Here is a 110,198-nt window from a genome sequence, read left to right as displayed (position 1 = left end):
CAAGGGCGTCCACGTCCTCCTCGCCCCCACCGTCAACCTGCACCGCACCCCGCTCGGCGGCCGCCACTTCGAGGCCTACAGCGAGGACCCGTACCTCACCGGAGCCATCGGCACCGGCTACGTCCAGGGCGTCCAGGACGGCGGCGTCGGCACCACGGTCAAGCACTACGTCGGCAACGACGCCGAGACCGACCGCTTCACCGTCGACAGCGTCATCGCCCCCCGCCCGCTCCGCGAGCTCTACCTCGCGCCCTTCGAGGCCATCGTCAGGAACGCCCACCCCTGGGGCATCATGACCGCCTACAACCAGGTCAACGGCGTGACCATGACCGAGCACAGGTACCTGGTCAACGAGGTGCTGCGCGGCGAGTGGGGCTTCGACGGCTACAACGTCTCCGACTGGATGGCCGCCCGCTCCACCAAGGGCGACATCGAGGGCGGCCTCGACGTCGCCATGCCCGGCCCCCAGACCGTCTACGGCGAGGCGCTCGCCGCCGCCGTCCGGGCCGGCGAGGTCGAGGAGTCGGCCGTCGACGCGGCCGTACGGAACGTGCTGCGGCTCGCCGCCCGCGTCGGCGCCCTCGAAGGCGCCCCGCCGGTCGTCACCGAGCCCCCGGCCGCCCTCGACGGCGACGCGCTCGCCCGCGAGATCGCCCGCCGGGGCGTCGTCCTCGTCCGGAACGAGAACGGCGCGCTGCCCCTCGCGAGCGGGGGCACCGTCGCCCTCTCCGGCGCCGCCGCCCGCGACGCCCGGATCCTCGGCGGCGGCTCGGCCCAGGTCTTCCCCGACCACACCGTCTCCCCGCTCGACGGCCTCACCGCCGCACTGCCCGAAGGCGCCCTCACCTTCACCCTCGGCGCCGACCCGAGCGACGAACTCACCCCGGCCGGCTCGGTCTCGTCGGGGTTCAGCCTCCGTGCCGTCTGCCGGGACGCCGACGGCACCGTCCTCGGCGAGGGCTCGCTGCCCAACGGCCAGGTCCAGTGGATCGGCGACGACCTGCCCGCCGGCGTCACCCACGAGGCCCTCGCCTCCATCGAGGTCACCGGCACCTTCACCCCGCGCGAGTCCGGCGAGCACTCCTTCGGCACCCGCGGCCTCGGCGCCTTCACCCTCCGCGTCGCCGGGGAGACCGTCTTCGACGGCCTCCAGGCCATGGGCCCCGAGAGCGACCCCTTCGAGGCGTTCTTCGGCTCGCCCGTCGAGCGCGCCAAGGTCGCCCTCACCGCGGGCGAGACCGTCGAGGTCTCCCTGCTCCACCCGCTGGACAAGGAGTTCGCGGCCCCGCTGCCGGCCGTCATGTTCTCCTTCGTCCACCTCGGGCCGCGCCGCGACCCCGACGAACTGATCGCCGAAGCCGTCGAGGCCGCCCGCGCCGCCGACACCGCCGTCGTGGTCGTCGCCACCACCGAGCGCGTCGAGTCCGAGGGCTTCGACCGCAAGGACCTCGCCCTGCCGGGCCGCCAGGACGAGCTGGTCCGGGCCGTCGCCGCCGCCAACCCGAACACCGTGGTGGTCGTCAACGCCGGCTCCCCGGTCGAGATGCCCTGGCGCGAGGACGTCGCCGCGATCCTGCTCAGCTGGTTCCCCGGCCAGGAGGGCGGCGCCGCGCTCGCCGACGTCCTCACCGGCGCCGAGGAGCCCGGCGGTCGGCTCCCCACCACCTGGCCGGTCGCCCTCGCCGACGTCCCGGTCACCGAGGTCACCCCCACCGACGGCGAACTGGCCTACACCGAGGGCGTCTTCATCGGCTACCGCGCCTGGGACAAGGCCGGCGCCACCCCCGCGTACGCCTTCGGCCACGGCCTCGGCTACACCAGCTGGGCCTACGACTCCCTCGAAGTCACCCCGACCGCCGCGAAGGTCAGGATCACCAACACCGGCACCCGCACCGGCCGCGAGGTCGTCCAGATCTACCTGGCGCCGAACGGCGACACCGTGGAGCGCCCGGCCCGCTGGCTCGCCGCCTTCGCGAGCGTCGAGGCGGGACCCGGCGAGAGCGTCGAGACCGAGATCCCGCTGCCCGCCCGCGCCTTCGAGATCTGGGACGAGGAGGCCGAGGGCTGGGCGCGCGTCACCGGCACGTACGAGGTCGGGGCCGCGCACTCGCTCACCGACACCCGCCTCACGGCCACGCTGGACATCTGACCCCGCGTCCCCTCAAGACCGGCCCCGGGGCGGAACCTGACAACCGCCCCGGGGCTGACGGGCTGTCTTCTAGCGTGTACCGAAGCGGAAGACGGTCTCCGAGGCGTACACCTCGCCCGGCCGCAGCACCGCGGAGGGGAACTCCGGCCGGTTCGGCGCGTCCGGGAAGGCCTGCGTCTCCAGGGCGACCCCGCCGAGGTCCGGGTTCGCGTACACCTGCAGACCTGGCTCGGTGGTCTCCACCGTCACCGAACGCCCGGTGGAGGGCGCGTACAGCTCGGCAGCCGGAGAACCGTCCCCGTCCAGGACGAAGTTGTGGTCCAGCGGCACCGCCGGCGGCCGGGGCGCGCGGAAGTCCAGCTCCGTGCCCGTGACCTCGGCGAACTCCCCGGTCGGGATGCCCGTCGGGTCCGTCGGCGTGTACCGCCCGGCGGCCACCCGCAGCTCGTGCGCCCCGCCGCCGAGCCTCCAGTACGTGTGGTTGGTCAGCGCCACGACCGTGGGCGCGTCGGTCTCGGCCCGGTAGCCGATCCGCAGCGCACCGTCGGCGTCGAGGGTGTACGTCACCGCGACCGCGAGCCGGCCGGGGAAGCCCTCCTCGCCGTCGGGGCTCACCCGGGAGAGCCGTACCCCGCCCTCGACCTCCTCCGCGTCCCACACCCGCTTGTCGAAGCCGCGCTCCCCGCCGTGCAGACAGTGCGGCCCGCCGTTGCGGGGGAGCCGGTGGGCCCGGCCGTCCAGGGTGAAGGCCCCGCCCGCGATCCGATTGGCGTACCGCCCCACCAGGGCGCCGAAGTACGGCTCCGGATGCTTCAGATAGCCCGTCAGCTCAGGGAACCCGAGCACCACCTCGTCCGGCACGCCCTCCCGGTCCGGGGCCACGACCGACTGCACGATGCCGCCGTACGTCAGCAGCCGCACCCGCACGGCGTCCCGCTGCAGGGTCCAGCGCGTGACGTCCGTACCGTCGACCGCACCGAAGGGCTCACCCGTGATCCTCATGATCCGGAACCCTACGCGGGCGGCTCCGGCGCCGTCACCTGGCGATGCGCCAGCTCGGCGAGCCGGGCCTGCCCGTTCCTGCTGGGGTGGAACCAGTCCCACCTGCTCAGCTGCTCGCCGTCGAAGGGGAAGCCGAACACCGCTCCGCCGTCGTACCGGCAGCGCAGGTCCTTCGCGCAGACCTCCTGGAGCGTCCGGTTGTACGCGACGACCCGGTCCCGCACGGTCGTGCGGCGCTTCTCGGCCGAAGGGCTCAGGTCCTCCGGGTCGGCCAGCATCGAGCCGCAGATGCCCAGATTCCAGATCTCCCGGCGCAGGGCGCTGTCCTTGCCGGACGCCCAGAGCCGCTTCAGGTCCGGCACGCTCGACACGTACACCTGCGCCTTCGGCGCGGTCTTCCGCAGCATCGCGAGCGAGGCCTCGAAGTCCGCGCGGAACTCCGCGACCGGCGTCATCTGTTCGGCCCGGTCCCGGCAGGCGTCGTTGGCGCCCATCATCACCGTCACCAACTCGGGCTTCCGGGCGCCCGCGCGGGCCATCTGCTCGGGCAGTTCCGCCATCCGCGCGCCCGTCTTCGCCAGGTTCCAGCTGCGCTCGGAGACCCGCTCCGGGCCGAGCAGCCGCAGGGCCAGGCTGTTGACCCGGGTGTCCGTGCCGGTCGCCCAGGACGCCTCCGGGCAGTCCGACAGGATCGTGCAGGCGTCGAAGGCGCGGGTGATGGAGTCGCCGACGGCGGCGACGGAGGCGGGGGTGCGGTCCCAGACGGGGGTGGGTCTTGGCGTCGGCTTCGGGGCGGTGCGCTCGGGCCCGGCGGTCTCACACCCCGTCAGGGCGCCCGCGCACAGCAGCGCGACGGCCCCCGCCGCGGCGAGGCCGGTCCGGAATCGTCGTGTACCGCGCATCCCCTGCCCCCGTTTCCCGCCCGGTCGCGTCCTGGCGAGTGAAAGCTTCGTGTCCACAGGCCCCCGGACCGACCGTACGTCACCCCAAGGGCGGTGCGGCACGGTAGCTTTTCCCCCGTCGAACCAGAGGCACCTTTGCCAGTCGGCTCCGGTAAATTACATCACGTCACATGCTGTCCCTTTTTCGGGGGTTTACGGAGTTTGACTCCCGATGCTGTTTACTGAGGCCGCTGGGAAAAGGCGAACCTCGTCCCACACTGGAGGTCCCGGTGACGACACGTGGAGTCCTGTACGTACACTCCGCACCGCGCGCGCTGTGCCCGCACGTCGAATGGGCGGTCGCGGGTGTCCTCGGTGCGAGGGTCCAGCTCGACTGGATCCGCCAGCCGGCGTCTCCCGGCACGTGGAGAGCCGAGTTCTCCTGGCAGGGCGAGACCGGTACGGCCTCCAAACTCGCCTCCGCGCTGCGCGGCTGGCAGATGCTCCGCTTCGAGGTCACCGCGGAACCCTGTCCGACCGCCGAGGGCGAGCGCTACAGCGCCACCCCGGAACTGGGCATCTTCCACGCCGTCACCGGCATGCACGGCGACATCCTGATCCCGGAGGACCGCCTGCGGGCCGCCCTCGCCCGCTCCGTGCGCGGCGAGACGGAGCTGGAGGCGGAGATCGCCAAGCTCCTCGGCAAGCCCTGGGACGACGAACTGGAACCCTTCCGCTACGCAGGCGAGGGCGCCCCGGTCCGCTGGCTCCACCAGGTCGTCTGACCCCACTCCCGACACGCCGAAGGCCCACCCCGTCCGGGGTGGGCCTTCGGCGTGTCGGAACGTCGGGTCACACGGTGCGGAACGCCAGCACCACGTTGTGGCCGCCGAAGCCGAAGGAGTTGGCCCCTCCCGCGTGCGCCCCTCGCACCGCTTCGCGGGCTTCGGAGCGCTGTGCTGGACTCCGTCCGGCGGACGTGGCGGAGGCCCACCCCGTGCACGGAGTGGGCCTCGCACGTTGCTTCGGGTCAGACGGTGCGGAACGCCAGCACCACGTTGTGGCCGCCGAAGCCGAAGGAGTTGTTGATCGCCGCGATCGTGCCCTGGGGCAGCTCGCGGGGCTCGTCGCGGACGATGTCCGCCTCGACGGCCGGGTCCAGGTCGTCGACGTTGATGGTCGGCGGGGCCAGCCGGTTGTGGAGCGCCAGGACCGTCGCGACGGTCTCGATGCCGCCCGCGCCGCCGAGCAGGTGACCCGTCATCGACTTCGTCGCGGAGATCGCGACGTGGTCCAGGTCGTCGCCGAGCACCTTGCGCAGCGCCTTGATCTCGGCGACGTCACCCTGCGGCGTCGACGTCGCGTGCGCGTTGAGGTGGACGACCTCGGAGGGCTTCAGGTCGGTCGAGTCCAGCAGGTTCTGCATCGCGGCCGCGATGCCCCGGCCGGTCGGCTCGGGCTGCGCGATGTGGTGGGAGTCGGCCGACAGACCCTGGCCGAGCACCTCGCAGTAGATCCGCGCGCCACGGGCCTTCGCGTGCTCCTCGGACTCGAGGATCACCACGCCCGCGCCCTCGCCGAGCACGAAGCCGTCACGGCCCGTGTCGTACGGACGCGAGGCCTTCGTCGGCTCGTCGTTGTTCTTGGACATCGCCATCATGTTGGCGAAGGCCGCGATCGGCAGCGGGTGGATCGCCGCCTCGGTGCCGCCGGCCACGACCACGTCGGCCCGGCCGGTACGGATCATCTCGACGGCGTAGCCGATCGCCTCGGCACCCGACGCGCACGCCGAGACCGGGGTGTGGACGCCCGCCCGGGCGTTCACCTCCAGGCCGACGTTGGCGGAGGGGCTGTTCGGCATCAGCATCGGCACGGTGTGCGGGGACACGCGGCGGACGCCCTTGTCCTTCAGCACGTCGTACTGGTCGAGCAGAGTCGTGACACCGCCGATGCCGGAGGCGATGACGGAGCCGAGCCGCTCGGGCGCGATGCTCTCGTCCTCGCCGGCCGGGGCGGTGTAGCCCGCGTCGGCCCACGCCTCACGGGCCGCGATCAGCGCGAACTGCGCCGAGCGGTCCAGCTTGCGGGCGAGCGGGCGGGGCAGAACGTCGCCCGGGTCCACGGCCGCGAGGGCCGCGATCTGGACCGGCAGTTCGGCGAATCGTTCGCCCTCAAGAGGCTTGACGCCGGAGCGTCCCGCGATCAGACCTTCCCAGGTCGATGCGGAGTCGCCACCCAGCGGTGTGGTTGCGCCGATACCGGTGACGACCACGGTGCGATTGGTCGAGCTCACAGGAATTCTTTCTCCACGTGTGTGATGGTCGAAATACGGCGCCACCGCCGGGTGGCTGACCGAGTCAGCAGGGGCCGAATCAGCCCTGGTGCTTCAGGATGTAGTCGGTCGCGTCGCCGACCGTCTTGAGGTTCTTGACGTCCTCGTCCGGGATCTTGACCTCGAAGCGCTCTTCGGCGGCCACAACGACCTCGACCATGGACAGCGAGTCGACGTCCAGGTCGTCGGTGAAGGACTTGTCCAGCTGGACGTCCTCGGTCGGGATGCCGGCGATCTCGTTCACGATCTCGGCGAGACCTTCGACGATCTGCTCCTGGGTGAAGGCCATGTTGGCGCTCCTTCTGTGATTGCTTCGGTAAAAGGGCTTCCGGAAGATCCGGAGTTGCCTAGGGGAGAGTAACGACCGACGCGGCGAAGACGAGACCCGCCCCGAAGCCGATGATGAGAGCCGTGTCGCCGCTCTTCGCCTTGCCGGTCGCCAGCAGCCGCTCCATCGCGAGCGGAATCGAGGCGGCCGAGGTGTTGCCGGTGGTCTCGACGTCACGCGCGACCGTGACGTGCTCCGGCAGCTTGAGGGTCTTCACCATCGAGTCGATGATCCGCATGTTCGCCTGGTGCGGAATGAAGACGTCCAGGTCGTCCGCCGAGATTCCGGCGGCGTCCAGCGCCTGCTGGGCGACCTTCGCCATCTCGAAGACGGCCCAGCGGAAGACCGCCTGACCCTCCTGCGTGATGGCGGGGAACTTGATCTCGCCCTGCTGGTTGAGGGGGAGCTTGGAGACGTCGCCACGGGGGGTCCCCCCTGCTCGAGCGGAGTCGAGAGCTTGGGGGAGGAACTCGTTCCAGGGGACGGTCTGCTTGATCGTCTCGGACTTGTCGCCCTCCGAACCCCACACCGTGGGGCCGATGTGCGGCTCGTCCGAGGGGCCGACCACGACCGCGCCGGCGCCGTCGCCGAACAGGAAGGCCGTCGCGCGGTCCTCCAGGTCGGTCAGGTCGCTCAGCCGCTCGACGCCGATGACGAGTACGTACTCGGCCGAGCCCTCGACGATCATGCCCTTGGCGAGGGTCAGGCCGTAGCCGAAGCCCGCGCAGCCGGCGGAGATGTCGAACGCGGCCGGCTTGCCCGCGCCGATCTTGTCGGCGATCTCGGTGGCGACGGCCGGGGTCTGCTTGAAGTGCGAGACCGTGGAGACGACGACGGCGCCGATCTGCTCCGGGGTGATCCCGGCGTCGGCGATGGCCTTGCCGGAGGCCTCGACGGACATCGCGGTCACGGTCTCCTCGGGGGAGGCCCAGTGACGCGTGGCGATGCCGGAGCGCGAGCGGATCCACTCGTCGGACGAGTCGATCGTCTCGAGGATCACCTCGTTCGGCACGACCCGGGTGGGGCGGTAGCCGCCGACACCCATGATCCGCGCGTACGGGGCGCCCTTGCTGGGCTTGATCTTCGACATGCTCTACGGCTCCTTACTCAGGCTGCAGTGTGCTCGGCGACGAGCGTGCGGGCCGCGTCGAGGTCGTCGGGGGTCTTCAGGGCGACGGTCGCCACGCCCGGAAGCGCGCGCTTGGCCAGACCGGTCAGGGTGCCGCCGGGGCACACCTCGATCAGCGCCGTCACGCCCAGCTCCTTGAAGGTCTCCATGCACAGGTCCCAGCGGACCGGGTTGGCGACCTGCCCGACGAGGCGGGCGATGACGTCCGCGCCCTCGGTGACGACCTGGCCGTCCTTGTTGGAGACGTAGCGCACCCGAGGAGCGGAGACCGTCAGCTCCTTCGCCGCCGCCTCCAGCGTCGCCACCGCCGGAGCCATGTGGTGCGTGTGGAACGCGCCGGCGACCTTCAGCGCCACGACACGGCGGACGCCCTCGGGCTTGTCCGCCTCCAGGGCGGCCAGCTGCTCCAGGGTGCCGGCGGCCACGATCTGGCCGGCGCCGTTGACGTTGGCCGGGGTCAGACCGAGCTTCTCGAGGTGCGGAACCGTCACTTCGGGGTCGCCGCCGAGCAGCGCCGACATGCCGGTCTCGGTGATGGCGGCCGCCTCGGCCATCGCCAGGCCACGCGTCCGTACGAGACGCAGGGCGGCGGTGTCGTCGAGGACGCCCGCGAACGCGGCGGCGGTGATCTCGCCGACGCTGTGGCCCGCGACGGCGCCGGGGGCGACGTCACCGAGCGCGGCGGCGGAGAGCAGGCCCGCGGCGACGAGCAGCGGCTGCGCCACCGAGGTGTCACGGATCTGGTCCGCGTCGGCGTTCGTGCCGTAGTGGACGAGGTCGAGCCCGATGGCATCGGACCAGGCCGCCACACGGTCGGCGGCACCGGGGAGTTCGAGCCAGGGAGTCAGGAAGCCGGGCGTCTGAGCGCCTTGGCCGGGAGCGACGAGTACGAGCACCCTCACACTCTCTCTTGGGGACGGCTCCAAGCGCCCGTGGGGACTAGGACGAAGAACCGTCGGGGGAATTGTTGGTGTTCGACAAAAGTCTAGGACTGCGGATCTCCGTCGGCCAAGCGCCCCAGAATGAGGGCGATCCGCAGCGTGAAAGCGGACCGGACATCGGAGGGTGACCACCCGGTGACGTCTGTCACACGTCGAAGCCGGTAGCGCACGGTGTTCGGGTGCACGAAGAGCATCCTCGCCGCGCCTTCCAGGCTGCTGGCCTGCTCCAGATAGACACTCAGAGTTTCCAGCAGCGCCGATCCCGCTTCCTCCAGCGGTCTGTAGATCTCCTCCACCAACTGCTCGCGGGCAGAAGGGTCGGAGGCGATGGCGCGCTCCGGCAGGAGATCGTCCGCGAGGACCGGCCGCGGGGCGTCCTGCCAGGCCGAGCAGGCCTTCAGTCCCGCGGCGGCGGCCTGCGCGGACCGGGTCGCGGCCAGCAGGTCGGGGACGACGGGCCCCGCGACGACCGGACCGGCGGCGTACGGCCCGATCAGGGCCTTCGCGACGGCGAGCGGGTTGTCGTTGCCGCCGGCGATGACGACGAGCCGGTCACCGAGGACGCCGGTGAGGACCTGGAGCTTGGCGTGCCGGGCGGCGCGGCGGATCGCCTCGACGGTCAGCTCGCTGTCACCGTCGGGGGCGGTGCCGAGGACGACGCAGACGTGGTCGGGCGAGTTCCAGCCGAGCGCGGCGGCCCGGGAGACGGCGCCCTCGTCGGCCTCGCCGGAGAGGACCGCGTTGACCACGAGGGACTCCAGGCGGGCGTCCCAGGCGCCGCGGGCCTCGGCGGCCTGGGCGTAGACCTGCGCGGTCGCGAAGGCGATCTCGCGGGCGTAGACGAGGAGGGCCTCGCGGAGGATGGACTCGTCGCCGGGGGCGGCGACCTCCTCGATCGCCGCCTCCATGACCTCGATGGTGGTCCGGACCATCTCGACGGTCTGGCGCAGCGTGATCGCACGGGTCAGCTCGCGCGGCGCGGTGCCGAAGACGTCGGTGGAGATGGCCTGCGGGGTCTCCGGGTGCCGGAACCACTCGGTGAACGCGGCGATGCCCGCCTGGGCGACCAGGCCGATCCACGACCGGTTCTCGGGCGGCATCGCCCGGTACCACGGCAGCGTCTCGTCCATGCGGGCAATGGCGTTGGCGGCGAGCCGCCCGGAGGACTGTTCGAGGCGCTTCAGGGTCGCGGAGTGCGGATGAGCGGCGTTCGTGGGTTCAGGCACGGGGACAAGACTGCCTTATCGGGACGCCCGGGTGCGGGGTCGGGGCCGTTTCCCCCGCGCGGTGGGGTGCCGGTGCGGCGGGGTACCCGTGCTCCGGCCGGTGCGGGTCCGGGGCCCGGGGGGGGACGCTCGCCACGGGTGCGGGGTGTGTGGGGGCCTCCATGGAGTCCGGGTGCCGTACGCCCGCCGCCCGGGGAGCCGGCGGCGGTTACCGTGGGCCCGTGATTCGTATCCAGCGTGCCGGTGACCGCTACCCCGGGGGCGAGGCGGGGGCCGGGATCGAGACGCGGCACGCGTTCTCCTTCGGGCCGCACTACGACCCCGACAACCTCCGCTTCGGCGCCGTGCTCGCCTGCAACGAGGAGCGGCTCGCGCCCGGGGCCGGTTTCGCCGAGCACCGGCACCGGCACACCGAGATCGTCACCTGGGTCGTCGAGGGCGAGCTGACCCACCACGACACGGCAGCCGGCCGGACGACGGTCGTCCGCCCCGGGGACCTGCAGCGGCTCAGCTCCGCCGACGGCGTACGGCACGAGGAGCGCAACGACGGCGACGTGCCGCTGGTCTTCGTCCAGATGTGGCTCGCCCCGCTGGAGCCGGGCGGCGACCCCGCGTACGAGATCGTCCGGGGCATCGCCGACTCCACTCCGTACGCCCTCCCGGAGGCGGCCGCGATGCTCCACGTCCGGCGCCTGGAGCAGGGCGAGCGGACGGCCGTCCCGGACGCGGAGCTGATCTACGCGCACGTGGTGCGCGGCACGGCCCGCCTCGACGGCGAGGAGCTCGCCCCCGGCGACGCGGCCCGCGTCACCGAAGCGCGCGACCTCGCGTTCCTGGCCACCTCGGACGCGGAACTCCTCCTCTGGGAGATGCGCTCCGCCTGAGGCCCCCCGCTCGCGTCAGCCGGCCGCCGCGCTCTTCGCCTTCCACTGCTCCCAGCCCAGGTTCCACGCGCCGAAGCCGTTGCCCTCGGCTACCGTGCCCTTGGTGTCGGCGCCCTTGATCTCGAAGGGGTCGCCCGCGCGGACCTGGCCGTAGAACCACGCCGCGTCCGCGTCGCTCATGCCGATGCAGCCGGAGCTCTTGTTGGCGCGGCCGAAGTACGCCGCGTTCCAGGGCGCCGCGTGCGCGTACATGCCCGACCAGGTCAGCCGCATCGAGTAGTCGACCATCTTGTCGTAGGCGTCGCCGAGGCCGACCGTCTCCGAGTTCATGTTGATCGTGCCCTCCTTCGCCATCAGCACCGCCGTACCCCGCCACGACCGCTTGTCGCCCCCGGGTGTCCCACCCGATACGGGGATCGTGCGCACGGTCTTCCCGTCCCGCTCCAGGACCAGCCGCTTCGCGTCCAGGTCCACTTTCACCACCTGCGCCGCCGAGCCGACCGTGAACCCGGTCCGGTAGTCCCGGACGAACCAGCCGCCGCCCGAGTCCGTCCCGTCGAGCGTCGCGTCCAGATCCACCCGGGTGCCCGGCTTCCAGTACTCCTTCGGCCGCCAGTCCACCCGGTCCTTGCCCGACCAGTCCTTCAGCCAGCCCCAGGAGCCGACTGTCCCGTTCGAGGTCGTCACCTTGAGCTGCTTCTCCACCTCGGCCCGGTTCGTCACCGGCCGGTCGAACACGATCGACAGCGGCTGCGCGACGCCGACCGTCGTGTTCTTCCCGGGCGCCAGCGTCAGCTTGTTGACCCGCGCGGCGGGCGCCGTCCTGAACGTCGAGCTGGTCGTCGTCTCCTGCCCGCCGGCCGTACGGGTCGTCGCCTCCACCCGGTACGAGGTGCCCGGCACCGCCTTGCGGTCCGAGACCCACGACGCACCGCCGGTCCCGGTACGCCCGGCCAGTTCGGCGCCCTCCGCGTCCACGACCCGCACCGTCCGCAGCGTGCCGCCGGTGGCCGTGACCGTCACCGTCCGCCCCGCCGCCGGGCTCACCACGGTCACCTTCGCCGGGGCGTCCGCCTTCGCCCCGGCCGCGGGGCTCTCCGTCGTACGGGGCGCGCCCACCGCCCCCGCCGTACAGGCGGTGAGCGAGCCGCAGAGGGCGACCGCCGCGAGCGACCGGCGTATTCGGGTGCGAGCGGGCGCCACAGAAGGCGCAGAAGGCACGGAAACCACGGAGTCCTCCGGATGAAAAGTGTGGGATGCCCGGACTGTATGCCGTGAGATCGGCCTCCGATCCTCTGTGACAAGGGGTGGTGAGGAACGGTCATCGTCCGGTCACACACGCCGCGCGGAGCGGTCAAGACCGGCTGTGAGCATCCTGTGCGCCCCCCGACCGAGGGGCGGAACAAGGAGGCTCACGTTGTGTCAGCTCTGCTCGTGACGGCCGCGCCGCCGCGCACCACGCGCCTCGCCCCCGTCACCGTCGAGACGTACCGTGCCTTCCTCGCCCACGGCGAGGCGCGCCCCAGCTTCCTCCAGTGCCCCTCCTGGGCCGACGTCAAGGACGGCTGGCGCCACCAACTCATCGGCTGGGGACCGGAGTCCGGTGACGGACCGACGGGCGTCGCCCTGGTGTTGCTGCGGCCCTTCCCCGGCACCCGGAAGTTCTTCGCCTACCTGCCCGAGGGGCCCGTAGCCGACTGGTCCGACCCGGACATCGACGGCTGGCTCTCCCCGCTCCTCGGCCACCTGCGCGCCGCCGGGGCCTTCGCCGTACGCATCGGCCCCTCGCCCGCCTTCCGCCGCTGGAACGCCGGCACGCTCAAGGCGCACACCGGTCCGGGGCGGCGGCTCTCCGACGTCCTCGCCGACGAGGTCGATCCGCTCGGCACCGCCGTCGCCGAACGGCTCCGCTCCCGCGGCTGGCGCCGCTGCGGCGGCGACTCCACGAGCGGGTCCGACGGCGCCGACGCCCAGCCCCGCCACGTCTACCAGGTCCCGCTCGCCGGGCGAAGCTCCGAGGACCTGTGGAACGGCCTCAACCAGGAGTGGCGGCGCAACGTCCGCAAGGCCCGCAAGTCCGGCGTCGAGGTCGTCGTCGGCTCGGCGGCCGACCTGCCGGAGTTCTTCCGGCTCCTGCGGATCACCGAGGAGCGTGACGGTTTCCGCCTCGGCCGCGCCCTCTCCTACTACGAACGCCAGTACGCGGTTCTCAACGCCGAGCAACCCGGACGGATGAAGCTCTACCTCGCCCGCCACGAGGGCGAGATCCTCGCCGCCCACACGATGATCACCGTGGGGAAGCGGGTCTGGTACCAGACCGGAGCCTCCGCCGACCACCGCCGCGAGGTCCGCCCGTCCAACGCCCTGCAGTGGCGGATGATGCTCGACGCCCACGCGCTCGGCGCCGACGTCTACGACATGCGCGGGATACCCTCCACCCTTGATCCGGACGACCGCGCCCACGGTCTGCTGCGCTGGAAGCTCGGCACGGGAGGGCAGGCCGTCGAGACGCTGGGGGAGTGGGAGACACCGTTGGCCGGCACGACCAACCACGCGCTGTACCGGGCGTTCCAGGCGTACCTGGCCCGCCGATGACGACGGCCGTCGCGAAGCCGGAGCCGAAGCCGGAACCGGGAGCGGGGCCCAGGCACCGCGCCGCGCCGTCCGTGCTGCGCAGCGGCGCGCTCATGGCCGCCGGCTCGCTGGTCTCGCGCGCCACCGGCTTCGTCCGCTCGGCGATCGTCGCGGCGGCGCTCGGCGTCGGCGGGATCGCCGACGGCTACGCGGTCGCCAACTCCATCCCCACGATCGTCTACATACTGCTCCTCGGCGGCGCCCTCAACGCGGTCTTCGTGCCCGAGCTGGTCAGGGCCGCCAAGGAGCACGAGGACGGCGGCGTCGCCTACACCGACCGGCTCCTCACCCTCTGCGTCTGCGCCCTGCTCGTGATGACGGCGGGCGCCGTCCTCGCGGCGCCCGCGATCATCGACGCGTACACCGACTACAGCGGCGCGCGCGAGTCGATGACGGTCGCCTTCGCCCGGTACTGCCTGCCGCAGATCTTCTTCCTCGGCCTCTTCACCCTGCTCGGACAGGTCCTGAACGCCCGCGGCCGGTTCGGCGCGATGATGTGGACGCCGGTCCTCAACAACGTCGTCGTCATCGCCGTCTTCGGCCTCTACCTGGCGACGGCGGTGACGGGCTCCGGCGGACTGACGGCCGGGGAGACCGCGCTCCTCGGCTGGGGCACCACCGCCGGCATCGCGCTCCAGGCCCTCGCCCTCGTGCCGTCGCTGCGCTCGGCCGGCTTCCGCTGGCGGCCGCGGTTCGACTGGCGCGGCAGCGGGCTGACCGAGCCGCTGCGCTCGGCGGGCTGGCTCGTGCTCCTGGTCCTCACCAACCAGGCCGCGTACTGGGTGACCACGAAGCTCGCCACGGCGGCGGGGGCACAGGCGGAACGTCTTGAGGGCGGTGGGGGCGGCTTCGGCTTCGCCGCGTACAACAACGCCTATCTGCTGTGGGCCGTGCCGCACGGCATCGTCACCGTCTCGCTGGTGACCGCGCTGCTGCCCAGGATGAGCGGGGCCGCCGCCGACGGCGACCTTGCGGGGGTGCGACGGGACGTCAGTTACGGGCTGCGCGCCTCGGCGGCGGCCGTCGTCCCGGCCGCCTGCGCGCTGTTCGCGCTCGCCGTGCCGCTGATGAGCCTGGTCTTCCAGTACGGCAGGACCGACGCGGCCGACGTGAAGGCGATGGCGTGGATCCTGATGGCCTTCGCGCCGGGCCTGGTCGCCTTCTCGGGCCAGTACGTCTGCACCCGCGCCTTCTACGCGCTGCGCGACACCAGGACCCCGTTCCTCCTCAACCTGGTGATCGCCGCCCTGAACGCGGGCCTGTCCCTGACCGCGTACCGGCTGCTGCCGCCGACCTGGGCGGTGGCGGGCATCGCGGCCGGCTACTCGCTCGCGCTGTGGGCGGGCTGGGCCCTCACCGCGTACGCGCTGCGGCGCCGGCTCGGGGCCGCGGCGCCCGCCTCCGCCCGCGGGGCCGGGGCCGCCGGCTCGCTCGCCCGGCTCGTCCTGGTCGCCCTCCCCGCCACCGGCTGGGGGCTGCTCGCCACCGACACCACCGCCCCCGCGGGCGCCCTGCCCGCCGCCCTGGCGGGCGGGCTCGCCGTCCTCGCCGTCTTCGGGCTGCTCGCCAGGCCGCTCGGGCTCACCGAGGTGAGCGCCCTGCTGACGACCACCGGCCGGCGCCTGCGCGTCGTCCCGAGGCCGCGCACCGGCGGCTGACCCGGGGCCGGTCCGCCGCACCCCCTCCTCACCTTGGGATACTCCACCAATGCCTCGCGTCCTCCTGATAGAAGACGACCCCTCCGTCCGCGAAGGGGTCGAGCTCGGGCTGCGGCGGCGCGGCCACGAGGTGCGGGCCGCGGCGACCGGTGAGGCGGGGCTCGCCCTGCTCACCGAGTTCCGGCCCGACCTCGTCCTGCTCGACCTGATGCTGCCCGGCATGAACGGCGTCCAGGTCTGCCACCGGGTCCGCGAGACCAGCCAGCTGCCGATCATCATGCTCACCGCGCGCGGCGACGACTTCGACATCGTCGTAGGCCTGGAGGCGGGCGCCGACGACTACATTGTCAAACCCGCCCGCACCGAGGTCATCGAGGCCCGGATCCGCGCCGTCCTGCGCCGCATCGAGATACCCGGGGCGGGCCGCCCCGCCATCGAGTTCCACGGCGAACTCGCCATCGACCGCTCCGGGCTCACCGTCGCCAAGTCCGGCGAACGCCTCGCCCTCGCCCCCTCCGAGCTCAAACTGCTGCTGCACCTGACCGCCCACCCCGAACAGGTCTTCAGCCGCCAGCAACTCCTCGAACACGTCTGGGAGCACAGCTACCACAGCGACGCCCGGCTCGTGGACGCCTGTGTCCGGCGCCTGCGCAACAAGATCGAGGACACCCCCGGCACCCCCCGCTACATCCAGACCCTGCGCGGCTTCGGCTACCGCTTCGGACCGCTGTGAAGCGCCGCCTGCGCCCCTTCGGGCTCCGCACCCGGCTCGTCCTCGCCTTCCTCCTGGTCGCCGCCGTCGGCTGCGGCACCACCGCCGCGCTCACCTACCAGGCCGCGCGCACCGCGATCCTCGAACAGGCCCAGGACACGGCCGTCGCCGCCTTCCGCGAGCAGGTCGCGGCGCTCTCCATCGAGCTGCCCGTCGACGCGGAAACGCTGCGCTCCTCGCTCTTCTTCATCGCCAAGCAGGGCAAGCCGCGCCCCTGGCGGGTCTACGCCGAGTACGGCGCCCTCCGGATCTCCTCCACGGACCGCCCCACCTCCAGCGTCCTCACCCCGGAACTCCGCGCCCGCGCCCAGGGCACCACGCACGGCAGCTTCCAGCGGGTCGTGAAGAACGGCAGCGCCTATCTGACGATCGCCGTCCCCGCCCTCCTCAAGCCGGGTGTCGGCGCCGAGGGCCTGCCCACCGGGCTGATCCTCTACGCGGTCGTCGACATGACAGGCGAGCAGGAGAACATCGAGGCCATGGTGGCCGCGGCCCGCGGCGGCGTCCTGCCGGCCCTCGCCGTCGCGCTCGTCCCCGCCCTGATCGCCGCCCGGAGCGTGCTCCGCCCGGTCCGGGACCTCAGGCGCGCCGCGCACAGCATGGGGCGGGGCGAGCTGGACACCCGTATCCAGGCCAAGGGCAGCGACGAACTCGCCGACCTCGCACGGACGTTCAACGAGTCCGCCGCCGCCCTCGAAAGCTCGGTCGCCGAGCTGCAGCGCGCCGAGGCCCGCGCCCGCCGGTTCGCCTCCGACGTCTCGCACGAACTGCGCACCCCGCTCGCCGGGATGCTCGCCGTCACCGAGGTGCTCGACGAGGACGCCGCCCACCTCCACTCGGACACCGCCGCCGCCGTCCGGCTCATCAGCGCCGAGACCGGCAGACTCGCCGACCTCGTCGAGGACCTGATGGAGATCTCCCGCTTCGACGCGCGCGCAGCCGAGCTCCACCCGGACGAGGTGGACGTCGCCGAGACGATCCGCAGGACCCTGGGCAGCCGCCACTGGACCGACCCCGACCAGGTGGTGGTGGACCTCCCCGACGGCATCAGGGCCCGGCTCGACCCGCGCCGCTTCGACGTGGTCGTCGCCAACCTGGTCGGCAACGCGCTGCGGCACGGCCGCCCGCCGGTCACCGTGCGGCTGTCCACCGACGGCCCCTGGGTGGTCACCGAGGTCGCCGACCGGGGGCCGGGGATCGCGCCCGAGGTGCTGCCGCACGTCTTCGACCGTTTCTTCAAGGCCGACCCGGCACGCACCCGCTCCGCCGGCAGCGGGCTCGGCCTCGCGATCACCCAGGAGAACGTGCGGCTCCACGGCGGCACCGTCGTGGCCGCCGACCGCCCCGACGGCGGAGCCGTCTTCACCGTGAGGATCCCGCTGTGAACGCTCACCGCCGCACCGTCCTCGCCGGCGCCCTGCTGCTGACCCTCGGGGGCTGCGGCATCCAGGGCACCGATGTCGTGGAGTCCGGCGAGGCGGCCTCCGTGGTCGTCTACCCGCCGCCCGCGCTGCGGATGACGCTCTTCCTGGTCGACGGCGACGGGCGCCTCGCCCCGGTCGTGCGGGACGGCCAGGGTACGGATCCGGGCCGGTACCCCGACCCCGTCCGGACCACGCCGGTCGCCACGGGCGGCACGGGAGCGGAGGACCTGTGGGAGGCCGAGCTGGGCCCGAGCGGCGTCACCCGGCCCATGAAGGTGCTCGCCGCGCTGGTGGCAGGACCCAACGCGCGCGAGCGCGCCGCGGGTCTCGGCACCCGGATCCCGGCGGGGCGGTACGAGCTGTACGCGAGCGAGCACGCGGCCAAGATGGGCGACTACGGCATGCCGACGTTCCTGGTCCGCTCCACGGGCCCCGTGAAGACCCTGGAGCCGGTCGCCGTCCAGCAGATCGTCTGTACGACGGTCTTCGGGAAGGACCCCGCGGGCGTGGCCTGGGTCAGCCTCACGGGCCCGGACGGCACGCTGCAGGCCCAGTCCTGCCCGCAGTAGTCCGCCGGGCCCGCCGGTCGGACGCCGGTCAGGCCCCGGCGCGCAGCTCCGCGAGGACCGCGTCCGTGAACGGCGGCCATGCCTGGACCGCCCACGCCCCGAAGGGCCGGTCGGTCAGCGCGACGCAGGCGGCCCGCGCGTCCGGGTCGATCCACAGGAAGGTGCCCGACTGCCCGAAGTGCCCGAACGTCCGCGGCGAGGACGAGGCCCCCGTCCAGTGCGGCGACTTGCCGTCCCTGATCTCGAAGCCGAGCCCCCAGTCGTTCGGCCGCTGGTGGCCGTAGCCGGGCAGGATGCCGGTCAGACCGGGGTACGTCACCGTCATCGCGTCGAGCACCGTGCGCGCGTCGAGGAGCCGCGGCGCCTGCACCTCGGCGGCGAACCGCACCAGGTCGTCGACGGTCGAGACGCCGTCCTTGGCGGGCGAGCCCTCCAGCGTCGTCGCGGTCATGCCCAGCGGCTCCAGGACGGCCTGGTGGAGGTAGTCGGCGAACGGGATGTCCGTCGCCTTGGCGACATGGTCGCCGAGCGCCTCGAAGCCGGTGTTGGAGTAGATCCGGCGGGTGCCGGGCGCGGCCATCACCCGCGGCTCGTCGAAGGCGAGCCCCGAGGTGTGCGCCAGCAGGTGCCGGACCGTCGCGCCCTCGGGCCCTGCGGGCTCGTCGAGGTCGATCGCCCCCTCCTCGTACGCGACGAGGACGGCGTACGCCGCCAGCGGCTTGGTGACCGAGGCCAGCGGGAACCGCTGCCCGGTGGGGCCGTGCGACCCGGCCAGGGTGCCGTCCGCACGGACGACGGCGGCGGCCGCGGTGGGGACGGGCCAGTTCTCGGTCAGCGCCAGGCTCTGCAACGACATGGGGCCGAGCCTACTTGCTTCGAGTGCGCTCGAAGGTTCTAGCGTGGAGGTCATGAGCGTGATCGAGAACGGCGCCGCCCGCTTCACCATCAGCGAGGTCGCGGCCCTGACCGGGCTGACGGCGCACACCCTGCGCTGGTACGAGCGGATCGGTCTGATGCCGCACGTCGACCGTTCGCACACCGGGCAGCGCCGTTTCTCCCAGCGCGATCTGGACTGGCTGGCGTTCGTCGGCAAGCTCCGGCTGACCGGGATGCCGGTCGCCGGCATGGTGCGGTACGCCGAGCTGATCCGGGAGGGCGACCACACCCGCGACGAACGCCGCGAACTCCTGGAGAGCACCCGACGGGACGTTCTCGCCCGGATCGGCGAGCTGCAGGACGCGCTGGCCGTGCTCGACATCAAGATCGGTCACTACGGCACCACAGACGTGGCCACCAGCCGAACCACCGGAGGAGGCACCACCGCATGACCAGGATCGACACCGTACGGCTCGGCGGTCAGGACGGACCCGAGATCGGCGTCCAGGGCTTCGGAGCCATGGGCATCAGCGAGTTCTACGGGGACACCGACGAGGCCGCCGCCCGCGACACCCTCGACGCCGCCCTGGAGGCGGGCGTCACCCTGATCGACACCGCCGACATCTACGGAAGCGGCGCCAACGAGGAGTTCCTGGCGCCCTTCCTCGCGGACCACCGCGACGAAGTCGTCCTCGCCACCAAGTTCGCCATAGAGCGTCGCGCCGACGACCCGCACTACCGGGCGGTCCGCAACGACCGCACGTACATCCGGCAGGCCGTGGAAGACAGCCTGCGCCGCCTCGGCATCGAGACGATCGACCTGTACTACATGCACCGGCGCGACCCGGAGATCCCCTTCGCGGAGTCGGTCGGGGCGATGGCGGAGCTCGTACAGGAGGGCAAGGTCAGGCAGCTCGGCCTGAGCGAGGTGACCGGCGCCGAGCTCCGCGAGGCCCACGCCGTGCACCCGATCGCGGCCCTGCAGTCGGAGTGGTCGCTCTTCTCGCGCGACGTCGAACGCAGCGCGGTCGGCGCCGCCGCCGAGCTCGGCGTGACCTTCGTGCCGTACTCGCCGCTCGGCCGGGGCTTCCTGACCGGCGCCTTCGCGGACGCCTCGAAGGACCTGTCGGGCGGCGACTACCGCGCGCACCAGCCCCGGTTCACGGGCGAGAACGCGGCACGCAACGCGGCCCTGCTCGCCCCGGTCCACAAGATCGCGGCGGACCACGGCGCGACGGCGGCGCAGGTCGCCCTCGCCTGGGTCCAGCAGCGCGCAGCCGTCCACGGCCTGACGGTCGTCCCGATCCCCGGCACCCGCAAGCGCGGCCGCCTCCTGGAGAACGCGGCGGCGACCCGGATCACGCTCACCGAGGCGGAACTCGCCGAACTGGAGCCGATCGCGGGGCAGGTCTCCGGCGACCGCTACCCGGACATGAGCTCCACCTCGGCGGCCCGCGAATAGCCACCGTCCCTCCGGACTCACGCGAGACCCAGCGCGAACATCGCGAAGCCCGCCGCGAGGAGTCCCGCCACCGTGCGGCGGGCGGGCCCTGTCCGGGTCCACGGGGACTCGAAGCGGCGCGCGTACCGGCCGATCAGGACGAGCAGCGCGGCGAAGAGCGGCATCCACGCCAGCCGGGCGAGGATCCAGCCGACCGAGTCCGGCGCGCCCACCAGGCCCGGGACCTCGCCCCCGAACGAGGCGGGGATCGCGGCGGCGAGCATCGCCGTCTGGTGCCAGCACAGGATCGTCATCGCGGACAGGTTGATCACCACGACCGGCGCCCACAGCGCGGGCCGCTTCAGGAGCCGGCCGAGCCGGTCGCGGAGCAGGATCGCCGCGCCGCTCTGCGCGGCGGCCAGGGCGAGGACGAGCAGCGACGGCGGGTGGGAGTTGGTGCGGGCCTCGCCCGGCACGCCGACCATCGACGCCGGGTAGCCGAAGGCGAGCAGCAGCGCGGCGAAGAGCGCGGCGCCGCCGAGCAGCAGCCCCCAGGCGTGGCGCCGGGTGAGCCGGCCCTCGCCCCAGGAGACACCGAGCTGGTAGGCGAAGAGCCAGCCGGGGAGGATGTTCAGCAGGCTGAGCCAGGACGGCACGGCGTCCGCGTACGGCCCGTAGCGCAGGAAGTCGACGACGGCGACGGAGCCGAGCAGCGGCGCCGCGGCCCACACGCCCGCCCGGCGGGCCGCGCGCACGCACAGCGGGGTCAGGGCGGTGACGACCGTGTACACCCCGACGAACCAGAGCGGCTGGATCACCAGCGTGGACGCCGTCCGCAGGGTGTCGCCCGGCACCCCGAACCCGTAGTGCAGCACGGGCAGGAGCGCGGCCCACACGGCGGTGACCCCGAGCACCGGCCGGCCGAGGCGGGCGAGCCGCCCCTTGAGCCAGGCACCGGTGGAGCCCTCGTGGCGGCGGTAGGAGAGAACGGAGGCGTACCCGCCGACCAGGAAGAAGATCCCCAGCATCTGCAGGATCCAGCTGACCGGCGCGAGGCCGCCGAAGGTGGCGAGCGGGCTGGCGTTGTGGATGGCGCCGTCGGCGGAGAGCGTGAACCCGCCGAGCAGCCAGTGTCCGGTGGGCACGGCGAGCAGGGCCAGGGCGCGCAGACCGTCGACCGCACGGTCGCGATGGGCGGGCGTGCGGGCCTCGATGCGTGCGACGAGCTTGTTCATCGGACGTCCCCCTGGGCGATGGCGGCGAAGGTACGGAGCGACTGCGTGCCGGGCGCGAAGTAGCCGTTGTGGCCCTGGGCGTCGTCGGCGGGGACGCGGCGGGCGCCGAAGGCGGGGTCGGTGGGGTCGGTGCCGTGCCCGAGCCCCGCCAGCTCGACGTTCGGGATCCGGTCGATCCAGTCGGACGGGTCCTTCGCGGCCCAGACGCGGGCGGAGGTGTTCAGCTCGCCGACGTTCGCGGCGCGCATGCCGGGGGAGCCGAAGACGACGAGGTCCTTGGCCTTGAGCCGGTCCGCGGCGAGACCGCAGACGACGGAGCCGTAGCTGTGGCAGAACAGGGACGGCTCGGGCGCACCGACCGCCGCGAGCCCGTCGGTCAGCCGGGTCAGCCGCTCGGCCCCCGCCTCGGCGAGGCCGCCGCTCGCGGCGTCGACCCCGACGCCGAGGGGGGTGGTGTACCCGGCCCAGGCGATGACGGCGGTACGGCCGTGGGTGGCGCGGCGCAGGGACTCGGCCATGTCGGTGAGGGGCCGGACGTTCCCGGCGTCGATGTCGGACCCGGGTACGACGACGGCCACGTGCTCGGCGGTGGTGAGGTCGCCGAGGACGATCGCGATCTGGCCGCGGCCGCGCGGGTCGGAGGCGAGGACCTGCCGGCCGGCGTACGCGGCGCCGAGCGTGCGGGCGTTCGCCTCGTACCGCAGCCGCGGGGGAACACCGTCGAGGTTGCCGACGACCGAGGGGTGCTCGCGCACCAGCTCCTGCTGCCGGGCCGGGCTCAACTTCCCGAAGAACGCGGCGATCCCGGCGGGGCTCGTCTGCTCGGGGTCGGGCAGCCCGTCCGCCCGCCAGGCCTCCGCCCCGACGGGCGCCCCGGTCACGGCCTGCTGCGCGCTCCCGGACGCCCAACCCGCGGTCCCGGCCACCACGGTGGTGACGATCGCGGCGGTGACCAGGGTCCTCGTGTAGCGACGCATGGGGCGTCCCTCCCTCTTCGTGTCTCTCGTCGTTGGCGAGAGGAAGGTAGGAAGACGACGCATGACGGCACGTCACACCGGGGAGCCAAGTCCCGACTGATACCGGGGTAGGGGTCGGACGAGGAGCGAACCCCCGGACGGGGGTGGGGATATCCCCCGGGGCGGGGTCCGCGGGGGGCGGGGCGCGCGGCCCTGTCAGTCCCGCCCGTTCTGCCGCGCGCCCGAGCGCTAGCGCCCCGCGTCTCCCGGGGTGACCAGGCCCGATTCGTAGGCGAAGATCACCGCCTGGGCGCGGTCGCGCAGGTCCAGCTTGGCGAGCACGCGGCCGATGTGGGTCTTCACCGTCTGCTCGGCGAGCACCAGCCGGTCCGCGATCTCCTGGTTCGACAGGCCCCGGGCGATCAGCTCCAGTACCTCGGTCTCACGCGGCGTCAGTCCGTTCAGCCGCAGCGCCGCGCGATCCGCGCGCGGGGCCGGCCGGGACGCCGCGAAGTCGGCGATCAGCCGCCGCGTCACCGACGGCGCGAGCAGCGCCTCCCCGTCCGCCACCACCCGTACCGCCGCGATCAGATCCGCCGGCGGCGCGTCCTTCAGGAGGAACCCCGACGCGCCCGCGCGCAGCGCCTCGTACACGTAGTCGTCCACGTCGAAGGTGGTGAGCATCAGCACCTTCGGGCGGTGCGTCACCCCCACCGGCGGGTCCAGGATCTCGCGCGCCGCCGCGAGCCCGTCCATCTCCGGCATCCGCACGTCCATGAGGACCACGTCCGGGTGTGTCGACCGGGCCACGGCCACGCCCTGCCGGCCGTCCGGCGCCTCGCCCACCACGTCGATGTCGGCCTGCGCCGCGAGCAGCGCGGCGAACCCCGCCCGCACCATGGCCTGGTCGTCGACGATGATCACCCGGATGGTCACGAGCCGTCTTCCTCCGTACGCAGCGGGAGCCGGGCCGCGACCCGGAAGCCGCCGTCCGGCAGCGGCCCGGTGTCCAGCGTGCCGCCGGTCAACCGTACGCGCTCGCGCATGCCGACCAGGCCGTGCCCCGTGCCGTCCCCGCCCTCCACGGGCGAAGCGGGGCCGGGGGCGGGCCCGTTGACGACCACGACGAGCAGCGCGCCGTCCTCGGCACGGACCGACACCCGGGTCTTCGCGCCCGCCGCGTGCCGCACGACGTTCGCGAGCGCCTCCTGCACGATCCGGTACGCCGACAGGTCCACCGCCTGCGGCACCTCGCCCAGTCGGGCCGCCATGGACAGCTCGGCCGGCACCCCCGCCCGTACCGACGCCTCGATCAGCTGCTGCACCCGGTCGAGCCCCGGCTGCGGCGCCCGTTCGCCCTCCGTGCCCTCGCTGCGCAGCACCACGAGCAGCCGCCGCATCTCGGTGAGCGACTCCCGCGCGCTCGCGGCGATCGAGGCGAACTCCTCGCGCGCGGCCTCCGGCAGCTCCGGGATCCGATAGGGCGCCGAGTCCGCCTGGACGGTGATCACGGACATGTGGTGGGCCACCACGTCGTGCAACTCGCGGGCGATCCGCGCCCGTTCCTCCAGGAGCGTGGTCCTGGCCCGCTCCTCCAGCGTGCGGCGCTCGGCGTCCCCGCGTTCGCGCAGCGTCGCCGTCAGGAGCAGGATGATCCCGCTCAGGACGAAGAGGAGGATGTGGACCCCGTCGTCGTCCTCGGGCGCGAGGGCCACGAGCAGGAACCCGGCCGCCCCGGTGAGCAGCCACACCGCGAGCAGCGCCTTGCGGGACTCGCGGAGCGCGAGGGCGAGCATCAGGGCCAGGTAGCCGACGACGACCATGGGCGTCCACGGCCAGGACCGGCCCCCGGGACCGTCGCCGCCGAGCAGCACGATCGCGCCGAGGACATCGGCGACGCCGATGATCCACCAGGCCTGCAGGGGCCGGGTGACGGCGAGCAGCAGCGGCGCGGTCTGTGCGGTGGCGAGCGCACCGGCGAGGGCGCCGTTCACGCCGTAGTCCTGCACGAGGACGGTGACGGTGACGGGCAGGAGCGAGCAGACGAAGCCGAGCGCGACGACGTACGGGAGCAGCCTCAGCCACCGTCTGCCGGCATCGGCGAAGAGCGGGGCGCCGGGCTCGGTGGGCGTCGCGAGGGCGGCGCCGAACGAACGCACGGCCCTGCGCGCGGGCGCGATCCGCGCGACGAGGCCGGGGGAGAGGGGTGTCTTCTTCATGGCCGGTCCAGGTTAGGCAGGCCCGACCCGGCCGTACGTCATACCGAGGGGCGGTCCGGCGGGTGATACCGGGGTATGAGACGGGGGCCGCCCTCACAGCTCCGCGAGCAGTTCCGCCTTCTTCGCCGCGAACTCGTCGTCCGTCACCAGGCCGGCCCGGTGGAGTTCCCCCAACTGCCGGATGCGCTCCGCGATCCCCGCCGGGTCCCGTGCCTCCGGCAGGGCGTCCATGGGGGAAGGGGCCGTCCGGCCCGCGCCCCGGATCGCCGCCAGGACCGCCGCGGCGAACGGCAGCGACTTGTGGACCGGGCCGTAGCCGAGGCCGAAGACGACCGCCGCCGGGTCGCGGTCCGCCTGGGCGGCCCGGGGCTCCCCGGAGCGCGGCAGCAGCCGCAGGTGCCCGTCGAAGACGTCCGGCGAGCGCCACTCGATCCCGCTGAGGTCCCGTACCGAGAAGGTCTGGTCGCCCGCCTTCCACTTCTCGGTGGACGCGCCCGTCCAGAACCAGCGGAACGACACCTCCGACGCGCCGTCGAAGCTCGCCGTGCCGTCGTACGCCTTGAAGGACTGCGGTCCCTGCTGGGCGGCGACCAGGAAGCCGCCGACGGGCTCCTCACCGGGTCCGCCGACCAGCCGCTCCCGCAGCTCGTCCCGGTAGTACTCGGCCAGCGTCTCCCGCTCCGCCGGCAGCACGAGTCGGTACGGGTCGCTCGCCTCGCTCAACTGCCCCGCGGCCGCCTCCATCAGCGGATCGGCGCCCCGCCGCGGCACCGCGTGCAGCACGACCGTGCCCCGCTTGCCGGGAGTGAGCGTCACCGACGCCAACGCCTCGTGCGGGACGCGCCGTTCGCCGAGCGCCTGGAAGAGTTTCGGTGTGCGCATCCCCCGTTCGAACCGGATGACGACGGCGTCGCTCTCGAACTCCCAGGTGGCATGAATTCCGGCCAGCACATCACCCATGCGCCTCATCGTAGGCCGCGTGCGCCCGCGCGTCGCCCCTGCGCCGGCGGTCGGCGGGCGCGGAGAGGATGTGGACTACATCAGTCCGTATCGTGCCTCGTCAGTGCGGGTCAGCCCTCGTCCGCGCCGGAGATCCCCCGGCGGCACGCGCTGTCGGTGCTCGCGCAGGTCAGGCTCCCGTACGACCCCACTCCTATGGCCGCGAGGTTGTCCAGGCTCCCGGTGCCCGGCTCGAAGTAGCCGGTGTGGCCGTTCGCCCCGGCCGCAGAGAGCAGCCGCGCCCCGAACTCCGGCTCCACCGGATCGGCTCCGTGCCCGACCCCGCCGACCTCGAGGTGCGGCACGTCCGCGATCCAGTCGTCCGCGTCCCGCATCGCCCACACCCGGGCCCGGGTGGACAGTTCGGCGGCGCGCTCCACCCGCATCCCCGGGCTCCCGGCCACGACGACGTCCGTCACCCGGGAGGGCAGGCGCGCGGCGGAGACCCCGCACAGCACGGAGCCGTAGCTGTGGCAGAACAGGCTGACGCGCGCGTCACCGGGCAGCGCGTCCGTCATGCGTACGAGCCGCACCGCGCCCGCCTCGGCGAGCCGCCCCATCGCGGCGTCGATGCCGACTCCGACGGGCGCGGTGTAGTCGGCCCAGGCGATGACGGCCGTACGGCTCCCGGGCGCGGCCCTGCGCTCGGCCGCGTACAGCGACTGGGCCATGCCGACGGGGGCCGAGTACCGGCGGGCGGTCCTCTGGAAGGTGAGGAGATTGGTGTCGACGCCCGGCACGATCACCGAGACCCGCCGCGCCCGCTCCAGATCGCCGAGCACCTCGGCCATGCGGCCGCCGCCGGTCGGGTCGAAGGACAGGATCTGCCGGCCGGGCTCCATGAGCGAGGCGAACCGGTGGGCCCGGCGCACGGCCTCGCGCCGCCCGTCGGGGGTCAGCCCGGCGTGGTCGATCCGCTGCCGCTCGGAGTCCAGGGCCCGCTCCAGGGACACCCGGTTGGCGCGGTAGCGGAGCGTGACCGGAGCGCCGTCGAGGTTGCCGACGACGAGGGGGTGCGCATCGGCGAGGAAGGCGCCCTGCGAGGGCCCGATCGAGGCGAAGAAGGCGGCGATCGTACGGGTGGGGCCCGTCGGGTCGGGCAGCTCGCGGTGGCCGATCCTGCCGTGCGCCCAGGAGACGAGCGCGGCCTCGCGGGACTCCCCTGGCCCGCGCTGATGGCTGATCGTGGTCCAGCCGGTGGTCGCCAGCATCACGAGGACCACGGCGAGCGCGAGCAGCAGGCGCCAGACGGAGAGCGTGGGGGAGGAGTCGAAGGAAGTCACTGCGCCACACCCTAGGAGACGGGCGCGGCGGCCCGGGCGGCCGAGTGAGGGGGATCACGCCCCGAGGCGGGCCGCGGTGACGTTCCGTACGGGACGGCGCACGGCCCGGTGCGTGTACGCCGTACGGGACGGCGCACGGCTTGGCTTCGTGTACGCCCTGCGGGACGGCGCACGGCCTGGCTTCGTATACGAACGGAGGTCGGGTGGGGAGCCCCTCCGGGGGCCGGGGCTCAGCTCCGCCAGTCCCGGGCCAGCGCGGGGCCCAGGTGGTCCATGTAGTCCTCGGTCAGGGCGCGGATGCCCTCCAGACTCAGGTCCGTGCCGCGGCCCCAGAGCTGGCCGGTCACCCGCATGACGCCGCTGAACGCGGCGACCACGATCCGGGGCCGGGGGTCCTCGTCCACGTCGACGCCCTCGCGCGCGGCGACGAGGCGGGCGACGGCCTCCTCCATCTCCATGGAGCGGCGCAGGTGCGTGGCGAGCAGGGCCGGGGTCGACTCGATCATCTGGAAGGTCCGCAGGTACAGCTCGACGGGCACGACCTCCATGATCGCCTCGCCGATGCTGTCCCAGGCGCTGAGCACCGCGTTGCGCAGGGCGTCGAGCGGGCCCTCCTCGGGGGGCCGTTCCGCCAGCGCCTGGACGAAGCGCTCCTCGACCGTCTGCTGGACGGCGAAGGCGACCTCCTCCTTGGAGGTGAAGTAGCGGAAGAACGTGCGCTGGGAGACCTCGACCGCGTCGGCGATCTCGTCCACGGTGGTCTGCTCGTACCCCTGGGTCGTGAACAGCTCCAGGGCCACTCGGAGCAGCGCGTTCCGTGTGCGCTGCTTCTTCCGTTCCCGTAGACCGGAGATCGTCACAGGCTGGTCCTCTTTCCGCCACTTTCCGTCGCTTCGCGCTGCTCAGCGTACCTGTGAGCTAAGTGACAGTTACTGTCGGATGAATTGCTTTGTCAATTGTCAGCGGCTGACATTAGCCTGATTCGCATGACTAGTCAGACCACCGTGGAAAAGGCCCCGCAGGGTCAGGGGGGTGACCGGAGCCCCGTCCCGGCTCCGTCGAAAGGCCTGCGCGGCCACCCCTGGCTGACCCTCTTCGGCGTCGCCGCCGGCGTGATGATGGTCGCGCTCGACGGCACCATCGTCGCGATCGCCAACCCCGCCATCCAGGCCGACCTCGGAGCCTCGCTCGACCAGCTCCAGTGGATCACCAACGGCTACCTGCTCGCGCTCGCCGTCGCCCTGATCACGGCCGGCAAGCTCGGTGACCGGTTCGGCCACCGGCAGACCTTCCTCATCGGCATCGCCGGCTTCGCCGCCGCGTCCGGGGCGATCGGCCTCTCGGACTCGATCGGGCTCGTGATCGCCTTCCGCGTCCTCCAGGGCCTCTTCGGCGCCCTGCTCATGCCGGCCGCCCTCGGCCTGCTGCGCGCCACCTTCCCCGCCGAGAAGCTGAACATGGCCATCGGCATCTGGGGCATGGTCATCGGCGCCTCGACGGCCGGCGGCCCGATCCTCGGCGGCTTCCTCGTCGAGCACGTCAGCTGGCAGTCCGTCTTCTTCATCAACGTGCCGGTCGGCGTCCTCGCGCTCGTCCTCGGCCTGGTGATCCTCAAGGACCACCGCGCCGAGAACGCGCCGCGCTCCTTCGACATCCTCGGCATCGTGCTGCTCTCCGGCGCCATGGGGTCCCTGGTCTGGGGCCTCATCAAGGCCGGCGCCGAGTGGGGCTGGGCGAGCGGCAACACCGTGGGCTGCCTGGCCGCCTCGGTCCTGCTCTTCGTCGTCTTCGCCGTCTGGCAGACGAAGGTCAAGGAACCGCTCATCCCGCTGGCGATGTTCCGCTCCGTGCCGCTCTCGGCCGGTGTGGTGCTGATGGTCCTGATGGCCTTCGCCTTCATGGGCGGCCTGTTCTTCGTGACCTTCTACCTCCAGGGCGTCAAGGGCCTGAGCCCGATCGACAGCGGTCTGCACCTGCTGCCGCTGACGGCGATGATGATCGTCTCCTCGCCGCTCGCCGGCGCGCTGATCACCCGGTTCGGCCCGCGCATCCCGCTGGTGGGCGGCATGGTCTGCACTGCCGTCGCAATGTTCGGCATGATGACGCTCTCCGCGGAGACCGGCACGCTCACGATGTCGCTCTGGTTCGCGCTGCTCGGCCTCGGCCTCGCCCCGGTCATGGTCGGCGCGACCGAGGTCATCGTCGGCAACGCCCCGCTGGAGCTCTCCGGTGTGGCCGGCGGTCTGCAGCAGGCCGCGATGCAGGTCGGCGGCGCGCTCGGCACGGCGGTGCTCGGCGCGGTCATGTCCTCCAAGGTGTCCAGCGCGTTCGCCGAGAACTGGACGGCCGCGGGGATCCCGGGCGCTCCCGCGCCGGGTCTGGAGGAGGCCGCCGAGTTCGGCATGGTCCCGCAGGAGCTGGCCAAGGCGCCCCAGATGACCCCGGACATGCTCGACCGCATCGGTGGCGTCATCCACGACACCTTCCTCGACGGCATGGGCCTCGCGTTCACCGTCGCCGGTGTCGTCGCCGTTGTCGCGGCCCTGGTCGCCACGCTCACCAAGCGCGGCGAGAACGCGGAGGCGGGTGCGGGCGCGGCCCACATCTGACCTGGTGTTTCTCGTACGCGGTGAGAGCCCCGCCGGACCTGTCCGGCGGGGCTCTCACCTGTCTGGGTGAATCAAGCCTTGGCCTCTTCCCAACAGGGGGTGACGTCCGTCAGAGTCTGATTACAGAGAGTGACGACGTGGGGGGTTTGTGAGATGGAACCGAAGCACGCACGCAGGGCCTACGTATGCCTGGCCGCGCTGACCGCCACCCTGCTGGCCGCCGTCCCGGCTACGGCAGTCGCAGCCCCGGCCGCAACCGCTGCCGCACCCGGGCTCGGCGTCTGCGGGCCCGGGCAGCTCTGCCTGTGGCCCAAGGAGGACTTCCGGGGCCGGGCGTGGACGCACGAGCTGGCCGACACCGACATCGAGAGCTGCGTCGCCCTTCCGGCCGGCGCGAGCGCCAGGGCCCTCGCCAACCGGACGGGGCGGCCGGTCACCACGTACCAGTCGGCGGAGTGCGCGGAGACGGGCGAGTTCGAGACCTATCCGGGGCGCGGGACCTGGGTGCCCCAAAGTCCGTACGAGGTCAGAGCCTTCAAGATCTGGGAGCGCTAGGAAGCTCCCCCTGCGGGGGCACGGCGCTCGGCACTCCGGCGGGCACGGCGCTCGGCGCGGGGGCGGCGGAGGAGAGACGGGACAGCTCGGCGCGCAGCTCCCGCACCTCCGCGGTCAGCGCCTCCAGGAGTTCGGTCTGCCGGCGCTCGACGGCGTCGTCCCGCTCGAAGCGGGAGATGAACCAGGCGGCGATGTTGGCGGTCACCACACCGAGCAGGGCGATCCCGGAGAGCATCAGCCCCACCGCGAGGACACGGCCGAGTCCCGTGGTCGGGGCGTGGTCTCCGTACCCCACGGTCGTCAACGTGGTGAAGGACCACCAGACCGCGTCGCCGAGCGTCTTGATGTTGCCGTCCGGGGCGGACCGCTCCACATGGAGCACGGCCAGCGAACCGAACATCATCAACCCGACCACCGCGCCCGCCACATAGGTGGTGAGCGTGATCTGCGGGGCCATCCGGGCCCGCCGGCCCACGAGGAGGAGTGTCGAGACCAGGCGCAGCAGCCGCAGCGGCTGCACCAGGGGCAGCAGGACGGCCAGCAGGTCCAGCGGGTGGTGGCGGACGAAGTGCCGCTTGCTGGGAGCCAGTGCCAGCCGGACGGCGTAGTCGAGCGCGAACGCACCCCACACCACCCACTCCACGGCCAGACAGAACTCGTGGATCCAGGGGGTGGCGTCCGGCGCCACGATCGGTACGGCGTAGGCAATGCCGAACGCCACTGCCAGGATCAGCAGTGGCGTCTGGGTGCGCTTCTCCCAGCTTTCCTTCATGCCGGGAATCGTATGGGGGGTGCGGGGGCGCACATGCCCCCGCACCCGCACCACGTGCGTACGCCGTCAGGCGTCGCCGCCCGCCGCGCCCGGGTCGGCGGCCGCGACGTCGAGCAGCTGGTAGCGGTCGATGGCCTGCTTGAGGGCCGACCGGTCGACCTTGCCCTCGCGGGCCAGCTCGGTGAGGACCGCGAGCACGATCGACTGGGCGTCGATGTGGAAGAAGCGGCGGGCCGCACCCCGGGTGTCCGCGAAGCCGAAGCCGTCCGCGCCGAGCGAGGTGTACGTGCCCGGCACCCAGCGGGAGATCTGGTCCGGGACCGAGCGCATCCAGTCGGAGACCGCCACGAACGGGCCCTGCGCCGAGGACAGCTTGCGCGTCACGTACGGGACCTGCTGCTCCTCCTCCGGGTGGAGCAGGTTGTGCCGGTCGACCTCCACGGCCTCGCGGCGCAGCTCGTTCCAGGACGTGGCCGACCAGACGTCGGCGCGGACGTTCCACTCCTCGGCGAGGATCCGCTGCGCCTCCACCGCCCACGGCACGGCGACACCGGAGGCCATGATCTGCGCGGGGATCGCGCCGGCCTCGCCCGCCTTGTAGCGGTGGATGCCCTTGAGGATGCCCTCGGCGTCCACGTTCTCGGGCTCGGCCGGGTGCTGGATCGGCTCGTTGTAGACGGTCAGGTAGTAGAAGACGTCCTCGGCGTCGGGGCCGTACATCCTCTTCAGGCCGTCCTGGACGATGTGCGCGATCTCGAAGCCGAACGCCGGGTCGTAGGCGACACAGCCCGGGTTCGTCGAGGCGAGCAGGTGCGAGTGGCCGTCCGCGTGCTGGAGGCCCTCACCGGTCAGCGTCGTACGTCCCGCGGTGGCGCCGAGCACGAAGCCGCGCGCGAGCTGGTCGGCCATCTGCCAGAACTGGTCGCCGGTCCGCTGGAAACCGAACATCGAGTAGAAGACATAGACCGGGATCAGCGGCTCGCCGTGCGTGGCGTACGCCGAACCGGCGGCGATCAGCGAGGCCGTGCAGCCGGCCTCGGAGATGCCGTCGTGCAGCATCTGGCCGGTCGGGGACTCCTTGTACGCCAGGAGCAGTTCGCGGTCCACGGCCTCGTACTGCTGGCCGAGCGGGTTGTAGATCTTGGCGCTCGGGAAGAACGAGTCCATGCCGAACGTGCGGTACTCGTCGGGGGCGATCAGCACGAACCGCTTGCCGATCTCCTTGTCCCGCATCAGGTCCTTGAGCAGCCGGACGAAGGCCATGGTGGTGGCGATCGACTGCTGGCCGGAGCCCTTCTTCACCGGGGCGTAGGTCTTCTCCTCGGGGAGGACCAGCGGCTTGGCGCGCACCACACGCGTCGGGACGTACCCGCCGAGCGCCTTGCGGCGGTCGTGCATGTACTGGATCTCCTCGGAGTTCCGGCCCGGGTGGTAGTACGGCGGCAGGCCGCTCTCCAACTGCGCGTCCGTGATGGGGATGTGCAGCCGGTCGCGGAAGCGCTTCAGGTCGTCGACCGTCAGCTTCTTCATCTGGTGGGTCGCGTTGCGGCCCTCGAAGTTCGGGCCGAGCGTCCAGCCCTTGACGGTCTGCGCCAGGACGACGGTCGGCTGACCCTTGTGCGCCTTGGCCGCCGCGAAGGCCGCGTAGATCTTCTTGTGGTCGTGACCGCCGCGGCCCAGGTGCAGGATCTGCTGGTCCGTCATGGACTCGACCATCGAGCGCAGCCGCTGGTCGTCGCCGAAGAAGTGGTCGCGGATGTACGCGCCGGTCTCCGTGGCGTACGTCTGGAACTGGCCGTCGGGCGTGGTGTTCAGCTTGTTGACCAGGATGCCGTCGCGGTCCTGGGCCAGCAGCGGGTCCCAGGAGCGGTCCCAGATCAGCTTGATCACGTTCCAGCCGGCGCCGCGGAACTGCGACTCGAGCTCCTGGATGATCTTGCCGTTGCCGCGCACCGGGCCGTCGAGGCGCTGGAGGTTGCAGTTGACGACGAAGGTCAGGTTGTCCAGGCCCTCGCGGGCGGCGATGGACAGCTGGCCGAGCGACTCGGGCTCGTCCATCTCGCCGTCGCCGAGGAACGCCCAGACGTGCGACTTGGAGGTGTCGGCGATGCCGCGCGCCTCCATGTAGCGGTTCATCCGGGCCTGGTAGATGGCGCCGAGCGGGCCGAGGCCCATCGAGACGGTCGGGAACTCCCAGAAGTTCGGCATGAGCCGCGGGTGCGGATACGAGGACAGGCCGTCGGGGAACTTCGACTTCTCCTGGCGGAACGCGTCGAGCTGCGTCTCGCCGAGCCGGTCGAGGAGATAGGCGCGGGCGTAGATGCCGGGCGAGGCGTGGCCCTGGAAGAAGATCTGGTCGCCGCCGTCGCCCTCGTCCTTGCCCCGGAAGAAGTGGTTGAAGCCGACGTCGTACAGCGAGGCGGAGGAGGCGAAGGTGGCGATGTGGCCGCCGACCCCGATGCCCGGGCGCTGGGCGCGCGAGACCATCACCGCCGCGTTCCAGCGGGTCGCGTTGAGGACCTTGCGCTCGATCTCCTCGTTGCCGGGGAAGAACGGCTCGTCCCTGGTCGCGATGGTGTTGACGTAGTCCGTGCTGCGCATCTCCGGCACGGCGACACGCTTCTCGCGGGCGCGTTCGATGAGCCGGAGCATCAGATAGCGGGCCCGCTCGCGGCCCCGCTCGTCGACGGCGGCGTCGAGGGAGTCGAGCCATTCCTGGGTCTCTTCGGGATCGAAGTCCGGGACCTGGCTGGGAAGGCCGCCAATGATGATCGGGTTGCGATCGGATCCGGAAGCCACGCTGTTCCTTCGCTGTTCGGTGGAGCCCACGGAGGCCGGGACGCCGGCCGGGATGTCCATCGTGTACCCCGTCGGAGTCAAACGTCATCTCTACCGAGGGGTAACCCCCGTGGGGCGCCTGGTCGGGTCAAATCGCAACCTTACGCCCAACCCGCGCATGCGTTTCGTCAGAACGTTCGGCAGACTGAAGCCGCAGAAGTCGACAAAGCAGGACGAAGCGTGTGCCATATGTCACGGAGCGGAGTGGAACCGGCCCGGAAGATGCGGCGAGACGGCCCCAAACGTCACCGTTTCGGCGGTCTCGGCGGCCGGGTACTTGCGCGATCCGCCCCGCCCGTGTGGACTACGGCCAGTGCCGCGCGTACGCGCGTGGCCGAAGCATTTTCCGATACATGATCAGGAGGCAAGCCGTGAGCGCGACCGCGGACCACGCGGAGGAGCGGACCAACCCGGCAGCGAGGCTGGGGTTCGAGCCCGGACAGGTGGTCCAGGAGATCGGTTACGACGAAGACGTCGACCAGGATCTCCGTGAAGGCATCGAGTCCACCATCGGTCAGGATCTCGTGGACGAGGACTACGACGACGTCGCCGACGCCGTCCTCCTCTGGTTCCGCGACGAGGACGGAGACCTCACCGACGCCCTGGTGGACGCCATCGGCTTCCTGGACGACGGCGGCAACATCTGGCTGCTGACGCCGAAGACCGGCCGCGACGGCTACGTCGAGCCGAGCGACATTCAAGATGCCGCGCAGACTGCTGGTCTCTCCCAGACCAAGAGCATCAGCGTCGCGAAGGACTGGTCGGGCACCCGCCTGGCCGCCCCGAAGCGCTGATCCCCACGCTGCACCGGAGCCCCCGCCGACCCGTTCGGCGGGGGCTCCGTGCGTCGGGCCGCTCACCTCGGGGGCCGTAGGGTGGGATCACTGATTCGGCCCAGGGAAGGGAATCGTCCGTCATGGCGATCGAGGTCGGGACCAAGGCCCCGGAGTTCGAGCTCAAGGACAACCACGGCCGTACCGTGCGCCTGTCCGACTTCCGCGGCGAGAAGAACGTGGTCCTGCTCTTCTACCCGTTCGCCTTCACCGGCGTCTGCGCCGGCGAGCTGGGCGAGCTGCGCGACAACCAGCCCCAGTTCGTCAACGACGACACCCAGCTCCTCGCCGTCTCCACCGACTCGATCCACACCCTGCGCGTCTTCGCCGAGCAGGAGGCCCTGGAGTACCCGCTGCTCTCCGACTTCTGGCAGCACGGCGAGGCCTCCCGCGCCTACGGCGTCTTCGACGAGGAAAAGGGCTGCGCCGTCCGAGGCACCTTCATCATCGACAAGGAGGGTGTCGTCCGGTGGAGCGTCGTCAACGACCTCCCGGACGCCCGCGACATCGACGACTACGTCAAGGCGCTCGACGCTCTCTGAGAGCCCGACACTCTCGCGGAACCCGACACTCTCTGGGAACCGGGGCGAATCGTCTGTCCAGCCCGGGAACCCGTCACTAGGATCCACTCGTTGATCCGAATGCCAACGCACGACGGGGGCGCTGCCCCTGGAAACCACATGGAGGGACTCGTGGGAGTCAGCCTCAGCAAGGGCGGCAACGTCTCGCTGACCAAGGAGGCCCCTGGCCTGACCGCCGTCACCGTCGGTCTGGGCTGGGACGTCCGCACCACCACCGGTACGGACTTCGACCTCGACGCCAGCGCCATTCTGGTCAGCGCGGAGGGCAAGGTCCGCAACGACCAGGACTTCGTGTTCTTCAACAACCTGAAGAGCGCCGACGGCTCGGTCGAGCACACCGGTGACAACCTCACCGGCGAGGGCGAGGGTGACGACGAGCAGGTCAAGGTCAGCCTGGCCACGGTGCCCGCCGATGTCGCCAAGATCGTCTTCCCGGTCTCGATCTACGATGCCGAGAACCGCCAGCAGTCCTTCGGTCAGGTCCGCAACGCGTTCATCCGCGTCGTGAACCAGGCCGGCGGCGCCGAGATCGCCCGGTACGACCTCTCCGAGGACGCCTCGACCGAGACCGCCATGGTCTTCGGCGAGCTGTACCGCAACGGCGACGAGTGGAAGTTCCGCGCGGTCGGCCAGGGCTACGCCTCGGGCCTGCGCGGCATCGCCGCCGACTTCGGCGTCAACGTCTGAGTCGCGCAGTACTGAAACGTCCGGCGCCGCACCCCGTGCGGCGCCGGACGTGCCTCACGAGCAGGACCAAGAGCGGCACCAGCAGGACCAAGAGCGGCACCAGTAGGACCACGAGCAGGACCATCGGCGGGACCACCGCAGCTTTACCGGGGAGGACACACACATGGGCGTCACGCTCGCCAAGGGAGGCAATGTCTCCCTCTCCAAGGCCGCACCCAACCTCACCCAGGTGCTGGTGGGCCTCGGCTGGGACGCGCGCTCCACCACGGGAGCACCCTTCGACCTCGACGCCAGCGCCCTGCTGTGCCAGTCGGGCCGGGTGATCGGAGACGAGTTCTTCGTCTTCTACAACAACCTCAAGAGCCCCGAGGGCTCCGTCGAACACACCGGTGACAACCTCACCGGCGAGGGTGACGGCGACGACGAGTCGCTCATCGTGGACCTGGTCAAGGTCCCGGCCCACTGCGACAAGATCGTCTTCCCGGTCTCCATTCACGACGCCGACAACCGCGGCCAGACCTTCGGCCAGGTCAGCAATGCCTTCATTCGCGTCGTGAACCGCGCGGACGGCCAGGAACTCGCCCGCTACGACCTCTCCGAGGACGCCTCCACCGAGACCGCGATGATCTTCGGCGAGCTGTACCGGTACGGCGGCGAATGGAAGTTCAGGGCGGTGGGGCAGGGGTACGCGTCCGGCCTCCGGGGCATCGCTCTAGACTTCGGGGTCAACGTTTCGTAAAGCCGCGTACTTAAGACGATGGGGTAGACAGTGGTACTGAAAACCTTCGGCTGGTCGTTCGCCATCACGGCGCTCGGTCTGGTCGCAGCGGTGCTCTACGGGGGGTGGGAAGCGTTCGGGATCGTCGCGATCCTGTGCGTCCTCGAGATCTCGCTGTCCTTCGACAACGCGGTGGTCAACGCCGGAATCCTGAAGAAGATGAATGCCTTCTGGCAGAAGATCTTCCTCACGATCGGCATTCTGATCGCCGTCTTCGGCATGCGGCTGGTCTTCCCCGTCGTCATCGTCGCGATCAGCGCCAAGATCGGCCCCATCGAGGCCGTCGATCTCGCGTTCAACGACGCCGAGCGCTACGAGCAGCTCGTGACCGACGCGCACCCGTCGATCGCGGCCTTCGGCGGAATGTTCCTGCTGATGATCTTCCTCGACTTCATCTTCGAGGACCGTGACATCAAGTGGCTCGGCTGGCTGGAGCGGCCGCTGGCCAAGCTCGGCAAGATCGACATGCTCTCGGTCTGCATCGCCCTGATCGTCCTGGCGATCAGCGCCATGGCCTTCGCGCCCGAGGCCCACCAGCACGCCGGGCACGCCGACAAGACGTCGACCGTCCTGCTCTCGGGCGTCCTCGGCCTCATCACGTACCTGATCGTCGGCGGTCTCTCCGGCTTCTTCGAGAACAAGCTGGAGGAGGAAGAGGAGCGCGAGCACGAGGCCGAGGAAGAGGCCAAGCGCGAGGGCAAGAAGGTCTCCGCCGTACAGCTGGCCGGCAAGGCCGCCTTCTTCATGTTCCTCTACCTCGAGGTCCTCGACGCGTCGTTCTCCTTCGACGGTGTCATCGGCGCCTTCGCCATCACCAACGACATCGTCCTGATGGCCCTCGGCCTCGGCGTCGGTGCCATGTACGTCCGTTCGCTGACGGTCTACCTGGTCCGCCAGGGCACCCTCGACGACTACGTCTACCTGGAGCACGGCGCCCACTACGCCATCGGTGCCCTCGCCATGATCCTCATGGTCAGCATCCGGTACCAGATCCCCGAGCTCGTCACCGGCCTCATCGGTGTCGCCCTCATCGGCTGGTCCTTCTGGTCCTCCGTCCGCCGCAACAGGGCCCTGGCGGCGGCCGAGGGAAACGCTGACTCCCCGGGCAAGACCGAGGTGTCCTCCGGGGTGTGACACCCCGGGCAATGAGGAACGCTTCACTGCGGGGCGGCCGGTGCACCCGGCCGCCCCGCCGCGTATGACCGGGTTTCGAGTGGGGGGTGGGGGCGCATGGGCTTCTGGGACGGCCTGTTTCCGGGGAGGGCGTGGGCGCAGTTCGATTCGGGCAGCGCCGCCAGCAACTCCATCGACCTGACCAAGCGCCGCCCGACGGTCTCCCTCACCCAGCAGGGGGCCGCCACCGGCAATCTGCGCGTCAACCTCTCCTGGCGGATGCGCACCTCCGACATCGAGGGCCGCTCCCGGCAGAGCGGCCGGCTGCTGCGGCACCCCTCGAAGCTCTTCAAGCCCGAGGTCGTCCAGGCGCACACCCAGAGCATGGTCAACGTCGACCTGGACCTCGGCTGCCTGTACGAGCTGGCCGACGGCAGCAAGGGCGTCGTCCAGCCGCTCGGCGGCTTCTTCGGATCGCTGAACGCCGCGCCGTACGTGAACCTGAGCGGCGACGACCGGTTCGGCGGCTCGTCCGGCGAGACGATCTTCGTCAACCTCGACCACCGCGACGAGATCAAGCGGCTGCTCTTCTTCGTCTACATCTACGACCAGACCCCGGCCTTCGACCGCACCCACGCCAAGGTGACGCTCTACCCGAGCAACGGGCCGCGGATCGAGATCGAACTCGACGAGCGCGCCCCACAGGCCCGCTCCTGCGCCGTCTTCAGCGTCGAGAAGGTCAAGGACGAGCTGATCGTCCGCCGCGAGGTGAAGTTCGTGTACGGCTTCCAGGCCGAGCTGGACCGGCTGTACGGCTGGGGTCTGCAGTGGGGGCGCGGCTACAAGACCAAGGCCTGACCGCCGGTGTCAGGGGCGGATGAACTGGGGGCCCATCGGCGGCAGCCGGAAGTTCGGGTCCGGGGCGTGCGCGGCGGCAGCGGCCGGCTGCGGATAGCCGTACCCCGGGCGGTCGCCCGTGACCGGCTGCGGATAGCCGTAGCCGGGCGGCGCGGAGACCGGGGGAGTGGTCGGCTGCGGCGGCACGGACACCGGTACGGGGGGCGCGGAAGGCACGGCTCCGGCGCCGGCCCCGGGCGCCTGGACGACCGTCGCGTCGAGGTCGACGGGCGTGGCCGGATCCTGACCCCGCGCCGGGGCGGAGCCGGAGTCCGGCGCCGTACCGGCCCCGGACGCCTCCTCCGTGCCCTCGTCGACGGAGATGCCGAAGTCGGTGGCGAGGCCGACGAGCCCGGTCGGATAGCCCTGGCCGACCGCGCGGAACTTCCAACCGTCCCCGCGCCGGTACAGCTCGCCGCAGATGATGGCGGTCTCCTCGCCCGTCTCCGCCTTCACATCGAACAGGGCCAGCGGCTCCCGGTCCGCGGCGGTCGCGTCGTAGAGCAGAATCCGCAGGTCGGAGACGCGCCGGAAGGTGTCGCCGTCCGAGGAGGCCGCGATCACCACCTGGTCGACCGACCGGTCGAGCCCGCCCAGCTCGGCCTCCACGGTGTCCGTGAGCCCTTCGGCCACCCGCTTCTTCGGCAGCCGCCGCACCAGGCCCGAGGGATGGCGCGGCTGGTTGTAGAAGACGAAGTCCTCGTCGGAGCGCACGCGCCCGTCGGCGCCGAGCAGCAGCGCCGAGGCGTCCACGTCGGGGACCCCGGGGCCCGGGGTCCAGCGGAGCACGGCCCGTACGGCCGCGGTGTCGAGAGGGACGTTGGAGCCCTTCAGCATCGCGTGCGTCATGACCGTCATCCTGCCTTCCCGCCTGCCCGCCGGACAACGCGGGGGCGGTGCGGAACCGCGCGTCGCGCGATATCGGGCAGCGCGAGGCATATTACGGATGCGGACGAGTTACCTGGATTTCATACACGCGGGGAACTAAGGACACCCGCACCTACGTACTATTACCGGCCACGTGTTGTCAGGGCCCGCAGGAGCAGTCGGGGGATTCATATGCGTCATTTCGGGCACATCCCGGCCTCCGCACGGGCCGGACTCTTCCACCAGGAGCCCGCCGAGTTCACGGCGGACTCTCCCGCCGGCACGCTCGCCGTGGCCCTGGGAGCCACCCTCTACAGCCCGGCGACCCGCCCGCGCCTCGCCGACGACGTGCGCAAACAGGCCGCGCGCGGGGTCGTCTCCATGGTGCTGTGCCTGGAGGACTCCATCGCCGACGCCGACGTGGAGGCCGCCGAGAGCAACCTGGTCCACCAGTTCGCCGAGCTCGCCCGCGCCGAGGCGGACGGCACCGGACCCGACACGCCCCTGCTCTTCATCCGGGTCCGCGAGCCCCACCAGATCACCGATCTGGTCAGGCGCCTCGGAGACACCGTCCGTCTCCTGTCCGGATTCGTACTGCCCAAGTTCACCGAGACCCGCGGCCGGGCCTTCCTGGAGGCCCTCACCACCGCCGAGCGGTCCAGCGGCAGAAGACTCTTCGCCATGCCCGTCCTGGAGTCGCCCGAGCTGCTCCACCTGGAGACCCGCGCCGAGACCCTCGCCGGCATCGCCGCCACCGTCGACAAGTACCGTCACCGGGTCCTCGCGCTGCGCCTCGGCGTCACCGACTTCTGCTCCGCGTACGGGCTCCGCCGCTCGCCCGACATGACGGCCTACGACGTGCAGCTCGTCGCCCATGTCATCGCCGACGTCGTCAACGTCCTCGGCCGCTCCGACGGCACCGGCTTCACCATCACCGGACCCGTCTGGGAGTACTTCCGACTTGGCGAGCGGATGTTCAAGCCCCAGCTGCGCCGCAGCCCCTTCCTCGAGGGCCGCGCCGAGGACCTGCGCACCGCGCTCATCGAGCACGACCTCGACGGGCTGCTGCGCGAGATCGAACTCGACCGGGCCAACGGCCTGCTCGGCAAGACCTGCATCCACCCCACCCATGTGGTGCCGGTGCACGCACTCTCCGTGGTCAGCCACGAGGAGTGGAGCGACGCGCAGGACATCCTGCGCCCCGAACGCGGCGGGGGCGGAGTGATGCGCTCCGCGTACACGAACAAGATGAACGAGGTGAAGCCGCATCGCGCGTGGGCCGAACGGACCCTCATGCGCGCCGAGGTCTTCGGCGTCGCCCATGAGCACGTCGGCTTCGTCGATCTGCTCACCGCCGGCCTGGCCGGCTGACGGAAGGTGAACCGGAACGTGGTCCGGAACGTGGTGTGGTCGGGAACGTGGGTCGCCGAGCGGCTCGGCGTCGAACTGGAGGGCGACGAGCGGCTCCCGGACATGCTGGGCCTCGCGCTGCGCCGCAACCCCAGGCGGGCGCACCTGCTGGTCTCCAACGTGCTCGGCAAGCACGTGCCGCAGCGGCCGAGCGTCGTCCACGGCTCCGGCCACTCGCTCGGTGTGCGCGTGCGCGAGCTGCTCGGCGACGAGGAGGCGGCCCGGGCCGTGGTGCTCGGGTACGCGGAGACGGCCACCGGCCTCGGCCACTCCGTCGCGGACGGCCTGGGCCACGCCCCGTACCTGCACTCCACCCGGCGGCCCGTCGACGGTGTGCCGAGCGCGGGCGGCTTCGAGGAGTCCCATTCGCACGCCACCTCCCACCTGCTGCTCCCCGAGGACCCGAAGCTGCTCGCGGGCGAGGGGACGCTGGTCCTCGTCGACGACGAGTTCTCCACCGGCAACACGGTCCTCAACACCATCCGCGACCTGCACGCGCGCTACCCCCGCGAGCGGTACGTGATCGTCGCCCTCGTCGACATGCGCTCCGCCGCCGACCTCGGCCGCCTGGCCGCCTTCGCCCAGGAGATCGGCGCCCGCGTCGACCTCGTGACCGGCGCGGCCGGCACCGTACGGCTCCCGGACGGCGTCCTGGAGAAGGGCCAGGCACTCGTCGCCGCGTACGAGGCCGGGCACGAGTCCGCGCAAGGGGCGGCGCAAGGGACCGCGCCCGTCAGGACGGCCACGGCCTTCACGGCTGCCTCCACGGCCTCCACGCGGGTCGAGCTCGGGTGGCCCGTCGACGTCCCGGACGGCGGCCGCCACGGCTTCCGCGCGGACCACGCCGCCGCCCTCGACGAGGCCCTGCCGACGATGGCCGCACGGCTGGACGCGGCCCTCGGCGGCGCCCGCCGGGTGCTCGTCCTCGGCTTCGAGGAGCTGATGTACGCGCCGCTGCGGCTCGCCGTCGCCCTGGAGGACGCCGGACGGGACGTCGCGTACTCCACGACCACCCGCTCGCCCGTCCTCGCCGTCGACGACCCGGGCTACGCGATACGGACCCGGCTCGTCTTCCCCGCCCACGACTCGCCCGCCGACGGCCCCGGCGAGCGGTACGCGTACAACGTCGCAGGCGCCGGCTTCGACGCGGTCGTGGCTGTCGTCGACTCGGTCGCCGACACCCCGGCACTGCACGCCCCGGACGGCCTGCTTGCCCAGCTCGCGGGCCACATCCCGCGGGTGCTGCTCGCGGTGGTCCCGTCGTACGTACCGGCGCCCGTACCGGCGTCCGTACCGGCGTCCGCCCCCGTCAGGGACACCCGGGACGTCACCGTCCCCCAAGCTCCCCACGCTCCCCAAGCCTCCGAAGCTCCCGAAAGGAGCTCCATGCTGCCCGAGCCCCTCCGCGGCCCCGCCTTCTCCTCGTACGCCCCCGAGGAGGTCGGCTGGCTGCTCCAGGACCTCTCGGACGTCGAGCTCGAGGCCCCGACCGAGGAGCGCGAGGAGGCGATCCAGAGCGGCGGCGCCCACTACGCCGAGTCGCTGCCGGTCGAGTACCAGCCCAGCCCCCAGTACCAGGAGCTGTTCCACGCCGCCCTGGAGACCAGCGCCGCCCGGATCGCCCGCGCCGTCGGCACCGTCACCGAGACCGTCCTCGCCGAGAAGAAGGGCACGCCCGTGCTCGTCTCCCTCGCCCGGGCCGGCACCCCCGTCGGCGTCCTCATGCGCCGCTGGGCCCAGGCCCGGCACGGCCTCGACCTGCCCCACTACGCCGTCTCCATCGTGCGCGGCCGCGGTATCGACACCAACGCGCTGCGCTGGCTCGCCGCCCACCACGACCCGGCCGACGTCGTGTTCGTCGACGGCTGGACCGGCAAGGGCGCCATCACCCGCGAACTGGCCGACGCGCTCCGCCCGTTCCCCGGATTCGACCCCGAGATCGCGGTGCTCGCCGACCCGGGCTCCTGCGTCCGCACCTACGGCACCCGCGAGGACTTCCTCATCCCCTCCGCCTGCCTCAACTCGACCGTGTCCGGCCTGATATCGCGGACCGTCCTGCGCGCCGACCTCGTCGGCCCGGACGACTTCCACGGCGGCAAGTTCTACCGCGAGCTGGCCGGCGCCGATGTCTCGGGCGCCTTCCTCGACACCGTCGCCGCCCACTACGACGAGGTCGCCGAGGACGTCGACACCGCGGTCAAGGAACTCCTCGCCGCCGACCGCACGCCCACCTGGGAGGGCTGGGCGGCCGTCGAGCGGATCAGCGAGGAGTACGGCATCCACGACGTCAACCTGGTCAAGCCCGGCGTCGGCGAGACCACCCGGGTCCTGCTGCGCCGCGTCCCCTGGAAGATCCTCGCGAAGCGCGGCGCCGGCGCCGACCTCGCCCACGTACGCCTCCTCGCCGAGCAGCGCGGAGTCCCCGTCGAGGAGGTCGACGGCCTGCCGTACACCTGCGTGGGTCTGATCCATCCACAGTTCACAAGGGGCGCCACGGGCGCCGACGGAAAGACGGTGGTCTCGCAGTGACGTCGGTGAACAGCACGGTGATGGTCGCGAGCGACCTCGACCGCACGCTGATCTACTCCTCGGCCGCGCTCGCGCTCGGCATGCCGGACGCGCAGGCGCCCCGGCTGCTCAGCGTCGAGGTGCACGAGTCGAAGCCGCTCTCGTACCTGACCGAGGAGGCGGCCGGCCTCCTGGAGCGGCTGGCCGGCGAGGCCGTCTTCGTCCCCACGACGACCCGCACCCGCAAGCAGTACCAGCGCATCCAGCTCCCCGGCCGCCGGCCGGCCTACGCGATCTGCGCCAACGGCGGGCACATCCTCGTCGACGGCGTCGCCGACCTCGACTGGCACGCCTCCGTGCTGCGCCGGCTCGCCGAGGAGTGCGCGCCGCTCTCCGAGATCCGCGCCTACTTCACCGCGACCACCGACCTGTCCTGGGTGCGCAAGCACCGGGTCGCCGAGGACCTCTTCGCGTACCTCGTGGTCGAGCGCGAGCGGATGCCGCAGGAGTGGCTGAAGCGCTTCGAGGAGTGGGCGGACGAACGCGGCTGGACGGTCTCGCTCCAGGGCCGCAAGGTGTACGCGGTGCCGAAGCCGCTCACCAAGAGCGCGGCGATGCGCGAGGTCGCCCGGCGCTGCGGCGCCGACCTCGTCCTGGCCGCCGGCGACTCGCTCCTCGACGCGGACCTGCTGCTCGCCGCCGACCGGGCCTGGCGCCCGGGCCACGGCGAGCTGGCCGACACGTCCTGGACGGTGCCGCACCTCGATGTGCTCGCCGAGCGGGGCGTGGCGGCCGGTGAGGAGATCCTCCGCCGCTTCCGTACGGCGGTCGCCGAGCACCGGGCGGCGTCGTCGGCCACGCTGCCGGGGCAGGCCGTCAACGGTTCCCCCGCCGCGCTCCCCGACCAGACCTGAGCAGCCGGGCCGCGACGAAGGCCAGGACCGAGGCGCCCGCGACGAGGAGCACCACCTTCGCGTACACGGACACGTACACGGTGACCCGTTCCCAGTTGTCACCGAGCGCGTATCCGGCGAGCACGAAGGTGGTGTTCCAGATCGCGCTGCCGAGGGCGGTCAGCACGAGGAAGGCCGGCAGCGGCATGCGTTCCACGCCGGCCGGCACCGAGATGAGGCTGCGGAAGATCGGCACCATCCGGCCGAAGAACACGGCCTTCGACCCGTGCCGGACGAACCACGCCTCGGTCCGTTCGATGTCCGAGACCTTCACCAGCGGCAGGCGGGCGGCGATCGCGACGGTCCGCTCGCGGCCGAGGAGCGCGCCGACCCCGTAGAGGGCGAGCGCGCCGACGACGGAGCCGGCCGTGGTCCACAGCAGCGCGGCGAGCAGATCCATCCGGCCGCCGGCGGCGGCGAAACCGGCGAGGGGCAGGATGACCTCGCTCGGGATGGGCGGGAAGAGGTTCTCCAGTGCGACGGCGATCCCGGCGCCGGGCGCGCCGAGCGTGTCCATGAGGCTGTTGATCCAGTCGTCCATGGCTTCCACGCTATGAATCGGGGCAGGCCCGGCGGACTGCAGCCGACCGCACAACAAGGTGCGGTTTTCCGCAGTGCGCACGGCACCGTCGCCGGGCTAGCGTGACGGCCCATGACGAACGAACCGGGCTGCCCGACGCCTGCGGAGAGCGGCGACCGGTCACGGTGGCGGCGCAGGGGTGCGGGTGGGGGTGTGGGCGCGGGTGCGGGCCGGGGCACGGGTTCGGGTGCGGGTGTCGCGGGGCGGTGGGGGCGCACGGGTTCGGGCATGGGCATCGGCATGGGCATCGGCATGGGCGTGGGCATGGGTGTGGGCGTCGCGGGGCGACGAGGGTGGCGGTGGCTCGTGCCGCGTATCGGCCGGTGGACCCGGTGGGGGATCGGCCTCGCGTCGGGGGCCGGGACGGCCGTCGTCGAACTGCTCGGCAGCCTCCTCTTCGGCCTCGTCCTGCTGCCCGCGTCCGCCTGGCCGCGCGGCAGGCGCGCCGTACTGCGCGCGGCCACCGCATGCGCGCACGCCCTCACCCGCGTCGAACGGGCCCGCCTCGGCCGCCTTCTCGACGTGCGCGTCCCGCCGGTCCACCAGGAGGGTGCCGCCCTGCGCCACCTCGCGGCACGCTGGCCCGTCGGGCTCCTCGGCGGTGTCGTCCTCGGCTGCGCCGCCTACGGCCTCCTCCTCGGCTTCTTCGGCTTCCTCGGCTGGCTGGTCACCGACATCGACCATCCCTGGCTCGTCGCCCTCAGCGGCGTCGGCGGCTTCTTCCTGCTCTTCCTCTCCGCCCAGGGCGCCCTGGGCGTGATCGCCCTGGAGGACAGGCTGGCCCGGCACTTCCTCGGCCCCAGCCCCGCCGACGCGCTGGAGGCCAGGATCGCCCAGCTCGCGACGAGCCGGGCCGAGGTGATGGACGTCGTCCACGACGAGCGGCGGCGGATCGAGCGCGACCTCCACGACGGCGTCCAGCAGCGGCTCGTGGCGCTCGGCATGCTCCTCGGCCGGGCCCGCCGCCTCCGGGCCCGGGACCCCGAGGCCGCCGACGCGCTCCTGCTCCAGGCCCACGAGGAGAGCCGTAGGGCGCTGGCCGAACTGCGCGAGGTGGCCTGGCGGGTCCACCCGGCCGTCCTCGACGAGGGCGGCCTGCGGGCGGCCCTGGAGGCGGTCTCCGAACGGAGCCCGCTGCCCGTGGCCCTCGGCTACACCGTGGAGCGGCCGCTTCCCAGGGCGGTGCGGACGGTCGCGTACTTCCTCGTCTCGGAAGCGGTCACCAATGTGGTCAAGCACGCGGGCGCGACGAGGATCGACGTGCAAGTAAACCTGGAGGGTGATGAGTTGAGCGTACGCGTGGCGGACGACGGGGCGGGCGGGGCGGACCCGTCCGGCAGCGGTCTGAGCGGGCTCGCGAGCCGGGCGGCGGCGCTGGACGGGCGGTTCGCGGTGGACAGCCCGGCGGGCGGGCCGACGGTCGTACGGGCGGTCCTGCCGTGCGCGTGATCCTGGCGGAGGACTCCACGCTGCTGCGGGAGGGGCTCGTACGGCTCCTGGCCGAGGAGGGCCACGAGGTGACGTCGGCCGTCGGCACCGGGACCGAACTGCTCGCGGCGGTCCGGGCGGACCCGCCGGACGTGGTCGTCGCCGACGTCCGGATGCCGCCCACGCACACCGACGAGGGGCTGCGGGCGGCTCTGGAGATCAGGCGGGAGCTGCCGCGGGTCGGGGTGCTCGTGCTGTCGCAGTACGTGGAGCGGCGGTACGCCACCGAGCTGCTGACCGGCGAGTCGGGCGCGGTCGGCTATCTGCTCAAGGACCGGGTGGCGCAGGTGGACGAGTTCCTGGACGCCCTGGAACGGGTCGGCGAGGGGCGGACGGCGTTCGACCCGGAGGTCGTCCGCAGACTGCTCGTCCGCACCTCGCACACCGATCCGCTGGCCCGGCTGACGCCCCGGGAGGGCGAGGTGCTCGCGGCGATGGCGCAGGGGCACACGAACGCGGCGATCGCCGGCCGGCTGCACGTGTCGCGGAGCGCGGTGGAGAAACACATCAACGCGATCTTCGACAAGCTGGAGCTGACGGGCCGGGGCGAGGGGTACAGCAGGCGGGTCCTCGCGGTCCTGCGCTACCTGGGCAGCTGAGGACGTGCCGGCGGGAGGCGCCCCGATCCGCAGCATCCCGCCTGTCGACGGGAGGCACCCCCATCCGCAGCACCCGCCTATCGGCCGGAGGCACCCCGGAGGTACCCCTATCCGCAGCACCCACCCCCGCAGCACCCACCGCCACCGCCACCGCTACCCCCACTCCCACCACCATTGGCCGTCGGCTGGGCGGTCCCGCCGACGGCGACGGCGGACAGCAGCTTGACGGTGTCCTCGTGCCCGGCCGGGCAGGACGCGGGGGCGGAGGACTCGGCCATGGGCCGGTTGAGCTCGAAGGTGTCTCCGCAGGAGCGGCAGCGGTACTCGTAACGAGGCATGGGGACGAGGTTAGCGGTGCCCGCCGCCCTGGCCACCGCCCCGGTCCTCGCGGATCTGCTCGACGACGTGCGCGGCGGAGGCACGGATGGCCTCCAGCTCGGTGAGGAAGTGCCAGTAGTCCGGGTGGCGGCCTTCCTCCAGGGAGTGAACGGCCCGGTCGAGCCGTGCGACGGCGTCGTCGAGGGGACGCGCGTGGCGGGGGTCGGGGGTGTTCCGGCCCGCCATGGCGAGGCGCTGGGCGTCGCGGACGGCGAAGCGGGCGCGGTCGATCTCGGCCTTCGGGTCCTTGGCGACGGCGTTCAGACGGCGCAGCCGGTCGCCGGCGGCGGAGACGGCCTCGTCGGTGGAGTTCAGCAGGGCCCGGGCGGTGGCGAGGAGACTGGTGGCGTCCGGCCACCGCTGCTCGTCGCGGGCCTTGGCGGCCTCGGTGAGCTTCTCCTCGGCCTTGCGGACCGTCTCGGCGGCCTGGTCGGGCACGTGCTGCAGGTCCTGCCAGCAGGCGGCGGAGAAGCGGCGGCGGAGTTCGGAGAGGACGGGTTCGACGCCACCGGCCCGGGTGGTGAGCGCCTCGGCGCGGGTACGGAGGGAGACGAGGCGCTTGCCGGTCTCGGCGGCCCGCTCGGGGAGCCGCTCGGCCTCGGTGCGGACGGCCTCGGCGTCGCGCAGGACGCGGTCGGCGCGCTGGAGGGTGTCGGCGACGCCGTGGCGGCCGGCGCCCTCGTTGAGCCGGGTCAGCTCGGGGCCGAGGCGGGCGAGCCGGGTGGCGAGGTCGTCGGCGCGGAGCCCGGCCTCGCGGGCGGTGTCCAGCGCGGTGCTCGCGGCCCGCAGCGCCTGTCGTGCCCGCTCGACGGCGGGGGCGAGCCGGGCGAGCTGGGTCTCGGCCGTGTCGAGGAGCGGCCGAAGTCCTTGCTCGAACCGGTCGAGCTCGCCCTTGACCCGTACGAGCTCCTCCTTGGCACGGGTCAGCTCCGTGCGGGCGCGGTTGGCGGTGGCCGCGTCGAGCTCGTCACGGTCGAGGTCGTGGGCGTCGACCGCGGTGATGTAGGCGTGGCTGACGTCGTCGATGCGCCGGCCGAGGGCGGCGAAGCCGTCGACGGCCCGGCGGGCGCCGGGAGAGTCGTCGACGGCGGTGATCGTCTCGATCGAGATCCGCAGATCGCGCTGGGCGGTGTCCAGCTCGTAGAACGCGGCGGCGGCGTCGTCCTTGGCGGCCTGCGCCTCGGCCCGCTGACTCTCCCCGCGCCCGCCGAACCAGCGCCGGTTGCCCCCACTGGCGAAGGCGGCGGGCAGCAGCCCCAGCACGAGCAGGGGGAGCACGAGGGCAAGCGACGCGGCCCCCAGGCCCCCACCCGCGAGCGGGGGTGCGGCCCTCCGGCCCCTGCCCCCACCGGCCCCCGAGGTCACGGCGCTCGTGGATGTACCCCTACGGTGAGTCGCCGCCACGTCCCTCTCCCGCGCTGTCGTCCGCCCTGCCCCGGTCCGGGTTCATTCTCCCACCAGGTAAGGACGAACACACGAGCCCGTCAGTTCGCGCTGCGGACGACGACTTCCCCGTTGTCGCTGCGGGCGGTCACGACATGGGGGCTGCCCTTCCGGGTCGGCACGTCGACCCGGACGCTCCCGTTGTCGCTGCGCCCGTCGACGTCGTAGCCGGCGGAAGACGGCAGCACGATATCGACCTCCCCGTTGTCACTGAAGGCCTCGACCTTCGAGGGCACGGCGTCGAGCACGATGCGCACGGCCCCGTTGTCGGAGCGGGCGACGACCTGCCCGGAGGTGGTGCCGCCCTCGACGACGACCTCGCCGTTGCTGCTGGTCAGATCGAGGGCCCCGGAGGATCCCCGGACGAGGACGGCGCCGTTGTCGGACCGTACCTTCAGGTCCGTGTCGAACCCCGAGGCCGTCACCTGCCCGTTGTCGTCCTCCACGGTGACGGCGACGCCCCGCGGCACCTGGATCCGATGAACGGACTCACAGTCAGAGGCAACGGCATCACACTCGACCCGCAGCGTGAGCCGCCCGTCCTTGAGCCCCCACGTCGCCTCGGGCCCGTCGCCCAGGAACACCCACCCGTCGACCTGCCGGCTGACCCGTACGTCCTTGATGTCGGCGGGCTCGATCTCCAGCTCGGAGTCGTCGGAGTCGACGACGAGCGTGTCCCCGGAGAAGGCGAAGCTCTTCTTCTCGACGGGAGCCCCGTCCACCTCGGCACCCCCGCACCCGGCAACCCCCAGCACGACCACCCCGGCCCCGACCGCCGCCCGCACCCGAAACCCCCGACGACCACCCACGACAACCCCCAGCCCGACGACCTGACCCACCCAACCTACGCACCGCCCCCCACCCCGCACGATCCGGCGACCCACCCCCTCGATGGTGGGGCTATCCCCCGTGAACAACCGGTTTGCGGGACCCACCCATGGGCCATGTACGCTGTTGCCTCACTCCACGGGTGCGTAGCTCAGGGGTAGAGCGCTGCTCTTACAAAGCAGATGTCGGCGGTTCGAAACCGTCCGCGCCCACCAGCACAAAGGCCCCCGCAGCTCATGCTGCGGGGGCCTTTGACGGTAGTGATTGACGGCAACCGGCCGGGAAGACCCCAAGTTCTCCCGTTAGCCTCCGGCAGCGAGTCCGTGGGCTCCATCATTACTCCATGGACGCAGGGGGCGTGGCGCTTGTGGGCGCCTGTGCAGGCGTATTGGGAGCGGCCGTCGGGGCTGCGGGTGCTATCGCGTCAGCACTCATAACTGGACGTAGCCAGGGGCGGGCGCAGCACACTCACTGGCGCCGTCAGGTGCGGCGCGACGCCTACAGCAACCTACTGACGGTGGCGAATGGGATTTACGCCACTCACGGGCCGGCGGCCCGCGCCATGCAGGCGGGCCACAGGTTCGCGAGCAGCGACCTTCCTGACAGCCCACTATCGGCACTGTCGGCTGCGGCAAGCGCAGTAAGCCTTGAAGGCCCGGCAGATGTAGCCGCCGCCGCCCATGCTCTGACGAGTTTGTGCGCGGAGTGGGGAGGGGCGATGATCCTCCTCAATTCAGGTCACGAGCTACAGCATGCCCACCCCGAACTGGATCACTTGGAAGGTCAGGACGTGGTGGCGCTGGGCGACCTTGTCCGAGAGTCTTTGGACCGCTTCGAAGAGCTGGCAAGAAGGTCGTTGGATGCTGCAGATGGAGTCCTGGAAGGGCGCTGAGCCCGATTGGATGGCCCCCGCAGGTCTTCCCCGCAGGGGCCACTTCGCTAGCTCATTTCCGCGGCTGGCGCCGCCGTAGCAGTCGGTCCATGTGTCCCATCGCTTCCCTCCGACGCTCGTCGGAGACGTGCGTGTAGATGTTCATCGTGACTGCGATCTGCGAGTGCCCCAGGATCTCCATCACGACCCGCGCCGGCACCCCGGCGGCGAAGAGGAGCGTGGCGCACCCGTGCCGGGCGTCGTGCAGCCGGATCCGGGGGAGCCCCGCCGCCTCCGTGATGCGCTGGAAAGAGCGGCTGAGGTTCATCGGCTCGACCGTGCGACCGGTGCGGGTCGTGAATACGTAGTCACTGTCCTGCCAGTCCTGCGCGGCGGCGAGCCGCTGTGCCCCCTGCCGGAGACGCTGCCAGCGCAGCGCCGGTACGCACATGAGGGGGAGAGGGATGACGCGGCTCCGGCGGTTCTTCGTGGAGTCCGCGTACAGCTCGTTCTGCACCCGCTGGATCTGGTTCCGCACGGTGAGGGTGCGGCGCTCCAGGTCGATGTCCGACCAGCGCAGCCCGAGTACCTCCCCGCGGCGCAGCCCGAGGGCGACGGCGAGGACGAACGCGGCGTACAGCGCGTCTCCCCTCGCCGCCTCCAGGAAGGCCGTCGTCATTTCCAGGTCCCACGGCATCAGCTCCCGCTGCTCCACCCGCGGGGCCGGCACGAGCTTGACCACGTTGCGGCTGATGAGCTCCTCCCGGCAGGCGGCGCTCAGCGCGCTGCGCAGGACCCGGTGTGACTCCTTGGCCGTGGCCGGAGACGCCTGGGCCGAGATGGCGGCGAGCATGCGGCGTACGTCGGCCGCCCCCAGGGTCTCCAGGCGCTTCGTTCCGAGGTTGGGGATCAGGTACAGGCGGACGTGGGTCTCGTACTTCGCGTACGTCGTCTTCTTGCGGTCGTCCTTGACGAAGTGGTCCAACCAGTACGGCAGCCACTCGGAGAGCTTGGCCGAGCGGGTCGGGGTCGGGATGCCCTGCCGGTCCCGCCGGACGAGCTCCTGCCGCTTGGCGTCGCACTCCTCCCACGTGGCCCCGTACACCGTCTTCCTCTTCCGCGTGCCGTCGGGCTGCGGGACGTACACACGGGCCTCGTAACGCCCGTCCTTGCGCTGCCAGATACTGCCAGCGCCGTTCGGATTCCTCTTGCGTGCCATCAGGCGGCGTCCTCCAAGCGGCTGTTCATGTAGGTGCGAAGCGCGTCGAGGGGGATGCGGCGGCAGCGACCCTCGGTGTAGCTGGGCAGGGCACGGGAGCGGATCAGGTCGTAGACCTTGCTGCGGCTGTACTTCAGGGCGGCCATGGCCTCGGGGACGGTCACCGCGGTGTGGCTGGTCGGGATCGGGGTCGTCAAAGCAAGCCTCCTCGGCCCCTGCTGGGGCGAAAAAGTTGGAGTGACATTGCGAGGAGTCGCGACTCAAGCGACTCAAAGCGGCTCAGGAAGTCGGGTTGAGGGTGATTCCGGAGTATTTGGCCACCTGGCGGCCGTAGGCGTCGCGGGGCCGGGTGCGGTGGAGCTGAGGGACGACGGAGAGCAGGTTGCGGCCGAAAAGCTGCTTACTCCCGATGGCCTTCACGCCGTTGTCCTCGGCCCACTCGCGCCAGGCGGTCCACAGGACGTCCACGGGGACTTCGTGCGCAGGGCCGGTGGTGCAGCGCTCGCGGACGAACGCGGAGGTGGGCGAGGCGGTGTCCTGCATCGTCATGACAGCGTCCTGTGAGGAGGCGGGCTCGGTGATCCTGCCGGTGCGCTCCAGGCGGGCGAGGCCGTCGAGGGCCCAGTTGATGATGCCGGGCATCTCGGCGGCGAGCTTGCTGGTGAGCGCGGTGTCCTCCTTGCCGAGCCAGGAGACGGTCATGTTGAGGACGATGAACCGGCGGGCGATGACGCCGGAGGAGTCGCCGAAGTTCGGCAGCTCGTTGGTCAGGACCATGAGCCGCGTGGGGAGCTTGCCGGTCCAGGGCTCGCGGTACTTCCGGTCGATGTCGATGGTGTCCTCGCCGGAAATGGTCAGCAGCCGCTCGACGACCTGGCCGCCGTCGGCGGATAGGCGAGCGTCGGAGATGACGGCGAGGGGTTTGCCCACGAGGGTGGAGAGCCCGAAGTTCGTCCCCAGACCGGCGAGCGTGGGGCCTGCAAGGTTCTCCTTGCCGACGAGCTCCTTGAGGATGCGCGCGATGGTGCCCTTGCCGGAGCGGGTCGGGCCCTTCATGAGCAGGATCTTCTGCTGGTCGGTGCGCCCGGAGAGGACGTAGCCGAACCACTCCTGAACGGCGGCGATGGACTCTGGGTCGTCCGGCCAGATGCCGTTGAGGAACGTCTCCCAGGCGGGGGCGGTCGCGTTGGGGTCGTAGTCGTACGGGACGGAGACGAGGTTGAAGAAGCTGGGGCTGTGCGGGAGCAGCTTCCGGTCCCGGATGCGCAGGAGCCCGTTGCGGCAGGCGACGATCGGGCTGGTGTCGTGCTTGCCGCTCTCGCCGTCGATCCAGGCGGGGGCGTCGGTGTCGGTGGGCAGGAAGGTGATGGCGCTGAGGGCGTCGAGAAGGTTGCTGATCTTCGTCTTTGTCGGCGCCCATGCCCGGACCTCCGGCAGCCCGTTCTTGTCGACGCCGGCCGAGAACGTGGTGTGCTCCAGGCGCCGGTAGAGCCTGGCACGCATCTGCTGTTCGTCTTGCTCCCGCCAGCACGTCCCGGTCCATCGCATCCAGGACCCGCGCCAGCGCCTCAGACGAAGATCTCCTTCCTCGGTGTGCCAGGCGGGTACGAGCTTTCGGGCGACGGCCATCGGGTTGGACGGCGAGGGCAGCTCTTCCGTGCTGGTCACGCGGCTTCCTTCCCCTCGGTCAGCAGCGGGCAGGCGGTGCGGTGGCGGGTGTGGTCAGCGATGAGTGCGGCGGCCTTCCGCTGACCAAAGGCCACCAGGTCCCGCCCGCAGGAGCACCACGAGCGCACCGAGGGCGTCGTGTCCCGTCCGGGCGCGGAGACCCGGAGCAGAGCGACGATCCGAGGCTCACCTGAACTGGTGGACCCGGCTGTCATGCGACAGCTCCCAGTGCGGAGTTCATGCCGTTGGTGACGCAGCGCCGCGCGTACGAGGCGGGCACCCCTACCGCGACGGCGGCGGCGATCAGCTCCTCGGCGAGGCTGTCCAGCCCGCACGGGCCGGGACAGGCGGCGTGCCGGCAGGCGAGGAACCGAGCGGCCCCGTAGGCGGCGGTGCCGGCGCCCTTGTCGGGCTGGCCCTTGATGTGGGCAATGCCGTTGTCCAGGCCGGTGCGGACGTAGGTCTCGGTGTGGCGGCAGCCGGTGGCCACGCTCCGGCCCCACCGGGCGAGGGTCACCGAGGAAGAGTCCACCGCCTCGCCGGGCCGAGTGGTCTCTTCCCTCTCGACGAGCGCGAGGACGGCTGGCGGGCGCACCGCCATGTCGCCGATCCCGGGGCCGAGCCAACGGGCGTAAGACATGAGGGACTTGATGTCGACGCCGGGCCGGACGTGGTTGGCGGAGCGCATCGCTCCTCGGTAGACCCAGTGCTCGCCGCGCGTGGTGGGGATGGTGCGGGTCGGTGGCAGGGTGGTGCGGGCCCAGGTGACGGCGTCGGCGTCGTCGAGGTCGACCACGGTCACCCCGGCTCCGCCCGGGTGGTAGGCGACGGTCTCGGCCTGTTCCCAGGCGCGGGTCCAGGCGGGCGAGGTGATGACGGCTGGGTCGGTGGTGGCGGCGGCCCAGCCGTGGCAGGGGCGCGGGCAGGTGCAGGGTCCGGGGGTCTTCATGTTCGGCCGGCCGCCGCACGCGTTGTTGGCGCAGTCGGGGCAGTTACCGAAGGGGCCCTTCCCTGCCCGCAGGGGCAGCACCGGCATCATGCCCGCGGCGAGGTACAGGGCGGTGGCGAGGCGATGGCTGTCTCGCCGGATCGACGTCGGATGGGTCATGCTGGGTGTCTCCAGTTCTGTTGAAGGTGCTGGTAGGCGAGGGCGGCCCCAGGCTTTGGCGAGACGGGGGCCGCCCTCGGCGTAGCTAGGAGTGGGCGGACCAGCGGGCGTACTGCTGGCGGACGTAGTAGCGCGGGGCGTAGATGACCGTGGCGCCGTCGACGTCCATGAGCCGGTGGGCGGCGCGGGTCGCGTCCGCGGCCGCCTTCTCGTCGTCGATGGCGATGCGGTCGAGGAGCGCGGCCTTGCGGAGCCAGAACTCCCGGCTGGCTTCGGTGCCGAACGGGCGATCGGCGGCGGTCCGGGCCACCCAGCCGATCTCCCGGATGATGCTCGGTGCCTTGGCGTATGCCGTTTCCGGCGTGGGCCACTCGGGCTCCGGTGCGGGGCTGTGGTCGGTGGCGGGGTTGGGGTTCATGGGGGCTCCTCAGAGGTTGGAGAGGGCGTCGATGACGCTGTTGGTGAGCTGGTTGATGGGGGTGGCGGCGCCGGTGGAGGCGAGGAAGAACCCGAAGCCGGCGGCGGTGAACGCGGCCCCGTAGGTGAGGCTTCCGGAGCGGAGGAGGAAGTACAGGACGAGCCCGAAGAGGGCGACGAGCGAGACGGTTATGGCCACGGCGGATCTCCTTTCGGTGGCTGTGAGAGGTGAAGGTGCTTGCCCGGCATCCGTGCTGGTCCCGGTCCGGAAGGGTGGGTTCTTCCCTGCTGGCGACGGCGGCTAGAGTCGCGGGCATGGGGGCTCAGGGGCGTGTGAAGCCGTGCAAGTGGTGCAGGCAGCCGGTCGTGTACCGGTCGTGGTGGCGTTCGCGCCGGTACTGCAACCGGTGGCATCAGACCCGGAAGTGGATCTCGCGGATCGTCGAGGTGGTCGGGGAGGGCGCCAGCGCCTGACGGGCCTGGTCAGGCCGCCATAGGCGTGTCGACCGGTTCGGCGCGGTCGAGCAGGACGCGGAGCGCGGCTTCGGCCTGCTGGGGCACGACGCCGTTGCCGAGGGCTTTGAGCTGCTGGGCGCGGGTCAGGTCGGGCACGTCGGTGACGTGGCCGGCGGGCAGGCCCATGAGCCATTCGACGAATTCGGGGTTCAGGCGACCTCGATCGTCAGTTGCCCATGGGGCACGTCGTCCGAGGACGGCCTCCCAGCGGGCGATAGCAGGGGCGAAACGGCGCCAACACTCCGCGCCGCGTCCGTCAGGGTTTCTCCATGCCCCCAGGCCGGATTCGCGCCGCTGCTGCTCTTCGCGTCGGTTGCGGTCGGTGTCGGCAGGAGCCTTGGGGCCAGCGAGTTCAGCGACGGGCGTACCGCCGCGCCCGGGCTCGGTGACTGGTTGGTCCCGTAAGGCGTGGCCGTCGGCGTGGGCAACAGGTGCTCCACCTCGTCCGCCAGCGTCGGTCCGTGCCCCCCGGTCTTCCGCTTGTCGGGGTGCTGTGAGCCGCCGTTGATGGCCAGGTTCGCGGTGGGTGTCTTGAGCAGTGGCGAGGAGGAAGAGGCGCTGGCGTTGGTGGGGAGCGTCGATCTCCGATGCGCGTACAAGGCACCACTGCGCATCGAACCCGAGGCGGGCAAGGTCGGCGAGGACGTCGGCAAACCCAAGTCGAACGTGCCCTGCGACGTTTTCAAAGACCGCGTACCGGGGTCGTAGTACGCGAAGGGCGTTGGCGATCGACGGCCAGATGTGCCGCTCATCGGCGGTTCCTTTCCGTTTCCCGGCGGTGGAGAAGGGCTGGCAGGGGTAGCCGCCGCAGACGATGTCGACCGGCTCAACCCGGCTCCAGTCGGCGGTGGTGAGGTCGCCCAGGTTCGGCACCCGGGGGTGGTGGTGGGCCAGGATCCGGGTGGCTCCGGGGTCGAGGTCGGAGACCCAGGCGAGCGAGCCTCCGAGGACGGTCTGGACGGCCATGTCCAGGCCGCCGTAGCCGGTGCACAGAGATCCGATCCGCAGGCCGCCGGTCACGAGCGGTCCGCCTGGCGGGCGTGGGCGGCGGCGGTGCGGACGAGGGTGAGGACTTCGGCGCGGGTGCGGCCGGTGGCGTCGTTCCAGCGGTGGTAGGGCTCGGTGATCCCACGCTGGGCGAGGGCGGTCTGGAGGCGGTGGCCGGCGGCGATGGCGGTGTGCTCGTCGCCGTAGCCGAGTCGGAAGAGGACGCCTTGGGCGCCGAGGATGCAGCGGCGCCCGGAGGTGGAGCGGAGGGCGCCGCGGTGCCAGCCGTAGCGCTCGATGACCAGGGCGGTGAGCTCCAGGTGCTCAGCCACGCTGATCTGCCGTCCGCCACCGTGGAGCTGACGGAGCACGGGGAAGTTGAGCACCCAGTCGGGCAGGAGCCGCAGCACGCGGGACGGGGCCGTGAGGACCGGTAACGAGGCGGCAGCTTGGGTGATGCCGAGGGCTTCGGCAACGAGTTCGGCGGTGGTCTTGGTGACGAGCGGATGGGCGGTCGTACGGACGCGAGCGGTGAGGTACTGCTCGATCTCGCGGACCAGAAGCGCGGCCTCGTCAGCGAGTTCGGGGGCCGGGAGGGCGGGGGCGATGAGGGGCTGGGCAGTCACAGTGCCTGACTCCTTATATGCCGGTTTGGGCTTGGATGGAGACCTGGACACAGCCCGGACGGGCGCGCGTCGTTGCAGGTCAGAGCGGCGTGCATCCCGGACGGATCCGGGCTCGTCCCGGATGCGAGGCGTCCGGGACTCGGGGCCCGCGTCCAGGACGGAGCCCGGATCGCCCGGGGGTAATCCGGGTCAATCCGGGCATCCGTCCGGGTTGTGTCCGGGTTGGAATCAGGCGGTGAGCCCGAATCGGGCGGTGATCGTGGCCTCGACGCGGCCGAGCGGGTAGCCGGAGAGACGGGAGCCCTTCTCGCCCCACGGGCGCTTGGCCTTCTCGTCGTCCGTGCGGACGACGAGACCGCCCAGGCGCTCGGCCGTGACCGTCAGGCCCCGCGTCTTCAGGTGGTCCAGGAGCACCTGGCCGGGCAGCCAGTCGGTGGTCATCTCGGGGGTGTCGTGACGGAAGGCGTCCAGGACGTGGGCGAGGATCGCCGCGTCCTCGTCGCCGAGCTTAAGGAGCTGCTCGGAGAGTCCGACCGGTCCGCTCGGCAGGGTCCCGGCCTGGCGGCGCCACGCGGTGGCGCGCTCCAGGAGGGTGTTGACCTGCTCGTCGGTGTAGTAGTCGGCGCGGACCATGGTCGGGTTGGTGCCCTCGGCCCACAGGTAGCCGGCGCCCCGCATCTCGGCCTGGATCGTCTTGGCGGAGTAGCCGGAGGCGGCGGCGCCCTTGCCGAGGATCGTGTCGGACGCCTCGGGGGTGGTGCAGCGCAGCGCCCACCGGATGGAGAGCAGGTCACGCAGCGAGGTGTCGACGACGTCGGAGCCGGGCTTCTGGGTGGCGCAGAAGGTCACGATGCCCGCTGCACGGCCCCGCGAGACGAGGTTGCGGAGGGCCTTGGTGATCTTCTTCCCGTACTCCTCATCCGTCGTGTAGAACATCAGCTCGTCGACCCAGAGCAGGAGCTGGCGCAGCTCCGGGTGCTTGTTCGCGAGCTCCTCGGTGACCTTGCGCTTCCCGAGCTTCTTCAGCAGTGCGTACCGCAGCTTCATGTCCTTGATGAGGTCGAGGAGCATGTTGTAGAACGCCTCGGGGTCGGCGTCTCCCTCGAAGGCCTCGCACAGCGGCTCGAACGGCTCCAGGTCGCCGCCGCCCTTGCCGTCGGCAAGCCAGAGGATCACGCGCGGGTCGAGCGCGGCCGCGAGCAGGATCGTGTTGCCCGAGGCCGACTTGCCCGCGCCCGGCTCACCGCCGACCAGGCCGGAGCGCTCCACCACGCTGATGGAGATCGCGAGTCCGCGGACATCGGGGCCGATGGAGATCGGGCCCCAGAAGTTGGCGGCCGCCTCCAGGGCGAGGAGCGGCCCGGGCTTGGCCTTGTCGGTGAACGGCAGGTCGCGCGAGACGTAGAGCTCGACGCGACCGGACCGGCCCTTCTTCGCGAGGGAGACCTGGGCCTCCTCCACGCCGAACGCGGCGGCCAGTTCGTCGGTCGCGCGGATCGCGCGCTTGGCCGGGATACCGGGCGGAAGGTCGAGGACGGCCGTCCAGGCGCCGCGGGTGTCGATCATCGGCATCTGGACCACGCGCAGGGTCTCGTCGGAGCCGATGACCTTCGCGGCCCGGAAAGCCTGGTCAAGCATCGGGGCCGTCATCCGGTCGCCGTCGCCGAGCGAGCGCCACTCACTCGTCCAGTCCGCGTCCTCCTCGTAGTGCTTGCGCCCGGCGAACGCGCCGCCGGCGAAGGTGGCGAGCGCTGCGGCGGTCGCACCGAGACCGCCGCCGTAGGCGTACCCGGAGCCGATCGCGGCGAGCGGCGGGCCGTAGACGACACCGGCCCGCAGGTTCCTGGCCCGGTTGCGGTCCTTCTTCGCCTTCTTGTGCAGGAGTACCGCCTCTTCGGCGGCCTTGGTGGCCTTCTCCGCCGCCTTCATCGCCAGTTCCTTCTTCGTGCCGAGGATGCGCGGGGTGAAGCGGGCGTGCCGGGCGGCAAGGCGTGCCTCACGGGTGAGGATGTGGGCAGTGTGGGAGGCGGACTGGACGCGGACGCCTTCGAACCCGACGACCCACTCGTGCATCCGGCGGGCGCCGCGGCCGAACTGGCGGACGTGGCCGTGCTGGGTGGGCTGGCGGCGGACCCAGCGGCGGAAGCCCCGCCGGCGGGCCCGGTAGAAGACCCCGGCCCACGCGGCCCATCCCTCGGGCGAGTGCATCCACGCCGGGATCAGCGGAGCGTCATCGAACGCGTCCAGGTCCACGGTCTTCTCGACCGGCTCGACGGGGGTCGGGGTGAGGGGCTTGTCGAGGATGACGCGGGCGGTCTCCAGGACCACGGTCCGATCCGCCGGACCAGCGGCCGGCGCCTGGCCCTCCTCGTCCTCGTCGTCGCCCGACTCGATCCACTGGACCTGGGGGTGAAGGTAGGTGACGGTCGCGCCCTCGGGGTTGTGCGGGGTGGGGTTGGGTTCGGTGATGTGCTCGGTCATGCTGACGGTGCCTCCTGGTGAGGTAGCGGGGCCCGGCCGGTGCTGCCAGGCGAGGGCCGGGCCCCGCGTTCAGGGATGGTCAGGCGCGGCGGCCGAACTCGTTGTCGATCTCGGTGGGCGTCAGCGCCCAGTAGTCGTCGGTCTCCGGGACGTAGACGGCCTCGCCCTTGCGGGGAGCCATCGCGTCCGAGCGGTGCCAGACGGTGCCCTGGTCGTCGGCGACGGTCTCGGGCTGGCCGGCGTTGGAGCGGCTGAACAGACCCATGACAGGCCCTCCTTGAGCGCGTTGGGGTGGGTCAGGCGACGTGCAGGCGGCGCTGTTCGACGACGAGGTCGCGGAGCTTCAGCGCGTCCTCGCGGCGGATCTGGAGCTTCTTCGCGATCCCCGTGGCGGAGATCTGACGGCCCTCGGCGACAAGCTCAGCGGCGGCCGCGAGCGCGTCCGGCAGGAGCTCCTTCAACTCGTCTTCGGACCGCCCCACCGGGGCGTCCCGGCGCGAAGGCTCGGCGGACTTCTCGGGAGGTTTCGGCCCAATTCCCGCTTGGGATTCGGGCGCCTGAGCGAGCTCCGCCAGCGGGTTCAAGCGGGCGGCCTTGAAGCCCGTCTCCAGCAGCTCGTCGCGGACGTTGTCGCCGAGCTCGAACGCGGCCCCGAGCTGAAGCACCGCGTTCGTCGCGGTCGCGTACAGCTCGGCCGACAGGCCAGGCTCGGCGCCGGTGTGGATCCGCCACGCGGCCGCGAACGCCTGCTCGTCATCCAACGCCCCGTACGGGAGCGCGGACTGGAGCTTTACCGCCTGCTCGACGATCGCCTTGTGGTGCTTGCGGCGCGCGGCGACGTGCGCGGTGCGGGCCTTGTCCTCGCGGCGCTGGGCGCGGGTCTTGCCGTGGGAGCCGTGGGTCTTCAGGTCCCAGATGTAGATCGCGAACAGCGAGCTGGCGCCGAGGACGAACGCCACCCACGGATGGTCGCCGTACGCCTCCAGGCCGTGCCAGAAGTTCACCGCGGCCGCCACCACGGCGACGGCCCAGGTGCCGATCCGGTACTTCCTCGGCTCCCGGCCCGCATCCTCGGCCTGCTTGCCCATGAACGTGATCGCCCACGCGCCGCCCTCCAGCATCGCGGCGAGCAGGCCGGCCATCGGCGCGGCCACCGTCGCACCCGTGAGCGCGCCGATCTGGGAGAGGACGGCCGGGACGATCGAGGCGACCATCACGAACCCGACGAACAAGGTCGCGGGGTTGGTCCTGAGCCAGCGGAGAAGCTTGGCGCGCTTGGCGGCGGCCGCGGCCTTCTTCGCCTGCGTCTCCGCCGTGCGGGCCTTCTTGTCGGCCTGCTCCTGGCGTCGGCGGGCGTCGGCATCGCGGCGCTTCTCCTCCGCCCGGATCTGCTCGGCCTTCAGGCTCGCCTCGAACTGCAGGCGACGGTCTTCACGGTCCTGTTCGCGGGCGGCGGCCTGGTCGGCGCGGCGCTCTTCGCGGTACGAGCTCATCGGGTCCCCCCACAGGTCGGGGACGCGATCCCCGACAGGACGTCAGCGAGTTCGGTACGGAACCGGGGCGAGACCCGGGTCAGCCGGAAGCGGCGGGCGAACCGCTCGTCGAGCCCGGCGACCGCGCGGGCGATCGTCTCCGTGATCAGACTCAGGAGCGCGACCGTCCCGGCCAGCAGACCGAGCGAGAGCTCCAGGACGGTCAGCACGAACAGCAGGACCTGGGCGAGCGTCTTCACTGCTCTTCACCTGCCTCGGCGAACTCCTCGTGCCGGGCGGCGCGGTAGAGGAGGCGGCTGACGCCGATCACTCCGCATCCGGCGATGGCCCCGATGTAGTGGACGTCCCGGTTGTCGATGACCAGACCCCAGATTTCGACGGCCAGGCAAAGGGCCATCAAGGCCCAGAACACGAGGCGGCTCACGCGGCACCCCGCTCGAAGCCGAGGCCGAAGCCGCGGGGGAAGGCCAGGACCCGGGCGCCGAGCAGGCCCCGGTAGTGCACGATGTCCTCGGCGTCGACCTCGCCCGCGGCCTCCGCCTCCAGGACGGTCACGATGTCGCGCAGCGCGTCCTGGCCGGCCGCCGAGTCGAACTCCAGCGCCCCGCCCGGCTCGGCGTCGAAGCCGAGCGCGGCCTCGATCAGCTCGGTCTGCGTAACGATCCTCTGACCAGCAACGATCACGTTCATGGGTCGTACTTCCTCTCACGGGTGGGACGGCCCGAACCGAGGCCCCGGAGGTGCAACTCCGGGGCCTCTCGCCGTCAGAACCAGGAATCTCCGGCTCCCCTCAACCCCGCCCGTACGGCACCCGCGAACAGGGCCGGACGGGCAGGGGAGGCAACCGGCCGCAGCCGAGCGGCCGCGGTGTCAGGTGACGCAGTGGCGTGGCCGCTCTCTCTGGTCGGGCGAGAGCTCCGCCGCGGGTCTTCGTCGCTTCATTTCGACCCCTTCGGGAGCGGACATGGTGAGTCGTGCACGTCGCGATCTCTGCCCTTGTCTCACCGCACGTAGAGGACCCCTCGGCCGACCTAGAGGGCGACCCGGAGCAAGGTGCTGGCTGTTCGTGCGGCAGGGCCTGCAGCTTGTCGCAGTTGCCTGTCGTTCTGTGTGTCCGCTGTTCAGTTCTCAACCGCGACTGGCGCTTCCATCGAGCCCCTTTCGAGGGCCCTCCGGGCGTCATAGGTAACTCCTACACTCCTGCACTCATGTGCAGGAGTGATGTGCATAAGAGTGGCCAACTCCTGCACATGAGTCAACCCGCCGCGCGTCCGTGGCGCGGCGGGTTGGGCTCAGAGTTGCCTGTTTTCAGTCACCGGCGGGGATGCGGTACTCGAGAACGAACTGGTCAGCGGCCATGAAGGTGTCGCAGACCTCTACTACTCGGCCATTCGAGGATTCAGCGTTCCGGGTCAGGTGGATGACGGGTGAACCGGGGCTGAGGCTCAGGGCTGCGACTTCCTGCTTGGTGGCGAGACGCACGCGGACCGTTTCAGTGAACTCGACCAGCGAGTGACCGTGTTCCTCCAGGCGTGCGTAGATTCCTCCGCCACCCGGGTTCTCCTCGAAGAGTTGCGGGATGTCCTTGGCGACATCCCACGGCAGGTAGGAGATCGCCTCCTCGGTCGGGACGCCGTCACTGAAGTACAGGCGACGCCGAGCGAGGACCTTGGAGCCGGTGGGGACCGACAGCCGTTCGGCGATATCCGTCGGGGCGTCGACCGGGCCGACATACAGCACGCTGACGCTGGGCTTGCTGCCGGACTGCTCGGCCTCGGCCAGGTAGGCGGCCTTGCCGGCCGTACGGTGGGCCCTCCTGAACCGATCGGACGACTTCCGGCGGACCGGTGGCCGGCGCTTCACGAAGGAGCCCTTGCCGTGGAGGGTGTCAATGAGGCCCGTGGCTCGAAGCTCGGCCATCGCCTTCCGTACGGTGCCCTGCGAGGCCGCGTACTTCTTCATGAGGTCCGACTCGCTCGGTACCTGCTCACCGGGCTCAAGCACAGCCTCCTTGATCTGCTGGACGAGATCATCGGCGATCTGGAGATACCGCGGCTTTCCGGAGTCCCGCGCGGGGGTGGATGCCATGTCCTTCAGTTCCTCCTAAACTCCTGTACATAAGCAACGCTACTGGAGGGCGCAACTATGCCGCTGCACTCGGTGTCGGTAGCTGGAGTGGTGGTGCGGGAAGACGGCCGCATCCTCGCGATCCGGCGCGCGGACAACGGCACCTGGGAGCCCCCTGGAGGGGTGCTCGAACTGGACGAACAGCCCGAGCAAGGCGCAGCCCGGGAAGTGTTCGAAGAGACCGGCATGCGCGTTGAGGTCGAGCGTCTGACCGGGGTCTACAAGAACATGATGAGAGGTGTCGTCGCCCTCGTCTTCCGATGCCGGCCGACGGGCGGTGAAGAGACGACATCCTCCGAGTCGACCGCCGTCGAGTGGCTCACACGAGACGAAGTCGGGGAACGCATGAGCGAGGTCTACGCAGTAAGGATCCTGGACGCTTTGGACGAGGCCGCGGCTCCGCATGTCCGTGTCCACGATGGCCGGCATCTACTAGAGACCGCCTAAACACATGAGCCAGAAGTAGCCAAACGCCTTCGGGCCCACCCGACTTCCCTGCCCTCGCTGCCTCGCCTGCTCCAGCTGCGCTCACGCCTCGGGCGAGGGTGCACACCACACCTGTACATCATTCATAAACAGGGGCCCACGGCGGGTGAATCGCAATCACCATCTAGGGTGCTTAGATCGGTAATCTGCTAGCGCTTCGAATGCCTTCTTGGCTCGGTCGTAATCAGAACCGAATGCGCCCGCTTCAAGCAGAGGCCAGGACGAGTTAATCTCTCCCGCGATCTCTCCCGCCAGCCCAAATTCATCATGCCCCCAGTTGGAATCCAGCAAGAACTCCCCCGACCAAGGGGAGGCGAGGGATGCGGGCTCAGAATCCATTGCGATTAGCGAGGCCAGGAACTCGAAGCGATTACAGGCTTCCAGGTAGGCGGTGTCGTCAGGCTCGATAGCTCGAAACGGCTCCCGCAACTCTTCACGGAGGTAGTGACTTTGCGGGTAGATATATCGAGCACCGGACTCCGAGTGACAAATATTGTTCAGAGGCTCCGCAGCGACCACTCGGAGTGGATTCAGGTAATAGGCGGGCACCTGGCGTCGCTGACTATTGAAAGGAGGCTTGAATGACGGCTTTGTGAGGATGAGGCCAAGCAACCGATCGCGACGCCCGAGAACGGCCGCGATCCCCATCGACCAAGCTGCGAGTAGTGCCGGATACAGACGCAAGTGCTCCAGCGCGTCATTGAATGCCTGGAGATTATTGTCGCGGATCCTGCTAAGCCGCTCGATGACCCGAACCCAGATGTTATCGTGAGCCCCATCGTCGTGAAAAACACCAGCGGCAAGCATGTGAAGAAGCAGATCACTGTCAGCCCGATAACCCTTTAGATTACTGGCGAATACTGGACCGCCGAGCGGGCGCTCTTTCAAACTCGAGCTTTCAATCACACCTGACACTGCATTATCGATCAAATCGAAGACTTCGATTCTGCGCACAGGGTCAGGCAAGGCTCGCTTCAGTTGCGCTACGGAATTTTGGCGATGGATGAGATCCGGGGATTCGATTGGCGGCGACTCCACAGTCACAGCTGGAACCAGCGACAGATCGACCGCGCTCTCAGTCTTGGTCGAGGTTTCCGGAGGCGAGTCTTCAGCAAACGGCGACCTGGCAACCACGACCTGATACTCAACGGATGCCCACATCTGCGGGCTCTGCATCTTATTCTTCGCCCTAACATGGCTGTAGACGTAGTCATAGAGCTCCCCGACCGAAATCTTTCCGTCTCGGTCAAGGTCCGCTTCTCCTGACGCTAGGCCCTCGATGATGGCGCCAGTGAAATGCGATTGCTCCGGATCAAGCTCACTAAGACTGTCACCCTCCCAGGCATATTCAGTCCGATTTGTCGCCGTCAGCACAACGCGACCATGTCCAGCCAACTCATCATTGACGTGAATAGATGAGTCCCCCTTCGCTCCCTGAAGGAAAGCTCCGCTATAGCAACAGTCGAGCAGCACGACTATCGACTTAGCTCGGCAGCGACTCATCTGAGAATGGAGAAAGGCTGCAGAAATTGCGGTAGAGGCAAGTAGATCGCGATCAGTATCCTGTGTGGCGAAGTACAGTTCCCCATGATCGGCCTTGAGTCCGTGGGACGAAATATGCAGAAGGAGTAGATCCTCTCTCCCTTTTCCGCGAAAGAAGGACTCGATCGCACGCGTGACCTGATGTTGCTGCTGGTCAACCGACGTTGCCACGTCGAAGTCGCCAATTTTTGGATCTGTTAGAACTGCGGCCAATCCTTCGACATCACGAGCCGGCGAGCGCAGCTGCTGAAGACCTTCATTGCTGAAAGTGCTCGCAGCTATGAGAAGGGCGAAACGTCCCCCCAGCATTCAGACCTCACCTCTTGCTTGAGCGTTCGAAAATCAGGCTGATGCATCGTTCTGGGGTGACACCCCGTGGGAGGCGATGAAGGAATCGATCAGGCGTCGTTGATCGGCGGAGGACAGAGCCTCCACCTCAATGCTGTCCTCGCCGATCGTAACGATCGCAGTCCGAACGGGACGGTTCTCAATCCACACCTTGATCACGTCCAGGACTTTAGGGAGAAGCGAGAGTCCCACCGTAAGCACCACCGCCCCTACCGTCAGGGCTCCAGCTACTTTGGTGCCATCAGGTGCAACTGCTTGGCGAGCAAGTTCGGCTCGCTCTACCTCGAATTCCAGTAGATGCTCCCGCAGCTCAAGCGTGAGAGCTTCGAGCTCCTCCTGATCGCTGTCGGCAGCGCCTTCAAGCTGAACCCAGATTTCGTGCGTCGAGGTGCGATCCACGGCCTTACCCCTCATCCATCTTCCCGAGACATCAACACCCTACTGCGGCAGGGGGCTTGCCGACGGGCAAAGCGATGACACTAGGTGCGGCAGGGGGTGTGTGACGTCGGTGGGTCCCCAACGCACCTTGCCCAAGCTGCTTCAGCGCCTGCTTCCTGGCCATGCGGAGGCCCTACACCGAGGCCGGCGGAAGGCGCTCGCCACCTCCGCCTCACCAGGTGGCACGTTGCCTTCCGCGAGTTCATGAAGGCATCGGACTGATGTCTCAGGCATGCGGCTTGAGGGGCGTGGGGAGGCTCGCCGGCGAGGCAACTGTGTCGAGGCCAGGAGGAACTGTGCTGGAGGATCGTGCCGCCTTGGAGCACGAGGAACAGATCGTCTGGACCGAGGACGTGGGTGACTTCGACTACGTCCGCCAGACCGTGGCTCGCTTGTCCACGACCCGGCAGAAGCCGGTGGGGTGGAACGGGGCGGGCAGGAGGGTGGGCTACTCCGTGCTCAAGTCGGATGCGCCGAGCGGAGACACCGGCAGGTTCGTCCGCCGGGTGTTCTGGGTGAAGGCCTACGACCGATCCGAGCAGCCCGACGGCACGTACAAGACGTCCGCGCCCAGTGAGGCCGTCGACCCGCGGACGGTCGCGCCAGGAGTCCTGGGCGAGCTGACCGAGCGTGCTTGGGGTGGTCCGCTGCCCGACTGAATAGGCATCCGGGGTCGGCCACCACGACGGCGGCTGCCGGTGCAGTCGAGAAGAGACCACGGCCGCGCGCGGTGGTCTCTTCTGCGTTGCGTGCTGAGTCCCGATCTGAGACACGGTGAGTCGCGATGGTCGTCTCGTGGACACCCCCTCTGACCTGCACTGAGACGCGTTGAGTCGCTTGAGTCGCGATATTTCAGAAACTAGTTGGCACATGCTCTACCAGCACCCCGGAAGCAGGCCCTCCGGTGAATGCGCGGGGAAGACTGCCAGAGCCCCCATCGGGAAGCGCTGAAGTGGCAGGTCAGCGGCCCGGGGGCGCCGCTTCGGCCAAGTCCCTTCTAAGCACTTGGTCACAGGGTCGAGGCTACACACGCGGGATGTCAGGTCGTGCTGGTACACCATGGGGCATGACTGCTCCCATGGCTCCCGAGTCCCACGTAGCGTTCGCCGACCTGGCTTCCGCCGATCTTGTGGTTGACCGGCTCTATGCTGGTGGGACGAAGGGCAACAGTGGCGATGACCCAGTTTCCAAGTTGATAAAGGGCGTTGGTAACCAGGGCGGCTTCCGGTACGCCGGCTCGCCAGCCAAGGGCACGGTACGCCTGGTGGTGCTGTACACCAGCGGCGACGACGTGGACTGGCCCGATCACCTTGATGTGCAGACGGGTACCTTCACCTACTACGGAGACAACAAGCGGCCAGGGCAGGAGCTGCACGAGACTCCGCGGTCGGGCAACGCCCTAATGCGGGATGCCTTCAAGGCATCCCACGGAGCCCCCGCCGAGCGGGCTACGGTGCCGCCCTTCTTCCTGTTCGAGAAGGCGGGTACATCAGGACGGTCGGTCAGGTTCCGCGGCCTGTTGGCCCCCGGAGGGCCGGCCGTGACCTCGGACGAAGAGCTGGCTGCAATCTGGCGGGCGACCGGGGACAAGCGGTTCCAGAACTACCGTTCCTTCTTCACGGTCCTCGACCACAACCTGATCTCTCGTAGCTGGATTCAGCAGCTCCTCGAAGGACGGGGGGCGTTGGGTGGTGACTGTCCGGATGTGTGGCGGACCTGGGTCGAAAGCCGGGTGTACCGGCCCTTGTTGGCCCCTTCCACCACCGTCATCCGCTCCAAAGCGAACCAGCTTCCGGACGACCCCACTGGCCGCGCCATGCTGGAAGAGATCCGCGAGTACTTCCGGGGCCATGAGCACGACTTTGAGGCATGTGCAGTGGCGATCTGGCGGCTCATCGCCCCGAGTACGGGAGCAGTCGACCTAACCCGTCCGAGCCGGGATGGCGGACGGGACGCAGTAGGGACCTACGTGTTGGGCCCCGTGGCGAATCCCATCGCGATCGACTTCGCCCTTGAAGCCAAGTGCTACTCAGCCGACAGCTCAGTTGGAGTACGAGAGGTCTCCAGGCTGATCTCTCGCATCCGGCACCGGAACTTCGGGGTCTTGGTCACGACCTCGTTTTTCAACAAGCAGGTCCAAGACGAAGTCCACGAAGACGGCCACCCGATCGCACTGGTCTGCGGACGAGACATCATCGACGCACTGCGGCAGCACGGGCGAACGACCGCGGACTCCGTGTGCGAGTGGCTCAAGCAGAGCTTCCCTCAGCCGTAGCTGATCGACGGCCGATCAAGCGCTGATGCCAGACTTCGGCGTGTGACGATACAAGAGGGTCTGCCCTTCCCCCCGGAGGTTGCACAGGCGGCCGGCATGCAGGAGTCGCGAGCCTTGGCAGCCATGCACTCACGCCGCAACACGTTCCGCACCTGGGACACCCCGCGCGAGCCCATGGGCAGAGTGCCGCGCGAGTGGCGGCTACAGCCTGACCTCAAGCAGCACGTTCCTGCTGACCTTGCCCCGTTCGTGAAGTGGTTTGACGAGCAGCCGCAGGCACGTGAACGCTTCCGGTGGGCCCTCCGCGACTCCCTCGACGAGCTGCTCGATGGCCAGAGGACGGGACGCTGGGCGTACCAGCACCTGACAAAGACTGAGAAGACCTATCTTGGTACGGCCGTCGAGGTGAACCTCACCAAGGAGTTCGCCATCGACAACGGTGCAGACCTCGACTGGTCCATTGCCGGTCTCGACATCGACTGCAAGTTCTCCAAGGACCTCGGCGGCTGGGAGATCCCGATGGAGATGTATCTGTGCGCCGATCACGGTGAACGGAGCGGTCGTGCCAACCATGCTGCACTCGTGACCTGGATGAACGACGACACGAGCCAGTGGGCCGCGGGCATAGTGCGGATCACGGACGAGCGCCTGCGCTGGAAGAAGCAGCGGGATGCCAACGGCGGCCTCGTCCGTGCGTACAACCGGGATAACAAGCGCAAGCTCTCCGACAGCGCCAGGTCCGAGGTGTACTGGCTGTGGGGTGGGCTTCAGATGGATCTGCCGACCAACCTCCTGCGCCATCTGGATCCAGAGACCCGCCAGCGGATCCTCACCGCATCACTGCCCGGTCGGGCCTCATCGGGTCAGCAGCGGCTCAACCAGCTATTTTACGAGGTACAGGACAGGATCGTCGGCCGACAGACCGTGCTGACCGTCGGCCAGCAGGACGACTCGCCGAAGCGAGCCCGGGATACACGGAAGCCTTTGCGCGGGAAGGGCATCGTCGTGCTGGGCCACCAAGGATCACACCCGCACGTTGCCCGCGCGCTTGGTTTGCCGGCACCAGTCAAGGGCGAGTGGATCTCCACCCGTCTCGTCCCTGTCTCGTCTGACGATCCGCGACCGAAATTCTCGCTAGACGGCCAGTTCTGGGCGCGTGCTCGTGAGAGTGAGCTGTTGGATCCGGAACCCCACCCAGCGCCTGATCTTCCCGACGGCCAAGAGAGCACTTGGAAGCACCGCTCTAGCTTTGAAGGCACCTTGTAGGTGCCCAAGGCGTCGGCGACATGGTGGACCATGGGACTCGCGCGTACGCGACGTTCAAGGCGGTCGGCTTGAACGCTGAGCGGTGGTCGCTGACGGCAATATGTGACGGCAACGTCGATGTACCTGAACCGCCACGGGTGGCTCGTTGTGCTTGATGCAGTGCCTGCTTTTGCGAATGGCAGGAGGCCGGCATCGTGGCTGGACGAACTTACAAAGCAGATGTCGGCGGTTCGAAACCGTCCGCGCCCACCAGCACGAAGGCCCCTCGCCGATCATGGCGAGGGGCCTTTGACGTCTGTCCCACTCGGCGAGCACCGGCCGGTCATGTTCGCTGAGGAGCTGTACTGCTCGTTCCGTGCTTCCGCGTGCGCTTGAGTCGGAGCTTGAGGAGTCTGGCATGCCGGCCCGCCGGATGCGCCTTGTCTCCCACACGGCAGGTGGCGCACGCCGCTGCGGAGGAGGGCCAGCGCTATCTCGGACGCCTTGTCGGCACCGGGCAACAGCGATTCCAGCACATGCCGTGGGCCCCCCTCGTCTGGATCCTTTGGTACAGCAGCCAGGCACCGCAACCCCAGCAAGCGCCCGCGTCCAATAGCGCCTTCCGGGGCTCGGTAGCGGCTGCTGCGGCCATCGTTGACCGATCCGGCCCGGGCTAGGGTTCAGAAGGTTCCTGAACCTGCCGCCAGGGTGGAGGCCAAGGAGCCTCGTGCACGGGACCCATCTCAGCTATCTGCAGGCTCCGTCGAGCATGCTGGTAGAACTCGTTCCGTGCGGCCCGGTACTCACTGAAGGCCAGAGTCCAAGATGCAGGGTTGCCGGCCAACTGGCCACGTGCGAGCCACTCAAGGTGCCAGACGCACCTGTTGAGCCTTTGTACCGCCTCAGCGGTCTGCGCGTTCGTCAGGATGCTCAGGCTTTCGACCGTGGCCGCCCGCCGGCCTTCGGCATTCGCGGCATGTTCCAACTCCGCCTCGGTCGGCTCAAGAGGTGCCGGGTGGTTGGTGAGTCCACGGTGGGCGGCAAGCCGTTGGTAGCGCGAAGCGCACTCCTTCACCGCGTACCCGTAGTCGCTGTAAGCCTGCAGGAGCTGAGAGTCCCAGCGGACTTCCTGCTGCCTGCGCCAACGGCTGCGTTCGGAAAGTGCCCCAACCGCATAAGACATCAGGCCACCCACTACTACACCCAGTAGTGCCGGTAGTTGCTCAAACATCCCGCCCATACGCCCCCCAGCTCTGAGACATCTGAGGGCTTATACCCACGCCGGAAGCGACCAACATGGACGATGCGGCCACGGTGGCTCCAGCCCGGGGGGAGAGAGACAGCAGCGAGGATGCTTCGCCGCCCGACGCCAGGCCTACAAAGCAGATGTCGGCGGTTCGAAACCGTCCGCGCCCACCAGTGCAGAGGCCCCCAGCCGATCATGGCTGGGGGCCTTTGACAGTAGAGGTCGACGGCCGGGATGGGGCCGGTCGGGTCGTGGGGGAGTGTGGTCGACCGATCGAGTGGCGGTGGATCGCCTGCTCGGACGGACTCACGGGCTGTGCGACAGTGATCAACAATTCAGCACGCCGGGGGATCGCCGGCCAAGGTGATCGTTAATGAGCTTGATGTCCCTCTTGTCTTTTTCTCGATTGGATCTTGTCTTCCACTCCAGGACTTCAGAGAGGGGACAGAAGGGAATCCCTTGCACGAGCTGCGCGGATTCGATCAACTCATCGGTGTCATGTGCGCCGGGGAGCCAGCGGTCGAAGATCTCGATGTCGCCGCCGAACAGCACCACCATCAAGCCGTGACCTGAGGGTGGCACCTTCGCTTCGGCGTTCCGCAGCGCGATCTTCCAGGCGTCTCCCCGTGCCACGACGTCAAGGTCGCTCACGTCGTGTCTGAGGCCGTGCGCGAGCAGCGGGCCGCTCCCGGCCACTACGTAGTCGGCCGGTGGCAGGTGCAGATCCAGCAGTTCCCGAACGAAAGGGTGCTGCCTGAGCTCCAAAGACCCTCCTAGAGGACAGGTAGCCCCACTGCTGCGCGTGCAGCCACGCTCATGACCATTGCTGCGATGACGCTCGCCAGCGTACCGATGAGGAAGTACTTCGACGCGTGGTTGACGTGGTCCACCGGAGCGCGCGCCAACGCCTTGGCCGCCAGTACCAGGGCCGCGGCCTCAGGCTGACCTGCGGCGAGAAAGGCGAACAGCAGGCCGCGTTCGACGAGGCCGATGGTTCTGCCGCCGCTTCGGATCAGCGTCAACGCCGACTCTCTGTTCGGGCCGTCCGGCAGGCTGTAGACCTCCTCCACCACGGGGTCGGTCACGGCCTTGACCAGAGCACCCCCACCGAAGACGGCGATGAGCATGGCCGACAACATCACGGCGACCGTGTCATTCCGCAGCAGCTCAGAGCCGACCTGAGAGGCGGTGGACCAGGCGGTCCATGCGCCCCAGAGCACCCCGGCCGTCACGGCTGCGGCGCCAATCCGCTTGGTGGTACTCGTGGTCCCCGAGATCAGTGAAGTTGTGATGGAGAAGCCAAGAGACGGCGTGGATGTCGACCGGAGAAGCAGGGTGAATCCCAGCGCCAGGAGCGCCGCGGAGAGCAGAGCACCCCAGGACTTCACTCCGTCGAGATAGGGACCAACGATGTAGCCGCCGTAGGCGAGTGTGAACGCAACGGCTGCTCCAGGCCGCGCTGTGAACCACTTGCGCTCCCAGGACACGACCAGCGGCGCTGCCAGCCCGAAGAAGACTCGTGCTGCCTCCAAGGCTCCCCCAACTCCCCTTGCTGTCAAGCATGTTCGGCTCGACGTCAGATCCTAGCCGCCAGCGACAGTTCGCCACCCCCAGTGATGGTGCGGGCGGGCAGCAACGGACCTCGCAGTGCGCTTGGCGTCCTGGCGGCAGTCTCCGAGGGCAACGTCGGCGCACCAGATGTCGGCGGTTCCAAACCGTCCGCGACCGCCAGCACGAAGGCCCCGCGCCGATCACGGCGGGGGGTTTTGCATAAGGTGAGCCATGGCTAGCAACAAGTACGGTGCTCTGTGCGCAGCCGAGTTGTGCGCGACCTACGTGCCGCCCGGCGGCGGCATCCTGGTTCGCGGCGAGAACGGCTGGCTCACCTACTGCCCCGACGATGACCCGGCTCTCGGCCCGCGCAGGTACTCGGCAGATCCTGATGTAAGCGACCACGAACCGATGGTCGCCTTCCTTCATGCGCGCCTCGACGAGGAGGAGGACACCGCCGGAGCCGCGGGGGTCACGCACTGGCGGCACTGGCCGGCCCGTAGTCGGAGAGTTGTCGATGATCACGGCGAGCTGGTTGTCGCCTGTTCATTGCGGGATGTTGCCGAGCAGATCGCTACGTGGGGGCCGATGTCCGCCGTGGCGAACATCGAAGCTCGCCGTATGGTGCTTGACCTGTATGAGCAAGCCGCAGTCGGCCCTGCGCGCGCCGCTCATCGCGAGGCGGTTCGAGCGTTGGTGATGGCCTATCGCGATCACGTGGACTATGACACCGCTTGGACCTTGCGGAATCGGGCGGGTGGGTGACGGCCGCGCCGAACCTATCGTGGCGGGGGGCCTTCGTTCGTGCCTGACATCACCACAAGCCCGGGTTGCAACGGCAGTTGCCTGGTGGTCGCATGGAAGAGGTAGAGCATGTACACGCCCACGTCTTGGCGTGTTCGGCCTGATCTGCACAGGCGATCCCCCTTTTAGTGCGGCTGCACGCGCTCGTTTCGGGTGCCGTGGCCTGCCGGGACGGGTTCGGAAATGGAATTCTTTCCGATAGCAGCGATTATCATCGCAACCTTCCTTCTTTTGATAGGGATCGTGGGGCGCGGCGCAAGCATGGGGTCGTCCCAGTTCCACATCACCTTGGAAGGCAGTATCGGTCGGCTCCCTCGGGTTGCCATCCTGGTGGTCAGCATCGTGACGTACATGCTGGCCATCTTCGGTTTCGTCTATGTGGCGGAATCGAAGTCAGGCTCAGGTTCGGAATCGTCCCCGACTACTGTTGTGACCACGGTCGATAATCCGAATTCTGTCATAGAAGTGAATGTTGTCAGCTCTCTTCCGGACGGGGCCACCGCGGAGTACGACGAGATCACGATTGCCGGGGTTGGTCCCCTCGTCCTCGAAATGGACGAGAGTAATCGGGATGCCGAGGGTCTCTTCGAGTTGAACTCGGCGATTTCCGGGATTGAAGCCGACTATGTCGTCAAGGTTGTCGTTACGCAACCGGACGGAACGGAGGAGGAGTATCACGGGAAGGGGACCGTGCTGGTGGAGGACAATCTTTCGTACACGGTCATTATTGACGAGAACAACATAGCCACGCTTGAGTAGTTCATTCGGCGCGACGTCGGGTGTTCCGTGGGTCGGGCTTCGTGTACGGCAACCTAGTGGCCACGGCCTGCGGCTGGGGAGTTCCTCTGGTTCGACCTCGATGTCGAGGCTGCGGACGACGCGACGCTGCAGCCGCACCTGCCGCTGTATCTGCTGGAGGACGCTCCTGCGGGAAGCGTGGAGGAGCGGTTCGTGGCGGTGCTCGGTGAGGGTATGGCCGCCATCGCCTGGCATGGGGTGTGGCCCGACGAGCGCGAGTCGGAGCAGTATCCGTCGGCGAAGTACGACGGGGTTCAGGTCGTTTTTCACGGAGGCGATGCTCAGTGGGGCGACTGGACCGCGCATCACACCGTCTTCGTCCACGTGGACAAGTTCGGGGACCTGGCCCGGGCCCAGAAGCTTGCCGCGTGCATCGGGGGCCAGGTCCTGGGTGAGGCGCAGGTCGGGTGGTGACGGGCCGCCGGTCAGTGGGTGGGTGAGAGGAAGTGCTCGACAGCCGCGGCGAATTGGGTTGGGGCGTCGTGGTGGACTACGTGGCCGGCGCTCAGTTCCACCAGGTGGGCTCCGGCCTTGTGGCGGGTGATCATTTCTCTCGCGTGGGCGGCATCCAGTTCGTCGCTGCGGGTGCCGCGGATCAGGAGCGTGGGGCAGGTCACCGACGTCCAGTCCTGCCAGTGGTCGCCGCACAGGGCCTTCTGGGACCTCACCGTGTCCTCCTTGTCGAACGAGAATCCCCAGCCGGTCTCCGACTGGCGGAAGGAGCACGCCAGGTAGGGGGCCGCCGCGCCCAGGGCCGTCACCAGGTCTCGGTGCGAGCCGGCGTGGTGGGGCAGGCGGTGGGTGAAGGACCAGTCGCAGTCCACCACCGCGCCGATGTCCTCGACGATCAGTGCGCTCACCCGATCCGGCTGCCGGGCGGCGTACTGGTACGCGTTGACCCCGCCCAGTGAGTGGCCCAGGAGCGGCACCGGGCCGATGTCCAGATGGTGGTGGAAGGCTGCGATGTCAGAGACGTAGTCGTTCCGCTCGTAGCTCTCGGCGCGGTCGGACTCGCCGTGCCCGCGTTGGTCGAGTGCTATCACCCGCCAGCGCGGCGCCAACGCCTCGGCCAGGGGCGAGAACGCGGACGCCTCGTTGTAGTGGCCGTGCAGGGCCAGGAGCGGTGTGCCCGGGCCGCCGAAGTCCAGATACGACAGGTTGCGTCCGTTGGAGAAGAAGGAGTTGCGCATGGCCGGATGCTATGCGGCCGGCGGCGGTTGACTGGGTGGGGTGCCTGACGGTGTACTCCGGGCATGGTTGACGTGGGGGATGCGCCTGATGCCGAGGTCGACGCCGGCGAGATGACGCCGCAGCGGTATGTCGACAGCAGGTTGACGCAGTATCAGGAGTGGTACGACCTCAAGGCCACCAAGATGAAGGCCATGCACCTGCGCATGCGCACCCTGGCCGTCGTCGGTGGTGCGCTCGTGCCCGTGCTCGTCAATCTCGATCTCGGGTTCGCCAAGGTCACCGCCACCGTGCTGAGCCTCGTCGTCGTCGCCTCCGTGTCGTTGGAGAGCGTGTACCGGTACCGCGAGCAGTGGAAGAACTACCGGTCCACCGAGCAGCTCCTCGGGCACGAGCGCGTGTACTTCGCCGCCCGCGTCGGGCCGTACCAGGGGCTGAACGAGCGGGAGTGCTTCACCCTTCTTGTCGCCCGCGTCGAGAAGGCCATCGCCGCTGAGAACTCCGCGACCCTCAACGTGATGACCCTCGGCGGGCAGGTCAACGCCGATGTGCAGCAGAGCGGTGCAGTGCCTGGGGCTCGGTCGGCCGGTCAGAGCTAGGCGTCGAAGTCGTACTCCAGGACGTAGGACGCCGAGTCCAGTGTCATTTCGTTCAGTTCCACCGCTGCCCCCCTGTCCGTGAACGCCGTACGGGCGATCAGGATGACCGGCGTCCCGAACTCCAGCGCGAGCCGCTCCGACTCGTCCGCCGTCGGCATGCGGCAGCGGATCTCCTCGCGGAAGTGGACCGGCTGGTGGCCGAGTTCGGCCAGCCGGGCGTACGTGCCGCCCGGGCCCGTGTCCGGGGTCGCGATCGGGGTGTCCTGGGCGAGTGCGGCCGGGAGGTACGAGACCGAGAGCAGGACCGGCTTGTCGTCCAGGACGAAGCGGCGGCTGCGCACGCACACCGGCGCGCCGGCCGGCAGGCCCAGCGCCCCCGCCACGCGCGCGTCCGCCGTCGCCGCGCCGACATCGATCTGGTCCACGACCAGGGCACGGTCCTCGATGTCCGCCGACCAGACCGAGCGGCCCGTGCCCCAGTGGTCCTGCGCGAGCCGGGGGATGCCCCGCCGGCGCAGCGGGCGGAACGTGCGGACGAAGACCCCGGCGCCCTTGCGGGCCTCCGCAAGGCCCTCGTTGCGCAGGACCGAGAGCGCCTGGCGGGCCGTCATCCGTGCCACCTCGTACGTCGTCATCAGATCGTTCTCACCGGGGAGCCGGTCGCCGGGGGCGAAGGCGCCTGACTGGATGGCGGTTCTCAACTCGTCGGCGATCCGCTGGTACTTGGGCCGACGACCGCTGTCCTGGTCAGTCATGGGTGGACCACTCCCTTCGTCTGCGGGACACCCTACGGCGCACTCAGGCGAGGTGCCGCACGCGTCTGCGCCGACCTGTGCGAGTGATCCATCCATCGGGGGACATCTCTAGAGATACGTTGACAGGGGGGAGCCATCCGGCTTCTCTGGGTGTATCTCTAGAGATCTGGAAGAGAGATCTGGAATCTGGAGTTCCTTAGTCCCGGGACGGAGGGGTTCGTGCAACCCATCCCCGAGGTCGGCGACCTCGTACGTGACACGGCCACCGGGCTTGTCGGCTTCTACGTCGACAGCGTCGCCGGCCGCTATCTCATCCGGCCCGTCAGCGGCGGTCGCGAGTGGGATGCCGACCCCCGGGACGTCCAGCTCGCCACCCCGATGCGCGAGCTTCGGGCGCGTGCCGCCGAGATCAACGCCAGGAGTCGGCGCGGGCTGAGTTCGTAGGCATCGAGGTGGATTCGTAGGCCCCGGAAGCGTGTGACCGGCCGCTGTCAGTGGGGTGCGCGACACTGGAAGCATGTGCCGCAGCATCAAGACCCTCCGGCCTCCGGCCCTCCCCGAAGAGGCGACCGAGGACGACATCCACGCCGCCGCCCTGCAGTACGTCCGCAAGGTCTCCGGCTTCCATCGGCCCGCCGCGCACAACCGCGAGGTGTTCGATCAGGCCGTCGACGAGATCGCCGCCGCGACCGCCCGGCTCCTCGACGGACTCGAGGTGCGCGGGCTCAAGAAGCCGGAGCCGGTGCGGGAGCCGCAGCCGGACGCCGTATGACGTAGGCCGCCAACGCGCCCGCCAGGAACAGGGCGAGGACGGACACGCCGACGCCCACCCAGGTCGCGCCCAGCCACAGCCCGCCGAACCAGCCGAGCGCCACGCTGTAGCTCGCCCACGCCACGCCCGCGAGGGCCGACCACGGCAGGAAGTCCACGATCCGGCGTTTCGCCGCGCCCGCGCCCAGGGACACCACGGAACGGCCCGCCGGAGCGAAGCGCGCGATCACCACCAACAGGCCGCCGCCGCGCGCCAGAGCGGTGCCGAGACGTTCCTGCGCGCGCGTCAGCCTGCGTGAGCGGGAGATCGCCCGGTCGAGACGGGCCCCGCCGCGCCACGCCAGCCGGTACGCGACGAAGTCGCCGAGCACCGAGGCCGTGGCCGCGACGAGGAGGAGCGGGACGACGGACGGCACGTCCGGGGAGGCCGCGGTGGCGGTCGCCGCCGCCGTCGCGGCCGTGATCACCAGGACCCCGCTCGGCAGCACCGGCAGGAAGACGTCGAGCAGTACCGACGTGGCCACCGCCGCGTAGATCCAGGGGCCCGCGGTCAGCGACCGCAGTGACCCGATGCTGTCGAGCACGTTCACAGCGCTAGAGCGTACGCGGCGGAGGGTGGCGGATACCGGCAGGGGCCGGAAATCCGCCCATGTACGGATCGCGTACGGCCTTCCGTGGACGGGTGTCGCGTGTACTCCGTGGGCGGAGCCCGAGGTGGCGTGCGTCCTCCGCGTACGGAGGGCGCACGCCAGCCGCCGTGCGGCTACGCCACCGCCGGCGCGCGCCGCTCCTCGCGGGCGCCGCCGAAGGCGCGGTCGAGGGAGAGGCCGCCCGGGCCGGTGAAGACCAGCAGCAGGAACGCCCAGCAGAAGAGGGCCGACCCCTCGCCGCTGTTCTCGAGCGGGAAGAGGCCCTCGGGCTGGTGGACCACGAAGTACGCGTACGCCATGGAGCCGGAGGCGACGAAGGCGGCGGAACGGGTGCCCAGGCCGACGAACACCAGGACGCCGGCGACCAGCTGGATCACCGCCGCGTACCAGCCCGGCCAGGTGCCGGCCGTGGCGGTGGGCCCGTCGCCGAGGACGCCGAAGAGCGTGGCGGCGCCGTGGCAGGCGAAGAGCAGGCCTATGACGGCGCGGAACAGGCCGAGCGCGTACGGCTGCGCCTGATTCAGCTGGTCGCTCAGGGGATTGCGGGAACTCATGGGGGACTCCTTCGGCCTCGTCGGTCCCTGGGGACGGGACGCGGGGGGACGGAACCGATGAGGTCGACAGGTTAGGCACCCCTCACTTGTACTTGCAACTTCAACATTCGCTTGTACGGTGAACTGTGGCCATGGTCACGCCGTGGTCACGCCGTGGTTGTGCCGCGTGCCGACCGGCCGCTCAACTTCCGTCGAGAACCCGCTCGTCGACCGTCGTCAGGCGTCCGTTCCCGCGTGCCTGGGCGAGGGTCAGTCGGGCCGAACGGGAGCGCAGGGTCAGCGTCATGAGCTGGTTGCCGAACCACGGACCCCCGGTCCGGCGCCAGCTGATCAGGGGGCGTCCCGCCCTGCCATGGCGGGCCAGCGCGCGCCCGAGTGCCCGGCCCGCCCGGCTCCAGCCGAAGCGGAAGCCCAGGCGCACCGAGCGCGGGATCGCGTTGTGCAGCGGCGAGCACGTCAGTTGCACCACCCGGGCCTCGGGTCGCGTCGCGACGGCCCCCTCCGCACCCTCCGCTCCCTCTACCCACTCCGGCTCGGCGACGTACGCGTGATGCACGTCCCCGGACAGGACGCACACCGTCGCCGGCGCGTCCGGGCCGCTCCCCGCCTCCGCGAGCAGCCGGGTCAGGGCCTCGAACGACGACGGGAACGCCGCCCAGTGCTCCAGGTCCGCCCGCTGCCGCAGATCCTCCGCGAACCGCGCCCACCGGCCCCCGGGGCCGCCGCGCTCGCCCCGGCACAGGGCCGCGTTCCAGGCCTCCGCGTCGTGGATCAGGGGCGGCATCAGCCAGGGCAGCGAGGTGCCGACGAGCAGGTGGTCGTACGAGCCCCGGTCCGCGAGCGCCTGTTCGCGCACCCAGGTCGCCTCGTCCGGGTCCAGCATCGCCCGCGCGCCCTCCGTCAGGAGGCGGGCCGCCCGGGTGTCGATCATCAGCAGCCTGGTCCGGCCGAGGTCCCTGCGGTAACTCCAGCGCACACAGGCCGGATCGGCGTCCGCCTCCGCCGCGAACCGCCGCAGCCGGTCCGTGCCGTCCGGTACGGAGCGGATCTCCGCGTACAGCGGGTCGGCGGCCAGTTCGGCGGGGGAGAGGTTGCCCAGGTGCTGGTACACCCAGTACGACATCAGCCCGCTCAGCACCCGCTCGCTCCACCAGTGGGTGGCCCGCATCCGGGTGAGCCACGCGGCGCTGGTGTTCCAGTCGTCGATGACGTCGTGGTCGTCGAAGATCATGCAGCTGGGCACGGTGGAGAGCAGCCAGCGGACTTCGGGGTCGCCCCAGGACTCGTCGTAGAGCCGGGTGTACTCCTCGTACTCCCCGACCTCCGAACCCGGCGGATCGCGCGGGTCCCGGCGGGCGGCCAGCCAGCGACGGGTGTCGGCCGAGGTCTCGTCCGCGTACACCTGGTCGCCCAACAGCACCAGCAGGTCCGGGCGTTCGGCCGCCGTCGGGTCGGCCGCGAGCTGGGTCGCGAGCGTGTCGAGGGCGTCCGGGCCGACCGGGTCCCTGCCCTTGGCCGGTTTCGCCGCCCAGCGGCACGAGCCGAACGCCACCTTGACCTCCGAGGGGTCCGGGGTGCGGATGGTGCTCGGGGGGAAGCGGGAGTCCGCCGGCGGCCAGACCGTGCGGCCGTCGAGCCGTACCTCGTACTCCGTCGTGGTGCCGGGAGTCAGACCCGTCACCGGTATCAGGGCGTAGTGGTGACCCGCTATCTGGAAGGTGCGGGTGGAGCCTCCGGCGTGGCCGCCCGAGCCGTGTCCGGTGCCTCCGCCGGCGCCGTCGTCGGCTCCGGTGCGCGCAGTGGCGCGGACCTCCGCCGTGCACGGGCGGTCGGTCTCGACCCAGATCGTCGCGGAGTCGCCCGTGACCCCGTCGACGTACCGCAGCAGTGGTCCGAGTCTCAGTCCGGCCGCCATCGTTCTTCCCATCCCCCTCTGTCGTTCCAGCCCGTACCGTACGGAACGACAGAGGGGTGGCGGAAGCGATCCCGGCAGCCGTCTCGGCCGGTGTTCAGCAGCCGTTCAGGACGGACTGGAGGGCGCTCTTCTCGGCGGAGTCGACGCTGAGGCCCCAGTAGTACTTCGTGTGCACCCACGCGCGGACGTACGTGCAGCGGTACGAGGTGCGCGAGGGCAGCCACTCGGCCGGGTCCTGGTCGCCCTTGGACTGGTTGACGTTGTCCGTGACCGCGATGAGCTGCGGGCGGGTCAGGTCGTTCGCGAACTGCTGGCGCTTGGCGGTGGTCCAGGAGCTCGCGCCCGAGCGCCAGGCCTCGGCGAGCGGCACCATGTGGTCGATGTCGAGGTCGGAGGCTACCGTCCAGGTCGCGCCGTCGTACTCGGAGAACCAACTGCCGCTGACGGCCGCGCAGCTGGAGTCCTGGACGACGCCCGAGCCGTCGCGCTTGAGAACGACCTCGCGCGTGTTGCAGGCGCCGGACTGGGTGATCCAGTGCGGGAAGAGGTCCCGGCTGTAGCCGGAGGAGGAACCTTCCGCCTTGACCGTGAGCGAGGCGAGGTACGTACGGGCGGTGGCCGCGCTGACGGGCGTGGGCATGGCCGCCTGGGCGGTCGGCGCGGTGGCGAGGAGACCGGTGACGGAGAGGGCGGCGGTGGCGGCCAGAACAGTGGCGCGGCGGGCTATTCGACGCGCGTAGACGGAGGCGTTGGGGGTGCTCGGAGCGGTGGCGGCGGGCATGCGAACTCCCTGGGAGGTGGGGGTGGAGGTGGGGTGGGTCGTGGACGTGGGGGTGCGTTGTCGGCCGGTGGCTGTGCGGGCGGGTGCCCGGCGCCCGGTCATCGTGGCGGCGCCAGGTTTCGGTGGGGGGTGCGCCAGGTAACAGGGTGGCGACATGGGCACGTCACATCAAGGGGTGTGACGGAACGACAGTTCCGTTTTCTGGCCCTAGGGTTGGCCTGTGCTTCTGGAAGTGAACGTCACCTTTGCGGTGGTTCTCGCCGTTCTGCTGCTCGTGGCCGCGGGCGTCGTCGCGTTCGCCCAACTCGGCCGCGCCCGCGACTCCCTGGTCGCCGGCGGTCGGGCGGCCGTCCAGCTGATCGCCGTGTCGCTCGTGATCGGCTGGGTCATGCGGTATCTGCCGCTGCTTCTGTGCTTCCTGGTGGTGATGTACGGGGTCGCCGTCTGGACCGCGGGACGGCGCGTCGTCCCCGGCGCCGGGCGCGGCCGGTGGTGGGCCGCGGTGCCGATCGCGGCGGGCGTCTGGCCGGTCGTCGGGGTGCTGCTGGTCACCGGGCTCGTGCCGGTGCGGGGCGTGGCACTCATCCCGGTCACCGGCATCCTCATCGGCGGCGCCCTGACCGCGACCGTCCTGGGCGGGCGCCGGGCGCTGGACGAGCTGGAGACGCGGTGGGGCGAGGTGGAGGCGGGGCTCGCGCTGGGCCTGCCCGAACGGGAGGCGCGCCTCGAAGTGGCGCGCAAGTCCGCGTCGGACGCGCTGCTGCCGGGGCTCGACCAGACCCGGACGGTGGGTCTCGTGACGCTGCCGGGCGCGTTCGTGGGGATGCTGCTCGGCGGGGCCTCGCCGTGGGAGGCGGGCGCGGTGCAGCTGTTCGTGCTGGTGGCGCTGATGGTGGTGCAGGCCGTGGCCGTGGCGGTCGTGCTGGAGCTGGTGGCCCGGGGGGCCTTCGTGCGCGAGCGGGAGGGGGAGGGGGAAGGTGGTACGGGGGCGGGTCCCAGGGCCGGGGCTGGGGGGCGGTGACGGTGCGGGGGTTGCGCCTGACCCGCCTGCTGCGACTGGCCCGCCTACTGCTTGTCCTGCCTGACGCCGCTGTCCTGCCTACTGGGCCTGCCCCGCCTGCCCCGCCTACTGCGCGAACGTCAGGCGGATGCCTTCGTCGGTGGCCTCGACCATGATCTCCGTGAGGTCCATGACGTGGACGTCCGGGGCGAAGGCCGCCGCCCTCGCGCCCACGCCCACCACGCGCATGCCCGCCGCGCGGCCCGCCTGGATGCCGGCCTCGGAGTCCTCGAAGACCACGCAGTCCGCCGGGTCGAAGCCCAGTTCCGCCGCGCCCTTGAGGAAGCCCTCCGGGTCCGGCTTGCTCGCGCCGACGCGCTCCGCGGTCACCCGGGTCGTCGGCATCCGCAGCCCCGCCGCGCCCATCCGGGCCTGGGTGAGGGCCTCGTCCGCCGAGGTCACGAGGGCGTGCGGGAGGGCGTCGATGGCGGTCATGAAGGCCGGGGCGCCGGGGACGGGCACCACGCCGTCGAGGTCCGCCGTCTCCTCGGCGAGCATCACCCGGTTGTCCGCGTAGTTCTGCTCCATGGGGCGGTCCGGCAGGAGGGCGGCCATCGTGGCGTACCCCTGGCGGCCGTGGACGACCTTGAGCGCCTCGTCCGGGTCAAGGCCGTGCCGCTCCGCCCAGCGCCGCCAGCAGCGCTCGACGACGGCGTCCGAGTTGACGAGGGTGCCGTCCATGTCGAGGAGGAGGGCCTTGGTCGTGAGCGCGGGCATCAGGGGTTCTCCAGAGGGGTGGGAGGAGAGCAGAGCGGTCCCGCCCGCCGGTCAGGGGGTGCGGGCGGGGCCACTTTGTTCCTCGACGATACAAAACGAGGGGCCCTCTCCGCCAATCCGTCCCGCATCGCGGGACCGAGGTCCGTCTCCCGGCCGCCTCAGCCCGTCGTCTGCGCCTCCAGCGCGCGCCGCGTCTCCGGGCCGTACACGCCCTCCTCGTCCTCCTCGATGTACTGGTACGACTGGAACCACTCCACCGCGCGCCGCACCTGCCGGGAGTACCTGCCGTCGATGTTGCCGTCGTAGGCGTACACCTGCGTGAGCCGCCGCTGCAGCTCCTCGACCTCGGGGCCCGTGTCCCCGTAGCGCAGGGTCGGGCCCGGTGCGTCCTCGGTGGGCGTACGGGTCGGGGTGGGCGCCGACGTCGTCCGGTTGGCCGAAGGCGTCGCCGGTCCGGTCGGCGTGGTGGTGGCCGTGGCGGTGGCCTCCGGCGTCCGGGTGGAGGCGGACGGCGAGGCGGAGGGGGACGCCGAACGCGAGGCCGAGGCCGTCGGGGACGGCGGCGGCGAGGACGAGGGGGAGGACGGGGCCTCCGACACGACGACGTTCTCCGAAGCGCTCGTCGTGGGGGTCGGCACGGCTGCCCGGTCGTCCGGGCCGTCGTCGCCGAGCAGCCCCGTCGCTACCGCGGCCGTGGCGACCACGGCGACCGCGACCGCCGCCGCCAGCGCCACGAGCGCGCCGCGCCGCCGGGTGGCCGGGCGCTCGGGCTCGTAGACCTCGTCGTCGTACGGGTCCGTGTCGAGCAGGTCCGTTTTGTGCTGATCGGGGGCGTACGGCGCTGGAGCGTATGGTTCCGGGGTGTGCGGCTCCGGGCGGTACGGCGCCGGGGCGTGGGCGTCGGTGATGCCCGGCAGGAGCAGGGGCATGGTCGCGGTCGGGTCCTGCTCCGCCGCCGGTACTGGTGCGGGTACCGCCGTCGGCGGCCCGGGCGCCGGCGCGTCCCCGGGCGTGCCAGGCTCGCTCCCCGGCGCGTCCCCGGGCGTACCACCCTCGCTCCCCGGCGCGTCCGGTGCCGTGTCCGGCTCCCCGGTGGCGTCCAGGGTCACGTACGGGCGGATGCGCAGTGGATCGAAGTCCTCGGCCGCCGCCACCTCCGCCCGGTAGCAGGCGCAGCCCGGTCTCTGTCCACCGCATTCAGGACATGGGTGTCCGGTCATGGTGGGTCCCCTCCCCAGTTCAACTGGCAGCGATTATGCAGCCCGCCCGCTCGAACGACGGGAACAGCTGTGCCCTTCCGCAGGCCATAACGTGACATTCCGCTCAGGATGGTGAGGAACGCAGAGGGCCGGAGGGGGCCGGAGAGGGACGGAAGCGAGGAGATGCGATGGTCCAGGACGAACGCGCGGCGGACCTCGGCGGTGGCGGCGGCCCGGTGCCGGGGGAGGGCGGGAGTCACCGCTCGGTGATGGTGGCGATCGGGGCCCTGCTGCTCGGCATGCTGCTCGCCGCGCTCGACCAGACCATCGTCTCCACCGCCCTCCCGACGATCGTCAGCGACCTCGGCGGCATGGAGCACCTCTCCTGGGTGGTCACCGCCTACATGCTCGCGTCGACCGCGGCGACCCCGCTCTGGGGCAAGCTCGGCGACCAGTACGGTCGCAAGAAGCTCTTCCAGGCCGCCATCGTCATCTTCCTCATCGGCTCCGCGCTCTGCGGCATCGCGCAGAACATGCCGCAGCTCATCGGCTTCCGCGCCCTCCAGGGCCTCGGCGGCGGCGGGCTCATCGTGCTGTCCATGGCGATCGTGGGCGACCTCGTCTCACCCCGGGAACGCGGAAAGTACCAGGGGCTCTTCGGCGCCGTCTTCGGCGCCACCAGTGTCCTCGGGCCGCTGCTCGGCGGGCTGTTCACCGAACACCTCTCCTGGCGCTGGGTCTTCTACATCAACCTGCCCATCGGCGTCGTCGCCCTCTTCGTGATCGCCGCCGTCCTGCACATCCCGGTGCGCGGCACCCGGCACCGCATCGACTACCTCGGTACGTTCCTCATCGCCTCGGTCGCCACCTGCCTGGTCCTCGTGGCCTCCCTCGGCGGCACGACCTGGGACTGGGGCTCCCCGCAGATCATCGGGCTCGCCGTCCTCGGAGCCGTGCTCCTCGTGTGGTTCGTGTACGTGGAGGGGCGCGCGGCCGAGCCCGTGCTGCCGCTGAAGCTCTTCCGGATCCGGACGTTCAGCCTCGTCTCGGTCATCAGCTTCATCGTGGGCTTCGCGATGTTCGGCGCGATGACCTATCTGCCGACCTTCCTCCAGGTCGTCCAGGGCGTCACACCGACCGCGTCCGGTGTGCACATGCTGCCCATGGTCCTCGGCATGCTCATCACCTCCACCGCCTCCGGCCAGATCGTCTCGCGCACCGGGCGCTGGAAGGTGTTCCCGATCGCCGGCACCGGCATCACGGCCCTCGGTCTGCTGTTGCTCAACGAGATGACGGAGACCAGCTCCACCTGGGAGATGAGCGTCTACTTCTTCGTCTTCGGCGCGGGCCTCGGCCTCGTCATGCAGGTCCTCGTCCTCGTCGTGCAGAACGCCGTCTCGTACGAGGACCTGGGCGTCGCCACCTCCGGCGCGACCTTCTTCCGGTCCATCGGCGCCTCCTTCGGCGTCGCCGTCTTCGGCACGATCTTCACCAACCGACTCCGCGTCAAACTCGACGACGTCCTCGCCGGTCAGTCACTCCCGCCGGGGACGGGACCCGAGCAGATCGCCGCCGACCCGCGCGGCATCTCCGCACTCCCGCCCGATCTGCAGCAGCCGGTCGTGCACGCCTACGCGACCTCCATCACCGACGTCTTCCTCTACGCCGCGCCGGTCGTGCTCATCGGTTTCGTCGTCGCCTGGTTCCTCAAGGAGGACAAGCTGCGCGGCTCCGTCACCGCGCCCGACACCAGCCAGACGCTGGCCTCCAACCCCGTGGAGCGCTCCTCGTACGACGAGTGCGCGCGGGCCCTGTCCGTGCTCGGCTCGCGCGAGGGCCGCAAGGCGATCTACGAGAAGATCACCGCCCGGGCGGGGCTCGATCTGCTGCCGGCCGCGAGCTGGCTCGTGCTGCGGATCCGTCGCCACGGCACCGTGGAACCGGCCCGGCTCGCCGAGACCACGCCCGTACCGCTGCGGGCTGTCACGGAGGCGGCCCGCCAGGTCGAGGAGCGCCATCTGGCGCGCAGGGAGGGGCTGCAGCTGATCCTCACGGAGGAGGGGGTCGCGACCGCGACCCGGCTGGCGAAGGCGCGCGAGGAGTCGCTCGCCGAGCTGCTCGGCGACTGGTGGGGCCCGGAGCGGCCCACGGACCTGGTGCGGTTGGTGGAGGAGCTGACGGCCGAGCTGAGCGGCTCGGACGCGGAGCGGCCGCACACACCGGAACCGCCCCGCGACCACCACGCGTGAGCCCTCCGGCGCGCGTGCCTACAGCTCCTTGCCGTACCAGATGTCCATGTAAGGCCCCTCGCAGTACGCCGGGATCTCCCCGTACCCGTGGCGGCTGTACAGAGCGCGCGCCTCGACCAGGTCGAGCCGGGTGTTGAGGACCATCCGCCGCGCCCCCAGGTCACGCGCGGCATCCTCCAGACGGCCGAGGAGGGTCCCCGCGCCGCCCGTACCGCGGAACGCGTGGCGCAGGAACACCCGGGTCAGCTCGGCGCGTTCGGCGTCGAGGAGCAGCACGCCGCCGCACGCGGCGGGCTCGCCCCCGTACCGGCCCACGAGGAACTGGCCCGTCGGCGGCGTCAGCAGCTCCACGCCGTCGCCCGCAAGGCCCTCGTCGACCTCCGCCTCGGTGGCGGGCCGCTGCCAGTAGCGGCTCGCCACGTCGTCGTAGTAGGCGCGGCGCAGCGCCGTCGCCTCGGCGGTGTGGACGTCCTCGGGAGAGAACGACCAGCCGCTCACTTCGGGGAGGCCTGCTGGACGACCTCGAACGACCAGAGGGTCGACCCGGTCGCCGCAGGCTTGGGCCGCTCCCCGCCCGCCCCGCCCGCCGCCCCGCCCGCCGAACCCTCGGCGCCGCCGCCCCCGTGCGCGGCCTTCATCGAACCGTTCATCCAGTTCTGGAAGTCCTCCTCGCTGCGCCAGCGGGTGTACACCAGGTACTGGTCGGTGCCCTCCACGGGCCGCAGCAGCTCGAACCACTCGAAGCCGTCGGAGCCCTCCACCGCGCCCGCGCGCGAGGCGAACCGCTGCTCGAGGACCTCACGCTGCTCGGCCGGGACGGTCAGCACATTGATCTTCACGATGCTCATGCACAGCAGGATATGACCGGCCCGGACGAGCCGCGTCACGGGAGCGGGAGCAGGTACGGGTACGGAAGCAGGTAGGGGTACGGGTACGGGAGCGGGTGCGGTCCGTCAGGCCACGACCCGGGCCAACAGGAGCCCGTCGTAGCCCTTCACACCGACCGTCTGGAACGCGGTCGCGTCCAGGCGGGGTTCGCGGGAGACCAGTTCGAACATCGCGCGGGTGCCCGTGATCGCCGGTTCCGTCGACTCCGCGTCCACGACCGCGCCGCCGCGCCCGACGTTGTCGACGACGATGACCGTGCCGGGACGGGAGAGGCGCAGGGCCCACTCCACGTAGTGCGGGTTGTTCACCTTGTCGGCGTCGATGAAGACGAAGTCGAACGGGCCCGCGCCCTCGGTCTCCAGCTGGGGCAGGCTGTCCAGGGCCGCGCCCGTCCGGACCTCGACGATCTTGTCGAGTCCGGCCCGGGCGATGTTGGCGCGGGCCACGTCCGCGTGGGCCGGGTTGTACTCCAGGGAGACCATCCGGCCGTCCGCCGGCAGCGCACGGGCCATCCAGATGGTGCTGTAGCCGCCGAGCGTGCCGATCTCCAGGACCGAGCGCGCGCCCGCCATGGCGACGAGCAGGTTGAGCAGCTTGCCCTGGTTGGGGGCGACGGCGATCTCCGGCAGGCCGGCGGCCGTCGAGTCGGTGAGCGCGGCGGCGAGCGCCTCGTCGGCGGGGGCGAGCAGATCCGTGAAGTAGCGGTCCACGGTGGACCATTGATCCTGAGTCATACGGCCGAACGTACCTCAGTCCGGGCCCGCTCCCGGGTACGGCGGACCATGACGACCACTCCGGCCGCCGCGAGCAGGGTGCCCGAGACCGTCAGGATCCAGACCGGGATCCCGTCGCCGACGGTGAGCAGCCGGTCGGTGTACACGACCTCCCGGTACGGGGTGTCGGCGACCGCCCGCAGTTCGTGGTCGCCGTCGATCCGGGACGGCTCGGGGAACTCCTGGTCGAGGGCGGTCAGAAAGACAGGCCGGCCGCCGGTGAGCGCGGCGAGCGAGGCGTCCTCCGTCCCCTCGATCCCGCCCGCGAACGTCACCTCGGGGCGCGAGCCGCCGATGTCGTCCCGCGGTTCCATGCGGTGGTCGGCGAGCACGTACAGACCGAGGGACTGCGGGTTCTGGGCGAGCCGGGAGAGCCGCATGGGGTAGACGAGTTCGGTGCTGGCGAAAGTGATCCGGAGCGGGGTCAGGTCGCCGCGCAGCGCGGGGCCGGAACTGGTGCCCGAGTCGGTGGCCGACCCTTCCGGGGCGAGGCGTACGGCGACGTACTCCCACTTCCGCTCGACGTACGGGGTGAGTTCGGCGGCCAGCCGGTCGGAGAGCTCGAAGCCGTTCTTCTCCAGCCAGCCGCTCAGCGCCTTCGGGTCCGTGGCCGTCAGCCGTGCCACGTCGAAGGGGCCGAGCCGCTCACGCCCGACGACACCGACGTCCGCCGCGCCCGGCAGGGGCGCTCCGGCCGACGCGCCGTCCGTGGTGCTGAGGTCGAAGGGCCAGTCGCGGCTGCGCGGCCAGAAGTAGTGGCGTGTGCGGTACTCGGGCCCTGTGAGGTCCTCCAGCGTGTCGAAGAGCTCCGGGTCGCCGAGCGTCACGTCCGCGCGGGCGGGCACGGGCATGATCCAGGCGGCGCGCTCGGCGTCGCCGCGCACGGTGAAGCGCATGACGATCTGCTCCGTACGGCCGTCCCAGCGCACCGCCGAGGTCTCCCGGTCGACGCCGATCCGCTGGTTCCGGTCCGGGATCATCGCCCCGCAGCCGCACGCGTACGCCGGCGCGATCAGCGAGCCGAGCTGGAGCCCGAGCAGCGCGACGATCATGGCCAGAATTCTGTGTGTCCTTCGTGTCCCCCGCATGCCGGGTCAGACGTGGTGGGGGAGGCTCCGGTTCCGGCGGAGGGCGGCAGGCTGAGGCGGAGGGCGAGGGCGGCAGGCTGAGGCGGACGGCGGAGAGCAAGGCGGCGGGCGGGCGGCGCGGACAGCAGGGCGGGCGGCGGGGGCCACGGCGTAGGGGGGAAGGCCCCCGCCTCCCGGTCTGTCAGGAGCCTGCCCGGACCTGCAACTCCTTGATCCCGTTCAGCCAGGCCGCGCGCAGCCGCCGCGGTTCGCCCGCGAGCGACAGGTCGGGCAGCTCGTCCGCGAGCGCGTTGAAGATCAGCTCGATCTCGTTGATCGCGAGCGACTTGCCGAGGCAGAAGTGCGGGCCTCCGCCGCCGAAGCCGAGGTGCGGGTTCGGGTCGCGCGTGATGTCGAAGACCTCGGGGTTCTCGAAGACCTCGGGGTCGTGGTTGGCGGAGGAGTAGAAGAGCCCGACGCGGTCGCCCCGCCGGATCTTCTGGCCGCCGATCTCGGTGTCCTGCGTGGCCGTCCGCTGGAAGGAGACCACCGGTGTCGCCCAGCGCACGATCTCCTCGGCGGCGGTCGCCGGCCGCTCCCGCTTGTAGAGCTCCCACTCCTCGGGGTTGGTGAGGAAAGCGTGCATGCCGTGGCTGATGGCGTTGCGCGTGGTCTCGTTCCCGGCCACCGCGAGCAGCAGTACGAAGAAGCCGAACTCGTCGGAGGAGAGGTTGCCCTGGCCCTCGGCGGCGACGAGCTGGGTCACGATGTCCTTGGCCGGGCACTCCTTGCGCTCGGCGGCCAGGTTCATCGAGTAGCCGATGAGCTCCATGGCGGCCTCGGCGCCGATCTCCTCCGTGATGGCGTACTCGGGATCGTCGTACGCGACCATCTTGTTGGACCAGTCGAAGATCCGGGCGCGGTCCTCCTGCGGTACGCCGATGAGTTCGGCGATCGCCTGGAGCGGCAGCTCGACGGCGACCTGGGTGACGAAGTCGAACGAGCCGTCGGCGGCGGCGTTCCGCTTCGCCTCCTCGACGATCGCGCGGGCGCGGGCGCGCAGGGCGGACTCCAGGCTCCGGATCGCGCGGGGCGTGAAACCGCGCTGGACGATCTGGCGGACCCGGGTGTGCTCGGGCGGGTCCATGTTGAGCATGATCAGCTTCTGGACCTCGATCTGGTCCTTGGTGATGTGCTCGTTGAAGCGGATGACGGCCGTGTTCTCGGTGGAGGAGAACAACTCGGGGTGCGTGGAGACGTACTTGACGTCCGCGTGCCGGGTGACGGCCCAGTACCCCTCGTCGTCGAAGCCGGTGATGCCGCGCGGCTGGGGGCACCACCAGACGGGGGCGGTCTGCCGCAGTTGGGCGAACTCCGGGAAGGGTATGCGGCTCTGGAGCAGATCGGGGTCGGTGGCGTCGAACCCTTCGGGGAGGTGAGGGCAGCGCATCGGCAACACACTCCTGACGGTCCATCAGATGGTGCCCGCAAGGTAGTAACGGGTTCTACAAGTCGCAAGGGATGTGGCCCGAACTGTTGCCGGAACCCTCGCCGGAACGGTTGCGCGCGACCGGAGCGCGTGCTCGGGGCGCGTGGCCGGGCGTGCGCGGGGTGTGTGCGGGTGTGTGCCCAACGCGTGCACAACCCTTGCGTACCGGCGGTAGCAGTCATAAGACTTCACTCAGAACTAGAACGCGTACTAGTTCCCCGTACCGCCCCCGTCGCGGAGTGCCGGGACACCCGCCCGGGCGAGAGAGGACGAGCTCATGGCCGCGGAACCCGTCATCGTCGAAGCAGTACGCACCCCCATCGGCAAGCGCGGAGGCGCGCTCGCCAACCTCCATCCCGCCTACCTCCTCGGCGAGACCTACCGTGAACTCCTCGGCCGGACCGGCATCAAGGCCGACTGCGTCGAGCAGATCGTCGGCGGTACGGTCACCCACGCCGGCGAGCAGTCCATGAACCCCGCGCGCAACGCCTGGCTCACCATGGGCCTGCCCTACGAGACCGCCGCCACCACCGTCGACTGTCAGTGCGGCTCGTCGCAGCAGGCCAGTCACATGGTCGCCAACATGATCTCCTCGGGCGTCATCGACATCGGCATCAGCTGCGGAGTGGAGGCCATGTCGCGGGTTCCGCTGGGCTCCGGTTCCAAGCACGGGCCCGGAAAGCCCTGGCCGGACGAGTGGAACGTCGACCTGCCCAACCAGTTCGAGGCCGCCGAGCGCATCGCGCGGCGCCGCGGCCTGACCCGCGAACGGGTCGACTCCCTCGGGCTGCTCTCCCAGGAGCGGGCCGCCATCGCCTGGTCCGAGGAGCGGTTCAAGCGCGAGACGTTCGCCGTCCAGGTCCCGACGACCGAGGAGGAGCAGGCCGCCGGGCAGGGCATGTGGCGGCTGGTCGACCGTGACGAGGGGCTCCGCGACACCAGCATGGAGGCGCTCGGCCGTCTCAAGCCGGTCATGCCGACCGCCGTCCACACCGCGGGGAACTCCTCGCAGATCTCCGACGGCGCGTGCGCGCTGATGTGGTCGTCCAAGCGGATGGCCCGCGCGCTCGGCCTCAAGCCGCGTGCCCGGATCGTCGCCCAGGCCCTTGTCGGCTCCGACCCGCACTTCCATCTCGACGGCCCGATCGACGCGACCCGCGCGGTGCTCGGCAAGGCCGGGATGTCGCTGAAGGACATCGACCTGGTCGAGATCAACGAGGCGTTCGCCTCCGTGGTGCTCAGCTGGGCGCAGGAGTTCGAGGGGGACCTCGACGGGCTCGTCAAGGTCAACGTCAACGGCGGCGCCATCGCCCTCGGCCACCCGGTGGGGGCGACCGGGGCCCGCCTGATCACGACCGCGCTGCACGAGCTGGAGCGTTCGGACAAGGAGTTCGCGCTGATCACCATGTGCGCGGGTGGGGCGCTGGCGACGGGGACGATCATCCAGCGGCTCTGAGGCCGTCCGGGAGTCGGAATGCCTCGGAAACGCGGCAGGCCCCGCTCCTCCGTGTGGAGGTGCGGGGCCTTGCGGGTGGCGCTGCGGCGTGTGGGCCGGCTGGGAGTCGGCGGGTGACTCTTAGTACCAGCCGTTGGCCTGCCAGAAGGCCCAGGCGGCGTTGGGGGAGCCGTAGCGCTCGTTCATGTAGTTGAGGCCCCACTTGATCTGGGTGGCGGGGTTGGTCTTCCAGTCGGAGCCGGCCGAGGACATCTTGGAGGCCGGGAGGGCCTGGACCAGGCCGTAGGCGCCGCTGGAGGAGTTGGTGGCGGAGGGGTTCCAGCCGGACTCGTGGGTCACGATCTTGCTGAACGACGCGAACTGCGAAGCCGGCACGATCTGCTTGGCGATCGCCTTGGCGTCACTGGGAGCGGCCGAGGCCGACGCCGTCGTGCCGAGCACCGCACCCGAGGCGCCCAGCAGCACGGCTGCGGAGACGGCGAGGGTCTTCTTGCGGGACGAGACACGAGTGGAGAGCGAGCGGAACACGAAGCGACCTAACGTCGGGGACAAGGGCCGCGCCGGGCGATTTCGGCAAGACGGAACCAGAGCCCGGGAAGCCCGGAGACTGGGGGGAATCCGCCCGACCGAGGAGCTGCGCTGGAGCGCTGCTGCCTGGCGACGTCCACCAGACAAGCAGGGCTGAACGGGCGACGCAACGACCCCCGGTACGAAGCGGAGTCGGACCCCCCGTGAAGGTCCGGTGGCGGGGGATGTGACGTTTTCGCAGGTGAGCGGCTGCTATGGAGGGATTTGGGAGGGTCTGGCCCCTCTCCTATTCCACGTCGTACGTGACCTAGGTCCTGTGGGGCGCCTCACCCCGCAGGGCCCCATCCGGCCCCTCGAATGTGACCTGGGCCTCGAAGTTGGCGCGCCGCGTGGCCCGCCGCAGCGCCTTCAGGAGCGTCCCGCCGACGGTCAGCGTAAGCACGACGGTGAGCGTCGCCCGGCCGAGGTCCCAGCCGAGGGAGGTGGCGAGGACGTACGCGAGGAAACGCACCAGGTTCTCGTTCACCGGGTCCCCGGGCTGGAAGGAGACTCCCGTACCGAGCCCGCCGACGGTGACCCAGCCATAGAGATTGGTGACGGTGCCGTACGCGAACGCCGCCACGAAGCCGTACGCCGACAGCATCAGCAGCTCGCCCCGGCCCCGGATCCCGCGCTCGGCCGCGCCCGGCAGCAGACCCGCGCCCATGGTGAACCAGCCCATGGCCAGCATCTGGACCGGCATCCACGGCCCCACCCCACCCGTGAGCAGGGCGGACGCGAACATCGTGACGGCCCCGAGCACGAAGCCGAAGCCCGGCCCGAGGACCCGGCCGCTCAGCACCATCAGGAAGAACATCGGTTCCAGGCCGGCCGTCCCCGCCCCCAGCGGCCGCAGCGCCGCGCCCACGGCCGCGAGCACGCCCAGCATCGCGACGGCCTTCGCGTCCATGCCGGAGTCGGCGATCGTCGCGACCACGACCGCGATGAGGAGCGGCAGGAGGGCGGCGAAGAACCAGGGCGCGTCGGCGGCGTGCGTGGTGACCGCGGAGTCACTGTCGGCGAACAGGGGCCAGCCGACGGCGATCAGCCCGACGACGGAGACCAGGACGAGCGCGGCGACGGAACGCGCGCCGAGCCGGACGGGACGCGGGCGGCTCGGCCGGCTCGGCCGGCGGTCAGGGAGCCCGGCGGTCACAGGGCCTCCCTGACCTGCTCGACCGTGAGCCAGGGCTGCGGGGCGAGGATCTTGGCGACCTGCGGGGAGAAGGCGGGGGAGGAGACGACGACCTCGGCCGTCGGGCCGTCCGCGACGACCTCGCCGCCCGCCAGGATCACCACGCGGTGCGCCAGCTCGGCGGCCAGCTCCACGTCGTGCGTGGCCAGCACGATCGCGTGACCGGCGGCGGCGAGCGCCCGGAGATGGGCGACGAGACGGGCCTTGGCGGCGTAGTCGAGGCCGCGGGTCGGCTCGTCGAGGAGGAGGAGCGGGGGGCGGCCGGTGAGGACGACGGCGAGCGCGAGGGCGAGCCGCTGGCCCTCGGAGAGGTCCCGGGGGTGGGTGTCGTCCGCGACGCCCGGCAGCAGCTCCGAGACCAGGGCCCGGCAGGTCCCGGGGGTGGCGTCGGCGTCCGCGTCGGCCGCGGAGCACTCGGCGCCGACCGTGTCCGCGTACAGCAGGTCACGCGGCTCCTGCGGAACGAGGCCGACGTGGCGGATCAGCTCGCGGGGGTCGGCGCGGTGCGGGACGCGACCGGCGACGAGAGCGGTGCCGGAGGTGGGCTCGACGATGCCGACGAGCGCGCTGAGCAGGGTGGACTTGCCGGCGCCGTTGCGCCCCATGAGCGCGACGGTCTCGCCCGCGTCCACCTGCAGGTCCACCCGCCGGAGCGCCTCGACGCGCCCGCGACGGACGCCGAGAGCGCGGACGTCGATGAGGGGGGCGTTGGGGGATGGGGTGGTGTCGGTGGTGGCCCGGGTGCGGCGCCGGAACAGGGAGATTCCCCCACCCCGCCCCTTCCCGAAACCCCGCCGGGGGCTGGTGGGGGGCTGATCACCGGGGGCTGCCGCCCCCGGGGCCTGCTGCGCGGCAGCTTCGCGCCGGGCGGTGGGAGTGTCCGTCTCCGGGCCCTGCTGTGCGCCCTGATCGCGCTGCCGGCTGGAGGTGTCCGGGCCATGCTGGACAGCGGCTTCGACCCGCTGGGCGGGGGCTGCCGTCTCGGTCGGTTCGGCCGGTGTGTTCAGCCCGTCCGGCGTTTGAGGACCGGGGGTCCGGGGGCGGAGCCCCCGGTCACGGGAAGGGGCGGGGTGGGGGAGAAGCCCCGCAGGGGCCGTCCCCGCAGCGCCCGCCTCCGGCACCCGCCCTTCCAGCCGGGACCGTAGGCCGGAGGCCATGCGGCGGGCGTCACGGACCGTCAACGGGAGCGGGCTCCAGCCCGCCAGGCGGCCGAGCGACACCACCGGCGGGTGGATCGGCGAGATCGCCATGATCTCGGCGGGCGGCCCCATGACCCCGTCCGGCAGCAGCAGCACCTGGTCCGCGTACTGCACCACCCGCTCCAGGCGGTGCTCCGCCATCAGGACCGTCGTGCCGAGGTCGTGGACCAGGCGCTGCAGCACCGCGAGGACGTCCTCCGCCGCCGCCGGGTCGAGCGCCGACGTCGGCTCGTCCAGGACGAGGACCCGGGGGTGGGGGGTCAGCACCGAGCCGATCGCCACCCGCTGCTGCTGCCCGCCGGAGAGCGTGGCGATCGGCCGGTCGCGCAGCTCCGCGAGGCCGAGGAGGTCCAGGGTCTCCTCGACCCGCCGCCGCATCACGGCGGGCGCGAGGCCCAGGGACTCCATCCCGTACGCCAGCTCGTCCTCGACGGTGTCCGTCACGAAGTGCGCGAGCGGGTCCTGACCGACCGTGCCGACCACGTCCGCGAGCTCCCGCGGCTTGTGCGTGCGGGTGTCCCGCCCGGCGACCGTGACCCGGCCGGTCAGCGTGCCGCCGGTGAAGTGCGGGACCAGGCCCGACACCGCGCCGAGCAGCGTCGACTTGCCGACACCCGAAGGGCCGACGAGCAGGACCAGTTCACCCTCGGGGATCGTCAGGTCGATGCCCTGGAGCGTGGGCGCGGCCTCGTCCCCGTACCGCACCGAGACGTTCTCGAACCGGATCACGACGACGACTCCTTCGACACGGACACGGACACGGACGCGGACACGGACGCGGATGCGGACGCAGATACGGATGCGGACGCCGGTACCGGGGCCACCCACGCCGGCACCAGGCCCACAAGCAGCGAGAGCGCCGGCCAGACCGGCAGCTCGGGCGCCTCCAGCGGTACGACGCCCGGGTGCAGCGCGTCGTACGCGTACACGTTCGCCCAGATCATCAGCGCCGCCACCGCCACGCCCGAACCGGCCACCAGCCAGGCGCGCACGCCCCACCGGTCCGGCCGGTACCGGGTCCGTGCCGCCCGCAGGCCGCCGAGCCGGAGCCCCGCCATGGCCGCGACAAGGCCCGCGACGACCAGCGGCAGCCCGTAGCCCGCGCCCTCCGCCGCCAGCAGCCCGTACGAACCCGCGCACACGCCGAGCAGTCCGCCAAGGGTCAGCAGGTTCGTCGTCCGGCGCACGGACGCCGGTACCTGCGCCGTACGCCCGTACCCCCGCGCGTCCATCGACGCCGCCACCGCGATCGAGCGCTCCAGCGCGCCCTCCAGGACCGGCAGCCCGATCTGGAGCACCGCCCGCACCCCGCCCGTCGGCCGCCCGCGCAGCCGCCGGGCGGTCCGCAGCCGGACCACGTCGGCCACCATGTTCGGCGCGAAGGTCATCGCCACGACGACGGCGACGCCCACCTCGTACAGCGCGCCCGGCAGCGACTTGAGCAGCCGCGCCGGGTTCGCGAGCGCGTTCGCCGCGCCCACGCAGATCAGCAGGGTCGCCAGCTTGGCCCCGTCGTAGAGGGCGAAGACCACCTGCTCCGCCGTGACCCGGCCGCCGATCCGCACGCCCTGCGCCCACTCCGGCATCGGCACCTCGGGCAGCGTGAACAGCTCCACGGTCCCCGGGATCGCCGAGCCGAGCAGCACCGAGAACACCACCCGCAGGGCCACCACGAACAGGCCCAGCTTCACGAACGCCCCGTACGAACGCGCCCACGGGGCGTCGGTACGCCGGGCCGCCACGACATAGCCCGCGACGGCGACGATCAGACCGAGGAGCAGCGGGTTGGTGGTACGGGAGGCGGCGACGGCCAGGCCGAGCGCCCAGATCCACCAGGCGCCCGCGTGCAGCGCGTTGGACCGGCTCGCCTCGGGGGCACGGATCATGCGCGGCTCATGCGCGGCGGCGCGCCTTCCAGAGCGCGGCGCCCCCGAGCACGGCCACGGCGGCCCCGCCCACCAGGATCCCGACGGACGGCCCGTCGCCGCCCCCGTCGCCGTCAGCCTGGGGAGAGGCCGATGCGGTGGCTCCGGCGGTGGGCTTTGCCGTCGCCACCTGCTCGCCACAGCCCTTCGCCGGGTACCCGGCGATCCCGCACAGCAGCGCCGCGCTGTCGTACCGCAGCGGCTTCGCCACCGCGGCCAGCGCCTCCGCGCTCGTCGCGTCGGTACGGACCTGCGCGCAGCCGGTCTTCAGCGGCGGCGCGGGCGGGGTCTCGCCCTGCGGGGCGTCCTCGGCGGTGCCGAAGTCGATCACGACGGCCACCCGCTTCGTCCCGGACTTCTCGGCCGTACCGCCGCAGATCCCCGCGAAGTCGGGACCTGCCGTGGGCCGGGCGGCGTCGGCGGCGTCCTCGCTGACCGCGAAGCGGAAGCCGATCGCGTCGCCGTCGGAAGGCCGGGCGGTCGCCGGGCCCTGCGTGGCGTACGCCCAGTTCGCGCCGCCGTCGCTCTCCCAGTACGACCAGTAGCGGTAGCCGGCGGCCTCGGCGGGGGCGGCGGCGGCCAGCGTCAGGAGGACGCCGGCGCCGACACCGGCGGCCGCCGCTCCGCGCAGCCGTGGCAGCCGTGGCAGCCGGGTCGTCACTTCTTGCGCCCGCTCAGCAGGAAGCCGATCCCGATGCCGACGACCGCGCCGATGCCGATGATCCACCACAGGTTCGAGGAGCCGGAGCCGTCCTCGTCGCTCGCCTCCGCCGCGGCGGTCGGCGAGGCCTTCGGCGCCGGACCGGTGGCGGCCAGCTCCTTCAGGAGGTCGGTCGAGCCGAACGCCTTCGGGTCGACGTGCATGGCCGTCGCGGCCAGGGTCAGCTGCGCGTACGCGGCCGGGCCGTTCTCCTTCGCCCAGGCGGCGGAGTTCTCCTGGAGCCAGGTCAGCGCGCCGGTCGCCTCCTTCGTGGCACCGGCGGCGGCGAGCGCGACGACGGCGTCGGCGGTGTTGCCGAAGTCGGGCTGCTCGGTCGGGTCCGTCGCGCCGGGCATCGGCGGGGTGTTCAGGTGCCCGGTCTTCGCGAGCGCGGCGGCCAGGTAGGAGGCGCCGTTGAGCGCGGCCCGGTCGATCGTGGGCTTGGCCTCGGCGGTGCAGGTCGGCGTCTGCTGCGGCTCCACGCCGCGCGCGGTGATGCCCTTGCCGAGCCCCGCGAGGGTGGCGGCGGCGGTCGCGTCGGCGTTCGCGAGCAGTTTGCCGTCCTTGTCGGGCTGGTACGCGAAGGCGCCCGCGCCGTCCTTGGTGGAGCAGGGGAGGGAGAGCGCGAGCAGGGCGTCGTACGCGGTCCTGCCGTCCGCGGACTTCACCTCGCCGGGCTTCTGGCCGAGCGCGGTGAGCGCGCTGACGACGATCGAGGTGGAGTTGGCGTCGCTGGGGCCGCCCGGGTTGTAGCCCCAGCCGCCGTCCTTGTTCTGCACGCTCTTCAGCCAGCTCGCCCCGGCCTCCGCGGTCGCGGCCAGCGGCTTCGGGTCGGTGCTCTTCGCCTTGAGACCGGTGAACGCCTGCACGGCGACGGCGGTCGCGTTGGTGTCCAGCATGGTCGTCGCGTCACAGGGCTTGGCCGGGTCCGCGCGGAAGGAGGAGAAGGCGCCGTTGGCGCACTGCTGCTTCGTCAGCCAGGCCACGGCCTCGTCGGCGGGCTGGACGCCGTTGGTCGTCTGGGCGATGAACGCGAGGGACTGCCGCCACACCCCGTCGTACGTCGGGTCCTTCGTGCCGTAGAGACCGGCCGGGACCGTGGGCGGCGCGGGGGTCGCGGAGGGGGAGGGCGCGGCGGTCGCGACGGGGGCCAGGCCGGCGCAGAGTACTGCTGCGGCTGCGAAGGCGGCGGCGCCGCGGCGGACGGTGGTCATGCGTGTGGTGGCCTCTCCTGCGGCCGGGCACCGGCACGCTTGGGGCACCAGGCTCGGCTCCGTATTCCTCGACGGCGCCGGCGGTCACGTCCCGGACGGGGCATTCCGACTTCCGGCCTTCCGGGGGCTCCCGGGGGACGGTCACGGTTGCGGGTCAGCGCCGGATTCGCACCGGCTTCCCCCCGTACGGGTGTGAGGACGACGCGCCCACTCTACCGGCCCGTAGCCGACCCGTCCGGGTGGGTGCGAGCGGCCCCGGCGGGCTTCACCCATCGGCTGCCGGGGGGCGGGCCCGCTGTGCCATGCTGGCCGCTGTTCGCGAGGACGGCGTCTCACGGGGGTGCGGAATGCGGCCGTTGACCGAGACCGATCCGCGTCGGGTGGGCGCGTACCGGTTGCTCTACCGCCTGGGGGAGGGCGGCATGGGCTGCGTCTATCTCGGCCGCTCGCCGGGTGGGCGGACGGTCGCGCTGAAGGTGGTGCACGGCACGCTGGCCGGTGACCCCGGCTTCCGGCGGCGGTTCGCCCGCGAGGTCAGGGCGGCCCAGTCCTTACGGGGCGCGGGGACCGTACCCGTACTGGACGCGGACCCCGAGGCGGCCGTGCCCTGGCTGGCCACGGCGTACGTTCCGGGGCCCGCGCTCTCCGAGGCCGTGATCGCCCACGGGCCGCTGCCCCAGGAGGCCCTGTGGCGGCTGTTCTCCGGGCTCGCGCACGCGCTCGACGGGGTGCACGCGGCGGGTCTGGTGCACCGGGACGTCAAACCGTCCAACGTGCTGCTCGCGCAGTCGGGGCCGTTGCTCATCGACTTCGGCATCGCGCGCTCGGCCGACGAGACGGCGCTGACCGGGACCGGTCTCGTGGTCGGCTCGCCCGGCTACATGTCGCCCGAGCAGGCGGAGGGCAAGGAGATCACCTCGGCCGCGGACGTCTTCTCGCTCGGCGCGGTCCTGGCCTTCGCGGCCACCGGGCGCGGGCCGTTCGGCGGCGGCTCGGTGGCCGAACTGCTCTACCGGCTCGTGCACCACGAGCCGGACCTCGCCGGGGTCGGCGGTCGCTTCGGCGAGCTGGCGCGGGCCTGCCTCGCCAAGCGGCCCGGGGACCGCCCGGCGGTCGCCGAACTGGCCGCCGCCGCCGACGAGCACGCGGCGCCCCACGGCCCCTGGCTGCCGGCGCCGGTCGTCGCGGCGATCGCCCAGAAGGCGGAGGAGCTGCTCAACGCGGAGGCGGAGGAGGACTCCTGGGCGGTGGCGGAGCCCGTCGCCACGGCCCCGTCGGAGCGCGTCACGACCGCCCTGCCCACGCCTGCCCCGCAGCCCACCGCGGTCCTCCCGGAGCCGAAGCCGGCCCGGGTGTCGCCCGGACCCGGACCCGGACCGAGGGCGGCCGTGCCGCGCGCCAGGGCCGAGTCCAGGGCTCCGTCCGCCCGCGCGAGGGCGGTGGGCGCCCTGAGGGTCGGGCTCGGCAGACCGCTGTACGCGCTGTTCTTCCTGGTCCCGATGGTCGTCTTCCTCGTCGGCGGCGTCGATCTCATGGACCGCGCGATGCGGTACCCCTCTGTATCGGACCAGCAGCAGGGCCCCTTCCAGTGGGCGACGAACGACTGGTGGCGCGCCCCGGGGACGCTGCTCCTGTTCGCCGCCATGGTGGGGCTCCACCTCTACAGGCGGCGCCTGCTGAGCGTCCCGGCCGGCAGGGTCCGGCTGTGGACGGCGGGTGTCGGTCTCTTCTGGATCGCGCTGATCGCGATGACCGTCCTGCACGTCCTGTGGGTCATGTTCGTGGAGAACGCCACGGACATCGGCGGCGAGCACTGGCTGCTGTGGGTGGCCCTCCCGGTGATGATTCTCGGCGGCGGTACGGCTCCGCTGATCCTGGGGGCGTCGGTGATCAGGATCGCGAAGGCATGACGGTCCTCCCCCCGGTCACACCGCCACGTACGTCACCGGATCGGTACCCGCCACGGCCTCCGCGCGGCCCAGCTTCACGAGCCGGCGCACATGCGCCTCGGCCTCGCTGACCGCGATGTGCCGGGATCCGTACGGGATCTGCTCCCAGGGGCGGTTCCACTCCATGCGCTCGGCGAGCTGCCAGGGGGTGAGCGGGGTCGCGAGGAGGTCCAGGAGCCCGGTCAGCCGTTCCTCGTGGTGGTCGAGCAGCTCCCGTACCCGGCCGGACGCGTCGGCGAAGGCGTACTGGTGGGCGGGGAGCACCTCGGCGACGCCGAGCCGCCCGATCCGCTCCAGCGAGTCGAGGTAGTCGCCGAGGGGATCGGTCACGGTGGAGTCGTCCGGGTCCTCGTAGAGGCCGATGTGCGGGGAGATCCCGGGCAGCAGGTGGTCGCCGGAGAAGAGCCGGCCGTGCCCGGGGAGGTTGGCGGGGTGCTGCTCCTCCAGGTGCAGGCAGACGTGCCCCGGGGTGTGGCCGGGGGTCCAGATCGCGCGCAGGCGGCGCCCCGCGAGGTCGAGGAGTTCGCCGGGGACGATCTCGCGGTCGGGCAGGGCGGAGCGCAGTCCGGGCAGGGTGCTCGCGCGGCGGCCGGCGGCGCGGGCGGCGAGGAGCGGCGCGGTGTGGTCCTCGGGCGCGCCGACGGCGGTCAGTTTGCGGGCGAGGTAGTCGAGCCACGTGCCCGGCTCGGACTCGCGGGTGCGGCGGACGACGGCGGTGTCGGCGGCGTGCATCGCGATCCACGCCCCGGACGCCTCGCGGACCTGCCCCGACAGGCCGTGGTGGTCGGGGTGGTGGTGGGTGATGACGATCCCGTGCACGTCGCGTACGGAGGTTCCCAACGCGGTGAGCCCGTCGGTCAGTTCGGCCCAGGAGGCCGGATCGTCCCAGCCGGTGTCGATCAGCACGGGTCCCCGGTCGGTGTCGAGGACGTGGACGAGGGTGTGGCCGAGGGGGTTGTCCGGGATCGGGACCCGGATCGACCAGACGCCTCCGCCGTGTTCGGTCACCTGGCTCATGGGCCCTCATCTCTCCGCGACGGCACGGCGCTTGTTCGAACTCGGCCACCATAACGCGAACTGACGAAGCGTCAGAAGCCTCTCGGTCGGAAGCCTCTCGGTCGGAAGGCCCTCACTCGACGAGTGCGGCGACGGCGGCGCGCGTCCAGTGCCCGGCCGCGCCGGGAAGGGCGGCGAGATGGTCCGCGATCTCGCCGGCGCTCCACGCCCCCGAGGCGCGCAGGCCGGCCGCGAGATGCCGCAGGTAGGCCGCGGAGGGTGGGCGGAGGGCGACCTCCGCCATCCGCCAGGGTGCTGTGAAGGTGAGGACGGGAACGCCGTCGAGGACCCCTGGGCACACCACGGTCTCGTACCGTCCCGGCCCCGTCGCGACCCGCCCGCCGTCGAGCGCGCCGGTGAGGTCGAGGTCGGCTCCCGGCTCCCGGCGCATCTCCTGGGCGACGATGTCGGAGAACTGCTCGCGGGTGAGGAGATGCGCGACGGCCCAGGCGACACCGTCCGCGTCCGGGTCGTAGAACCCGCGGCCGCCCGTCCATACCGGGGACTCGGTCGCGAAGTACACCTGTCCGGGGAGGTGGACGGCGACCGAGCGCGTCGGGGGTGACGCGTCGCGGCACCCGGGGAACGAGCGCGCGGCGCCCGGCGGCCGGCCGCCGGCGAGGTAGCACCGCAGGCGGTCCGGGTTCATGTTGGAGCCGTAGGCCGCGTACCAGACGTGCCGCGGCGCCTCCGGGGCGGGCCACCGCGGCGGGGCGATGTCGAGGACCGGGGCCCGCGACGCGTCGGCTCCGCGACGGCCGTCCGGTGTCCGCTCGCCTTCCATGCCTCGCAACGTACCCCTGTCCGCGCGCGGGGGCGCGGCGACGGCACCCGGCAGCCCGGACCGCCCCAGAGTGCCCGCCTCCTCGGCATTGCCCGCGATAACTAGAACTGGTATCAGTTCTGATACACAGTCAGAAACATCGCGGGTTCCGGGAGGCAGTCGGTCATGACCGAGCTTGTGGAGCACGGAAAGCTGTACATCGGCGGCGAGTTGACCGAGCCGGCGGGCGGGGACGTCATCGAGGTGATCTCGCCGCACAGCGAGGAGGTCATCGGCCGCGTGCCGCACGCCTCCCGGGCCGACGTGGACCGGGCCGTCGCCGTCGCCCGCGAGGCGTTCGACCACGGGCCCTGGCCGCGGATGACCCTTGAGGAGCGCATCGGGATCGTCGGGCGGATCAAGGACGCCATCGCCGTACGCCACGAGGAGATCGCCCGGTCGATCAGCTCCCAGAACGGCTCCCCGTACTCCTGGAGCGTCCTCGCCCAGGCCCTCGGCGCCATGATGGTCTGGGACGCCGCGATCACCATCGCCCGTGAGTTCCCGTACGAGAGCAGGCGCGCCGGGGTCCTCGGGCCGATCATGGTGCGCCGCGAGCCCGTCGGCGTCGTCGCGGCGGTCGTGCCCTGGAACGTCCCGCAGTTCACCGCCGCCGCCAAGCTCGGACCCGCGCTGCTCGCCGGCTGCACGGTCGTCCTCAAGCCCTCGCCCGAATCCCCTCTGGACTCGTACATCCTGGCCGAGATCGCGACCGAGGCCGGGCTCCCCGAGGGCGTGCTGTCCATCCTGCCCGCCGACCGCGAGGTCAGCGAGTACCTCGTCGGGCACCCGGGCGTCGACAAGGTCTCCTTCACCGGCTCGGTCGCCGCGGGCAAGCGCGTGATGGAGGTCGCCTCCCGCAACCTCACCCGTGTCACCCTCGAACTCGGCGGCAAGTCCGCGGCCGTCATCCTCCCGGACGCCGACCTCGCCTCCACCGTCGCCGGGATCGTCCCGGCCGCCTGGATGAACAACGGCCAGGCCTGCGTGGCCCAGACCCGCATCCTCGCCCCGCGCAGCCGCTACGACGAGATCGCCGAGGCCTTCGCCGCCGCCGCGGGCGCCCTGGTGGTCGGCGACCCGCTCGACCCGGCCACCCAGGTCGGCCCGCTCGTCGCCCAGCGCCAGCGGCAGCGCTCCCTCGACTACATCAGGATCGGCCAGGACGAGGGCGCCAAGGTCCTCAGCGGCGGCGGCCGGCCCGCCGGCCTCGACCGCGGCTGGTACGTCGAGCCGACCCTCTTCGGAGCCGTCGACAACTCCATGCGCATCGCCCGCGAGGAGATCTTCGGTCCCGTCATCTGCCTCCTCCCGTACGGGGACGAGAGCGAGGCGCTCGCGATCGCCAACGACTCCGAGTTCGGGCTCAGCGGCAGTGTCTGGACCGGGGACGTCGAGCACGGCATCGACTTCGCCCGGAAGGTCCGTACGGGCACCTTCAACATCAACACCTTCAGTCTGGACATGCTCGGCCCGTTCGGCGGCTACAAGAACTCCGGCCTGGGGCGCGAGTTCGGCCCCGAGGGCTTCAGCGAGTACCTGGAGTACAAGATGGTCCACCTGCCGGCCGGGTACGAGGGGCCGGGTGGTGCGTGATGGGCGATCGCTGGCTCGTGGAGGTCGACCGGAGCGTGTGCATCGGCTCCGGGATGTGCGTCAACCACGCCCCGGACGGCTTCCGGCTCGACACGGCGCGCCAGTCCCACCCGCGCGAGCCGGAGGCCGACGCGAACGAGCGCGTCCTCGCGGCGGCCGAGGGCTGCCCGGTCGAGGCCATCCTGATCACCCTGCTCGACAGCGGGGAACCGGTCTTCCCACCCGAGGAGTGATATTCACGGGCCACCGCCCCGAGCGGCGTGTGACACTCCTGCGGCGTACGTACGACAGGGGTGGGGATCATGGCGAGGACGAGGCGGGCCGCTCGGGCGGCGGGCATGGCGGCGGGCAAGGCGGCGGGCGCGGTGCTGGCCGCGACGGTGCTCATGACCGGATGCGGGACCGGGACGGGGGAAGGGGCCGGGTCCGGCGCGCGGGCCGATGGCGGCACGCCCTTCGGGCGGACCGCCGCGCAGGCCGACATCGACGCGGCCACGGCCGCCGTCGGGCTGCCCTCCTCCGGGCGGCCGGAGGCGGAGGCGCCCACCACGTCCTCCGCCTCAGCCGTGCCCTCCGCCTCAGCCGTGCCCTCGGCCTCCTCCGTGTCCTCCGCCTCCTCCGTGCCCTCGGCCACACCGTCCACGGAGAAGGAACGGCTCAAGGCGCGGGCCCTGGCGTGTTCGGCGCAGTGGATGAGCATGGACCCCGAGCTGCGCGAAAGCGGCGACCCGCGGCAGAAGTTCCACGCGACCACCGCCGAACTGGTGGAGCGCGGTTGGAAGGTGACCGCGGAGCCGCGCGAGGAGAAGCTCGACGCGAAGGGCAGCACGGTCGGCGTCACGCTCAAGAAGAGCGGCTGGACCCTGATGGGACGTCATCACGACCTGGGATCGGTCGACATGCTGTCCTTCCAGGCATCCGAGGACGCCTGCATGAACGAGTTCAGCGAGCAGGACTGGGATCTGCTCGTGAATCAGGACTGACCGGCGGTCCGGCGGCCGGGCGCGGCGCCCGGGACTGTTCCCACGTGCAAAAATCTTCCCCTGATGACGGGGGCAACAGGCCCGCGTGCGCCCATGATTGGGAGAGTTGTGCGCAAGGCGAAGATGGTGGCCGTGGCCGCCGGTGTGGTGCTGCTGGTCGCGGGTTGCGGCAGCGAGGACAGCTCGGGCAAGAACAAGGGCGGCGGCTCGTCGGCCTCCTCCTCGGGCTCCACGACCGGCGGTTCCGAGGCGGGCGGCGGCGACAGCCCCACCGCGGCCGCGGTGGAGAAGGAGATCGAGGCCGCGGCCACGGCGGCGGGCTTCGTCCGGGACGCCTCGGGCGAGGACGTCCCCGCCGCGCTCAAGGAGTGCATGGTGTCGTGGACGCCCGACGCGAAGAAGGCCGCGGACCCGAAGAAGTCGTACGACGCGACGGTGGCGACGCTGACCGGTGGCGGCTGGACCCAGGGCCAGAAGGTCGAGCAGGCCGGTTCCACCGTCCAGACCCTGAACAAGGGCAACTGGTCGCTCAAGGCCAGCAACCACGGCGCGGCCGGCCTCGCCATGGTGATGTTCATCGGCTCGGACAACTCCGCGAAGTGCGAGGCGCTGTTCAAGGCCGACCTGGAGAAGGGCAAGACGCAGTAGTAGCGGCGCGCTCCCGCGCCGGTGCGTGCTTCGGTGCCCGCGCCCGTCCGCGCGCCCGCTCCGGGGTCCGCCTCCCCGGTCCCGTGGCCTCCCTAGGGGGTCACGGGACCGGTGGTCGCCGCCCCCTCGGGCATCGTCAGGTCGATCAGCCGGCAGACCGTCTCGATGTCGATCTTGACCTGGGCGATCGAGGCCCGGCCCGACAGCCAGGTGATCAGCGCCGAGTGCCAGGTGTGCTCGATCACCCGGACCGCCGACAGCTGCTGCGGCGTGGGGTGTTCGAGCCCCATCGAGTCCAGGATGATCGCCGTCGTGAGCCGCGAGACGGTGTCCACCTCCGGGCTCACGCTCCGGTCCGCGAACGTCAGCGCCCGCACCATCGCGTCCGCGAGCTGCGGCTCGCGCTGGAGCGCCCGGAACGCCCGCATCAGCGTCTCCGCGACCCGCTCGGCCGAGGTCTCGCCCGCGGGCGGCCGCTTCCGCAGCGTGGTGTGCATGTGCTGCAGCTGGTCCTGCATCGTCGCGACCAGCAGATGGATCTTGGAAGGGAAATAGCGGTACAGCGTGCCCAGGGCCACCCCGGCGGCCTCCGCCACCTCCCGCATCTGAACGGCGTCGAATCCGCCCCGCCCGGCGAGCTGCGCACTCGCGTGCAGGATGCGACGGCGACGGGCCTCCTGGCGTTCCGTCAGGGGCGGCGATGCGGGTCTGTCTTCCGCGGTCATGAAGTCCCGTTCCGTGCGGTGGGCGAGCGGCGGTGCGGCGGCCGGATCAACGGCGGCACCGCCGGAGTATGGCGGGGCTTCCGCCGTGGCGCGAATCACCTGATCCGGCTCTCGCTCCACAGCTACCTGCCGGTAGATTCTGTGCTCCTTGAACGATCAAGAACGATCAAGTCTGTAACTTGTTCTAGATTAGCGCGAGCGGTTACGCTCCCGCGAAACGCAAGCTCGAAGGGGGCCGCGAGTGACCGCTGAGGCCATAGAGGCAAACCCCCGACAGGGCGTCCCGGAGCACGGTGACATCCCCCAAGCTCTCGACTACGCTCGACCAGGGGGGACCCCCATGTTGCGGATCGCTCTCCTCACGTACAAGGGCAATCCGTTCTGCGGCGGTCAGGGCGTGTATGTCCGTCACCTCTCCCGTGAACTCGCCCGCCTCGGCCACCACGTCGAGGTCATCGGCTCCCAGCCGTACCCCACCCTCGACGAGGGCGTCCCGCTCACCGAGATCGCCAGCCTCGACCTCTACCGCTCCCCGGACCCGTTCCGCACGCCGAAGCGCGACGAGTACCGCGACTGGATCGACGCCGTCGAGGTCGCCACCATGTGGACCGGCGGATTCCCCGAGCCGCTCACCTTCTCGCTGCGGGCCCGGCGCATGCTCGCCGCCCGCCGCGGCGACTTCGACGTCGTCCACGACAACCAGACGCTCGGCTACGGACTCCTCGGCGGCCCCCGGGTGCTCGGCGCCCCGCTCGTCACCACGATCCACCACCCCATCACCGTCGACCGGCAGCTGGACCTCGACGCGGCGGGCGACGACTGGAAGCGCCGCCTCTCGGTCCGCCGCTGGTACGGCTTCACCCGGATGCAGAAGCGGGTCGCCCGGCGCCTGCCCTCCGTCCTCACCGTCTCCGGCTCCTCCGAGCAGGAGATCGTCGCCCACCTCGGCGTCCGCCCGGACCGTCTCCGGGTCGTCCACATCGGCGCCGACACCGACCTGTGGTCCCCCGACGCGTCCGTCCCCGAGGTCCCCGGCCGCATCGTCACCACCTCCAGCGCGGACGTCCCGCTCAAGGGGCTCGTCCACCTCGTCGAGGCCCTCGCCAAGCTCCGCACCGAGAACCCGGCCGCGCACCTGGTCGTCGTCGGCAAGCGTGCCGAGGACGGGCCGGTCGCCCAGGCCATCGAGCGGTACGGGCTCGAAGACGCCGTCGAGTTCGTCAAGGGGATCTCCGACCGCGAGCTCGTGGACCTCGTCCGCTCCGCCCAGGTCTCCTGCGTCCCGTCCCTGTACGAGGGGTTCTCGCTGCCGGCCGCCGAGGCCATGGCCACCGGGACCCCGCTCGTCGCCACCACCGGCGGCGCGATTCCCGAGGTCACCGGCCCCGACGGCGAGAGCTGCCTGGCCGTGCGCCCCGGCGACGCCGGCGCGCTCGCCGCCGCGCTCGGCCGGCTGCTCGGCGACCCGGAACTCCGCGCGCGCCTCGGCGCGGCGGGACGAGCCCGCGTCCTCGACCGCTTCACCTGGGCCAAGGCCGCCCAGGGCACGGCCGAGCTGTACCGGGAGGCGATCGCCGCCCAGGGGCGTCCCGTACGCCAAGGAGCCCGCCGGTGACCGTGCCCACCGCCACCGCCCCCGCGTACCGCCCCCACCCCCGCACCACCACCCCTCCGGAAGGGCAGACCTCGTGCTGACCGTCGACTTCACCCGCTTCCCGCTCGCCCCCGGCGACCGCGTGCTCGACCTGGGCTGCGGTGCGGGCCGGCACGCCTTCGAGTGCTACCGGCGCGGCGCCCAGGTCGTGGCCCTCGACCAGAACGGCGAGGAGATCCGCGAGGTCGCCAAGTGGTTCGCGGCGATGAAGGAGGCCGGCGAGGCCCCGGCCGGCGCCACCGCCACCGCGATGGAGGGCGACGCGCTCAACCTCCCTTTCCCCGACGAGTCCTTCGACGTCGTGATCATCTCCGAGGTCATGGAGCACATCCCGGACGACAAGGGCGTCCTCGCGGAGATGGTCCGGGTGCTCAAGCCCGGCGGCCGGATCGCCGTCACCGTCCCGCGCTACGGCCCCGAGAAGATCTGCTGGGCGCTCTCCGACGCCTACCACGAGGTCGAGGGCGGCCACATCCGCATCTACAAGGCGGACGAGCTGCTCGCCAAGATCCGCCAGGCCGGCCTCAAGCCGTACGGCACCCACCACGCGCACGCGCTGCACGCCCCGTACTGGTGGCTGAAGTGCGCCTTCGGCGTCGACAACGACAAGGCGCTGCCGGTCCGGGCGTACCACAAGCTCCTGGTCTGGGACATCATGAAGAAGCCCGCCCTGACCCGGGTCGCCGAGCAGCTGCTCAACCCGGTGGTCGGCAAGAGCTTCGTGGCCTACGCCACCAAGCCCCACCTGCCGAAGGCCGAGGCGTGACGAGCCCCGAGCAGATCGCGGAGCACCTGCTCCTCCCCGGGGTCCTCACCGCCGAACAGGCCGCCGAGACCGTCGCCGGGATCCTCGCCGTCCAGCGCGAGGACGGCGCGATCCCGTGGTTCCGCGGCCACCACCTCGATCCCTGGGACCACACCGAGGCCGCCATGGCCCTGGACACCGCCGGCGAGCACACGGCGGCGGCCCGGGCGTACGAGTGGCTGGCCCGGCACCAGAACGCCGACGGCTCCTGGTACGCGGCCTACCACGACGGCGACCCGGACGACGTCACCGACCGCGGTCGCGAGTCCAACTTCGTCGCGTACGTCGCCGTCGGCGTCTGGCACCACTACCTCGCCACCGGCGACGACGCCTTCCTCGACCGGATGTGGCCGGTCGTCTACGCGGCCGTCGAGTTCGTCCTCGCCCTCCAGCGGCCCGGCGGGCAGATCGGCTGGAAGCGGGAGGCCGACGGGCAGGCGGTCGAGGACGCGCTGCTCACCGGTAGCTCCTCCATCCACCAGGCGCTGCGCTGCGCGCTCGCCATCGCCGAGGCGCGCGAGGAGCCCCAGCCCGACTGGGAGCTGGCGACGGGCGCGCTCGGCCACGCGATCCGCAGCCACCCCGAGCGCTTCCTCGACAAGTCCCGCTACTCGATGGACTGGTACTACCCGGTCCTTGGCGGCGCCGTACGGGGCGCGGCGGCCACGGACCGGATCGACGCGCGGTGGGACGACTTCGTCGTCCCGGGCCTCGGCGTGCGGTGCGTGCTGCCCAACCCGTGGGTGACCGGCGGCGAGAGCTGCGAACTCGCCCTCGCCCTGTGGGCGATGGGCGAGTCCGACCGGGCCCTGGAGATCCTCCAGTCCATCCAGCACCTGCGCGCCGAGGGCGGCATGTACTGGACGGGGTACGTCTTCGAGGGCGAGGCGGCCGTGTGGCCCGAGGAGCTCACGACCTGGACGGCCGGCTCCCTGCTCCTCGCCGTCGCGGCGCTGGGCGGGGACGAGGCGACGGTGGCGGTCTTCGGCGGGGAGCGCCTGCCGAGCGGCCTGGAACCGGAGTGCTGCGGGGGCTAGTTGTGCTTCGTTACATCGGGTGATCTCGCCTGGTGGTGGGCATCTTTCGACTATGAGGCTTGGGGAGGTGGAACGGCTCCGGGGTGAGTTATCGGAGTTCGTTGCCGATG

At 71.1% G+C, this 110,198-nt stretch carries 110 protein-coding genes, 1 tRNA gene and 1 riboswitch (1 of these 112 running past the window's edge); of the genes, 46 read left to right on the top strand and 65 right to left on the bottom strand.

Features of this window, described 5'->3' with window-relative positions; translation table 11 throughout:
• Positions 1–2,149 carry the 3' portion of a glycoside hydrolase family 3 protein gene (locus tag ACF09C_RS30760; RefSeq protein ID WP_392096233.1) on the top strand. Its footprint begins 341 nt before the window's first position, so the window shows 2,149 of its 2,490 coding nt (coding positions 342–2,490); its start codon lies beyond the left edge, outside the window; it ends in the stop codon at positions 2,147–2,149.
• 69 nt (positions 2,150–2,218) lie between these two features.
• Here the strand turns inward: ACF09C_RS30760 and ACF09C_RS30755 are convergent, their stop codons facing one another.
• Both ACF09C_RS30755 and ACF09C_RS30750 read right to left on the bottom strand, forming a co-directional pair.
• The gene (locus ACF09C_RS30755) at positions 2,219–3,151 is read right to left on the bottom strand and encodes an aldose epimerase family protein (protein ID WP_392096232.1); all 933 of its coding nucleotides are present in this window, start codon (positions 3,149–3,151) and stop codon (positions 2,219–2,221) included.
• Positions 3,152–3,162: 11 nt separating this feature from the next.
• Entirely contained in the window at positions 3,163–4,053 is an 891-nt protein-coding gene (locus tag ACF09C_RS30750) for an SGNH/GDSL hydrolase family protein (RefSeq protein WP_392096230.1), read from the bottom strand.
• 269 nt (positions 4,054–4,322) lie between these two features.
• On the opposite strand from ACF09C_RS30750, the gene ACF09C_RS30745 reads away from it, so the two are divergent.
• Positions 4,323–4,817, top strand: coding sequence for a DUF3145 domain-containing protein (locus tag ACF09C_RS30745; RefSeq protein WP_137989482.1), 495 nt, complete (start codon positions 4,323–4,325; stop codon positions 4,815–4,817).
• A 245-nt stretch (positions 4,818–5,062) separates the two neighbouring features.
• Here ACF09C_RS30745 and fabF read toward each other — a convergent pair whose 3' ends face one another.
• From fabF to fasR, 5 genes are all read right to left on the bottom strand, one after another.
• The gene (gene fabF, locus ACF09C_RS30740; RefSeq protein WP_392096228.1) at positions 5,063–6,325 is read right to left on the bottom strand and encodes a beta-ketoacyl-ACP synthase II; all 1,263 of its coding nucleotides are present in this window, start codon (positions 6,323–6,325) and stop codon (positions 5,063–5,065) included.
• Positions 6,326–6,404: 79 nt separating this feature from the next.
• Positions 6,405–6,653: an acyl carrier protein gene (locus ACF09C_RS30735; RefSeq protein ID WP_392096226.1), complete on the bottom strand. Its 249-nt coding sequence runs from the start codon at positions 6,651–6,653 to the stop codon at positions 6,405–6,407.
• Positions 6,654–6,711: 58 nt separating this feature from the next.
• Entirely contained in the window at positions 6,712–7,782 is a 1,071-nt protein-coding gene (locus ACF09C_RS30730) for a ketoacyl-ACP synthase III (protein WP_392096225.1), read from the bottom strand.
• Between the two features lie 17 nt (positions 7,783–7,799).
• Positions 7,800–8,717, bottom strand: coding sequence for an ACP S-malonyltransferase (locus tag ACF09C_RS30725; protein WP_392096223.1), 918 nt, complete (start codon positions 8,715–8,717; stop codon positions 7,800–7,802).
• Positions 8,718–8,806: 89 nt separating this feature from the next.
• The gene (gene fasR / locus ACF09C_RS30720) at positions 8,807–9,988 is read right to left on the bottom strand and encodes a fatty acid biosynthesis transcriptional regulator FasR (protein WP_392096222.1); all 1,182 of its coding nucleotides are present in this window, start codon (positions 9,986–9,988) and stop codon (positions 8,807–8,809) included.
• A gap of 221 nt (positions 9,989–10,209) precedes the next feature.
• Between fasR and ACF09C_RS30715 the strand changes: the two genes are divergently transcribed.
• Positions 10,210–10,872, top strand: a complete 663-nt coding sequence (locus ACF09C_RS30715; protein WP_392096221.1) for a pirin family protein — start codon at positions 10,210–10,212, stop codon at positions 10,870–10,872.
• Between the two features lie 15 nt (positions 10,873–10,887).
• On the opposite strand, the gene ACF09C_RS30710 is transcribed toward ACF09C_RS30715, so the two are convergent.
• Complete coding sequence (locus ACF09C_RS30710; RefSeq protein ID WP_392096219.1) at positions 10,888–12,075, bottom strand: Ig-like domain-containing protein; 1,188 nt, start codon at positions 12,073–12,075, stop codon at positions 10,888–10,890.
• A gap of 216 nt (positions 12,076–12,291) precedes the next feature.
• Here ACF09C_RS30710 and ACF09C_RS30705 point away from each other — a divergent pair, with 216 nt between their 5' ends.
• Genes ACF09C_RS30705 through ACF09C_RS30685 form a run of 5 tightly spaced genes read left to right on the top strand, consistent with a single transcriptional unit; the run spans position 12,292 to position 17,929 of the window.
• Positions 12,292–13,467: a lipid II:glycine glycyltransferase FemX gene (locus ACF09C_RS30705; protein ID WP_392096218.1), complete on the top strand. Its 1,176-nt coding sequence runs from the start codon at positions 12,292–12,294 to the stop codon at positions 13,465–13,467.
• Complete coding sequence (murJ, locus tag ACF09C_RS30700; protein ID WP_392096216.1) at positions 13,464–15,164, top strand: murein biosynthesis integral membrane protein MurJ; 1,701 nt, start codon at positions 13,464–13,466, stop codon at positions 15,162–15,164. Before ACF09C_RS30705 ends, murJ begins: the two co-directional genes overlap by 4 nt.
• A gap of 49 nt (positions 15,165–15,213) precedes the next feature.
• Positions 15,214–15,897, top strand: coding sequence for a response regulator (locus tag ACF09C_RS30695; protein ID WP_392096215.1), 684 nt, complete (start codon positions 15,214–15,216; stop codon positions 15,895–15,897).
• On the top strand, positions 15,894–17,321 hold the full coding sequence (locus ACF09C_RS30690) for an ATP-binding protein (protein WP_392096213.1): 1,428 nt from the start codon (positions 15,894–15,896) through the stop codon (positions 17,319–17,321). Before ACF09C_RS30695 ends, ACF09C_RS30690 begins: the two co-directional genes overlap by 4 nt.
• The gene (locus ACF09C_RS30685) at positions 17,318–17,929 is read left to right on the top strand and encodes a hypothetical protein (protein WP_392096211.1); all 612 of its coding nucleotides are present in this window, start codon (positions 17,318–17,320) and stop codon (positions 17,927–17,929) included. Before ACF09C_RS30690 ends, ACF09C_RS30685 begins: the two co-directional genes overlap by 4 nt.
• Before the next feature lie 28 nt (positions 17,930–17,957).
• Here ACF09C_RS30685 and ACF09C_RS30680 read toward each other — a convergent pair whose 3' ends face one another.
• Positions 17,958–18,785 (bottom strand): serine hydrolase domain-containing protein, encoded by an 828-nt coding sequence (locus tag ACF09C_RS30680; RefSeq protein ID WP_392096210.1) that lies wholly within the window; start codon positions 18,783–18,785, stop codon positions 17,958–17,960.
• 52 nt (positions 18,786–18,837) lie between these two features.
• Between ACF09C_RS30680 and ACF09C_RS30675 the strand changes: the two genes are divergently transcribed.
• Both ACF09C_RS30675 and ACF09C_RS30670 read left to right on the top strand, forming a co-directional pair.
• Positions 18,838–19,257: a MerR family transcriptional regulator gene (locus ACF09C_RS30675; protein ID WP_392096209.1), complete on the top strand. Its 420-nt coding sequence runs from the start codon at positions 18,838–18,840 to the stop codon at positions 19,255–19,257.
• Positions 19,254–20,267, top strand: a complete 1,014-nt coding sequence (locus ACF09C_RS30670; protein ID WP_392096208.1) for an aldo/keto reductase — start codon at positions 19,254–19,256, stop codon at positions 20,265–20,267. Before ACF09C_RS30675 ends, ACF09C_RS30670 begins: the two co-directional genes overlap by 4 nt.
• A gap of 17 nt (positions 20,268–20,284) precedes the next feature.
• Here the strand turns inward: ACF09C_RS30670 and ACF09C_RS30665 are convergent, their stop codons facing one another.
• The 7 genes from ACF09C_RS30665 to ACF09C_RS30635 form a co-directional block, all read right to left on the bottom strand.
• On the bottom strand, positions 20,285–21,481 hold the full coding sequence (locus tag ACF09C_RS30665) for an acyltransferase (protein WP_392096207.1): 1,197 nt from the start codon (positions 21,479–21,481) through the stop codon (positions 20,285–20,287).
• A complete protein-coding gene (locus tag ACF09C_RS30660) occupies positions 21,478–22,458 on the bottom strand; it encodes an alpha/beta hydrolase (RefSeq protein WP_392096205.1) in 981 nt (326 codons plus the stop codon). Before ACF09C_RS30660 ends, ACF09C_RS30665 begins: the two co-directional genes overlap by 4 nt.
• Before the next feature lie 228 nt (positions 22,459–22,686).
• Positions 22,687–23,373 (bottom strand): response regulator, encoded by a 687-nt coding sequence (locus tag ACF09C_RS30655; RefSeq protein WP_392096204.1) that lies wholly within the window; start codon positions 23,371–23,373, stop codon positions 22,687–22,689.
• A complete protein-coding gene (locus tag ACF09C_RS30650) occupies positions 23,370–24,656 on the bottom strand; it encodes a sensor histidine kinase (protein ID WP_392096202.1) in 1,287 nt (428 codons plus the stop codon). The genes ACF09C_RS30655 and ACF09C_RS30650 overlap by 4 nt, the downstream gene beginning before the upstream one ends.
• A gap of 93 nt (positions 24,657–24,749) precedes the next feature.
• Positions 24,750–25,625, bottom strand: coding sequence for a DUF4429 domain-containing protein (locus tag ACF09C_RS30645; protein ID WP_392096201.1), 876 nt, complete (start codon positions 25,623–25,625; stop codon positions 24,750–24,752).
• Between the two features lie 101 nt (positions 25,626–25,726).
• The gene (locus ACF09C_RS30640; RefSeq protein ID WP_392096199.1) at positions 25,727–26,938 is read right to left on the bottom strand and encodes an alpha/beta hydrolase; all 1,212 of its coding nucleotides are present in this window, start codon (positions 26,936–26,938) and stop codon (positions 25,727–25,729) included.
• A 230-nt stretch (positions 26,939–27,168) separates the two neighbouring features.
• Positions 27,169–27,798, bottom strand: a complete 630-nt coding sequence (locus ACF09C_RS30635) for a TetR family transcriptional regulator (protein WP_392096197.1) — start codon at positions 27,796–27,798, stop codon at positions 27,169–27,171.
• A 255-nt stretch (positions 27,799–28,053) separates the two neighbouring features.
• Here ACF09C_RS30635 and ACF09C_RS30630 point away from each other — a divergent pair, with 255 nt between their 5' ends.
• The gene (locus ACF09C_RS30630; RefSeq protein ID WP_392096539.1) at positions 28,054–29,547 is read left to right on the top strand and encodes an MFS transporter; all 1,494 of its coding nucleotides are present in this window, start codon (positions 28,054–28,056) and stop codon (positions 29,545–29,547) included.
• 153 nt (positions 29,548–29,700) lie between these two features.
• Complete coding sequence (locus ACF09C_RS30625; RefSeq protein WP_392096195.1) at positions 29,701–30,102, top strand: peptidase inhibitor family I36 protein; 402 nt, start codon at positions 29,701–29,703, stop codon at positions 30,100–30,102.
• On the opposite strand, the gene ACF09C_RS30620 is transcribed toward ACF09C_RS30625, so the two are convergent.
• Positions 30,083–30,874, bottom strand: a complete 792-nt coding sequence (locus ACF09C_RS30620; RefSeq protein WP_392096193.1) for a potassium channel family protein — start codon at positions 30,872–30,874, stop codon at positions 30,083–30,085. The two genes, ACF09C_RS30625 and ACF09C_RS30620, sit on opposite strands and share 20 nt — an antisense overlap.
• 66 nt (positions 30,875–30,940) lie before the next feature.
• Complete coding sequence (gene aceE / locus ACF09C_RS30615; RefSeq protein ID WP_392096191.1) at positions 30,941–33,673, bottom strand: pyruvate dehydrogenase (acetyl-transferring), homodimeric type; 2,733 nt, start codon at positions 33,671–33,673, stop codon at positions 30,941–30,943.
• 410 nt (positions 33,674–34,083) lie between these two features.
• Here aceE and ACF09C_RS30610 point away from each other — a divergent pair, with 410 nt between their 5' ends.
• The 6 genes from ACF09C_RS30610 to ACF09C_RS30585 all read left to right on the top strand — a co-directional run bounded on the left by ACF09C_RS30610 (position 34,084) and on the right by ACF09C_RS30585 (position 38,562).
• Positions 34,084–34,506: a DUF3052 domain-containing protein gene (locus tag ACF09C_RS30610; protein WP_392096189.1), complete on the top strand. Its 423-nt coding sequence runs from the start codon at positions 34,084–34,086 to the stop codon at positions 34,504–34,506.
• 122 nt (positions 34,507–34,628) lie between these two features.
• Positions 34,629–35,087 carry a peroxiredoxin gene (locus ACF09C_RS30605; protein WP_392096187.1) on the top strand — a complete coding sequence of 153 codons (459 nt, stop codon included), beginning with the start codon at positions 34,629–34,631 and terminating at the stop codon, positions 35,085–35,087.
• A gap of 150 nt (positions 35,088–35,237) precedes the next feature.
• Positions 35,238–35,813, top strand: coding sequence for a TerD family protein (locus ACF09C_RS30600; RefSeq protein WP_158986948.1), 576 nt, complete (start codon positions 35,238–35,240; stop codon positions 35,811–35,813).
• A gap of 163 nt (positions 35,814–35,976) precedes the next feature.
• Complete coding sequence (locus tag ACF09C_RS30595; RefSeq protein ID WP_362422546.1) at positions 35,977–36,552, top strand: TerD family protein; 576 nt, start codon at positions 35,977–35,979, stop codon at positions 36,550–36,552.
• A 30-nt stretch (positions 36,553–36,582) separates the two neighbouring features.
• Positions 36,583–37,725, top strand: a complete 1,143-nt coding sequence (locus ACF09C_RS30590; protein WP_392096186.1) for a DUF475 domain-containing protein — start codon at positions 36,583–36,585, stop codon at positions 37,723–37,725.
• A gap of 96 nt (positions 37,726–37,821) precedes the next feature.
• Positions 37,822–38,562: a Tellurium resistance gene (locus tag ACF09C_RS30585; RefSeq protein WP_362422435.1), complete on the top strand. Its 741-nt coding sequence runs from the start codon at positions 37,822–37,824 to the stop codon at positions 38,560–38,562.
• A 9-nt stretch (positions 38,563–38,571) separates the two neighbouring features.
• Here the strand turns inward: ACF09C_RS30585 and ACF09C_RS30580 are convergent, their stop codons facing one another.
• Positions 38,572–39,459 (bottom strand): TerD family protein, encoded by an 888-nt coding sequence (locus tag ACF09C_RS30580; RefSeq protein ID WP_392096184.1) that lies wholly within the window; start codon positions 39,457–39,459, stop codon positions 38,572–38,574.
• Between the two features lie 201 nt (positions 39,460–39,660).
• On the opposite strand from ACF09C_RS30580, the gene ACF09C_RS30575 reads away from it, so the two are divergent.
• From ACF09C_RS30575 to ACF09C_RS30565, 3 genes are read left to right on the top strand one after another with little or no spacing between them, the layout of a single operon-like run.
• Positions 39,661–40,839: an HpcH/HpaI aldolase/citrate lyase family protein gene (locus ACF09C_RS30575; protein WP_392096182.1), complete on the top strand. Its 1,179-nt coding sequence runs from the start codon at positions 39,661–39,663 to the stop codon at positions 40,837–40,839.
• Between the two features lie 30 nt (positions 40,840–40,869).
• Positions 40,870–43,407 (top strand): phosphoribosyltransferase, encoded by a 2,538-nt coding sequence (locus ACF09C_RS30570; RefSeq protein ID WP_392096538.1) that lies wholly within the window; start codon positions 40,870–40,872, stop codon positions 43,405–43,407.
• A 20-nt stretch (positions 43,408–43,427) separates the two neighbouring features.
• Positions 43,428–44,300, top strand: a complete 873-nt coding sequence (locus ACF09C_RS30565; protein ID WP_392096536.1) for an HAD family hydrolase — start codon at positions 43,428–43,430, stop codon at positions 44,298–44,300.
• On the opposite strand, the gene ACF09C_RS30560 is transcribed toward ACF09C_RS30565, so the two are convergent.
• Positions 44,263–44,880: a DedA family protein gene (locus tag ACF09C_RS30560; protein ID WP_392096181.1), complete on the bottom strand. Its 618-nt coding sequence runs from the start codon at positions 44,878–44,880 to the stop codon at positions 44,263–44,265. The two genes, ACF09C_RS30565 and ACF09C_RS30560, sit on opposite strands and share 38 nt — an antisense overlap.
• A gap of 303 nt (positions 44,881–45,183) precedes the next feature.
• On the opposite strand from ACF09C_RS30560, the gene ACF09C_RS30555 reads away from it, so the two are divergent.
• Together ACF09C_RS30555 and ACF09C_RS30550 are read left to right on the top strand one after the other, a co-directional pair.
• Positions 45,184–46,368, top strand: coding sequence for a sensor histidine kinase (locus tag ACF09C_RS30555; protein ID WP_392096535.1), 1,185 nt, complete (start codon positions 45,184–45,186; stop codon positions 46,366–46,368).
• Positions 46,359–47,006: a response regulator gene (locus ACF09C_RS30550; RefSeq protein ID WP_392096180.1), complete on the top strand. Its 648-nt coding sequence runs from the start codon at positions 46,359–46,361 to the stop codon at positions 47,004–47,006. Before ACF09C_RS30555 ends, ACF09C_RS30550 begins: the two co-directional genes overlap by 10 nt.
• Positions 47,007–47,113: 107 nt before the next feature.
• Here ACF09C_RS30550 and ACF09C_RS30545 read toward each other — a convergent pair whose 3' ends face one another.
• The 3 genes from ACF09C_RS30545 to ACF09C_RS30535 form a co-directional block, all read right to left on the bottom strand.
• Positions 47,114–47,344 carry a zinc ribbon domain-containing protein gene (locus ACF09C_RS30545; RefSeq protein ID WP_392096179.1) on the bottom strand — a complete coding sequence of 77 codons (231 nt, stop codon included), beginning with the start codon at positions 47,342–47,344 and terminating at the stop codon, positions 47,114–47,116.
• A gap of 10 nt (positions 47,345–47,354) precedes the next feature.
• Entirely contained in the window at positions 47,355–48,686 is a 1,332-nt protein-coding gene (locus tag ACF09C_RS30540; protein ID WP_392096533.1) for a hypothetical protein, read from the bottom strand.
• Positions 48,687–48,868: 182 nt separating this feature from the next.
• Complete coding sequence (locus ACF09C_RS30535; protein ID WP_392096531.1) at positions 48,869–49,648, bottom strand: DUF4097 family beta strand repeat-containing protein; 780 nt, start codon at positions 49,646–49,648, stop codon at positions 48,869–48,871.
• Positions 49,649–49,795: 147 nt separating this feature from the next.
• Between ACF09C_RS30535 and ACF09C_RS30530 the strand changes: the two genes are divergently transcribed.
• Positions 49,796–49,870, top strand: a tRNA-Val gene (locus tag ACF09C_RS30530).
• A 503-nt stretch (positions 49,871–50,373) separates the two neighbouring features.
• Complete coding sequence (locus ACF09C_RS30525; protein WP_392096177.1) at positions 50,374–50,547, top strand: hypothetical protein; 174 nt, start codon at positions 50,374–50,376, stop codon at positions 50,545–50,547.
• A gap of 52 nt (positions 50,548–50,599) precedes the next feature.
• Here the strand turns inward: ACF09C_RS30525 and ACF09C_RS30520 are convergent, their stop codons facing one another.
• The 16 genes from ACF09C_RS30520 to ACF09C_RS30445 form a co-directional block, all read right to left on the bottom strand.
• Complete coding sequence (locus ACF09C_RS30520; protein ID WP_392096175.1) at positions 50,600–51,745, bottom strand: tyrosine-type recombinase/integrase; 1,146 nt, start codon at positions 51,743–51,745, stop codon at positions 50,600–50,602.
• On the bottom strand, positions 51,745–51,942 hold the full coding sequence (locus ACF09C_RS30515; RefSeq protein WP_392096173.1) for a helix-turn-helix domain-containing protein: 198 nt from the start codon (positions 51,940–51,942) through the stop codon (positions 51,745–51,747). The genes ACF09C_RS30520 and ACF09C_RS30515 overlap by 1 nt, the downstream gene beginning before the upstream one ends.
• An 82-nt stretch (positions 51,943–52,024) precedes the next feature.
• A complete protein-coding gene (locus ACF09C_RS30510) occupies positions 52,025–53,413 on the bottom strand; it encodes a phage/plasmid primase, P4 family (RefSeq protein WP_392096172.1) in 1,389 nt (462 codons plus the stop codon).
• Positions 53,410–53,628, bottom strand: a complete 219-nt coding sequence (locus ACF09C_RS30505; protein ID WP_392096170.1) for a hypothetical protein — start codon at positions 53,626–53,628, stop codon at positions 53,410–53,412. The genes ACF09C_RS30510 and ACF09C_RS30505 overlap by 4 nt, the downstream gene beginning before the upstream one ends.
• Entirely contained in the window at positions 53,625–54,521 is an 897-nt protein-coding gene (locus ACF09C_RS30500) for a DNA primase (protein ID WP_392096168.1), read from the bottom strand. The genes ACF09C_RS30505 and ACF09C_RS30500 overlap by 4 nt, the downstream gene beginning before the upstream one ends.
• Before the next feature lie 85 nt (positions 54,522–54,606).
• Complete coding sequence (locus tag ACF09C_RS30495) at positions 54,607–54,939, bottom strand: hypothetical protein (protein WP_392096167.1); 333 nt, start codon at positions 54,937–54,939, stop codon at positions 54,607–54,609.
• A 9-nt stretch (positions 54,940–54,948) separates the two neighbouring features.
• On the bottom strand, positions 54,949–55,137 hold the full coding sequence (locus tag ACF09C_RS30490; RefSeq protein ID WP_392096165.1) for a hypothetical protein: 189 nt from the start codon (positions 55,135–55,137) through the stop codon (positions 54,949–54,951).
• A 284-nt stretch (positions 55,138–55,421) separates the two neighbouring features.
• Positions 55,422–56,474, bottom strand: a complete 1,053-nt coding sequence (locus ACF09C_RS30485; RefSeq protein ID WP_392096164.1) for a DNA cytosine methyltransferase — start codon at positions 56,472–56,474, stop codon at positions 55,422–55,424.
• Positions 56,471–57,067, bottom strand: a complete 597-nt coding sequence (locus ACF09C_RS30480; protein ID WP_392096163.1) for a hypothetical protein — start codon at positions 57,065–57,067, stop codon at positions 56,471–56,473. The genes ACF09C_RS30485 and ACF09C_RS30480 overlap by 4 nt, the downstream gene beginning before the upstream one ends.
• Before the next feature lie 228 nt (positions 57,068–57,295).
• Positions 57,296–59,548 (bottom strand): FtsK/SpoIIIE domain-containing protein, encoded by a 2,253-nt coding sequence (locus ACF09C_RS30475; protein WP_392096161.1) that lies wholly within the window; start codon positions 59,546–59,548, stop codon positions 57,296–57,298.
• Between the two features lie 79 nt (positions 59,549–59,627).
• Positions 59,628–59,813 carry a hypothetical protein gene (locus ACF09C_RS30470; protein WP_392096160.1) on the bottom strand — a complete coding sequence of 62 codons (186 nt, stop codon included), beginning with the start codon at positions 59,811–59,813 and terminating at the stop codon, positions 59,628–59,630.
• Positions 59,814–59,844: 31 nt separating this feature from the next.
• Positions 59,845–61,041 carry a hypothetical protein gene (locus ACF09C_RS30465; protein WP_392096158.1) on the bottom strand — a complete coding sequence of 399 codons (1,197 nt, stop codon included), beginning with the start codon at positions 61,039–61,041 and terminating at the stop codon, positions 59,845–59,847.
• Positions 61,038–61,280, bottom strand: a complete 243-nt coding sequence (locus ACF09C_RS30460; RefSeq protein ID WP_392096156.1) for a hypothetical protein — start codon at positions 61,278–61,280, stop codon at positions 61,038–61,040. The genes ACF09C_RS30465 and ACF09C_RS30460 overlap by 4 nt, the downstream gene beginning before the upstream one ends.
• Positions 61,277–61,465: a hypothetical protein gene (locus tag ACF09C_RS30455; protein ID WP_392096154.1), complete on the bottom strand. Its 189-nt coding sequence runs from the start codon at positions 61,463–61,465 to the stop codon at positions 61,277–61,279. Before ACF09C_RS30455 ends, ACF09C_RS30460 begins: the two co-directional genes overlap by 4 nt.
• Positions 61,462–61,731: a hypothetical protein gene (locus tag ACF09C_RS30450; RefSeq protein WP_392096153.1), complete on the bottom strand. Its 270-nt coding sequence runs from the start codon at positions 61,729–61,731 to the stop codon at positions 61,462–61,464. The genes ACF09C_RS30455 and ACF09C_RS30450 overlap by 4 nt, the downstream gene beginning before the upstream one ends.
• 618 nt (positions 61,732–62,349) lie before the next feature.
• Positions 62,350–63,129, bottom strand: a complete 780-nt coding sequence (locus ACF09C_RS30445) for a GntR family transcriptional regulator (protein ID WP_392096151.1) — start codon at positions 63,127–63,129, stop codon at positions 62,350–62,352.
• A gap of 57 nt (positions 63,130–63,186) precedes the next feature.
• Between ACF09C_RS30445 and ACF09C_RS30440 the strand changes: the two genes are divergently transcribed.
• Positions 63,187–63,615, top strand: a complete 429-nt coding sequence (locus ACF09C_RS30440; protein WP_392096149.1) for an NUDIX hydrolase — start codon at positions 63,187–63,189, stop codon at positions 63,613–63,615.
• 156 nt (positions 63,616–63,771) lie between these two features.
• On the opposite strand, the gene ACF09C_RS30435 is transcribed toward ACF09C_RS30440, so the two are convergent.
• Positions 63,772–65,505, bottom strand: coding sequence for a caspase domain-containing protein (locus ACF09C_RS30435; RefSeq protein ID WP_392096147.1), 1,734 nt, complete (start codon positions 65,503–65,505; stop codon positions 63,772–63,774).
• A gap of 33 nt (positions 65,506–65,538) precedes the next feature.
• A complete protein-coding gene (locus ACF09C_RS30430) occupies positions 65,539–65,943 on the bottom strand; it encodes a hypothetical protein (protein ID WP_392096146.1) in 405 nt (134 codons plus the stop codon).
• Between the two features lie 335 nt (positions 65,944–66,278).
• Between ACF09C_RS30430 and ACF09C_RS30425 the strand changes: the two genes are divergently transcribed.
• The 3 genes from ACF09C_RS30425 (at position 66,279) to ACF09C_RS30415 (ending at position 69,523) form a co-directional block, all read left to right on the top strand.
• Entirely contained in the window at positions 66,279–66,641 is a 363-nt protein-coding gene (locus tag ACF09C_RS30425) for a DUF6009 family protein (RefSeq protein ID WP_392096144.1), read from the top strand.
• Positions 66,642–67,048: 407 nt separating this feature from the next.
• Entirely contained in the window at positions 67,049–68,257 is a 1,209-nt protein-coding gene (locus tag ACF09C_RS30420) for a restriction endonuclease (protein ID WP_392096143.1), read from the top strand.
• A 42-nt stretch (positions 68,258–68,299) separates the two neighbouring features.
• Complete coding sequence (locus ACF09C_RS30415) at positions 68,300–69,523, top strand: NaeI family type II restriction endonuclease (protein WP_392096141.1); 1,224 nt, start codon at positions 68,300–68,302, stop codon at positions 69,521–69,523.
• 1,552 nt (positions 69,524–71,075) lie between these two features.
• Here ACF09C_RS30415 and ACF09C_RS30410 read toward each other — a convergent pair.
• Positions 71,076–71,513 (bottom strand): hypothetical protein, encoded by a 438-nt coding sequence (locus ACF09C_RS30410; protein ID WP_392096139.1) that lies wholly within the window; start codon positions 71,511–71,513, stop codon positions 71,076–71,078.
• Between the two features lie 8 nt (positions 71,514–71,521).
• Positions 71,522–72,280: a hypothetical protein gene (locus tag ACF09C_RS30405; protein WP_392096137.1), complete on the bottom strand. Its 759-nt coding sequence runs from the start codon at positions 72,278–72,280 to the stop codon at positions 71,522–71,524.
• Between the two features lie 250 nt (positions 72,281–72,530).
• On the opposite strand from ACF09C_RS30405, the gene ACF09C_RS30400 reads away from it, so the two are divergent.
• The 3 genes from ACF09C_RS30400 to ACF09C_RS30390 all read left to right on the top strand — a co-directional run bounded on the left by ACF09C_RS30400 (position 72,531) and on the right by ACF09C_RS30390 (position 74,315).
• On the top strand, positions 72,531–73,064 hold the full coding sequence (locus tag ACF09C_RS30400; protein ID WP_392096135.1) for a DUF6221 family protein: 534 nt from the start codon (positions 72,531–72,533) through the stop codon (positions 73,062–73,064).
• A 222-nt stretch (positions 73,065–73,286) separates the two neighbouring features.
• Positions 73,287–73,862, top strand: coding sequence for a hypothetical protein (locus ACF09C_RS30395; RefSeq protein ID WP_392096134.1), 576 nt, complete (start codon positions 73,287–73,289; stop codon positions 73,860–73,862).
• Between the two features lie 192 nt (positions 73,863–74,054).
• A complete protein-coding gene (locus ACF09C_RS30390) occupies positions 74,055–74,315 on the top strand; it encodes a hypothetical protein (RefSeq protein WP_392096132.1) in 261 nt (86 codons plus the stop codon).
• An 11-nt stretch (positions 74,316–74,326) separates the two neighbouring features.
• On the opposite strand, the gene ACF09C_RS30385 is transcribed toward ACF09C_RS30390, so the two are convergent.
• Positions 74,327–75,091, bottom strand: coding sequence for an alpha/beta fold hydrolase (locus ACF09C_RS30385; RefSeq protein WP_392096130.1), 765 nt, complete (start codon positions 75,089–75,091; stop codon positions 74,327–74,329).
• A 63-nt stretch (positions 75,092–75,154) separates the two neighbouring features.
• Here ACF09C_RS30385 and ACF09C_RS30380 point away from each other — a divergent pair, with 63 nt between their 5' ends.
• Complete coding sequence (locus tag ACF09C_RS30380; RefSeq protein ID WP_392096129.1) at positions 75,155–75,688, top strand: DUF4231 domain-containing protein; 534 nt, start codon at positions 75,155–75,157, stop codon at positions 75,686–75,688.
• Here the strand turns inward: ACF09C_RS30380 and ACF09C_RS30375 are convergent.
• A complete protein-coding gene (locus ACF09C_RS30375; protein ID WP_392096127.1) occupies positions 75,685–76,443 on the bottom strand; it encodes a GntR family transcriptional regulator in 759 nt (252 codons plus the stop codon). The genes ACF09C_RS30380 and ACF09C_RS30375 overlap by 4 nt on opposite strands.
• A 219-nt stretch (positions 76,444–76,662) precedes the next feature.
• Here ACF09C_RS30375 and ACF09C_RS30370 point away from each other — a divergent pair, with 219 nt between their 5' ends.
• Together ACF09C_RS30370 and ACF09C_RS30365 are read left to right on the top strand one after the other, a co-directional pair.
• Positions 76,663–76,887 (top strand): hypothetical protein, encoded by a 225-nt coding sequence (locus ACF09C_RS30370; protein ID WP_392096125.1) that lies wholly within the window; start codon positions 76,663–76,665, stop codon positions 76,885–76,887.
• Positions 76,888–76,960: 73 nt separating this feature from the next.
• On the top strand, positions 76,961–77,215 hold the full coding sequence (locus ACF09C_RS30365) for a DUF2277 domain-containing protein (RefSeq protein WP_362422477.1): 255 nt from the start codon (positions 76,961–76,963) through the stop codon (positions 77,213–77,215).
• Here the strand turns inward: ACF09C_RS30365 and ACF09C_RS30360 are convergent.
• The 4 genes from ACF09C_RS30360 to ACF09C_RS30345 all read right to left on the bottom strand — a co-directional run bounded on the left by ACF09C_RS30360 (position 77,169) and on the right by ACF09C_RS30345 (position 81,114).
• The gene (locus tag ACF09C_RS30360; RefSeq protein ID WP_362422561.1) at positions 77,169–77,798 is read right to left on the bottom strand and encodes a VTT domain-containing protein; all 630 of its coding nucleotides are present in this window, start codon (positions 77,796–77,798) and stop codon (positions 77,169–77,171) included. The genes ACF09C_RS30365 and ACF09C_RS30360 overlap by 47 nt on opposite strands.
• Positions 77,799–77,977: 179 nt before the next feature.
• Entirely contained in the window at positions 77,978–78,418 is a 441-nt protein-coding gene (locus tag ACF09C_RS30355; RefSeq protein ID WP_392096124.1) for a DoxX family protein, read from the bottom strand.
• A 181-nt stretch (positions 78,419–78,599) separates the two neighbouring features.
• Positions 78,600–80,333, bottom strand: a complete 1,734-nt coding sequence (locus ACF09C_RS30350; RefSeq protein ID WP_392096122.1) for an alkaline phosphatase D family protein — start codon at positions 80,331–80,333, stop codon at positions 78,600–78,602.
• A 94-nt stretch (positions 80,334–80,427) separates the two neighbouring features.
• A complete protein-coding gene (locus tag ACF09C_RS30345; RefSeq protein ID WP_392096120.1) occupies positions 80,428–81,114 on the bottom strand; it encodes an HNH endonuclease family protein in 687 nt (228 codons plus the stop codon).
• A gap of 220 nt (positions 81,115–81,334) precedes the next feature.
• Between ACF09C_RS30345 and ACF09C_RS30340 the strand changes: the two genes are divergently transcribed.
• Positions 81,335–82,135: an ABC transporter permease gene (locus ACF09C_RS30340; RefSeq protein WP_392096118.1), complete on the top strand. Its 801-nt coding sequence runs from the start codon at positions 81,335–81,337 to the stop codon at positions 82,133–82,135.
• A gap of 105 nt (positions 82,136–82,240) precedes the next feature.
• Here the strand turns inward: ACF09C_RS30340 and ACF09C_RS30335 are convergent, their stop codons facing one another.
• On the bottom strand, positions 82,241–82,891 hold the full coding sequence (locus ACF09C_RS30335; protein ID WP_392096116.1) for an HAD-IA family hydrolase: 651 nt from the start codon (positions 82,889–82,891) through the stop codon (positions 82,241–82,243).
• Between the two features lie 158 nt (positions 82,892–83,049).
• Positions 83,050–84,111, bottom strand: coding sequence for a peptidoglycan-binding protein (locus tag ACF09C_RS30330; RefSeq protein WP_392096114.1), 1,062 nt, complete (start codon positions 84,109–84,111; stop codon positions 83,050–83,052).
• 167 nt (positions 84,112–84,278) lie between these two features.
• On the opposite strand from ACF09C_RS30330, the gene ACF09C_RS30325 reads away from it, so the two are divergent.
• Positions 84,279–86,339: a DHA2 family efflux MFS transporter permease subunit gene (locus ACF09C_RS30325; RefSeq protein ID WP_392096113.1), complete on the top strand. Its 2,061-nt coding sequence runs from the start codon at positions 84,279–84,281 to the stop codon at positions 86,337–86,339.
• Positions 86,340–86,357: 18 nt separating this feature from the next.
• Here ACF09C_RS30325 and ACF09C_RS30320 read toward each other — a convergent pair whose 3' ends face one another.
• The 5 genes from ACF09C_RS30320 to ACF09C_RS30300 all read right to left on the bottom strand — a co-directional run bounded on the left by ACF09C_RS30320 (position 86,358) and on the right by ACF09C_RS30300 (position 90,517).
• A complete protein-coding gene (locus tag ACF09C_RS30320) occupies positions 86,358–86,837 on the bottom strand; it encodes a GNAT family N-acetyltransferase (RefSeq protein WP_392096111.1) in 480 nt (159 codons plus the stop codon).
• Positions 86,834–87,187 (bottom strand): antibiotic biosynthesis monooxygenase family protein, encoded by a 354-nt coding sequence (locus tag ACF09C_RS30315; protein ID WP_392096109.1) that lies wholly within the window; start codon positions 87,185–87,187, stop codon positions 86,834–86,836. Before ACF09C_RS30315 ends, ACF09C_RS30320 begins: the two co-directional genes overlap by 4 nt.
• A 105-nt stretch (positions 87,188–87,292) precedes the next feature.
• Entirely contained in the window at positions 87,293–87,961 is a 669-nt protein-coding gene (locus ACF09C_RS30310) for an O-methyltransferase (RefSeq protein WP_392096108.1), read from the bottom strand.
• A complete protein-coding gene (locus ACF09C_RS30305; protein WP_392096107.1) occupies positions 87,958–89,052 on the bottom strand; it encodes a DUF2330 domain-containing protein in 1,095 nt (364 codons plus the stop codon). The genes ACF09C_RS30310 and ACF09C_RS30305 overlap by 4 nt, the downstream gene beginning before the upstream one ends.
• 217 nt (positions 89,053–89,269) lie before the next feature.
• Positions 89,270–90,517 (bottom strand): cytochrome P450, encoded by a 1,248-nt coding sequence (locus ACF09C_RS30300; protein ID WP_392096106.1) that lies wholly within the window; start codon positions 90,515–90,517, stop codon positions 89,270–89,272.
• Between the two features lie 316 nt (positions 90,518–90,833).
• Here ACF09C_RS30300 and ACF09C_RS30295 point away from each other — a divergent pair, with 316 nt between their 5' ends.
• A complete protein-coding gene (locus ACF09C_RS30295; RefSeq protein WP_362422544.1) occupies positions 90,834–92,012 on the top strand; it encodes a steroid 3-ketoacyl-CoA thiolase in 1,179 nt (392 codons plus the stop codon).
• A 120-nt stretch (positions 92,013–92,132) separates the two neighbouring features.
• Here the strand turns inward: ACF09C_RS30295 and ACF09C_RS30290 are convergent, their stop codons facing one another.
• From ACF09C_RS30290 to ACF09C_RS30265, 6 genes are all read right to left on the bottom strand, one after another.
• Entirely contained in the window at positions 92,133–92,540 is a 408-nt protein-coding gene (locus ACF09C_RS30290; RefSeq protein WP_392095263.1) for a transglycosylase SLT domain-containing protein, read from the bottom strand.
• Between the two features lie 307 nt (positions 92,541–92,847).
• Positions 92,848–93,735, bottom strand: coding sequence for an ECF transporter S component (locus ACF09C_RS30285; RefSeq protein ID WP_392096104.1), 888 nt, complete (start codon positions 93,733–93,735; stop codon positions 92,848–92,850).
• On the bottom strand, positions 93,732–95,702 hold the full coding sequence (locus tag ACF09C_RS30280) for an ABC transporter ATP-binding protein (protein WP_392096102.1): 1,971 nt from the start codon (positions 95,700–95,702) through the stop codon (positions 93,732–93,734). Before ACF09C_RS30280 ends, ACF09C_RS30285 begins: the two co-directional genes overlap by 4 nt.
• Complete coding sequence (locus ACF09C_RS30275; protein ID WP_392096101.1) at positions 95,699–96,859, bottom strand: energy-coupling factor transporter transmembrane component T; 1,161 nt, start codon at positions 96,857–96,859, stop codon at positions 95,699–95,701. Before ACF09C_RS30275 ends, ACF09C_RS30280 begins: the two co-directional genes overlap by 4 nt.
• Before the next feature lie 7 nt (positions 96,860–96,866).
• Positions 96,867–97,559: an SCO2322 family protein gene (locus ACF09C_RS30270; RefSeq protein ID WP_392096099.1), complete on the bottom strand. Its 693-nt coding sequence runs from the start codon at positions 97,557–97,559 to the stop codon at positions 96,867–96,869.
• On the bottom strand, positions 97,556–98,812 hold the full coding sequence (locus ACF09C_RS30265; protein ID WP_392096097.1) for a prenyltransferase/squalene oxidase repeat-containing protein: 1,257 nt from the start codon (positions 98,810–98,812) through the stop codon (positions 97,556–97,558). The genes ACF09C_RS30270 and ACF09C_RS30265 overlap by 4 nt, the downstream gene beginning before the upstream one ends.
• A gap of 98 nt (positions 98,813–98,910) precedes the next feature.
• Positions 98,911–98,994, bottom strand: a riboswitch (cobalamin riboswitch).
• 165 nt (positions 98,995–99,159) lie between these two features.
• On the opposite strand from ACF09C_RS30265, the gene ACF09C_RS30260 reads away from it, so the two are divergent.
• Positions 99,160–100,722, top strand: a complete 1,563-nt coding sequence (locus ACF09C_RS30260) for a protein kinase (protein ID WP_392096095.1) — start codon at positions 99,160–99,162, stop codon at positions 100,720–100,722.
• 15 nt (positions 100,723–100,737) lie between these two features.
• Here the strand turns inward: ACF09C_RS30260 and ACF09C_RS30255 are convergent, their stop codons facing one another.
• Together ACF09C_RS30255 and ACF09C_RS30250 are read right to left on the bottom strand one after the other, a co-directional pair.
• Positions 100,738–101,778, bottom strand: coding sequence for an MBL fold metallo-hydrolase (locus tag ACF09C_RS30255; RefSeq protein ID WP_392096094.1), 1,041 nt, complete (start codon positions 101,776–101,778; stop codon positions 100,738–100,740).
• 112 nt (positions 101,779–101,890) lie between these two features.
• Positions 101,891–102,601 (bottom strand): histone deacetylase, encoded by a 711-nt coding sequence (locus ACF09C_RS30250; RefSeq protein ID WP_392096092.1) that lies wholly within the window; start codon positions 102,599–102,601, stop codon positions 101,891–101,893.
• A 165-nt stretch (positions 102,602–102,766) separates the two neighbouring features.
• Between ACF09C_RS30250 and ACF09C_RS30245 the strand changes: the two genes are divergently transcribed.
• From ACF09C_RS30245 to ACF09C_RS30230, 4 genes are all read left to right on the top strand, one after another.
• Positions 102,767–104,236 (top strand): aldehyde dehydrogenase, encoded by a 1,470-nt coding sequence (locus ACF09C_RS30245; protein WP_392096090.1) that lies wholly within the window; start codon positions 102,767–102,769, stop codon positions 104,234–104,236.
• Entirely contained in the window at positions 104,236–104,469 is a 234-nt protein-coding gene (locus tag ACF09C_RS30240) for a ferredoxin (RefSeq protein WP_392096088.1), read from the top strand. Before ACF09C_RS30245 ends, ACF09C_RS30240 begins: the two co-directional genes overlap by 1 nt.
• Before the next feature lie 69 nt (positions 104,470–104,538).
• Entirely contained in the window at positions 104,539–105,219 is a 681-nt protein-coding gene (locus ACF09C_RS30235) for a hypothetical protein (RefSeq protein WP_392096086.1), read from the top strand.
• Positions 105,220–105,327: 108 nt separating this feature from the next.
• Positions 105,328–105,867 carry a hypothetical protein gene (locus tag ACF09C_RS30230; RefSeq protein WP_392096084.1) on the top strand — a complete coding sequence of 180 codons (540 nt, stop codon included), beginning with the start codon at positions 105,328–105,330 and terminating at the stop codon, positions 105,865–105,867.
• A 92-nt stretch (positions 105,868–105,959) separates the two neighbouring features.
• Here the strand turns inward: ACF09C_RS30230 and ACF09C_RS30225 are convergent, their stop codons facing one another.
• On the bottom strand, positions 105,960–106,592 hold the full coding sequence (locus tag ACF09C_RS30225) for a TetR family transcriptional regulator (RefSeq protein ID WP_362420922.1): 633 nt from the start codon (positions 106,590–106,592) through the stop codon (positions 105,960–105,962).
• A 241-nt stretch (positions 106,593–106,833) separates the two neighbouring features.
• Between ACF09C_RS30225 and ACF09C_RS30220 the strand changes: the two genes are divergently transcribed.
• The 3 genes from ACF09C_RS30220 (at position 106,834) to ACF09C_RS30210 (ending at position 110,088) form a co-directional block, all read left to right on the top strand.
• Entirely contained in the window at positions 106,834–108,207 is a 1,374-nt protein-coding gene (locus tag ACF09C_RS30220; RefSeq protein WP_392096082.1) for a glycosyltransferase family 4 protein, read from the top strand.
• Between the two features lie 73 nt (positions 108,208–108,280).
• Complete coding sequence (locus ACF09C_RS30215) at positions 108,281–109,012, top strand: class I SAM-dependent methyltransferase (protein ID WP_392096080.1); 732 nt, start codon at positions 108,281–108,283, stop codon at positions 109,010–109,012.
• Complete coding sequence (locus ACF09C_RS30210; protein ID WP_392096079.1) at positions 109,009–110,088, top strand: prenyltransferase; 1,080 nt, start codon at positions 109,009–109,011, stop codon at positions 110,086–110,088. The genes ACF09C_RS30215 and ACF09C_RS30210 overlap by 4 nt, the downstream gene beginning before the upstream one ends.
• Positions 110,089–110,198 lie beyond the last annotated feature (110 nt).

Origin of the sequence: Streptomyces sp. NPDC014870 (assembly GCF_043081505.1) — a bacterium.
In the GTDB taxonomy this organism is placed as follows: domain Bacteria; phylum Actinomycetota; class Actinomycetes; order Streptomycetales; family Streptomycetaceae; genus Streptomyces.
Note: the sequence above shows the minus strand (reverse complement) of the source record. Positions and strands in the feature narration are given on the sequence as shown.

What these genes read in the sequence shown, in the direction of transcription:
- ACF09C_RS30755 (WP_392096232.1), bottom strand. Translation starts at nt 3,151, where the DNA reads ATGAGGATCACGGGTGAGCCCTTCGGTGCGGTCGACGGTACGGACGTC.
- ACF09C_RS30750 (WP_392096230.1), bottom strand. Translation starts at nt 4,053, where the DNA reads ATGCGCGGTACACGACGATTCCGGACCGGCCTCGCCGCGGCGGGGGCC.
- ACF09C_RS30735 (WP_392096226.1), bottom strand. Translation starts at nt 6,653, where the DNA reads ATGGCCTTCACCCAGGAGCAGATCGTCGAAGGTCTCGCCGAGATCGTG.
- ACF09C_RS30730 (WP_392096225.1), bottom strand. Translation starts at nt 7,782, where the DNA reads ATGTCGAAGATCAAGCCCAGCAAGGGCGCCCCGTACGCGCGGATCATG.
- murJ (WP_392096216.1), top strand. Translation starts at nt 13,464, where the DNA reads ATGACGACGGCCGTCGCGAAGCCGGAGCCGAAGCCGGAACCGGGAGCG.
- ACF09C_RS30695 (WP_392096215.1), top strand. Translation starts at nt 15,214, where the DNA reads ATGCCTCGCGTCCTCCTGATAGAAGACGACCCCTCCGTCCGCGAAGGG.
- ACF09C_RS30680 (WP_392096210.1), bottom strand. Translation starts at nt 18,785, where the DNA reads ATGTCGTTGCAGAGCCTGGCGCTGACCGAGAACTGGCCCGTCCCCACC.
- ACF09C_RS30675 (WP_392096209.1), top strand. Translation starts at nt 18,838, where the DNA reads ATGAGCGTGATCGAGAACGGCGCCGCCCGCTTCACCATCAGCGAGGTC.
- ACF09C_RS30670 (WP_392096208.1), top strand. Translation starts at nt 19,254, where the DNA reads ATGACCAGGATCGACACCGTACGGCTCGGCGGTCAGGACGGACCCGAG.
- ACF09C_RS30665 (WP_392096207.1), bottom strand. Translation starts at nt 21,481, where the DNA reads ATGAACAAGCTCGTCGCACGCATCGAGGCCCGCACGCCCGCCCATCGC.
- ACF09C_RS30660 (WP_392096205.1), bottom strand. Translation starts at nt 22,458, where the DNA reads ATGCGTCGCTACACGAGGACCCTGGTCACCGCCGCGATCGTCACCACC.
- ACF09C_RS30650 (WP_392096202.1), bottom strand. Translation starts at nt 24,656, where the DNA reads ATGAAGAAGACACCCCTCTCCCCCGGCCTCGTCGCGCGGATCGCGCCC.
- ACF09C_RS30645 (WP_392096201.1), bottom strand. Translation starts at nt 25,625, where the DNA reads ATGAGGCGCATGGGTGATGTGCTGGCCGGAATTCATGCCACCTGGGAG.
- ACF09C_RS30630 (WP_392096539.1), top strand. Translation starts at nt 28,054, where the DNA reads ATGATGGTCGCGCTCGACGGCACCATCGTCGCGATCGCCAACCCCGCC.
- ACF09C_RS30625 (WP_392096195.1), top strand. Translation starts at nt 29,701, where the DNA reads ATGGAACCGAAGCACGCACGCAGGGCCTACGTATGCCTGGCCGCGCTG.
- ACF09C_RS30620 (WP_392096193.1), bottom strand. Translation starts at nt 30,874, where the DNA reads ATGAAGGAAAGCTGGGAGAAGCGCACCCAGACGCCACTGCTGATCCTG.
- ACF09C_RS30605 (WP_392096187.1), top strand. Translation starts at nt 34,629, where the DNA reads ATGGCGATCGAGGTCGGGACCAAGGCCCCGGAGTTCGAGCTCAAGGAC.
- ACF09C_RS30595 (WP_362422546.1), top strand. Translation starts at nt 35,977, where the DNA reads ATGGGCGTCACGCTCGCCAAGGGAGGCAATGTCTCCCTCTCCAAGGCC.
- ACF09C_RS30585 (WP_362422435.1), top strand. Translation starts at nt 37,822, where the DNA reads ATGGGCTTCTGGGACGGCCTGTTTCCGGGGAGGGCGTGGGCGCAGTTC.
- ACF09C_RS30580 (WP_392096184.1), bottom strand. Translation starts at nt 39,459, where the DNA reads ATGACGGTCATGACGCACGCGATGCTGAAGGGCTCCAACGTCCCTCTC.
- ACF09C_RS30575 (WP_392096182.1), top strand. Translation starts at nt 39,661, where the DNA reads ATGCGTCATTTCGGGCACATCCCGGCCTCCGCACGGGCCGGACTCTTC.
- ACF09C_RS30565 (WP_392096536.1), top strand. Translation starts at nt 43,428, where the DNA reads ATGGTCGCGAGCGACCTCGACCGCACGCTGATCTACTCCTCGGCCGCG.
- ACF09C_RS30560 (WP_392096181.1), bottom strand. Translation starts at nt 44,880, where the DNA reads ATGGACGACTGGATCAACAGCCTCATGGACACGCTCGGCGCGCCCGGC.
- ACF09C_RS30555 (WP_392096535.1), top strand. Translation starts at nt 45,184, where the DNA reads ATGGGTGTGGGCGTCGCGGGGCGACGAGGGTGGCGGTGGCTCGTGCCG.
- ACF09C_RS30545 (WP_392096179.1), bottom strand. Translation starts at nt 47,344, where the DNA reads ATGCCTCGTTACGAGTACCGCTGCCGCTCCTGCGGAGACACCTTCGAG.
- ACF09C_RS30525 (WP_392096177.1), top strand. Translation starts at nt 50,374, where the DNA reads ATGATCCTCCTCAATTCAGGTCACGAGCTACAGCATGCCCACCCCGAA.
- ACF09C_RS30520 (WP_392096175.1), bottom strand. Translation starts at nt 51,745, where the DNA reads ATGGCACGCAAGAGGAATCCGAACGGCGCTGGCAGTATCTGGCAGCGC.
- ACF09C_RS30505 (WP_392096170.1), bottom strand. Translation starts at nt 53,628, where the DNA reads ATGACAGCCGGGTCCACCAGTTCAGGTGAGCCTCGGATCGTCGCTCTG.
- ACF09C_RS30500 (WP_392096168.1), bottom strand. Translation starts at nt 54,521, where the DNA reads ATGACCCATCCGACGTCGATCCGGCGAGACAGCCATCGCCTCGCCACC.
- ACF09C_RS30495 (WP_392096167.1), bottom strand. Translation starts at nt 54,939, where the DNA reads ATGAACCCCAACCCCGCCACCGACCACAGCCCCGCACCGGAGCCCGAG.
- ACF09C_RS30475 (WP_392096161.1), bottom strand. Translation starts at nt 59,548, where the DNA reads ATGACCGAGCACATCACCGAACCCAACCCCACCCCGCACAACCCCGAG.
- ACF09C_RS30470 (WP_392096160.1), bottom strand. Translation starts at nt 59,813, where the DNA reads ATGGGTCTGTTCAGCCGCTCCAACGCCGGCCAGCCCGAGACCGTCGCC.
- ACF09C_RS30465 (WP_392096158.1), bottom strand. Translation starts at nt 61,041, where the DNA reads ATGAGCTCGTACCGCGAAGAGCGCCGCGCCGACCAGGCCGCCGCCCGC.
- ACF09C_RS30450 (WP_392096153.1), bottom strand. Translation starts at nt 61,731, where the DNA reads ATGAACGTGATCGTTGCTGGTCAGAGGATCGTTACGCAGACCGAGCTG.
- ACF09C_RS30445 (WP_392096151.1), bottom strand. Translation starts at nt 63,129, where the DNA reads ATGGCATCCACCCCCGCGCGGGACTCCGGAAAGCCGCGGTATCTCCAG.
- ACF09C_RS30440 (WP_392096149.1), top strand. Translation starts at nt 63,187, where the DNA reads ATGCCGCTGCACTCGGTGTCGGTAGCTGGAGTGGTGGTGCGGGAAGAC.
- ACF09C_RS30435 (WP_392096147.1), bottom strand. Translation starts at nt 65,505, where the DNA reads ATGCTGGGGGGACGTTTCGCCCTTCTCATAGCTGCGAGCACTTTCAGC.
- ACF09C_RS30420 (WP_392096143.1), top strand. Translation starts at nt 67,049, where the DNA reads ATGACTGCTCCCATGGCTCCCGAGTCCCACGTAGCGTTCGCCGACCTG.
- ACF09C_RS30400 (WP_392096135.1), top strand. Translation starts at nt 72,531, where the DNA reads ATGGCTAGCAACAAGTACGGTGCTCTGTGCGCAGCCGAGTTGTGCGCG.
- ACF09C_RS30395 (WP_392096134.1), top strand. Translation starts at nt 73,287, where the DNA reads ATGGAATTCTTTCCGATAGCAGCGATTATCATCGCAACCTTCCTTCTT.
- ACF09C_RS30385 (WP_392096130.1), bottom strand. Translation starts at nt 75,091, where the DNA reads ATGCGCAACTCCTTCTTCTCCAACGGACGCAACCTGTCGTATCTGGAC.
- ACF09C_RS30380 (WP_392096129.1), top strand. Translation starts at nt 75,155, where the DNA reads ATGGTTGACGTGGGGGATGCGCCTGATGCCGAGGTCGACGCCGGCGAG.
- ACF09C_RS30375 (WP_392096127.1), bottom strand. Translation starts at nt 76,443, where the DNA reads ATGACTGACCAGGACAGCGGTCGTCGGCCCAAGTACCAGCGGATCGCC.
- ACF09C_RS30365 (WP_362422477.1), top strand. Translation starts at nt 76,961, where the DNA reads ATGTGCCGCAGCATCAAGACCCTCCGGCCTCCGGCCCTCCCCGAAGAG.
- ACF09C_RS30355 (WP_392096124.1), bottom strand. Translation starts at nt 78,418, where the DNA reads ATGAGTTCCCGCAATCCCCTGAGCGACCAGCTGAATCAGGCGCAGCCG.
- ACF09C_RS30350 (WP_392096122.1), bottom strand. Translation starts at nt 80,333, where the DNA reads ATGGCGGCCGGACTGAGACTCGGACCACTGCTGCGGTACGTCGACGGG.
- ACF09C_RS30345 (WP_392096120.1), bottom strand. Translation starts at nt 81,114, where the DNA reads ATGCCCGCCGCCACCGCTCCGAGCACCCCCAACGCCTCCGTCTACGCG.
- ACF09C_RS30335 (WP_392096116.1), bottom strand. Translation starts at nt 82,891, where the DNA reads ATGCCCGCGCTCACGACCAAGGCCCTCCTCCTCGACATGGACGGCACC.
- ACF09C_RS30330 (WP_392096114.1), bottom strand. Translation starts at nt 84,111, where the DNA reads ATGACCGGACACCCATGTCCTGAATGCGGTGGACAGAGACCGGGCTGC.
- ACF09C_RS30325 (WP_392096113.1), top strand. Translation starts at nt 84,279, where the DNA reads ATGGTCCAGGACGAACGCGCGGCGGACCTCGGCGGTGGCGGCGGCCCG.
- ACF09C_RS30315 (WP_392096109.1), bottom strand. Translation starts at nt 87,187, where the DNA reads ATGAGCATCGTGAAGATCAATGTGCTGACCGTCCCGGCCGAGCAGCGT.
- ACF09C_RS30310 (WP_392096108.1), bottom strand. Translation starts at nt 87,961, where the DNA reads ATGACTCAGGATCAATGGTCCACCGTGGACCGCTACTTCACGGATCTG.
- ACF09C_RS30305 (WP_392096107.1), bottom strand. Translation starts at nt 89,052, where the DNA reads ATGATCGTCGCGCTGCTCGGGCTCCAGCTCGGCTCGCTGATCGCGCCG.
- ACF09C_RS30300 (WP_392096106.1), bottom strand. Translation starts at nt 90,517, where the DNA reads ATGCGCTGCCCTCACCTCCCCGAAGGGTTCGACGCCACCGACCCCGAT.
- ACF09C_RS30295 (WP_362422544.1), top strand. Translation starts at nt 90,834, where the DNA reads ATGGCCGCGGAACCCGTCATCGTCGAAGCAGTACGCACCCCCATCGGC.
- ACF09C_RS30275 (WP_392096101.1), bottom strand. Translation starts at nt 96,859, where the DNA reads ATGATCCGTGCCCCCGAGGCGAGCCGGTCCAACGCGCTGCACGCGGGC.
- ACF09C_RS30265 (WP_392096097.1), bottom strand. Translation starts at nt 98,812, where the DNA reads ATGACCACCGTCCGCCGCGGCGCCGCCGCCTTCGCAGCCGCAGCAGTA.
- ACF09C_RS30260 (WP_392096095.1), top strand. Translation starts at nt 99,160, where the DNA reads ATGCGGCCGTTGACCGAGACCGATCCGCGTCGGGTGGGCGCGTACCGG.
- ACF09C_RS30255 (WP_392096094.1), bottom strand. Translation starts at nt 101,778, where the DNA reads ATGAGCCAGGTGACCGAACACGGCGGAGGCGTCTGGTCGATCCGGGTC.
- ACF09C_RS30250 (WP_392096092.1), bottom strand. Translation starts at nt 102,601, where the DNA reads ATGGAAGGCGAGCGGACACCGGACGGCCGTCGCGGAGCCGACGCGTCG.
- ACF09C_RS30245 (WP_392096090.1), top strand. Translation starts at nt 102,767, where the DNA reads ATGACCGAGCTTGTGGAGCACGGAAAGCTGTACATCGGCGGCGAGTTG.
- ACF09C_RS30240 (WP_392096088.1), top strand. Translation starts at nt 104,236, where the DNA reads ATGGGCGATCGCTGGCTCGTGGAGGTCGACCGGAGCGTGTGCATCGGC.
- ACF09C_RS30235 (WP_392096086.1), top strand. Translation starts at nt 104,539, where the DNA reads ATGGCGAGGACGAGGCGGGCCGCTCGGGCGGCGGGCATGGCGGCGGGC.
- ACF09C_RS30225 (WP_362420922.1), bottom strand. Translation starts at nt 106,592, where the DNA reads ATGACCGCGGAAGACAGACCCGCATCGCCGCCCCTGACGGAACGCCAG.